Here is a 97,324-nt window from a genome sequence, read left to right as displayed (position 1 = left end):
CTCCACATCCCCAGCAACAACAGCCAGCGCGAACTCCGCTCGATCGTGGACTGGTTGGACGCGGTCGGTGTCGAGGCCGACGAACTCACCACACATACCCCCGACCTGGACGACGTCTTCTTCGCCCTCACCGGCGGCGGCACCGACGTCCCCAACCAGGCCAAGGAGAGCGCCCGATGAGTACCCTGTCCCTCGCCGCCCGCGACAGCGTCACCATGCTGCGCCGCAACCTCCTGCACGCCCGCCGCTACCCGTCGATGACGCTGAACCTGCTGCTCACGCCGGTCATGCTCCTGCTGCTCTTCGTCTACCTCTTCGGCGAGGCGATGAGCGCCGGCCTCGGCGCCGGCGCCGACCGCTCCGACTACATCGCCTACCTGGTGCCGGGCGTGCTGCTGATGACGGTCGGCTCGACCACCATCGGCACCGCGGTCTCCGTCTCCAACGACATGACCGAGGGCATCATCGCCCGCTTCCGCACCATGGCCATCCACCGCGGCTCGGTCATCATCGGGCATGTCGTCGGCAGCGTGCTGCAAGCGGTGATGAGCGTGGTCTTCGTCGGCTCGGTCGGCGTCGCCATCGGCTTCCGTTCCACCGACGCCACGGTCCTGGAATGGCTCGCGGCCTTCGGTCTCCTCGTCCTGTTCGCGACCGCGCTCACCTGGATCGCCGTAGGGATGGGCCTGGTCAGCCCGAACGCGGAGGCGGCCGGCAACAACGCCATGCCGCTGATCCTGCTGCCGCTGCTGTCCAGCGCCTTCGTACCGGTCGACGCGATGCCGGGCTGGTTCCAGCCGGTCGCCGAGTACCAGCCCTTCACCCCGGCCATCGAGACCCTGCGCGGCCTGCTGCTGGGCACCGGGATCGGCCACAACGGATGGCTCGCCGCCGCCTGGTGCCTGGGCCTCGCCGTCCTCGGCTACGTCTGGTCCACCGCCAGGTTCAACGGCGACCCGAAGTAGCCGCCGACGACGCGTCGGCCGAGCCGGGGAGCGGGGTCAGGACGAACACGCGGACGTTCCGCCCGCTGCGTACCGCGTAGTCGTCGAACACCGGCATCGCGGCGAGGATGCGGTCCCGGGCCGCTCGAAGCTCCTCAGGCGTGAGCAGACGGGCCCGCACCCGGAGGGTCTGTCCACGCCAGGTGAGAGCGGCGTACGGGTCGCGCAGCAGATGGTGCGACCAGGCAGGGTGCCGTGGCAGGCCGAAGTTGGTCGCCATCACCAGGAAGGAACCCGAGGGGTCCCGGGCGACGAGAAGCGGGGTGTGGCAGGGGGTGCCGTCGCGGCGGGTGGTGTGCAGGACGGCGATCGGGCGCAGCAGCCGGCTCGGCATCCAGCGGCCACGGCTCCACCGGAAGACCTTAAGGTCCACGCGGGGCAGGATGCGAGGCCCCCAGCGCCGCAGGAGCCGGCTGTTGCCCACGGCACGCAACAGACGCCGCTGAAGGCGGTCGGTGAGAGGCGCGTCGTCTGGGGGTGAAGTCATCAGAAGGCACCTTCCCACGGTGGCCGCACGGGATGTGACGGGAAGGGGTGTCCGGTCAGCTGTTGCGACTGCCGCCAGAGCCGCTCGACGGCGTGGACGTCCCGGGCGCGCCGCGCCGCCCGCACCCGCACCGGCGTGCCGGACCACTCCCAGCGCCCGCCGGGGCCGAGGAACTCGCCGTTGGCGACCTGGGGATCGGTGGCGGCCCGCACCAACGGCCACGCCGCCTCGGCGGGGGAGTGCCACCGTGCCTGCAGCCGGCGCAGCAGTCGTGCCTCCAGGTGACGCCCGTCCGCGTCCAGGGCGCTGGAGCCCAGGGTGGTGTCGACCAGGCCCGGGTGCGCGGCGATCGCCCGCAGGGGAAGGCCCCCGTCGCTCGCCCAGGCCGCGAGTCCGTAGGTGAACAGCAGGTTCGCCAGCTTCGAGTCGAAGTAGGCCGTCCAGCGGTGGTAGCGCCGTGCCGGCGGCCGAGCGCGGTGGGAGGGGCGGCGGCCGAGCCAGTGCAGTACGGAGGTGACGTTGACGACGCGGGGCTCGGAAGCGTTCAGCAGGGCGGGCAGCAGGTGACCGGTCAGAGCGAAATGACCCAGGTGGTTGACGGCGAAGTGCATCTCGTGGCCGTCCACGCTGAGGGTGAACGGCAGCGCGGCCACCCCCGCGTTGTTGACCAGCATGTCCACCCGCCCTCCGGCGAGGGCGGTGATGTGCTCGGCCGCCTCACGCACCTGGTCCAGCCGGGCGAGGTCACAACCGGCACCCACCACCCGGGCGGACGGCACCCGAGCACGGAGCGCGCCCTCCGCCGCGCGTCCCTCCGCGGGCGAGGAGCAGGCGAGGATCACGTACGCGCCCCCGCGCGCCAGGTGTTCCGCCGTCGCGGCGCCGATACCGCGCGACGCGCCGGTGATCACCGCGGTACGCCCCGACAGATCGGGCACGTCGGCGAGCGTCCACGCGTCCCGCACCCGGCCCCAGCGCCGCCAGGGCCCGGGCGGCCGAGAATCGGCGCGACCACCGCTGCCCGTCACCGGGCTTCAGTCCCCTGATCACCCATCACGTCGACTCAACGTCCGGACCCCCGCAGGAGTAGCGGTCCCTGCCCTGTGCGAAGCCCTATACGAACGGCAGGTGACGAGCCCGGCCACCGCGTCGGCTCTCGCCGGCCTTGACGGGGCGGGGCGCGCGGGGAGGGCGCACGGGCGCATTCACGGGACGCGGTGGCGAACACGCATGGTGCTCATGGCACCCCGGTGCCACGATGACGGGGCCCCGTCGCGCCGGTCCGCGAGGGGCTCTCGGGGGTGTCCGTGGAACTGCTGTTTTTCGGCTTCGTCGCCTTCTGCATCTGGGCGTTCATCACCGACGTACAGAACAAGAAGCGGGAGAAGGAGGCGGCCGAGGCGGAAGCCGCCCGCGTCGCACGGCTCGGCGATCCCGCCCAGGTCGGCACCGAACTCGCGCGGACGACGCGGCAGGGAGACCCGGGGAGGATGCACGAGGTCGTCGGGCATCTGCCCGCCTGGCCGGTGCGGGACCCGTTGCTCCACACGGCCCAGTGGCTGGCCGCTCTGACCGACGGCGCCGGTGTCGCGGAGGCGGCGGGCGTGCACCGGGACATCACCGACCGCGTGCGGGCCACCGTCGAGGCGGCCATCACGGAACTCAGCGCGATGGCGGTCAAACAGGTCTCGCTCCTACGGCTCTTCGGACCCGACTGGAAGACGCTGGACGCGTCGATCCGGAAGCGACTCGAAGCACAGACCGGACTACTCAACCTGATCTGCAACGCGGCGGCCTCCTTGCACCGCAGTCTCGGCGACGCGGTGCTGGAGCAGCGCACGGACGGCAGCGGCGTGAGAGCGGTGGAACAGGACCTGCACGCGCTGGCCGACGCGATCCGTCAGATCTCCCGGAGCGAAGACGAGCGGTACTGAAGGGGCGAGGCGAGATGACCGAGGAGAAACGCGACCTACCGGCACGGGTGGACGACGTGCTGGGAGTCGTCGAGCGTCTGGCGCGTTTCCTTCAGACGGCGAGCCGTGGCGATTCGCACATCGCGTCGCAGGCGGGTGAGGTGATCGCCGAACTGGACGACATCGAGCGCGAGTTGAGGGGACGCCTCCTCGAGGCCACCTTCGAGCGCAACCGCCTCGACAGGCGGATCACCCGAGCGTCGGCGTCCGAGCGCGAGCTGCGGCGTCTCGTGGCGCCGCACGCGAGAACGGGCGGCGACCTGGCCGACCTGCCACCCGGGGTCCGGGACGCCCTGCGCAAAGCCCACCGTCTGCGCACGGACATCGCGGTCTGGAAGGACGAGCTGGAGGAAGCGGAAGAAGCCATAAGAGTATGCCGGGCCTTCGAGGCCCTGCTGAGCGAATCGCGCGCGGACCTGCGACGCGTCCTGGACTCCCTCGAACGACGTTTCCGCGCCGCCGAGACCAAGCACGCCCTGGCCCGCCTCGCCGACCGGCTCCGCGTCATGGACGGGCAGGTCCGCGGTGCCCTGAGCGAGCAGGTGGACGACGCCGCGGCGGGGGCCGAGGCCGAGCACGAGGTGGCGGTGAACCACGAGGAGCTGAGAATCCGGGAGCTGTACCGGCTCGGTGAGGACGCGGCGATGGAGGAGGATCTTCGGCGGCTCCGCGAGGACCCGCCGTAATCCCGTCCCCCGACGCGGTGCGCGGAAGGAGACACCGCCGAAAGGGGACACCCCTGAAGAGGCGGCATTACTCAGCTGAAGGGGCGACGCCGCTCAGCCCGCAGCGGTCACCGGGGAACTGGTCTCCCACCGGAACCCGTCCGGGTCCCTGAACGGTGCGGTGGCGCCGGTGAGCACGATGCGGTGCGATCCGGTGCCCTCGGCGGGGACGCCCGCGACCTTGGCCAGGCCCCGCCGCTTGTACAGGGACAGCTTGACGGTGCCGGGCCCGGTGGCGAACTCGACGTACTTGCCGCCGAAGCTCTTGCCCACGGTGAGCCCCTGCTCGACGTAGAACCGTTTGCCGGCCTTCACGTCCTCGACGCCGAGCAGGAGCACGACCTCGTCGATGTCCCGGGTGACCGGGCCGGTGTCCTTCTTCGTGGACGTCGCGATCTGCCAGATCGTGCCGTCCGGGGCCTGGACGACACCGCCGTAGCCCCACAGCGACTTCGCGGCGGGCTTGAGGACGGTCGCACCGGCGTCCCGCGCGGCGGCGACCAGCGCGTCGACGCTGCCCGGCTGGGACACCACGAGCGACAGGGTGAAACCGCGGAACCCGCTCGTGGGGGCGTCGGAGGCGCGCAGGCGCACCAGCGAGGAGTCCAGTCCGAAGGCGGTGGAGTAGAAGCGCGCGGCGGCCTCGGTGTCGGCCACTTCCAGGATGACGGAGTCGATGGAGTTCATGTCTTCGACGGTAGGCGCGGCCGGGCCGCCGGTGCTTCTCGAAAACTGACCGCTTCCGCGGGACACCCGCCTCCCGCGCCGGACGGGGCGGGGCTCGGTCGAGGCTCAGCCGAGGTCCGGCCGGGACTCAGCCGAGGTCCGGTCGGGACTCAGCCGAGGTCCGGTCGGGACTCAGCCGAGGTCCGGTCGGGGCTCAGCCATGGGCCCAGCCCTCCGCCAGGGCTCAGCCAGGTCCAGCTCTCCGCCAGGGCTCAGCCGGTCGCTTCCGCGGCGTCGTCGACGGGGACGCCCAGCCGGTCGGCCACGGCGGTGAGGGCTCTCCCCAGCGGGAGCGCGACCCGGGTGAGAGCGTGCCGGTCACCGCGTGTCGGGTCCCGGTTGACGATCAGCACCGGCTTCCCGTCCTCGGCCGCCTGACGGACGAACCGCAGCCCGGACATCACCGTCAGCGATGACCCGAGGACCAGCAGCGAGGACGCCTCACGGACCAGCTCGCGGCAGTGCTCGACCCGCTGCGGCGGCACGGCTTCGCCGAAGAAGACCACGTCCGGCTTGAGGACGCCGCCGCAGACCGAGCAGCCCACCACGCGGAAGCCCACGACCTGCTCGTCGGTGAGATCGGCGTCACCGTCCGGATTGATCCCGGCGGCCACCGGCGAGAAGCCGGGATTCGCCTCCTCCAGCCGCCGCGCGAGTTCCCGGCGCGGACTGAACGCGCCGCAGGAAAGGCAGACGACCCGGGCCAGGCTTCCGTGCAGCTCCACGACCCCCTCGCTGCCGGCGGCCTGGTGCAGGCCGTCGACGTTCTGGGTGATCACACCCGAGAGCAGACCGTGCCGCCCGAACGCGGCCACGGCCCGGTGCCCGGCGTTGGGGCGGGCCCGGCCGAACGTACGCCAGCCGAGGTGGCTGCGCGCCCAGTACCGGCGCCTGGCCCGGGCGTCGGCGGTGAAGTCCTGGTACGTCATCGGCGTGTGCCGGCTGAGGCTCCCGCCCTCGCCCCGGTAGTCGGGGATGCCCGACTCCGTGGAGATCCCCGCCCCGGTGAGCACCAGCACCCCGCCGGCGCCGAGCGCGTCGGCGACCGGCTCCGGATCCGTGGTGCCCGGCGGAAGGTCCTCAGGAGGCGTCCAGTTCAGTGTGGGGCGCATGCGCATGCCGCCAGGGTACGGAACGAGCCCGGATCGCCAGGGTACGGAACGAGCCGGGATCGCCGGGGTACGGAACGAGCCCGGATCACGGGCTTCCCGCAGCCGGCCGAAAAGAGGTTGTTCCGGCCCTGGTGATCGGCTTGGGTGCGTACTCGTGACCGACCTGAGCGATCTCATACGCCCGGACCGCTATCCGCGCTCCTCCCGCTACGACCCCGCCTGGCTCCTCGACCTCGACATGGGGCCGAACCCGTTGTGGCTGCTGGAAGACCTCGCACGGGACCTCGACCTGACCCCGGGAATGCGAATTCTCGACCTCGGCTCCGGCAAGGGCGCCACGTCGGTGTTCCTGGCCCGTGAGTACGGCGCCGAGGTGGTGGCGGCCGACCTGTGGATCGCTCCCGAGGACGCGGCGGCCGTCTTCGCGGAGGCGGGCGTAGGCGACCGGGTGCGGGCGGTTCGAGCCGAGGCGCACGCCTTGCCGTTCGAGGAGGAGAGCTTCGACGCCATCGTCAGCGTGGACGCGTTCGAGTACTTCGGTACGGCGGACGGCTACCTGCCCTACCTCGTGCGGTTCCTCCGCCCCGGCGGGCAGCTGGGCATGGCGACCCCCGCCCTGACACGGGAGGTCCGGGAGCTGGGGGCCATTCCGCCGCACATCAAGAAGGCCGTCGGCTGGGAGGCGATCGCCTGGCACACGGCGCAGTGGTGGCGCTTCCAGTGGGCGATCACCGAACTGGTGGAGGTGACCTCCGCGCGGTTGCAGCAGGACGCGTGGCGGGACTGGCTGCTGTGGGCGCGGGCCGGGGCGGAGCACCACCCCGACGGCCGGAACAGGAACCAGCCCGTCATCGACATGCTCACCGCGGACGGCGGGGAATTCCTCTCCTTCGCTCTGGTCACCGCACGGAAGAACCGAGCGGCCGTCTGAGACGGTCGCGCTCCCCGCGCTCCCCGCGCGCCCCCGCACTCCTCCCGTCCGCACCCCGCACCCCCTCGACACACCCGTGGACGGTGTGCCGATCCGTGCCGGGCACGCGATAAGGCTGGGCTCTGTCCGGGGCGCTCCGGTGTTCACTCAGCAGGTGATGGCCGAGGTGACGCGGCTGTACTCCCTGGCCTTGGCCGTGCCCCGCGTCGCACGCGAGGACGACGTGGCGGGGCGGTGTACCCGTGCCGGCCGGCGGCACCCTGGTCATCTCGCCCTACCTCACCCACCGGCTTTCCGAGTTCTGGCCCGACCCGCTGCGCTTCGATCCCGGCAAGCGCCCCCGCTCAGCCGCCGGCCGGCGGAATCAGGCCGGCCTCGTGGGCGGCGATGGCCGCCTCCACCCGGTTGCGCGCGCCCAACTTCGTGAGCACCGCGCTGACATGGGCCTTCACGGTGCCCTCGACCAGGTGCAGACGGCTCGCGATCTCCGCGTTGGACAAACCGGCGCCGAGTCCGGCCAGTACGTCGCGTTCCCGTTCCGTCAACCGGTCCAGCGATCGATGAGGGTGCGCCGACCGGTGTGCGCGCATCCCGGCGATGACCCGGCCGGCGACCCGCGGTGACAGATAGGCCCCGCCGGCGCCGACGGCCCGTACGCCGTTGAGGAGTTCCCTGGGATCGTCGGCCTTCAGCAGAAAACCGTCGGCGCCTTCCTCGAGCGCTCGGGTGATGTACTCGTCCTGACCGAAGGTGGTCAGCATGATCACACCGACCGGTGCCGGCTCCTGGTTCAACCGCGCCACCGCCGCCAGCCCGTCGAGACCCGGCATCTGAATGTCCAGCAGGACCACGTCCGGCCGGTGCCGGCGGGTGAGCGCGATGGCCTCGTGCCCGTCGCCCGCCTCGGCGACCACCTCGACGCCGGGATCGCGGGCGAGGATGGCGCGTACCCCGGCCCGCACCATCGCCTCGTCGTCGGCCACCAGGACCCGGACGGGCCGACCGCTCGGTGTCTTCTCTTCCACGCGACGAGCCTACGGGTCGGCTCCCGCCGTACGGGCAGGTGAGCCCCGCAGATCCCTCCAGGGGCGGGGAAGTACCCCCGACGAAGGGCAGAACGCCTCTGCCTTTCGACCGATGGGCGCCGGACGCGCCGACTCCTAGCGTCGCTGTCGTACGAGAGACGCGGCGGGCCGCCGCATCCCGTACCCCTGTGCTCCGCGTCCCGCACGCCTACAGCGAAGGAACAGTGTGATCCGCCTCCGAGGACTGACGAAGCGTTACGGCGACACCCTCGCCGTGGACGACCTGACCCTGGACATCCAGGCCGGCCGCGTGACGGGCTTCCTCGGCCCGAACGGGGCCGGGAAGTCCACCACGATGCGCATGATCCTGGGCCTCGACCACCCCACGCGCGGGCGGGCCCTGATCGCCGGCCGACCCTACGCGGACCTGCGCCGGCCACTGCGGGCGGTCGGCGCGATGCTGGACGCCCGGGCCGTCCACCCGGCCCGCTCCGGCCGCGCGCACCTGGTCGCCCAGGCCCGCGCCAATGGCATCCCGGTACGCCGGGTGGACGAGGTGCTGGAGATGGTGGGCCTGACCAAGGCGGCCCGCCGGCCGGCCGGGACGTACTCGCTGGGCATGAGCGGGCGCCTCGGAGTGGCGGGCGCCCTGCTCGGCGACCCGCCCGTGCTGATCCTGGACGAGCCCGTGAACGGCCTCGACCCGGACGGCGTGCGGTGGATCCGCCGGCTGGTGCGCCAACAGGCGGCGGAGGGGCGCACCGTGTTCCTCTCCAGCCACCTGATGAGCGAGATGCAACTGACAGCCGACCACCTCGTCGTCATCGGCCGGGGCCGGCTGCTGAGCGACACCTCCATGACGGAGTTCCTGGCCGCCGCCTCGCCCGCGTCGGCGCGCGCCACGGTGCCCGACCCCGAGGAGCGCGCGGCGCTGGTCCGTGGCCTGATGGCCGTAGACGGCGTCAGCGTCGAGACGTCGGCGGACGGCGAACTCACCGTCCATGGCCGCACCGCCGCCCAGGTGGGCGACCTCGCCCACCACTGCGGCGTACGGCTGCACAGCCTGAGCGACGTCCGGGTGTCGCTGGAGCAGGCGTACATGGATCTGACCGCGCGGAGCGTCGAGTACGCCACGGGCGGCACCGCGGAAGGAGACCGGCAGTGACCACGACGACGGGCGGCGACACGCCGACCCCACGGCGGACCGCGCCCCGCACTCCGGGACGCCCCACCCCTGACGGCTTCGCCGGGGCGGTCGCCGCCGAGTGGACCAAACTGTGGTCGGTGCGGGCCGCCGGCCTCTGTCTCCTGGCGGGCCTCGCAATCACCGGCGTGTTCACCTTCTACTACGCCTCGATCGCCCGCATCAACGGCCATCCGGTCCAGCCGGTCGGGAACGCGGCGGCCTCCTCCGTCGTCGTCTCCCAGTTCGCCGTCGTCGTCCTGGCCACCGTCGCGGTGACCTCCGAGTACGCGACGGGGAGCGTACGGGCGTCGCTGCTGTGGGTGCCGCGGCGGCACCGGGTGCAGGCGGCGAAGGCGCTCGTGGCGGCCGGGGTCGCGTTCATCGGCGGTGCCCTGTACGCCGTGGTGGGCAGCGCCGTGGCGTGGAGGGCGTTCGGCGGACGGGCCTCGTTCGAGGCGGTCACGTTCCTCGGTCAGATCCTCGCCGCCGGGCTCTACCAGGCGCTCGTCGCCGTGCTGACCGTCGGCGTGGCCTTCGCCATGCGGCACGCGGCCGGCGCGCTGACGGTCCTCGCCCTGCTGCTGTGGGGGCTGCCGAGCGTGCTCGTGGGGCTCGGCGACGACACCCTCGCGGCCGTCGACGACCGTCTGCCGCACGGGGCGGGAGACCACCTCATGCGCGTCGGCGCCGACGCCCCGTACACGGTGGTGACGGCGGTCCTGATCGTGACCGCGTGGGCCGCGGCGGCCCACTTGGCCGGCCTGTACGTGCTGCGCCGCCGGGACGCCTGATCCCGCCACAGCACGACCGGGCGGGTCGCGGAGAATCGACCCGAGATCACGTGTCGACACCCACCCGAAGGACGCTGACCCACCATGCGGCACCCACGCATCCCCCCAGTCAGGCACGTGCTCGCCGACGTGGCCCTGTGGGCCGTGCTCGCCGCCGCCACCGCGTACGGGTTCCGGGACGCGGGCGCCACCTCGCCGGTCGTGGACCTGCTGTTCCCGCTGGCCGTCCTGGCGGTGGCCGTGCCGCTGTCCCGCCGCCGGCCGGGGGTCGCGGTGTTCCTCGTCAACGGCCTGTGTGCCCTCGGCCTGGCCGACTCCACGACCCCCGGCAACGCCCAGGTGGTGTCGCTGGCCGTGCTGAGCTGTCTGCTGGGCGCCCGCGTCGCCGTGGTCCGGAGGCCGCTGCTGGTGCTCGCCGCGTGCCTGGCGACGGATGTCGCCGTCTGCGCCGTGCTGCGGGTGCAGCCCGTGTGGTGGTTCTACGCCCTGACCGTGCTGCCCACCGCACTGCTGCTGCCGTGGCTGGCGGGGAGGTACTGGCGCGGCCGGCGTGAACTCGTCCGGGAGGGATGGCGGTTGGCCCGCATCCTGGAGGAGCGGCAGCACCTCGTCGCGGAGCGGGCCCGGCTGGCCGAACGCGCGGACATCGCGGCCGACATGCACGACTCTCTGGGCCATGCCCTGAGCCTGGTCGCCCTGCGCGCCGGCGCCCTGGAACTCTCCCCGGACCTCACCGACCGCGACCGCGCGGACCTCGCCGAGCTGCGCGGGACGATCGCGGACGCGGTCGAGCAGCTACGGCAGACCGTCGCCGTCCTGCACGAACCGCGGGACACGGCCACGGAGACCGGCCCGGGCCTGCCCGTGCAGGACACCGTCGAGGGCCTTCTGGCGCGGGCGGTCGCCTCCGGCGTACCCGTGAGCTGGGAGCGGCACGGAGCGGCGCCCGCGCTGTCACCGCTGGTCGAACGCGGGATATACCGCGTCGTGCAGGAGGCCCTGACCAACGCCGTGAAGCACGCCCCGGGCGGCGCGGTCCGCGTGAGGATCGCCCACGCGGCCGACCGCACCCGCGTGACCGTCGTCAACGCGGCCCCGCCGCCCGGCAGTTCCACCGACCGCCCTGGCCGGACGGACGACGACGGGGCCCCGACCGCCGGCCGCCGGGGACTGACAGGCCTCCGAGAGCGGGTGACCATACTCGGCGGCACCCTGCGAACCGGCCCGCACCAGGGCGGCTTCCGTGTCGTGGCCGTCCTCCCGCACCAGTCCGGGGGCCGCCGCCCCACGACACGAACAGCACCACTCTCCAGCGGTGACGCGGCCACGAATACGCCTCCGGACGCGGACACGACTACTGCCACGGCCACGGACACGACTACTGCCACGGACACGACTACTGCCACGGCCACGGCCGCAGATCTCAACACACCCCCGAGATCCGCCCAACGCCTCGCCGAAGTACGGCGCGCCGCGCGCCGCCGCGCGATCGTCGCCCTCGCCGCACCGGTCGCCGCGGCAGCGTTCTTCCTGCCGGCCGCCGTCTATCTGGCCTGGCATCTGACGACCGGCGTGCTGCCGCCGTCCCGGTTCGACCAGGTGGAGACGGGCCGGTCCCGCGCCCAGCTCGCCCCACTGCTCCCGGCCCGCCCCTTCCCGTACCCGCCGGACCACGCCCGCTCCGCACCCCGACCGCCCGGTGCGCACTGCGAGTTCTACCGCTCCGGCCGCGATCTGTTCGACCAGGTCGACCTCTACCGGCTCTGCTGGTCCGGCGACACGCTCGTGGCCAAGGACACCGTGCCGGCCGACCCACGCTGATCGGGCGTGTACGTCAGCCCCGACCTGCTGCGGAACGGTCCCGCCGTGAGACCCGCACCGCGAGCAGACCGATCACGATCAGCGACCAGCCGCCGGACACCGGCTCCATCAGCGACACCGGTGCCCCCAGCGCCAGCAGAATCCACCCGAGCTCGGCGGGCAAGGTCCCGGTGGTGACCACGGACCTCCGGGCGAGGAGAGCGAAACCGACGAGCGCGATGCCGCCGACCATGAACCAGAGGGCCATCATGCGGCCCTCGTCGTCGTTGCCGACGGTGTTCCACACCCCTTCGGAGACGATGCCGGTCCAGTGGGGACAGGCGGCGGTGACGCCGACGAGTATGTGCGCCACGGCGGCGGCGCCCAGGAGCCGGGGTATCCAGAGACGCAGCCCGTGAGCACGGGACTTCGGGGCCTGCTCCGGTGCGGCGGTGTTCATCGACTCATGGTCCTCTCGAACGCGGATCCGGTCGGCAAGGTGACCGGCGGAAACGGCCTAGCCGAGCAGATGACCCCCGCCGTCGACGAGCAGCACCTCACCCGTGACGTACGAGGCGTTGGCCAGGTCGGACAGGGCCTGGGCGATGTCCTCGGGGCGGCCGACGCGGCGCAGCGGTTCGGCTTCTGCGACATGGGCCTTGGCCTCGTCGGCGCCGTCGACACCGTCGAACCACGGAGTGTCGATCATGCCGGGCGCGACGGCGTTGACGCGGACGTCGGGGCCCAGGGCCCTGGCGAGGAGCCGGGTCATGTGGTTGACCGCGGCCTTGGAGACGGCGTAGGGGATCGAGCTGCCGCCCGGCCGGACACCCGCCTGGGACGAGACGTTCACCACGCAGCCGCCGCTCGCCTTGAGGTGGGGCGCCGCCGCGGTGATGGTCTGCCAGACGCCCAGGACGTTGACGTCGAAGATGGCACGCCAGACGTCGGGCGAGGCCGCGGCCAGGTCGTCGTGGGGGATGAACCGGGTGATGCCGGCGCTGTTCACCAGGATGTCCAGACGCCCGTACGCGTCGACGGCGCCCTCGACGAGCCGCGCCGCCTCGCCCTCCTCCGCTACGTTCGCCTGGAGGTAGACGGCGTCCGGCAGTTCGGCGGCGAGGGCCTTGCCCGCCGCCACGGAGTGCCCGCGGAGTTGACGACGACCCGGACTCCGTCGGCGGCCAGACGGCGTGCGACGGCCGCGCCGATGCCCGAGGACGACCCGGTGACCAGTGCCACCCGCTGTTCGGTCATGCTGAGATTCCTCCCTGGTCGGCCTGTCGCGCCCAGGAGGGATCATGGCATGGCCGTCGATCATGACGACGTATCACCCGGTAGCCGACGGCTGAACACCCTGCTGACTAGGACGACTCCCGCACCACCAGCTCCGTCGGCAGTGTCAGCCTCCGCGGCGACGCGACGTCCTCCTCGGTGATCTCGTCGAGCAGCATCCGGGCCATCGCACGCCCCAGTTCCTCCACGGGCTGGCGCACGGTGGTCAGCGGCGGATGGGTGTGGCGGGCGAGGACGGAGTCCTCGAAGCCGACGACGGCGACATCACCCGGCACCTGCCGTCCCTGCCGCCGCAGTTCGGCCAGGGCGCTCACCGCCATCAGGTCGGACGCGGCGAAGACGGCGTCCAGATCCGGCGCACGTTCAAGAAGCGAACGCATCGCCCGGCGTCCGCCCTCCTCCGTGAAGTCACCCACCTCCACCAGGGATTCGTCGGCCGCCACCCCGGCCTCGCGGTGGGCGTCGCGCCAGCCGGCCAGCCGGCTGCGGCTCACGTCCATGTCGAGCGGCCCGGTGATCGTGGCGATGCGGCTCCGGCCCCGCTCCAGCAGGTGCCGTACGGCGGCTGCCGCGCCTCCCGCGTTGTCGGAGGTGACATGGCTCAGCCGCTCCGTCTCGTCGCGGCGGCCGGCGAGCACGGTGGGCAGGCCCATCTCCTCCAGCATGCCCGGAAGTTGGTCGTCGGCGTGGACCGAGACCAGCAGCACCCCGTCGACCCGGCGGGTCGCCACCGACGCGGTGAGCTGGTCCCGCTCGGCCTGGTCGCGGACGAGCATCAGCTGGAGCTGCGTCCGGGTCTCGGACAGCGCCCCGCTCACACCGCGGATCAGGGCGGCGAAGAAGGGCTCCGAGCCGAGCCGGCTCTCGGACTCCGGGATGACCAGAGCCACCGCGTTGGTGCGGTTGGTGACCAGTCCGCGGGCGACGGAGTTGGGGACGTAGTTCAGTTCCTTGATCGCCGCCAGGACCCTGGCGCGCGCGTCCGCGCTGACGAGTTCCGAGCCGTTGATGACGCGGGAGACCGTCGTGCGCCCCACCCCGGCGCGGGCGGCGACTGTCTTGATCGTGGGACGGCGGTTCCCTGTCATGTGCTCCTCCCGGCGGCAACCGCGCCGGCCTCGGCCGCGGACGTGACCAGCGGCAATTGTGGCAGACCCCGCGGCGGGCCCCGCACCGTCCCGCGATCACCAGGCGGGCACCGGACGACCGCCGTACCCCGCTCCCGTGAGACGAATTGTTTTCAAGTTATTGACAGGGCGGATCCCTGCCACGAGTCTTCAGACGTCCAGTGGGCACGTTCCCACCCGTCGATGGGAACGTGCCCACCAAGAAATCGTCACTTCTCGTAGTCGACAGGCCACCCGTCGCTCCGGTGCGTCAGCGCCGTCGCTTGGAGGAACACACATGGCAACTGTTCACAGGTCAGCGCGTGCGAGAGCGGTCACCGTCCTCGCCGCCGCCGGCGCGCTCTCGCTCCTCGTCGGCTGCGGCGGCAGTGACGACTCGGTGACGGGCGGCGGCAAGAAGGACGGCAAGGTCGTCATCACCATGGGCATGTACGGGGTGATGGGCTTCGAGGAGACGGGCCTCCTGGAGCAGTACGAGAAGGAGAACCCGGACGTCGACATCAAGGCCGAGATAGCCGGTGACGAGCAGACGTACTACACCGCGCTGCAGACCAGGCTCGCCGCCGGCAAGGGCCTGAAGGACATCCAGGGCATCGAGATCGGCCGCGCCAAGGAGATCGTCGACACCCAGGCCGACAAGTTCGCCGACTTCTCCGACGTGGCGGGCACCGACCACTTCCTGCCGTGGAAGCAGTCCCAGATCACCACCGAGGACGGCAAGGTGCTGGGCCTGGGCACCGACATCGGCCCGATGGCCGTCTGCTACCGCAAGGACTACTTCGAGCAGGCCGGCCTGCCCACCGACCGCGACGAGGTCGCCAAGCTGTGGGAGGGCGACTGGAAGAAGTACGTCGAGGTCGGCCGCACCTTCAAGAAGGACTTCGAGGGCGGCGACGTGGCGTACATGGACGCGGCCAGCGGCCTGTTCAACGCCATGGTGTACGGCTATCCGGAGCAGTACTACAACGCCGAGGGCGAGCTGATCTACGACAAGAACCCGGCCGTCAAGGAGGCCTGGAACCTCGCCGCCGACGCCGCCGAGGCGGGTCTGACCGCCAAGCTCCGCCAGTTCCAGCCGGGTTGGGACCCCGGCCTGGCCAACGGCACCTTCGCCACGGCTGTCTGCCCCGCCTGGATGCTCGGCCACATCGGGGAGAAGGCCGGCGAGGCCAACAAGGGCAAGTGGGATGTCGCCAAGGCCCCCAAGGGCGCCAACTGGGGCGGCTCCTTCCTCGGTGTCGTGGAGCAGAGCCCGGTGAAGGAGGAGGCCAAGAAGCTCGTCGCCTGGCTGACCGCACCGGAACAGCAGGCCCACATCTTCCGTGAGCAGGGCAGCGTCCCCTCCTCGCAGAAGGCGCTGGAGAGCCCCGAGGTCAAGAACGTCACCTCGGAGTACTTCGACAACGCGCCGATCGGCGAGATCTTCGGAGCCGCCGCCCAGGAGATCCCCGACAAGCAGGTCCTCGGCCGCAAGGACGGCACGATCAAGGACATCTTCTCTCAGGGCCTGACCCTGATCGAGCAGCAGGGCACAGCGCGCGACGAGGCGTGGCAGACCACGGCGGAGCGCATCGAGAAGGCGGTCGGCTGACCCGTCGCCCCTCCGGCGGCACGAGGCCGGCGGCACTCCTCCGGCCCTCAACTCCCCGCCGGCGCAGGGCCACCGTCACCCCTCCGTCCAGCCGCCCCTCAGCTCTCCAGCCCTCATCCGGGCTTCCGGGCCCGCCCCTCCACCGGCGGGCCCGGCCCCCTCCGCCTCACCCACCCGTTCTCAGGAAGGAAACCCGGTGGCCACCTCCACCACCAAGGCCCGGCTCGGCGAGGGCCGCGGCGGGCCGCCCGCCAAGCGGGGCGGCGACGGCGCCGGCCGGCGCCGCGGCGCGCTGCTGCACCGGCTCGACGTGAAGGGCGCCCCGTACGCCTTCGTCGCGCCGTTCTTCGTCGTGTTCGCCGCGTTCAGCTTCTACCCCCTCGTCTACACCTCGTGGATCTCCCTGCACCGGGTGGAACTCGCCACCCTGGACGTCATGGAGTGGGTGGCGTTCGACAACTACGTCGAGCTGTGGAACGACTCCCGCTTCTGGAACGCGCTGGGCAACACCATCACCATCGGCGTCATCTCCACGGTGCCGCAGCTGCTGATGGCGCTCGGTCTGGCCCACCTGCTCAACTACCGGATGCGCGGCTCGCTGTTCTTCCGCGTCGCCTCGCTCGTGCCGTACGCCACCTCGGTCGGCGCCGCCGCCCTCGTGTTCACCATGCTCTTCGAGCGCGACTTCGGGATGATCAACTGGGCGCTCGGGACGGTCGGCCTGGACCCGGTGGACTGGGAGGCCGACAAGTGGCCCGCCCAGCTCGCCATCTCCACCATCGTCATCTGGCGCTGGACCGGCTACAACGCGCTGCTCTACCTCGCCGCCATGCAGGCCATCCCCGCCGACCGCTACGAGGCCGCGGCCATCGACGGAGCCTCCCGCTGGAAGCAGTTCACCCACGTCACCGTGCCGGGCATCCGCTCCACCATCGTCTTCACCATCGTGCTCTCCACCATCGGCGCGACCCAGCTCTTCGGCGAGCCGCTGATCTTCGGCCAGGGGCCCAACGGCGTGGCGGGCGGCGCGGACAACCAGTACCAGACGCTGGGTCTGCTGCTGTACGAGGAGGGCTGGAAGAACTACCAGATGGGCCGCTCGGCGACCGTCGCCTGGGCGATGTTCCTGCTGCTCGTCCTCGTCTTCGTGGTGCAGCGCGTGATCAAGCGCCTGCGCGTCGCCCGTACGTCCTGACCTGGAGCTCCCATGACCACAGAAAGCCTGCCGGTCGGGACGGACGCCCCGGTCCGGACCGCCGAGCGCGAGACCGCCGCCCGGGGCGGTCGCCGGCTGCTGCGCCAGGGCGCCGGCCGCCAGCACCACGCGGGCCCGCTCGCCTACGTCCTGCTCGCGATCACGGCCATCCTGTCGATCTTCCCGCTGTACTGGACCATGGTGGCGGCCTCGACGGACAACACCCGGGTCAGCCAGACCCCGCCCCCGTTCCTGCCCGGCCCCAACCTGTTCAGCAACCTCGCCCGCGCCTGGGACGAGGCGGCGATGGGCAAGGCCATGATCAACAGCACGATCGTGGCTGGGGTCATCGCCCTGTCCACGGTGTTCTTCGCGACCCTCGCCGGATTCGCCTTCGCCAAGCTGCGGTTCAAGGGCCGCAACATCCTGCTCATGCTGGTGATCGGCACGATGATGGTGCCGCCCCAGCTGGGCGTCGTACCGCTGTTCATGATGATGTCGGAGCTGGGCTGGTCCCAGCAGCTGCCCGCCGTCATCTTCCCGACCCTGGTCAGCGCGGTCGGAGTGTTCTTCATGCGGCAGTACCTGTCGGAGGCGCTGCCGGACGAGCTGGTCGAGGCAGGCCGCGTGGACGGCGCGCACTCGCTGCGGATCTTCTGGAGCATCGTGCTGCCCGTCGCCCGCCCCGCGATGGCCGTCCTGTTCATGATCACGTTCGTGCACGCCTGGAACGACTTCTTCTGGCCGTTCGTGGTGCTGGACATGACCAACCCGACCGTCCCCGTCGCCCTCACCCAGCTCAGCGCCGGCTACATCCGCGACCAGTCACTGATCATGGCGGGCGCGCTCCTCGGCACCCTGCCGCTGCTGGCGATGTTCATCGTGTTCGGCCGGCAGATCGTCAGCGGCATCATGGCCGGCGCCGTGAAGGGCTGACCGGCCCGCCCGCCCCGCTCCCACCGACCGACCTCCTCCGAAAGGACCTCCGTGGTCACCGCAGCACAGCAGCAGACCGCGTCCGCCCCGGACGCCTCCCGCACCTTCCCGAAGGGCTTCCTGTGGGGCACCGCGACCGCCTCCTACCAGATCGAGGGAGCCGCCCGCGAGGACGGCCGCACCCCGTCCATCTGGGACACCTACGCCCGCACCCCGGGCCGCGTCCGCAACGGCGACACCGGCGACATCGCCACCGACCACTACCACCGCTGGCGTGAGGACGTCGCCCTCATGGCCGACCTCGGTATCGGCGCGTACCGCTTCTCCCTCGCCTGGCCCCGGATCCAGCCCACCGGCCGGGGCCCCGCCGTGCAGAAGGGCCTCGACTTCTACCGGCGCCTCGTCGACGAGCTGCTGGAGAAGGGCATCCGGCCGGTCGCCACGCTCTACCACTGGGACCTGCCGCAGGACCTGGAGGACGCCGGGGGCTGGCCGGAGCGCGTCACCGCCGAGCGGTTCGCCGAGTACGCCGCCCTGGCCGCCGACGCCCTCGGCGACCGCGTGCGGACCTGGACCACCCTCAACGAGCCGTGGTGCAGCGCCTTCCTCGGCTACGGCTCCGGCGTCCACGCCCCCGGCCGCACCGACCCGGTCGCCGCGCTGCGCGCCGCCCACCACCTCAACCTCGCCCACGGTCTGGCCGTACAGGCACTGCGCGACCGCGTCCGCGCCGACGCCCAGTGCTCGGTCACCCTCAACATCCACCACGTGCGCCCCCGCACCGACACCGAGGCCGACAACGAGGCGGCCCGCCGGATCGACGCCCTGGCCAACCGCGTCTTCACCGGGCCGATGCTGCGCGGCGCCTACCCCGACGACCTGCTCAAGGACACCGCCGGCCTCACCGACTGGTCCTTCGTCCGCGACGGCGACCTGGAGGCCGCTCACCAGCCGCTGGACTTCCTCGGCGTCAACTACTACACGCCCACCCTCGTCTCCCAGGCCGACGGCCACGGCAGCCACACCTCCGACGGGCACGGCAGGAGCGCCCACAGCCCGTGGCCGGGCGCCGACGACGTCGCCTTCCACCAGCCGCCGGGGGAGACCACCGCCATGGGCTGGGCGATCGACCCGACCGGTCTGTACGACCTGCTGCGGCGTCTGACGTCCGACTTCCCGCGGCTGCCGCTGATCATCACCGAGAACGGCGCGGCGTTCCACGACTACGCCGACCCCGAGGGGAACGTCAACGACCCGGAGCGGATCGCCTACGTCCGCGACCACCTGGCCGCCGTGCACGAGGCCATCCGGGACGGCGCCGACGTGCGCGGCTACTTCCTCTGGTCCCTGCTGGACAACTTCGAGTGGGCCCACGGCTACGGCAAGCGCTTCGGCGCCGTCTACGTGGACTACCCGACCGGCACCCGCATCCCCAAGGCCAGCGCCCGCTGGTACGCCCAGGTGGCCCGCACCGGCGTCCTCCCCGGCGCCTGACCCCGCCCCGCCCCGGTGCGGCACCGGGCACCGCCCTGCCCTCCCGCTCGGTGCCGCACCAGCCCGATGGCTGCCACAGCAGTCGCCCGCAAAGCGGGCACAGTGCTAGAAATGGGGCATGATCGGTCCTTCTCGCCGGTCCCGGACGAGAGCGATGCCGTTCGGCGAAGGGCGCTCCGCCGGCTCGTCCCGCCGCCCGGGGGCGCCGCATTCCCCCGGACGCCGCCTGTCGCCGTCCCTGAGCGTCCGAACCCTCGCCGCGCAGGTCTTCCTGCTTCAGGTCCTCGTCATGCTGGTGCTCGTCGCCGCGGCGGTCGCGGCCCTGGTGGTACAGGGCCGGTACGAGGCCGAGCAGGGCGCAGAGAACCGCTCCCTGGCCGCCGCCGAGGCGTTCGCACACGCCCCCGGCACCGCCGCCGCCCTCCAGTCACCCGACCCGACGGCACGGCTCCAGCCCGGGGCGGAAGCGGCCAGGCGAGGCTCCGGCGTCGACTTCATCACCGTCCTCGACCGGCAGGGAGTGCGGCTCACCGACCCGCGCCCCGAGCTGATCGGCACCCGGGCGGAAGGCGTCGAGCGCGCCGCACGGGGCGAGACCTTCACCGAGACGTTCCGCGGCGACCCCACGGACGCCGTCCGCGCGGTCGTACCCGTGCGCGACGGCGACGGCCGGGTCGTCGGCATGGTCAGCGCCGGTATCCAGTTCGACACCCTCGGGCAGGTGCTGAACCAGCAGGTCCCGATGATGCTCGCCGCCGCGGTGGGCGCCCTCGCGCTCGCCACCGTCGGCACCGCCCTGGTCAGCCGGCGGCTGCGCCGGCAGACACACGGCCTCGGCCCGGCCGAGATGACCCGGATGTTCGAGCACCACGACGCCGTGCTGCACGCCGTGCGCGAGGGCGTCCTGATCGTCGGCGGCGACGGACGCCTGCTGCTCGCCAACGACGAGGCACGCCGGCTGCTGGACCTGCCGGAGGACGCCGACCCGCGGCCGGTCACGGACCTCGGACTCAGCCCCGCCCTGACCCGGCTGCTCCTGTCGCACGAGCCCGTCTCCGACGAGGTGCTCCCGGCCGGTGAGCGGCTGCTCGCCGTCAACACCCGGCTCATCGAGCCCTACGGCGGCGCGCCGGGCCTCGTGGCCACCTTCCGCGACACCACCGAGCTGCGGGCCCTGTCCGGCCAGGCCGAGGTGGCCCGCGGACGGCTGACCCTCCTCTACGAGGCGGGCGTACGCATCGGCACCACGCTGGACATCCGGCGCACCGCGGAGGAACTCGCCGACGTGGCCGTCCCCCGCATGGCCGACTTCGTCACCGTCGAACTCCTCGACTCCGTCCTGCGCGGCGAGGAGCCCACCGGCGCCGTACGGCGGATGCGGCGCACCGCGCTCGGGGAGTCCCAGGCCGGGCATCCGCTCCAGCCGGTCGGCGACCTGATCCAGTTCGTGGTGGCCGACACACCCATGGTGGCTGCGCTGGAGCGTGGCAAGGCCGTACGGGTGGCGGACCTGAACAGCGCCCACGACTGGCGGGCCCACGACCCGGAGGGCGCCCGCCAGGCACTGGAGTACGGCATCCACTCGCTGATCACCGTCCCCCTGCGGGCCCGGGGCGTCGTCCTCGGCATGGTCAACTTCTGGCGCGGCGCCGGCTCACCGCCGTTCGAGGAGGAGGACGTCGCGGTCGCCGAGGAACTGGTGGCCCGCGCCGCCGTCGCCATCGACAACGCCCGCCGCTACGCCCGCGAGCACGCCCTGGCCGTCACCCTCCAGCGCAGCCTCCTGCCCCGGGACGTCCCGGACCAGGACGCGCTGGAGATCGCCTGGCGCTATCTGCCCGCCCAGGCCGGTGTGGGCGGCGACTGGTTCGACGTCATCCCGCTGCCCGGATTCCGGGTGGCGCTGGTCGTCGGCGACATCGTGGGACACGGGCTGCACGCCGCGGTGACCATGGGCCGGCTGCGGACCGCGGTGCTGAACTTCTCCTCGCTGGACCTCGCCCCGGACGAACTGCTCAGCCACCTCGACGAGATGGTGACCCTCCTGGACGCGCGGACCTCGTCGAACAGCCACACCGACGGCGCCCCGGTCACCGGCGCCACCTGCCTGTACGCCATCTACGACCCGGTCGCCGGACGCTGCACCCTCTCCCGCGCCGGACACGTCGCACCGGCCGTCGTCGACCCCCACGGCCGAGTCACCTTCCCCGACCTCCCCCTGTCACCGCCCCTGGGAGTCGGGGGGCACCCCTTCGAGGCCGGCGAACTGGACCTGCCCGAGGGCAGCCGGCTCGTGCTGTTCACCGACGGACTGATCGAGGACCGCGGACGCGACATCGACGAGGGCCTGCGCATGCTCCGCTCGGCCGTCGCCGGCCCGGACCGGACACCGGAGGAGACCTGCCGCACCGTCATGGACACCATGCTCCCCGGACACCCCAGCGACGACGTGGCACTCCTGGTCGCCCGCACCCGGCTGCTCGACCCGTCCCGGGTGGCCGCCTGGGACGTGCCGTTCGACGTGACGGCCGTATCCCGGGTCCGCACGGAGGTGAGCCGCCGGCTCGACGACTGGGGCCTGGAGGAGTCCTCCTTCACCACCGAACTCGTCCTCAGCGAACTCCTCACCAACGCCATCCGCTACGGCGCTCCGCCCGTCCGCGTCAGGATGCTGCTGGGCCACACCCTCGTCGTGGAGGTCTCGGACGGCAGCAACACCTCCCCCCGCCTGCGCCGCGCCGCCACCACGGACGAGGGTGGCCGCGGCCTGTTCCTCGTCTCCCAGTTCGCGGACCGCTGGGGCACCCGGTACGCGGCGAAGGGCAAGGTCATCTGGGCCGAACAGACCCTGGGCCGCACCACCGAACCGGACCCGACCGCGTTGATGGACGAGCTGGCCTGGTGACCGGCAGACGGCCGGGGCCTCAGAACCCGGGAGTGCCGGGGCCTCAGAACCTGGGAGTGGGCGACTGCGCCTCGACGAGGCGCGCGGCCTCCGCCTCCGTCTCGACGCACGGCGGGGAACCGGCCAGCGGCTGGTTCGCGGTTTCCTTCATGCACAGGACCGCGATGACACCGACGACCGCGGCGGCCATGGCGTAGTAGGCCGGCATGAGGTTCGTACCGAAGGCGCTGATCAGCGCGGTGATCACCAGGGGAGTGGTGCCGCCGAACAGCGACGTGGAGAGGTTGTAGGCGACCGAGAGGGAGCCGTAGCGGACCTGGGTCGGGAAGATCGCCGGAAGCGCCGACGACATCGTGCCGAGCATCGTCACCAGGGACAGCCCCAGCAGGAGCAGGCCCAGGGCGATGAGGACGACGCTGCCCTGCCGGATGAGGAGGAAGGACGGCACGGAGAGGAAGAGGAAGCCGAGCATCCCCGTCATCAGCAGCGGCTTGCGCCCGAAGCGGTCCGAGAGCCGTCCCACGAGGTTCATGAGGCACATCTGAAGGACCATCACGACGAGCAGGATCAGCAGACCGTGGTTGGTGCCGTAACCGAGTTCCTCGGACAGGTACGTCGGCATGTACGACAGCAGCATGTAGTCCGTGACGTTGTACGCGGCGACCAGCGCGACACACAGCAGCAGTGGCCGCCAGTAGCGCGTGAAGATCTTGCGGAGGTCGCCGGTCGCCGAGGTCTCCACGGCGTCCGCCGCCTCGCTCGCCCTGACCTGGCCGCCCTCCAGCTTCTGGAACGCGGGCGTCTCGTCCAGCCGCAGCCGCAGGTAGAGGCCGATGAAGCCGAGCGGCGCCGCGACCAGGAAGGGGACGCGCCAGCCCCAGTCCAGCATCTGCTCCTCGGTGAGGAGACTGGTCAGCAGGACGACGAGGCCGGACGCGCCGACGTACCCGGCGAGCGTGCCGAACTCCAGGAAGCTGCCGAAGAAACCGCGCCGCTTGTCGGGCGCGTACTCCGCGATGAACGTCGAGGCACCCCCGTACTCACCACCGGTGGAGAACCCCTGCACCATCCGGAAGAAGATCAGCAGAGCCGGCGCCCACAGTCCGATGCTGGCGTGGGGCGGGATGAGGCCGATGGCGAACGTGCCCACCGCCATCATGATCATGGTGATCGAGAGGATCTGCTTGCGGCCGATCTTGTCACCGAGCGGCCCGAACACCATCCCGCCCAGCGGACGCACCAGGAAGGCGACCGCGAAGGTCGCGAAGGAGCTGAGCAGCTGCGCGGTGTCGCTGCCGGAGGGGAAGAAGACCTTGCCGATCGTCACCGCGAGATAGCTGTAGATCCCGAAGTCGTACCACTCCATGGCGTTGCCGAGAGCGGCGGCCTTCGTGGCCCGTTTCACAGCCGCCTCGTCGGTGACGGTGATGTCGCTGCGGCGCAGTTTGGGGTTGCGCCGTTTCTCGATCGCGCGGAACAGCACCCGATGGCGCCTGACCGCGGCGGGCTTCACCGACTCGTCGTTGTCGGTCGCCGCCATGACTGTGATCCTTTCGCCGGTGAACTACCGGCTGGTCTTCTGCGCACTTCTCGCGTCCTCAAACGGATCTTCTCGTGCCGCGTCCAGCCGGTCGCTGAGCGTGACGCTCCCGAGGGCCGCTTCCGCTCCGTCCCCCGGCGTGCGGGTGTTGAGTGATCATGTACGCATGGTCAACACCACACGGCGGCACATGCTCGCCGCCTTCGCGGCCTCCGCCGCCTCCCTCCCGCTCGCCGCTCTGACCGCGTCCGAGGCCCGGGCCGCCGCGTCCGTCGCCGCGGTCGATCCGCTCACCGGCCCGTCCGCACTCGGCCAGGCCGGATCGGCGGTGACCCTGGCACCGCTGGACGCCTCCTACTTCACCGCGGTCACCCTGGGCGGCCCGCTCACCGCGACCGTGCTGCCCGGAACTCCGGCGCGCACCGAGATAACCTCCGGCGGCCGGCGCGTCGCCCTGCTGACCCACGGCGCCCGGACCGTCCTCCTGCCCGGCCCGCGGCGCACGTTCGCCGAGAACAAGCGCCCCTTCGCCGACGACTTCCAGCGCACCCTGCCGGACCTGTCGCTGCCGGAGGAGCAGCGCCAGTACTGGGGTTCTTCCCCCGGTGGCGGCGGCTGGTCCACGCTCGGTCCGTCGCCCACCGACTACTCGGTCAGCCCCGGCGCCGGCGTCATCGCCCTGACCACCGACTACGCCAGCCGGCACGCCACCCTCCGGGACGACGCCATCACCGACGTGGACGTGCGCTGCGTGGGCCGGTTCGACAAGGTGCCGACCGGGCAGGCCTGTTCGTTCGCGCTGTCCTTCGGCTACCAGGACACGCGCAACAACTACCGGGCCCGGCTGTCCTTCCTGACCACCGGCGCCGTCGAACTGCGCGCGGAGAAGGAGGTCGCCGACACCGTCACCCAGCTCGCCACTCCGGTGACGGTGGCGACCGGTGTCGCGGCGGGCACCGACTTCACGATCCGGGTGCGCCGGGAGGGCGGCCGGATCCGCGCGAAGGCCTGGCGTACGGCGTCGGCCGAGCCGTCCGGGTGGGCCGTCGACACCAGCGACACCACCTTCGGCGAGGGACGGGTGGGCCTGCGCGCCCTCGCCAACGACGGCTGCACCAACCTCCCCGTGAAGCTGTCCGTCAGCCGCTTCGAGGTCTCCGCCGCCACGTGGGCCGTACCGCCGAGCGTCACGCACGACGACTGGGTGCGGGTGCTGCCCGAGCCCTTCGACGGCACATGGACGGACGCGCTGGAGCGCACCGTCCGCGCCTGGGCGGGCTCCCCGGCCCCGGACGTCCTGGCGTACGCCGCCATGTTCCTCGGCGGAGCACCCGCCGTCACCGCGGGCACGGGCCCGGCCCAGGGCCGGCAGGTCCTCGGCGAGGCCGGTTACGGCTACCCGGACCCCCAGGGCTACCGGTACGAGGGCGCCGACTTCCACGAGTACATGAACACCGGCTGGACCTTCCCCGACGGCACCTACACCGGGCCGTCGAGCAAGCAGACCGGCAACCTGGACTGCTCCGGCTACACCCGCATGGTGTACGGCTACCACATGGGCGTACCGCTCGCCGCGGGCGAGGACACCTCCGGCCGGCGGCTCCCGCGCAAGTCCCGGCACATCGCCGACCACGCGCCCGGAGTACTCGTCGACCGGACGGACGGCATCCGGCCGCCCGCCGCGGCCCAGCTCCAGCCCGGCGACCTCGTGCTGTTCAACGCCGACTCGGGCGACGACAACCCCACGGCCACCGTCGACCACGTCGGCATCTACCTGGGCCGGGACGCGGCGGGCAAGCGGCGCTTCCTGTCCAGCCGCAAGACGGTGAACGGCCCGACGATGGGCGACCTCGGCGGCCCCTCACTGCTCGACGGCACGGGCACCTACGCGAGGACGCTGCACACCGTACGCCGTATCTGAGGCGGCGTCAGTGCACCCAGGCGGCCCGCCACTCACCCGATCGGCCGTGTTGCCCGCCCCGGGCAGCGGGGAGCCTGAGTGTGGGCCCGCCCGTGGTGGCGGGCGGGACGAGCGACCACTCCTGTCCGACAGGCGGGTAGGACACATGGACCTGACAGCCGTACGCGACATCGTCGACGGGCGCAGCGCCGAGCCGTGGCGGCCGGGTGACGCGTGGCTCGCGGGCGGCACCGTGCTGTTCGGGGAGCCGCAGCCCGAGCTGAGGCGGTTGCGGGACCTCGCCACCTGGGGCTGGCGGCCCCTGACGGTGACGGAGGCCGGCGTCGAGGTGGCGGCCACCTGCACCGTCGCCGAGCTGCTGGCGTTCGCCGAGACACCGGACGCACCGTGGCCGAGCGGGCGCCGGCTCATCGACGGGTGCTGCCGGGCCTTCTCCTCGTCGTTCAAGGTGTGGAACACCGCGACGGTGGGCGGAAACCTGTGCGCCGCCCTGCCCGCCGGTCCCATGGTGTCGATGGCCGTGGCGCTGCGCGGGGACTGCCGGGTGCGGGGTCTGGACGGGCGGGAACGGTCCGTGCCCGCGGCGGAGTTCGTGACCGGGGCCGGGAGCACGGTGCTGCGTCCGGGAGAGCTGTTGCGCTCGGTTCGGCTGCCCGCCGCCGCACTGGCGGAGCGCGGCACGGTACGCAGGGTGAGTACGCGTCCGTGGGGGAGGTCGGCCGCCCTGGTGACCGGGACGTACGATCCGGCGGCCGAACGGCTGACCTTCGCGGTCACCGCCGCCACGACCCGGCCGGTCATCGTGTCCCTCGGCGCTTCCCCCGGCCGAGGGCCCTCCGCTGCCGGGCTGCGACGTGCCCTGGACGACGCTCTCACACCCGACCTCGTCTTCGAGGACGCGCACGGCCGGGCGGACTGGCGCCGGCATCTCGCCGGGCACCTGGCGGAAGAGGTGCGGCAAGAGCTGACAGGGGAGCGATAGCCATGTCCTTCACCGTCCGCATCGACGGTCAGGAGAGCGCGGAGCCGCCGCGCCCCGGGCAGTGCCTGCGCACCTACCTGCGCGAACGAGGCCGTACGGGCGTGAAGAAGGGCTGCGACACGGGCGACTGCGGGGCCTGCACCGTACAGGTGGACGGACTGGCCGTGCACAGCTGCCTGTATCCCGCGCACCGCGCCGACGGACGCGCCGTCACCACCGTCCAGGCGCTGGGGGAGGGCGACCGGCCGCACCCCGTGCAGGACGCCTTCGTCCGGTCGAGGGCGTTCCAGTGCGGCTACTGCACCCCGGGATTCGTCATGACCGCCGCGGCGCTCGGCGCGGAGCAGCTCACCGACCTGCCGCAGGCACTGAAGGGCAACCTGTGCAGGTGCACCGGCTACCGGCCCATCGGCGAGGCGGTGCGGGCAGCTTACGGCCACGCCCCGCACGGGGGATCGGCCGGCGCTCCGGAAGAGGATCCCGCGTCCGCGGTCCCGGACGCCCACGGCGTCGTCACCGGCACCGTACGGTTCACCCTGGACCACCCGGAGCCCGCCGGACTGCTGCACATCGCCCTGGTGCGCTCCCCGCACCGGCACGCCCGCGTCGTGGACGTCGACGCCGCCGCGGCGCTGGCCGTGCCCGGCGTGCACGCCGTGCTCACCCACCACGACGCGCCCCCCACCCGCTTCTCCACGGCCCTGCACGAGCACACCGAGGACGACCCGGCCGACACGCGCGTCCTCGACGACATCGTGCGCCACGTCGGACAGCGCGTCGCGGCCGTCGTCGCCGACAGCCCCACCACCGCCGCGGAAGCGGCCCGGCTGGTCCGCGTCACCTACGAGGTCCTGCCCGCCGTCGCCGACCCCGACCAGGCACTCGCCCCCGACGGGGTCCGGGTGTCCGAGGACGGCAACATCGCCGGGGAGTTCCACCGTGCCGTCGGGGACATCGAGGCGGGCCTCGCCGAAGCGGACGCCGTCTACGAGGGAACGTTCCGTACCCAGCGGGTGCAGCACACCGCCATGGAATGCCACGCCAGCCGCGCCTGGACCGACCCGGACGGCCGGCTCCGGCTCCACTGCGCCACCCAGACGCCCCATCTGGTCCGCCGGCGCCTGTGCGAGGTGTTCGGCCTCGCCCCGGACCGCCTGCGCGTCACCGCGGCCCGGCTGGGCGGCTCCTTCGGCCGGGGACAGGACCTGCAGACCGAGCACATCGCTCTGCTCGCCGCCCTGCGCACCGGGCGACCCGTCCAGCTGGAGAACACCCGCGCCGACGAACTCACCGCCACCACCACCCGCCACCCCTTCACGGTCCGCGTCACCCTCGGAGCGCGCCACGACGGCACCCTCACCGCACTGCGACTGCGCGTCGTCTCCGACACCGGCGCCTACGGCAACCACGGCCCGTCGGTCCTCGAGGTCGCCTGCACCGAGGCGATCGCCCACTACCGCTGCCCGAACGTCCTGATCGAGGGCACCTGCGTACGCACCCACAACGTGCCCGCCGGAGCCTTCCGCGGTTACGGAGTCGGCCAGCTCGCCTTCGCCGTCGAGTCCGCCCTCGACGAACTCGCCCGCCACCTCCGCCTCGACCCCCTGCCCCTCCGCGAACGCGCCTACCTGCGCGCAGGTGAGACGGCGCCGATGCCCGGCGCCGCCGGGCTGCACCCGGTCGTCGACACCGGTCTCGCCCGCTGCCTGCGGACCCTCGGCCAGGTCCGCGCCGACCGCCTGCGCGCCCGGCCCCTGCGGAGCGGCCCACGCCTGCTGATCGGCGAGGGGCTGGCCGTGGCCGCCCAGCACAGCGTGCCGGCGGACGGGCACATCGCCCGGGCGGCCGTCACCCTGCGCGACGACGGCCACTACGAAGTGGCCACCGCCGTCCCCGAGTTCGGCACCGGCACCGGCACCGTCCTGCGCCGTATCGCCGCCCACGCGCTGGGCACGGAACCCGACCGCATCCACCTGTGCGACGCCGACACCGACCTGCTCGACCACCACAGCGGCGGCTTCGCCTCCACGGGCGTCATCCTCACCGGCCAGGCCGTCGCCCGGGCATGCCAGGCACTCGCCGAGCGCGTGAACGGCCCGACCGGCGACGACCCGTCCGTCACCGAGGCGGCGCGGACGACGACACGGCCGCGGGCCACCGGCACGGCCTGCGCGGAGGACACCGTGCCGTCGCTGGCGTACTGCGCGCAGTGGTTCCGCGTCGAGGTCGACGCCGCGACCGGGCTGGTGCGCGTCCTCGACAGCGTGCACGTGGCCGACGCCGGCACGGTGATGGACGCCGAGCAGTGCCGCGGACAGGTCGAGGGAGCCGTCGTCCAGGGCATCGGCATCACCCTCCACGAACACCTCCTCGGCGACGGCGACGGCCGTATCACCACCAGCGACCTGCGCACCTACGACATCCCCCGCTTCGGCGACGCACCGCTCACCGAGGTACACCTCCTCCCACCGCACAGCGGGGACCGGCCCGCGTCGCCCAAGCCCATGAGCGAACTGCCGCTCGTCACGGCCGCCCCGGCCCTCGCCAACGCCCTGCGCGACGCCACCGGCATCCGCTTCACCACCCTGCCCGTGCGCCCCGACACCCTGTGGGCGGCCCTCACGGCGGCTACGGCCGCAACGGCGGCGGACGGGGACTGACGGCTTCCCTCGAGGTTCCGGCGGATACACGGAAGTGTTTCTGAGGGGTTGTCAGTGCAATGTCACATAACTATGTTACGGCTCACATCGCACTGGCATGAACGCCTCAAGCTGAGCCACCTCCCACACCCGAGGAGCCGCAGGTGTTCCACAAGACACGCCTGTCCCCGCCCCGGCGCAGATCACTGCGCGCCACCCTGCTCACGGCGGCCGTCACAGCCGCCCTGCTCGGCGCGTCCAACGTCCTCGATGCCCCCAACGCCCGAGCAGGGGAAGGCATCCAGGCCACGCAGACCCCGGCCGGCCCCGCGGACCGCGACGGCCGCCACCCCCACGACGAGGTCACCCGCCTGGCGAAGGCCCCGGCCCCGCGCACCCCCGCGGCCACGGCCCCGGGCAGCCACCGCGCCGACGGCCGCGTTCCCGGCAAGGCCGCCACCCCCACCCCCACCGCGCCGGAGCCCGCGCCGCCCCTGGCCGCCTCCTGCACCCTGGACCACGTCACCCGCCTCGCCCCGGACCGGTTCGCCGACTTCCTCGCCGACCCGGCCGTCACCGCCGACGGCTGCCTGCGCACCCTCCTGTGGACCTGGGACGCCCGCCTCGCACCCGTCATGGGCGACGCCCACGTCCAGGCCGTCGCCCGGCGCGCCACCGGCCTCGCCGCACACCACGACGGCCGCAACTCCAGCCACCTGCTGGAGATGTTCACCTACCTGCACGCCGTCGTGTACCACGACTTCTCCCGCGACGAGATAGACGTCACGGACGCCCCCACCACCGAGTCCATACGCCGCGCCGTCCACTACTTCGGCACCGCGCCCCGCACCTTCCACGCCACCCGCGCCAACGCCGAGACCCTGCGCGAGGCCCTCTACACCGGCAGCGCCCGCGGCCTGCGCCACTCCCAGCTCGGCCTCGTCCGCAAGGTGCTGGCCACCCTCGACCGGTACCACACGGACACCTACGCCGACCCGTCCTGGGGCGGCGCCGCGCTCGCCGCGCTCACCGTCAACCACCTGGGCCTGTACGAGGGCAACGGCGACACCGCCTTCAGGACCCTCGTCGCCCGCGACGACGCCTACCGGGACGCCTTCCGCCGGTTCGCCGGCCACACCCACCTCAAGGGCACGCCCAACGAGTGGGCCGTGCGGGACGCCCTCTCGGAGTACGCCCGCTTCGGCGTCATCGGCTCCCTGCGCGGCCGTATCGTCGCCGACCTCGGCGCCCTGCTCACCCCGGTCACCGGCGACTGGGGCCGCGGCAGCGCCCCCTGGGCCAAGATCGTGTCCTGGCTCGGCCACTACGACGCCTGCGCGCCGTACGCGGTCTGCAAGGACGACATCGAGCGGGAGCTGTTCCCGCACACCTATCGCTACGACAACGGCGCCATGAAGGTCCGCACCGCCCTCGACCGCGCCACCGTCGACCAGCTCTACTACGCGAGCAAGCAGGTCACCGCCCAGTTCCACCGCGTACTCGGCACCCGCGCCCCGCTCACCGGCGACACCAACGGCGTCCTGACCACCGTGCTGTACGCCTCCCGCGCCGACTACGAGAACTACCACCCCCTGCTCACCGGCATGGGCACCGACAACGGCGGCGTCTACATCGAGCGCGGCGCGACCTTCTACACGTACCAGCGGCGCGTGCCGCAGGACTCCCGGCTGACGCTGGAGGAGCTGTTCCGCCACGAGTACGTGCACTACCTCAACGGCCGCTGGGCCGTTCCCGGTTACTTCGGCGAAGGCCCCTGGTACGAGGGCGACCGCACGACCGCGATGGACGAGGGCACCGCGGAGTTCCTCGCCGGGTCCACCCGCGCCGACGGCGTCGCCGTCCGCAAGTCCCTGGTGCAGGGCATCATCCGGGACACCGCGAACGGCGGTCCCCGCATGAGCGTCGACCGGATCCTGCACGCCACCTACGACGGCGACGGCTTCCGCTTCTACGACTACGCCGGCACCTTCTTCTCGTACCTGTGGACCGAACGCCCGGCGCTGCTGCGGGAGATGTACCGCCACCTGCGCGCCGACGACCCGGCCGCCTTCGACGCCTGGCGTGACCGGCTGGGCCGGGACGCTGCGATCCAGCAGGGCTACGACGCCTTCCTGGACCGGCAGACCGCCCGCGTCGCCGACCTCTTCGTGCCCGACACCTCGTACACCCCGAACGACGGACTGCGCGAGACCACGGCCGCCGCCGTACGCACCACCCTCGCCGCCGCCACCTTCGCCGACCCGGCCTGCACGGCCGGCCGTGACCCCGGGATGCCCCGGTTCGTCTGCACGGGACGGATCACCGCCCGGCTCACGGACGCGGACAGCGCCGACCGGGTGTTCCTGGACATGTCCGAGACCGTCGACCACCTGCTGCTGGACCGGGCCGCTCCCGCCTCACCCAACCTCGCCGACATGAACTGTGACTTCGGCGAGGTGGCGATCTGGGCCGACCGCACGGGCGGCACCGCGGACTACACCTGCGAAGGACCGCTCCGCCGCTGAGCGCGTGAGCCCTCAGCGCACGGCTCCGGTGACTTTCGGGACTCGGACGACTCCTGCCCGCCGGGTTTCCTACGCTGAGGTCCCCGGCAAGTGAACCGATCACCGCGATCGCGGCGTCGATCGCCCTCCCGCAGCCCCGGAGGCAGACCATGGGTGGCCACCTGAAGCAAGCCAACCTCATCACCCTGCAGGAACGGCTGCGCGACCAGGTGGCCCACGCCCTGCGCGCCGCGCTGATCTCCGGGGAACTGCAACCGGGGCGGGTGTACTCGGCACCGGCGCTGGCCTCCGACTTCGGGATCTCCGCGACTCCGGTGCGCGAGGCGATGCTCGACCTGGTCCGCGAGGGCCTGGTCGAACCCGTACGGAACAAGGGGTTCCGAGTGACGGAGGTCAGTGGCCGCGACCTTGACCAGTACAGCGAGCTGCGGGCGCTGATCGAGGTGCCGACCGTCGGGGCGGTCACGCGGTCGGCGAGCCGGGAGCAGCTGGAGGCGCTGCGGCCGGTGGCCGAGGAGATAGTGGCGAGCGCCCGCGAGCACGACCTCATCGGCTACCTGGACGCCGACCGCCGGTTCCACCTGTCCCTGCTGGGGCTGCACGGCAACGACCGCCTGGTCGAGACGGTCGGCGACCTGCGCAAGCGGTCCCGGCTGTACGGGCTGAGGGCGCTGGACGCGCGGGACATGCTGATCCCCTCGGCGGAGGAGCACCTGGAACTGCTCGACCTGATGCTGGCCAAAGACGCCGCGGCGGCGGAGGCCGTGATGAGCCGGCACCTGGGGCACGTACGGTCCCTGTGGGCGGCGGAGCGGACCTGACGCCGGGTGGGAGACCGCCGGTGCTCAGTCGTCCGGGCGCGAGCCGCGCGCGGCACCCGCCGACGCGGCCACCACGCACAGCACCGCGAGCCACTGCGACCAGCGCAGCGACTCGTGGAGCACGACGAGACCGATGAGCGCCGCCATCGCCGGTTCGAGGCTCATCAGGATCCCGAACACACGCGGTGGCATCCTGCGCAGCGCCTCCAGATCCAGCGAGTAGGGGATCACCGACGACAGCAGCGCGACACCGAGCCCCGCGGCCAGAACCCACGGCTCAACCAGCGCCGTTCCGCTCTCGGCCACACCGAACGGCACCGCCACCAGCGCGGCGACGGCCATGCCCAGCGCCAGACCGTTGCCCTCGGTGGTGTGGCGGCCCAGCGCGGCGCCCACCAGGATGTACAGGCCCCAGCAGACTCCCGCCCCGAGGGCGAACAGAACGCCGACGAGGTCGAGTTCGCCGCCTCCCTCCATCAGCAGGACCACGCCGCCCGCGGCGAGGAGCGCCCAGAAGGCGTCCAGCCACCGCCTCGACCCGGCGAGAGCGACACCCAGCGGCCCGAGGAACTCGATGGTCACCGCGATCCCCAGCGGGATCCGGGCCAGCGACAAGTAGAAGCACAGGTTCATCAGGCCGAGCGTCACGCCGTAGCCGACCACCACGGTCCACGTACGACGGCTCAGGCGCAGCGACGGCCGCCACCACACCGCCAGCACCGCCGCGGCGAAGAACAGCCGCAGCGCGACCGTCCCGAAGCTGCCCACCGCGCCGAACAGGTGCTTGGCCAGGGCCGAGCCCACCTGAACGCTGACGATGCCGAGCATGACCAGCGCCGGTGGCGGGATCGCGCCGAAGGCACGTCCGGCCGCGGCGCGGAGGGACGACCGGGGGGACGGGCCGCGCTCGGTCCTGTCGACGCTCATGATGGCCATCGGAGGATTCTCGGCGATCGGCCGCCACGCGTCACACGGTTTTGCTCGTCGACGACGGCTTCCCGCCCCTCCCTCACCGCACCGCCGCACTCACGCATGCCGGTGATACGCCTTGTTGGCGATGCGCCAGCCGTCGTCGACCCGGACCAGCAGAAAGACGTCGGTGAACGTGTCCGCGCCGTGCCGGAGCGTCATGGTCGCGGTCGCGACGGTGCCGTGGACGTCGACGGCGTCGACGCCGCGGGAGCGGGCCGGTTCGTCGGGGGCCGGCCGGCCCTGGAAGAGAGCGCAGTACTCGTCCAGCGGCCACGAGACGAACACACCGTCCCGGAGCCCTTCGACGTGGGCGGTGGGCAGGAACGCCTCGCGGAAGTGGCGGGGATCACCGGTCGCGTGACCGCGCATGTAGGCCCGGAGCGGCTCCAGTACGACGTCCTCCACGGCCGGGGCGGTGGCGGCGACGGCGATGTCGGCCTCGGGGCCGGCCGGGGTGTCCGCCAGACCGGCTGCGCCGCCCAGGGGGGTGTCCGACGCGGCGGCCAGCAACGCCATGTCCTTGACCAGCGCCCCGATCGTGAACTCGGCCGCGGCAGCGGTCGCGGCCGACTCGCCGTCGAGGAACCGGCGCTTGCGGACCACCAGCCCGCCGAGCTGGCCGAGTTCGAGGACGTCGAGCACCTGACCGCGGGGCAGGCCGAGGGCGTCGGCTTGCCGCAGCGCGTCGCGCAGTGCGAGCACCGCGCCGGCGAGGCTGTTGTTGGCGATCAGCTTGAGCGCGGCGGCCGTGGCGGCGTCGTCCACGCGCCGGACCGTGCCCAGCGTCTCCAGCACCGGGCCGATCCGCTCGAGCGCGTCCCGGCCGGCGGCGGCGAGAATCCGCAGGGCTCCGGTCGCGGCGGCCGGCACGGAGCCGAGCACGGGCGCGTGGACGTAGACCGGGCCGAACTCCCGGGCCAGCGCCGACGCTTCGGCGGGCGCGACGGTGCTGGTGTTCAGCACGATCGCGTCCGCTCGCAGCGAGTCCCGCACCTCGTCGAGCACCTGCCGGCAGGCCGGCCCGTCGAACAGCGACAGCAGCACGAGGTCGGCCTTCGCCACGGCCTCGCTCGGATCGCCCGTCGTCGTGACGCCACCCGATGGCCGCCCCGAGCGTGTCCAGCCGACGACGTTCCAGCCCCGGTCGATGAGGCGTGACGCGATCACGCCGCCCATGCGTCCCAGCCCGAGGACGGCGATGGTGTGCGGCGCGCTCATGGAAACGGTGGTGGTCGTGATCATGGTCATGCGCGCCAGACTGCTGCACCCCGACCGATGCGACCAGCGCAGATTTCGCAGGCCTGCCCTGCGCAACTCGCATACCGCGTGGTCATACTGACGCCGTGGATCTGACCGTGTGGAGAACCTTCGTGACCGTGTGCCGCCTGGGATCGCTGTCGGCGGCGGCAGCCGAGCTCCATCACACCCAGTCGGCCGTCTCCCGGCAGATCGCGGGACTGGAGCGGCAGCTCGGCGTCTCCCTCATGGAGCGCCACGCGCGGGGCGTACGCCCGACCCCGGCCGGCGAGGTGTTCCGGCGCCACGCCCTGGCCACGCTCAACGAGGCCGACTGCGCCGTCCGCGCCGTACGGGACGTGCGCGACGGGGTGCACCACCGGCCGCTGGCCGTCGGCGCGACACCCTCCCTCGCCGCGGGGATCGTCCCCGAGGCCATCCGGGGCCTGCTGAAGCGGAACGGAACCATCCGATGGAGCCTGACCCCCGGCCTCAGCGTGCAGCTCCACCACCGCGTGATCGCGGGCGACCTCGACGCCGCCGTCGTCACCGACGCTCCACCGGGACTGCCCGCCGACCCGCGCGTCGAGCACCGCTTCCTCGGGCTGGACGAGATGGTCGTCGTCCTGCCCGCCGACCACCCGCAGGCGGGGCGCGACCGCGTGCCCGTCCAGGCGCTCGCCGACGAGACCTGGGTCGAGGACAACGACGGCTCGGCGGCGCTCCTGCGCCGGCACGCCGCCCGCGCCGGCGTCAGCCCCCGCATCGACCTCGCCGCAGCCGACCTGCCCGGCAAACTGGCCCTCGTCGCGACCGGCCACGCCATCGCGCTCATCCCCGGAGTGCTGACCCGCGCGCTCCGGACCGACGTCACCTCGGTCGGCCTCGTGGACCCACCGACCCGGGGCGTCTACCTGATCACACCCCACCGCGACCCCCACCCCTCCACGTCCCCCCTGCTCGAACAACTCACCACAGCCTTCACCTCCCTCCACCCGGCCGACCCGGCCTGACCTCACTCGCTCGGGCGGCGGGCCTCCACAGGGGCGGTTCGGGGCGGGCACCTGAATCCCGTCGGCGCCCGCCGCCCCACGGCCTTTCGCCTGGACGGGATCGCCGCTCGCCGAGCCGCTCCCCAATGCGCAATACCCGCCTGCCGTCCGCCAGTTCCCGGATAGCATCCACCGGACGACCAAGGGGCGGGCGTGGCTGCCGTCTATCCGCCTGATCGCGCAACCCAGGACCACGGCGGAAGGACGAGAACCGGTGAGCACTGTCTTTGGCGGGCGGGTACTTCCCCCCCTTCCGGGCGATCCGGCCCGCATCGGCCCATACCGGATCATCGGTCGCCTCGGCTCGGGCGGCATGGGAACCGTTCACGCCGGGATCGACCCGTCGGGCGTACGGGTCGCGGTCAAAGTCATCCACGCCGCGCAGGTCGAGGACGCCGAGTTCCGGGCGCGATTCCGCCGCGAGGTACAGCTCTCCACCCGTGTGCAGGGCCCGTGCCTGATCCCGCTGCTCGCCGCCGACCCCGACGCCGCGGTCCCGTGGCTGGCGACCGAGTACACGCCCGGGCCGACGCTGAACCGGCACGTGTCCGAGCGCGGCCCGCTGACCGGCGCGATGCTGTACGCCCTGGCGACCGGCACCGCCCAGGCGCTGGCAGCCATCCACGAAGCCGGCGTGGTGCACCGGGACGTGAAGCCCCAGAACGTGATCCTGGCGCCCGCGGGACCTCGGGTACTGGACTTCGGGATCGCCCACGCGGCCGACGGCACCAGCGTGACCCGTACCGGTGTCATGACTGGCACCCCCGGCTGGATCAGCCCCGAGCACTACCGGACGGGCGCCGCCGGCCCGGCCGGAGACATGTTCGCCTGGGGCGCGCTCGTCGCCTACGCCGCGACGGGACGCCTGCCGTTCGGTGCGGGAGCGCCCGACGCGGTCGCCTTCCGCGTCATGTCCGGCGAGCCCGACCTCGACGGCGTCCCCGCGGAACTGCGCGGCATCGTCGAGCAGGCCCTGGTGAAGGATCCGGCCGAGCGCGTGACCGCGGCCGACGCCGCGGAGGAGTGCCGGCTGCTCCTCGCCGGACAGACCACCCAGGTACTGGGCGGGGAGACCGGCCACGAGATGACGCCGACGAGCGAACTGATCGCCGCCGGCTGGGACATGCCCACCCTGGACGACCCCACCTGGCACGTCCCACCCGCTCGCTCACGCAAGCGCCTCTACGCGCTGACCGTTGCGGCGGCGATCGCCGTGGGCAGTGCCGCCGGTATCGCCCTCTCCGTCGCCACGCCCGACACGGGGAGCCCGTCGGCGAGGAGCAGCGCCACCGCAGCCGAAACCGAGTCGGATGCCACCAGCGGCGGCGCGGCTGCTCAGCGACAGCAGCGCTCCGACGACGAGGCGAGCACGCGGCGGCAGGAACCCGGGGAAAACTCGGAGGAAGCCACGCTCGGCACATGGAGAGAAGCCCGGCCCGCCCGGAACAAGGCCGAGAACGACGTTCACGGTGCCATGGGAACCGGTGCATGGCTGGACCCCGAGGCCTACCCGGACCTGGGCAGCAGGATCACGTTCCACCCCGACCGGGGAGAGGTGTACGTCGCGACCAGCGGACACGAACTGCCCCCTGTCGCCGTACAGGAACTCGCTCAGCTCGCCTGCCTCGGGCTGCGCGACCTGAGCACCTACTCTCCGGACTTCGCCTACCGCGAGTACGTGCTCGTGGACACGGCCCGCGAGGACGGGCCGGGCATCGTGTGGGAGGACGACGTCCGCGCCAACACGAACTGCGAGACGTCCATCACCGGCAGCACCCTTCCCGGTGAGGGACAGAGCGATGAGTGGCAACCCGGCGAATCGGGGCTGCGGGCGGCGCGGATCCCCAGCGACGACGAGGACGTGGTCCGCGTCGCCGACGCTCTGGCCAACCGGATCTTCTCCGAGTGGCAGGGCAACTCCCGCATCACCAACGATCCCGACTGGCTCGGGCACGACAACATGTCCGTCGGTGTCGACCCCGGCACCCAGGTCGTGTACGTCTGGGCCAAGAAGCCCGGATGGGACCGGACCACGCGTCACGCCTGGGCCGAGATCGCCGCCCAGGAGTCCTGCGACGCCCTACGGGCGGAGGCGACGGAGTGGGCCAACTGGCCGTACACCAGGTACGCGGTCCTGATCCTCGAGGAGCAAGACGGCGACGACGGCCAGGACTTCCTGCGGTGGGGTTCGATCGACGACTGCGCCGTCTGAGCGAGGCGTCCGAACCCCGCCGTTCTCGATCACTGGCGTGGACCGTCGGATCCTCACGTGCCGATCAGGGCGTCCAGCGCGTGGTCCAGGGCTGTGAGCAAGTCTTCTCGCCGCCGTGCGGGTCTCGGACCCGGACCGCGACCGAGCGCTCGGCGTGCCGGCGGCGGCATCCGGGGTGCGCGCTGCCTCCGGAAGGGCGAGCTGACCGACTACAGGCCGGTCGTGCCGCTCGGAGTGTGGGCCGCCGTGCTGACAGCCATCGCGATCTGGCCGCGCGACCCGGACGGCGGCGACGAAGCGGAGGGCGGTCGCACCAGGGCGGTCGCACCGGGGCGGCCGGCTGAGGTCCGTCGTGGAGGGTCCCTCGCGGTCCGCCCAGCGAGCCGCCGACACGCAACAGGTGTCGGCGACCCCGGTTCAACGGGCACCGCCCCGACCCAGTCCGGCGGTCAGCCCATGCTCCTGGCGCCGTCCAGGGACTCGCGGATGATGTCGGCGTGACCGGCGTGCTGGGCTGTCTCGGCGATGATGTGCAACAGGACCCGGCGCATGGACCACTGCGTACCGGGCTTGTACCAGGGGGCCGGGGGCAGCGGCCGGGACACGCTCAGGTCGGGCAGCATGCCGACCACTTCCTCCGTACGGCGGGCCACCTCGGCGTAGTTCTCCAGTACGCCGGTCAGGGTCTCGCCGGGCAGCATGCGGAACTCGTCGGCCCGCCGTGCCAAGTCCTCCTCGGTCATGTTGTTCCAGTCGCCCATGACCTCCGGTCCCTCCAGGATGAAGTCCACCCAGGACCGTTCGACGGACGCGACGTGCTTGATGAGGCCGCCGAGACACAGCTCGCTGACGGTGGTCCGCCGCCCGGCCTGCTCGTCGGTGAGGTCGCGCGTGGTCAGGCGAAGGAACTCGCGGTGGTGGGCCAGTGTCTGCAACAGGTCGGCACGCTCGCCGTGGGCGTCGGCGCCGGCGTCGGTGGAGGGCGTGGACGGGGTGGTGGCGGGATGCGTCATGGTCATCGTCTCCGGCTTTCTGCGGGGTTCGGTGGTCCGGGTTCCGTGTGCCGTTTTCCGTGTCCGTGTTCCGTGGACGAGCACCACGCTATGAGGCCTATAGGTCAGATCCCGGCCTAATGACGCGGGATTCGGTGACTGGCGCGGTCGGCAGCCTCCGTCCGAGACGTACGAGCGGGGAGAAGGCCATCACGGCCGGGGACGACAGCATGCCCGCGGCCGTCACCAGCAGGCTGGTGCGCAGGCCCCACTCCATCGCGAGAAACCCGCCGAGCAGGGAGCCGAGCGGCGCCATCCCCATGCCGACGAACGTGATCGTCGCCGCCGCGCGGCCCTGCATCCCGCCCGGAGTGACGGCCTGCCGCACCGCCATGAGCGTGACGTTCACCAACTGCCCGGCGGCCCCGAACACAAAGGTGATCGCCAGGAGCGCGGAAACCGTCACCACCGAGGAACCACGCAACGCGGGCACACACAGGAACACGCCGTCGCCGAGCGCCGCCGCGGACACGAGCACCGTGCCGTGACCGAACCGGCTCGGCAGGCGAGCGGCCAGGACCGAGCCCAGCAGCGCGCCCGGCCCCATCGCCGCCAGCGTCAGTCCGACGGCCGTTGCGGACAAGTGCAGTTCCCGCGGCAGGAAGAGAAGACAGGCGGTCATCATCGCCGCGAAGGAGAACTGGAAAGCCGCCGAGGCCAGGCACACGGTCCGCAGCAAGGCGTCGCCGACGACGAAGCGGAGACCCTCACGGATCCGTCGCCACACCCGAGGGGGACGCTCCGAGTGTTCCGGGATCGGTTCGGTACGACGGATCCGACGGATGGACAGGAACGACAGCGCGAAGAGCACCGCGCTGAAGGCGGCAGCGATCGGCGCCGACAGCAGGGACACCAACGCACCACCGAGGGCGGGCCCGCCGATCTGCGCCGCGGACCGGCTGCCCTCCAGCGCGCTGTTGCCCCGCAGCAACTGATCCCGCCTCACCAGCCGTACGACAGACGCCTGATACGCCACGTCGAAGAACACGGACAGCGCGCCGACGGCGAAGGCGACCACCAGCAGCCCGGGCAGACCGAGCCGGCCGAGCAGACCGGCCACGGCGGCGGCGCCCAGCAGCAGGGCCCGGCCGGCGTCCGTCGCCACCATCACCGAGCGGGTCCGCCACCGGTCCACCCACGCGCCGACGAGGAGCGAGAGCAACAGGATCGGCGCCTGCCCCACGGCACGGAGGACGCCCAACTCGCCCGCGCCGGCGTCCAGCGCGAGAACGGCGACGAGCGGGAGAACGACCGAGGTGGTGTGCTCGCCGAGTTGGGAGACTGTCTGACCCACCCAGAGCCTGCGAAAGTCGCGGTCCCGCCACGGACTCGGCGGATCAGACCGGCCGGAACCGGATACGGCGGAGGAAGCGGACGACACGAAGATCCCTCGATCTGCCGACGACGAGGCCCGTCACCCGGCGCACAACAGGTGCGGTGCGCCTGCGATTCAGGCAGAGGAAGACTCGCTGTGCCGCGACATCAAGGGCAGCACGCGATGACGGGCCGGCCACGGCCCACAACGTCAACGCGCGCTCGGACGACCGACCATGTCCGCAACTCCTCTGGGTCGACTCGCTGCACCGGGACACTAGTGCCCGATGCGCGCAAGGCGAAAGGCAATTAGGGCACCCGGCCGAGTCGATGGCCGCCGTGGATGTTCAGGCGCGGCTCGGCGTCGGCTGCGGCTCGCGGGGAGACGTTGCCGCGCGGCGGGGGAGCAGCAGCGGAGTCACCAGCAGGAGTACGCCGGCCAGGGCGATGGCCGTACGGGGGCCGAGCAGGGCGCCGAGCACGCCCCAGGTGGCCGTCAGCAGCGCGGTCGAGGCCCTGGTCGTCACAGCCCAGGCGGTCAGTGTGCGGGTGACCCGGTCGGTCGCGGTGCGTGCGAGGCGATGGGTGGCGTAGACGGGGTTGAAGACGCCGCAGCAGAAGATGAGCCCGAGTTCGACGCCGATCACCAGCAGCAGCCCCGCCGTGCCCGGCCCCGGAAAGGCCAGACCGACGGGCCAGACGGCGCGCAGTGCCCCGGCCACGACCAGGACCCGGTACGGTCCGAACCGGGTGACGAGCGGCCGGGCCAGCCGCGACCCGACGAGCCCGGCGACCGAGGGTGCGGCGAAGGCCAGGCCGTACTGCCACGGTGTGAACCCGAGCCGGTCGAGCATCAGGACGGCCAGCAGCGGCTGGGTGGCCATCACCAGGCCGTTGAAGAGAACGGTGTTGCAGAACAGCGGACGCAGCGTCGCGTCGGCGAGGATGTACCGCCAGCCGTCGAGCAGGTCTCCCGCCCGCATGCGCGCGGTCTTCCGGCGATCGGGCCGCGGTTCGTGCCCGCCCGCCGCACCGAGACCCAGGGCCGAGAGCAGGTGGCTGACCGCGTCGGCCACCACCGTCGCCACCGGACCGAGAAGCCCGATCGCCGCGCCGCCCAGCGGCGGCCCGACGATCGTGGTCGTCCAGGCCGTGGACTCCAGCCGCGCGTTCGCGACGAGCAGGTCCTCGGCCGGCAGCAGCGTCTTCAGGTACGCGCCCGAGGCGGCACGGAAGGTGATGTCGGACGCCGCGACGACCACCGAGACCAGCAGGAGCTGGACGAACGTGAGCACGCCGAGCGCGAACGCGGCGGGGATCGTCAGCAGCGCGGCGAACCGCACCAGATCCATCGCGATCAGCACCGTCCGCTTGCGCCGGAACTCCGTCCACGAACCGAGTGGCACCGCCGCGACCGCGCCCACCGCGGCCCCCACGGAGGAGAGCGCGGCGACCTCGGCCGGCCCGGCGTGCAGCACCTGGATGGCGAGCAGCGGGAACGCACCGAAGGCGAGCCACGTGCCCAGCGCGCTGGTCCCGTACGCCGCCCAGAGCCAGCCGAACCGCCGCCCCAGCCGGTGCCCGCTTCTCATCCCGCTGCCTCTCGTCACCCACCCGCACAACCGGTGTGCGACCGGAGGCATCAAAGCGAGCGCCGTCTCCACGGGTCAAACAACCGCACGGCCTCCCAGCCACAACCGACAGTTGTGGCCATAGAGTGCCGGCATGGATCTCGACGCCGTCCGGACCTTCGTCCTCGCCGCCGACGCGGGGCGGTTCCAGGAGGCCGCCGCCGAACTGGCCGTCACCCAGCAGGCCGTCTCCAAGCGCATCGCCGCGCTGGAACGCAACCTCGGGGTGCGGCTGTTCACCCGCACCCCGCGCGGTGCCGAGCTGACCATCGACGGCCAGGCGTTCCTGCCCCACGCCCGGGAACTGCTGCGCGTCGCCGAGCGCGCGGAGGCGTCCGTGCGCACCAGCCGCCGCCCCCTGCGCGTCGACGTGATCAACTCGCGCGGCGCGGCGACGGGCCTGATGCGCGGCTTCCACCGCGCGCACCCCGAGATCGAGCTCGACGTGGTGATGCTGCTCGACATCGACACGGCCGTCGCCGCCATCCGGTCCGGTGAGATCGACGCGTCCTTCCGCGCCGTCGCCGCACCCGGCCGTCCCCTACCCGAGGACATCGCGTGCGTCCGGGTACTCGACGAACCGCTCCAGCTCCTCACCGGCCCCGACCACGCGCTGGCGTCCGCCCGGTCGGTGACCGTCGGCCGGCTCGTCGGACACCGGATCTGGATGCCCGGCATCGTCCCGGGAACCGAATGGGCGGCCTACTACGACGACCTCGTCGCCGAGTTCGGCCTCACCATCGAGGCGACCGGCCCCAACTTCGGCTCGGACGCCCTCCTCGACACCATCGCCGACACACCCGCCCTGGCGACCTTCATGAGCGAGCAGACCCGCCTCGTCTGGCCCGCCGGCCACGGCCTGCGGCGCATCCCGGTCACCGACCCGACACTCGTCTACCCCCACTCACTCCTCTGGCACCGCGACAACCCCCACCCCGCACTGGCCACCCTCCGAGCCCACCTCGCCACCACGGCGGCGGGCCACGACGCCGCGGGGACCTGGCGGCCGGACTGGGTGATCCCGCGGGGCCGTCGATTCCTGAGCGAGCGCCGTCGAAATCTGAGGGAAGCAGAGCACCTTCGGTCGATCTGAGGACGACCACCGGCCCATCATCTCGATTCCCCGGACCCCGGCCCGATCGCGGATCTACCGTACGGACATGCCGCGCTGCACACCGTGGTCGTAAAAGGAGGAATCCCGATGTCTTCGCACTGCGACCCCCAGTACGCCCCCGTCGGGGACGTGGGTGCGGCGCTCATGGTGCTCGACTCCCGGCTGAAGGCCATCTACGACGGCAAGAGCACGACCGATCCCGAACAGCAGCAACTGATGGACCAGTTCACCGAGTCCCTGGGCCCCGACGGAGCCCAGGGGCTGCTGGACGGCGTGTGCACCGTCATCTACATGTTCATGCAGTGGCTGCGCATGGTGCACACGGACCATGACCGGGACGTCATCGAGTACGTGGTGCCCAACCTGGTGAAATCGCTGAGCATGATGCCCAAGAGCGTCCGCCCCGAAGCCATCCCCACCATGGCCGGCCTGGTGACCGCGGCGGGCATCGGCCTGAGCCCCAACCTGTGGCGCATGCAGTACGGCGACTGGATCGACGACGAGCTGAACGCGCTCGAGGCCACCGCCTACCTGCTCGCGGAGCACATCAACCGGATCGCGGAGGACCGCGACTTCGCCACCCGCCTGATCGCCGCCGCTCTGTCGGTCGAGGAGCAGTAGCTCCGAGAGCAGGAGACTCAAGGTCGGCGGGGCCGGGTCTCGCTACATGTCCGGCGGGAACCACGCCTGGAGGTTCTCGGGGTTGATCGGCATGGAGATGTGCTCGTGCGTGATCAGCCACTGGCCGTTCGTCCGGCGGAAGCACACGCTCGAGCGCACCCATATCCCGATGCTGAGCCCGTTCTTACGCGTTCCCGAGTCCAGGTGGAGCATGTGCGCGAAGGCGATGTCCGCGTCGCTGCTCGCGACGGTGAGCGCGTGCGTCTCCAGACCGATCGGGCCGTCGTACGCGTCGAACCACCGCAGGAAGTTACGGCGGACCTCTTCACGTCCCGTGAAGTGGAGCGGGGGAACGGCGTCGTAGTAGACGATGTCGTCGGAGTAGAGGGACATGAGCCGGTCGATGTCCTTCGCCCGGCTGGCGTCGACGCGGCGTTGCAGCAGTGCCCTGATGTCGGACTCGTACGAGGTCATCGCAGTCCCTCCCTGTCGGTGGCGGATCGGTCGGAGCGAAGCGACGTCGCTCCGACCCCTACGACAAAGCGGCCCCACGGAATGTGAGGCGGGCGGCGACGTCACAATTCGCGGGGCTGTCGTGTCGTAACAGTCGACAGTGACAGTGACAGTGACTGCGGCAGTGACAGTGACAGAGGCAGCGGCAGTGACAGCCGCTGCGAGATGACGAAACGGGGATGCTGTGACCACTCAGTCCGGGCCGGAGGACGGCCTGCTCGATCCGGGCCTGGCCGCGCTGGTGGGGGAGCGGCGTCGGCTGCTCAATTTGGCGTACCGGCTGCTGGGCTCGCTGTCGGAGGCGGAGGACGTCGTTCAGGAGACGTACGTCCGCTGGTACGCCATGTCCCGCCAGCGGCAGGAAGCGGTCGAGTCGGTCGGCGGCTGGCTGACGACGGTCGCCACCCGCATCTGCCTGAACCAGCTCGGCTCGGCACGGGCCCGGCGGGAGCAGTACGTGGGGCAGTGGATCCCCGAGCCACTGCCGGAGCCCGCCGAGCGGTTCGGCGGCGTTTCGACCGCCGTGGCGGACGATCCGGCGGACCGCGTCACCCTCGACGAGTCGGTGAACATGGCCTTCATGGTCGTGCTGGAGTCCATGACCCCGGCCGAGCGGGTCGTGTTCGTCCTGCACGACGTCTTCCGCTACGCCTTCACCGAGATCGCCGAGATCGTCGGCCGCAGCCCGGCCGCCTGCCGTCAGCTGGCCTCCTCGGCGCGCCGGCGCGTGCGTGAGGCGCGGCCGGTGTCCCGCCCGATGCCGGCCGACGAGGCCGCCGATGTCGTCAGGAGCTTCAAGCGGGCCTGGGAGGCGAAGGACATCGGCGCGCTCATCGGCCTCCTCGACCCGGCCGTGACGGCGATCGGTGACGGAGGCGGCCACGTCAGCGCCCTGCCGCACCCCGTCGAAGGCGGCGAGCGCGTGGCGCACTTCCTGGTCCAGCTCGCGGCCAGGGCGACCGACCTGACGTTCGTCGAGCGGATCGTCAACGGCCGCCCCGGCCTGCTCGCCGTGCACGCCGGCCGGACCGTGGCGGTCTACGCGTTCGACATCGTCGGCGACCGCATCACGCACATCTGGGCCGTACTGAACCCGGACAAGCTGCGGCTGTGGACCACATGACGGGGAGCGCCCGTCACGCCCCGTGCCGGGCGTCGATCTCGGCGATCAGGGCCTCGATGCGGGTCTCGATCTCGTCGCGGATGGGGCGGACGGCTTCGACGCCCTTGCCGGCCGGGTCCTCCAGGGCCCAGTCGAGGTACTTCTTGCCGGGGAAGACGGGGCAGGCGTCGCCGCAGCCCATGGTGATGACGTAGTCGGACGCCTGGACGGCCTCGGTGGTGAGGATCTTCGGCTCGGCGGCGGAGATGTCGATGCCGACCTCCCTCATCGCCTCGACAGCGGCCGGGTTGACCCGGTCGCCGGGGACGGAACCGGCGGAGCGGACCTCGATCCGGTCGCCCGCGAGGTGGGAGAGGAACCCGGCGGCCATCTGCGAGCGGCCGGCGTTGTGGACGCACACGAAGAGCACGGAGGCGAGCGGAGCCGAGGACATGCGTTCTTCCTTCAGGGATGAGGGGGACACGAATGCGGGCGGTGCGGGCGGGGGACGCGCCTTCCGGCGGCCACGGGTCAGTGCGAGCTGGTGTCAGCCGAAGGTGATGTGACAGTATCAGCCCATGCTGACGTCAGTCGACAATGACCTGATCCGGGTGCTGGCCGACCCGCTCAGGCTTCGGATCGTTACCCTGCTGGCCCGCGAGACGCTGTGCACCACGCACCTGGTGGAGGAGACGGGCGCCAGGCAGACGAACCTGTCCAATCACCTGAAGGTGCTGCGCGAGGCCGGGGTGGTGGAGACCGAGCCGTGCGGCCGGTTCACGTACTACCGGCTGAGGCCGGAGGTCATCGAGACGCTCGCCGGCCAGTTCACCGCCCTCGCCGAGACCGCCCGCGCCAACGCCGACACCAAGAGGGCCTGCCCGTGACCCGCACCGAGGCGCCCGCGACGCCCCAGGAAGCCTCCGTCGTCGCCAAGCTCTCCACGCTCGACCGCTACCTCGCCGTGTGGATCCTGATCGCCATGGCCGCCGGCCTCGGGCTCGGGCGCGTGATCCCCGGACTGAACGACGCGCTGGCGAAGGTCGAGATCGGCGGCATCTCACTGCCGATCGCCCTCGGCCTGCTGGTCATGATGTACCCGGTCCTCGCCAAGGTCCGCTACGACAAGCTCGACGCGGTCACCGGCGACCGCAAGCTGATGGTCTCCTCCCTGGTCGTCAACTGGCTTCTCGGCCCGGCGGTGATGTTCGCACTGGCCTGGATCTTCCTGCCCGACCTGCCCGAGTACCGCACCGGCCTGATCATCGTCGGCCTGGCCCGCTGCATCGCCATGGTGATCATCTGGAACGACCTCGCCTGCGGCGACCGCGAGGCAGCCGCCGTCCTCGTCGCGCTGAACTCGCTCTTCCAGGTCCTGGCGTTCGGCCTGCTCGGCTGGTTCTACCTCGACCTGCTGCCCGGCCGTCTGGGCCTCGGCGACGGCGAGCACCTGGACATCTCCATGTGGAAGATCGCGGCGAACGTCGTCATCTTCCTGGGCATCCCGCTGCTGGCCGGCTTCCTGACCCGCCGGATCGGCGAGCAGAAGATGGGGCGGGAGAGCTACGAACAGAACTTCCTGCCGAAGATCGGCCCGTGGGCGCTGTACGGGCTGCTCTTCACGATCGTCGTCCTCTTCGCCCTCCAGGGAAAGACGATCACCTCACAGCCGCTGGACGTGGCCCGCATCGCCCTCCCGCTGCTCGTGTACTTCGCGCTGATGTGGTTCGGCACCTTCGCCCTCGGCAAGGCGATCGGCCTCGCCTACGACCGCACCGCCACGCTCGCCTTCACCGCGGCCGGCAACAACTTCGAGCTGGCCATCGCGGTCGCCATCGCCACCTTCGGCGTCACCTCCGGCCAGGCCCTGTCCGGCGTGGTCGGCCCGCTCATCGAGGTCCCCGTCCTCGTGGCGCTGGTGTACGTCTCGCTCGCGTGGCGGCGGAGGTTCACGGCGGCACGACCGGCATCATGACGCAGCGCGTGGACGTGGTGGTGGTCGGCGGCGGCCAAGCGGGGCTCGCCGCCGGCTACCACCTGCGCCGCCAGGGCCTGGATTTCACGGTCCTCGACGCAGACCCGGCACCGGGCGGAGCCTGGCAGCACATGTGGGACTCGCTGCACCTGTTCTCCCCGGCCGCCTACTCGTCACTCCCCGGCCGGCTCATGCCGGCCCAGCCGGGCGAGACCTACCCGGACGCCGATCACGTGGTGGACTACCTCACCGACTACGAGAAGCGCTACGACCTGCCCCTCCAGCACGGCACCCGCGTGGAGGCCGTACGCCGCGACGGCGACCGGCTCCTGGTCGAGGCGGACTCCGGGACCTGGCGGGCCCGCGCGGTCATCAGCGCGACGGGCACCTGGTCGCGCCCCTTCCTCCCGGCCGTCCCCGGCAGCGGGATCTTCTCGGGGCGACAGCTGCACACGGTGCACTACCGCCGGCCGGCCGACTTCGCCGGACAGCGCGTCATCGTGGTCGGCGGCGGCAACTCGGGCGCGCAGATCGCCGCCGACCTCGCCCTGACCGGCGACGTGGAGGTCACTTGGGCGACACCACGCCCGCCCCGGTTCCTGCCCGACGACATCGACGGCCGGGTCCTGTTCGACGTCGCCACCGCCCGCCGCCGCGCCCTCGACGAAGGCCGCACCGACACGGGCGGAGTGGCCGCGCTCGGCGACATCGTCGCCGTGCCCCCGGTCCGCGCCGCCCGCGACGCCGGACTCCTCACCGCGCGGCCGATGTTCTCCCGGCTCACCGCCACCGGCGTCCGGTGGGCCGACGGTAGCCGCGCCGAGGCCGATGCCGTCATCTGGTGCACCGGCTTCCGGCCGGCGCTCGCCCACCTGGCCCCGCTGGGCCTGCGCGGGCCACGCGGCCACATCCCGGTCTCCGGCACCCGCGCCGTCGCCGAACGCCGCCTGCACCTGCTCGGCTACGGCGACTGGACCGGCCCGGCCTCCGCCACCCTGATCGGCGTGGGCCGCCCCGCCCGTGACGCGGCCCGGGACATCGCGCGCCTGCTGAGCGGCTGACGCGGCACACCAGCCACCGAAGCAAGAACCCGAGCCCGAGCCCGCACCGGGGGCCGAGCACCGGTGGGCTTGAACCTCAGTCGATCACGGAACTGCGCCGCTCGACGAGAACGACGTCACGCCACCGGCCATGGTGGCGGCCGACGCGCTGCCGGGTGCCGACGACCCGGAACCCGGCGCGTTCGTGCACGGCGAGGCTGGCGGTGTTCTCCGGGAAGATCCCGGACTGGACGGTCCAGATCCCCGCCGCCTCGGTCGACTCGATCAGGGCCTTGAGGAGAGCCGAGGCGACGCCCCGGCCGCGGGCCGCCGGGTGGACGTACACGGAGTGCTCGACCACGCCGGCGTACGCGCACCGGTCCGAGACGCGGCTCGCGGCCACCCAGCCGAGCACCGTGCCGTCCTCGTCCACGGCGGCGAAGCGGTGCTCGGCCACCTTCGCGGCGTCGAACGCCTCCCAGTCCGGAGCGACGGTCTCGAAGGTGGCGTTGCCCTCGTCGATGCCCGCCTGGTAGATCGCCAGCACCTGCTCGGCGTGCTCCGCCGTCAGCGGCACGATCACCGTGCTCGAGGCTCCGTTGCTCATGGATTCCCCCAGCCACCCACGCCGTTCCTCCGTCAGGCCGCGGCCGGCAGGGTCAGCAGCTTGCCCATCGCCGCGAGCACGGACGGCTCGACCCGGTAGTAGACCCAGGTGCCGCGGCGCTCGGAGGTGAGCAGCCCGGCCTCCTTGAGCTTCTTCAGGTGGTGGGAGACGGTCGGCTGGGACACGCCGACGTCGGAGATGTCGCAGACGCACGCCTCGCCGCCCTCGTGGGAGGCCACGGCGGAGAACAGCCGCAGTCGCACCGGGTCGCCGAGCGCCTTGAACATCCGTGCGGCCACCTCGGCCTCGTCGGCGGTCATCGGCCGCTCGGTCAGCGGCGGACAGCACGGCACGACGCCCTGACCTTCGGAGGGCTCGAGCAACGGCAGCACGTTGGCATTCGACATACGTCTATGTTGACACGCGTCGAAGCAAGAGGTGAACTCATATCGACGATCGTCTATGTTGACGCTCATCGAAACAGGTGTCATGCTGGCCGTGCAAAACATCGACAGATCTCGAAACAGCAAGCTCACCCGTGGACCCGTTGCCAGGGAAGGACCCACCCATGACCATCAGCAGCGACCTCCCCGTCGTCGTGATCGGCGCCGGACCCATCGGGCTGGCCGCCGCGGCCCACCTGACCGGCCGCGGCATCACCCCGCTGGTCCTGGAAGCGGGCCCGGCCGCCGGCGCCGCGGTGCGCGACTGGTCACACGTGCGCCTGTTCTCCACCTGGGGCGAGGTGATCGACCCGGCCGCCGAGAAGCTGCTGGCCCCGACCGGCTGGACCCGCCCCGATCCGGCGACCTACCCCTCCGGCGGCGACTGGGCGGAGCGGTACCTGCGGCCCCTCGCCGACGCCCTCGGCGACAAGGTCGTCCGCACCGGCGCCACCGTGACCGGCGTCTCCCGGGCCGGCCGCGACCGGATCGTCGACGCCGACCGCGAGGCCCAGCCCTTCGTCGTGCACGTCACCCACGCCGACGGCCGCGAGGAGCGCGTCCTGGCCCGCGCGGTGATCGACGCCTCCGGCACCTGGACCACCCCGTCCCCGGCGGGCGGCAGCGGCTTGCCGGCACTCGGCGAGAAGGTGGCGGCCGACCGCATCACGTACCGCGTCCCGGACCTGAAGAACCCCGCCGTCCGCGCCCGGTACGCCGGCAAGCGCACCGCGGTCATCGGCTCCGGCGCCTCCGCGTTCACCGCGCTCGCCTCCCTCGCCGACCTCGCCGGGTCCGGCGACGGCACGGACACGAAGGCGGTGTGGATCCTGCGCCGAGGCATCTCCGGCTCCACCTTCGGCGGCGGCGAAGCCGACCAGCTGCCCGCCCGCGGAGCCCTGGGCCTCGCGGCCAAGGCCGCCGTGGACGACGGCTACGCCGACGCGGTCACGGGCTTCCGCACCGAGGCGATCGAACGCGACGATGACGGACGGCTGGTCCTGGTGGGCGAGGACGGCCGACGGCTCCAGCCCGTGGACGAGGCGATCGTGCTGACCGGATTCCGCCCCGACCTCTCCTTCCTCTCCGAGGTCCGACTCCGCCTGGACGAACGCCTCCAGGCCCCGGTGGAACTCGCCCCGCTGATCGACCCCAACCAGCACTCCTGCGGCACCGTCTACCCGCACGGCCACCGCGAGCTCTCCCACCCCGAGCAGGGCATCTACCTGGTCGGCATGAAGTCCTACGGCCGCGCCCCCACCTTCCTCGCCATGACCGGCTACGAGCAGGTCCGCTCCGTCGTCTCCGCCATCGCCGGCGACCTCGAGTCCGCCGACCGCGTCGAACTCACCCTCCCCGAGACCGGAGTCTGCGGCGGCGCAGGCCTGTTCGACGCCCCCGACGCCCAGCAGACCGGCACCGGCGGCTGCTGCGCGGCCCCCGAGCCCCAGCTCGTGCAGCTCGGCGCACCCGGGACGGCAGCCGCGGCCGACGAGAGGGCTCCGGCGGGCGGCTGCTGCGGCTCGTGACCAGCCGGCTGCCTGCCGGGATTTCGGTTTCCGGTGGGCCGGCTGGTCGAGCGCCGCGTCAGCCGGTGCGGGGGATCTGGCAAGCGCCGCTGCCCTCCTGGCCCTTGGGCGGTGGGCTCTTCTCCGGCCAGGCGAGGCCCACGAACGTGGGGCGCTCGGCGCGTACTTCGGGGTCGAGCCGGACCACGGCGACGGCCTTGTTGTAGGCGTTGCCCTGGTTGTCGATGCAGATCCAGCCGCTCGCCCCGTCGACCTTGTGCACGCCCCGCAGGGCGTTCCAGTCGGTTCCGATCTCCCGCAGCGTCGGAACGTAGCCGCTCTTGCGGTTCTCCGCGTGCAGCCGGATGCCCGCGATGGCGGTCTTGGCGGAGTCGTGCACGGAGACGGTACGTGAGTCGTAGATGTCGGCGGGCCCGATCGGTCCGACGGGAGGCGGTGCCTCCAGCCGCCGCATCAGCTCGCGGACCACCGCCGGGGAACCGCCGGTCTCGGGTGGCTCGGGCCGGGTGCTGAGCCATCCGTCGGGGTGCGAGATGGAGGTGTACAGGACCGTCACCTTGCCCTCCCACCTGCCGCCGTCACCCTGCAGGCCGCGCAGCGCGTCCCAGTCCAGCTCCTTGTCGGCGTAGAGCGTGGACGCGCCGGATCCGCTGACCACCGTGAACGGCTCCTGCTTGCACGGGCGGTTCCTGGCCAGCTCGTTGAGGAACTGCCGCAGATGGGTGGGACGGCCCGCGAAGTAGACGGTGTTGACCTGCGGCCGCAGGACACAGATGTCCGTGGCCATGCGCTTGAACTCGCTGGACAGACCGCCCTCGACGTCCGTTCCCTCGGACTCGAACGGCATCGGCTCGTGCGGCGACCGGTGCAGCTTGCGTTCGTAGGCCTGCAGAAGCGATTCGTTGTACGGGTCCGCCCGGGTGTCCTTGACCAGGATGGCGTGCTCGAGGTCCAGCTTCCTGTCGAAGTGGATCAGTGCGTCCGCCTGGTCGCTGTTGGTGGGCGCGATCCGGGCGAACAGGGGGTAGCCGGTGAACTCGTTGCCGGTGATCGGGCCGCCCACGACCGGGATCTTCTTCTCCTTCGTCAGGTACGCGATGGCGTCGGCGGTCGGCTGCACGCTGAGGTCGAACCCGAAGACGGTACGGAGGTTGTGCTTCTTGTCGTCGGCGAGTTCGGCGAGCTGGTCGGCCACCGGCCGCCACTGGTCACGGTTCTTCCCCGGGTTGGCGAGGACCAGCCGGATCTTGGGGTGTTCACCACCGCTCTGCTTCTCGGCCTTGGTGGCGCCGTTGGCGAAGTACTGCGCGATGTAGGCGCCCTGCACCTCGTGCAGGATCTGCTCTCTGACCTCTTCGTGGTCGGAGGTCATCGGGATCATCAGGGCGATGGTGACATGCGTCTGGTCGTCGATGCGGTCGTTCTCCTCCTTGATACGTGCCATCACCTGCGCGAGCTTGTCCATGAAGGGCTTGCCGCCCCCGTCGCTGACGCCGATGCACTCGCCGTTGACGGTGCTCAGACCCGGCCCGCACGGGTCGGGCTCCTCGGGGCCGAACCTGTCCCACAGGTACCAGGCGGCCAGCAGCGCGAGGACCACGCCCACGGCCATGGCCGCCAGAGCCACCGGGCCGGGCCCGGGCTTGGCCGGAGTCTCTGTCACTGCCCCTCCTCCGATGACGTGGTCGGCCGTCGTCCCGCCACTGCCTCCCGCACCGTCACCCGCAGCAGCCTCCGCTCACGCGCGTCGCCTTCCAGGCGCAGAGTCCAGGTGTCGAGGAGGCTTTCGAGTTCATCCAAGGGCGCCGCCGTCAGCCGGGCGCCGGCGTCGTCGTCGCTCACCACCAGCACCACCGGGTGGGTGACCGTCCGTCGCCCCACCACGCGGCGCAGCGTCCGGTGGGCGTCGAGGTAGGTGTCGAGCACGGCCCGGCCCTCCGCGTCGTGCACCTGCAGCAGCATCAGCGGGGGCTGGTTCCGGTTGAGCCGGCGCAGCAGGCCGTAGTGCGCGTCGATGTCGGCGAGGAAGGCGGCGATGAGGTACTCGTTCCGGTTGGCCACCCGGGACGCCTCCTGGCGGGCCTCCTCCGCGCGGACCTCGTACGGGTCGCCGGGACGCGGCGGGCGCGGCCGGAAGAAGTGGAACAGCCTGATGGCGATCGCCTCGCGGTTGGAGAAGGCGCCGCCCTTCGGCACCCTCAGTGCCCTTCCCCACCACCGCAGGGCCACCCGGTCCGGCCGCGGGCGACCGGTCAGGAAACGCACCGCCGTGGACAGCACCGCCAGCAGGGCGCCCACCATGCCGCCCGCCGACAGCGACGGCTCCAGATCACGGAGCAGCTGATCGCGTTCGAGCGTGTCCTCTTCGTGTCTCCGGCCCAGATGGCGTACCAGAGCGCGGTGCGCGTGCTGCAGCCGGTCCAGACCGAGGTCGGCGTGGTCGGCGGCCCAGGTGTGGGCGAGCAGCCCGAGGTGGAAGCGGGGGAAGGCAGGACTGCGGCGGCCGTAGGGGCCGTTGAGACCGGACATCCTGGTCGACAGATACCAGAAGGACTCGGCGACACCCTTCTCCACCGGGACCTCGGGCACGTTCACCGGCAGCCGCCCGGCATACCTCTGCTGGAGTTTCCACAGCAGACCGTTCTGCCGCGTCCGGTCGAGGCCCACGACCTCGATGACCGGCGGCCCGCCCTTGCGCCGCAGCCTGCTGCCCACGCTCGGCCGGTGCCGCGGCTCCATCACCAGGCCCGAGACGATGCGGGTCAGGAGACTCTCGTACTCCACAGGCTTCCCCCGTTCTCTCGGACCTCATGGGCCCGGTACTCCTGTGTCGCTGGCGGCCATGAATATACGGAGCACCCAGCGCTGGCAAGGGGGGAGTGGTGAGGCTGCGGTGATTGGCTTGATCTCGTGCTTACTTCGTGAGAAATCACCGCGCGGCCATGGGGGCGCCCCCGCGCCCCCGCGCCCCCGGGGCGAGCCCCAAGGCGCGGGGGCGTGCGGTCGGTGACGTGCCGGCTCAGCCGAGCGCTACGCCGGTGTGGGCCTCCAAGGCCCGGATCAGCTCGGCCTGGAACTCCTCGTCCCGCGCCGCGGGATGCGGTGGCCGCGGCTGCTGGTGGTACCAGTAGCCGCCGGTGTGCGGAGTCACGTCCTCGTGGGTGGCGAGCCACACCTGGGTGCGGTGCCCGGCCACCAGGTCGTCCGGTGCGCCCCGGCCGCCCATGCGCGTGGGCACCCAGCCGGGATCGACCGCATGGCTCGACGTGCCCTCCCAGCGGGACGCGCAGGCGAGCGCGAGCGTGGTGACCCACAGCTTGGTGTCGTCGTAGGAGGCCCTGCCGGAGGAGAGCCGTCGCAGGTCGGTCGAGCCGGTCCGGTGCATGGAGCTGCTGAGGTAGATCAGCCTGCCCGGCTTGTCCATCAGGGCCGTCAGAAGGTACGGCGCGACGGTGTTGACGGTGGCCACCTCCGGCGAGCGCAGGACACCGGCGTTGTGGATGACGGCGTCGAAGCGGCCGAACGCGGCGGCCTGGCGGGCGACGTCGTGGATCTCCTCCGGACGCGCGAGGTCCCCGGTCACGAGGCCCGCCCACCGGCCGGTGTCCTCCGCTCCGGGGAAACGGCCCGCGTTCCGGGCATGGACGACCACGTCGTGCCCGTCGCCCGCCAACGCGTCGGCGGCGGCGCGCCCGAGCCCGGCGCTCGCTCCGGTCACCAGAATCAGTGCCATGCCGGCCATCATCCCTCGGCGCCCCGCCGTCCGGACGACGGCGCGACACGCAGCCTGCCCTGCGCAGGAAACTTTGCGAGTGCACGCACCACCTTTGCCGTCGGCGCCGTCACCACTGACTGACAGGACGTCAGAGCCCTTGGGCGGCTTGCGGCCCCGCTCATCGGGTACTGCGATGGAAGTGAGCGGCATGAGTAAGCCCCTGAGGTTACCGAAAGCGATGAGTGTGTGACGCGTCTCGGCCCTGGCGACGACCGGATGAGGGGCGAGGGTGCTGGTCCGGAGCCCCTCGCCCCGGAGATCGCTGACGCCGTGGAGAGCCTGACGAACCTGTGGTCACTGGCGGCCCAGGAGGCCGCTCTGCGCCTGTCGCTGCAACAGCTGCGCGCGCTGCGGGTCGTGGAGAGATCACCGGGCGTGAACCTCACCGGACTGGCCGAGCGGCTGGACATGGGCTCGCCCACCGCCAGCCGGCTGTGTGACCGACTGGAGGCCGCGGGCCTGCTGGAGCGCGCCCTGCACCCGCACAACCGACGCGAGGTACGCCTGAGCCTGACCCCGCACGGACATCACGTGCTGGCCGACATAGCGACACAGCGGGCTCGGGCGCTCGGGGAGGCGCTGGGCGCGATGGCACCGCCCGAGCGCGCCGCGCTGCTCCAGGGGTTACGGGCCTTCCTCACGACCCAGGACCCCTGGGAGCCGCCGTCCGCGGAGACCTGACGGGCGGCTAGGCGACGCGATGGCAGAGCAGCAGACAGACGTCGTCGTCGCGCTCCGAGTCGTGAAGCATCGGTTTCAGAATGGACTCCGTGGAGGCTTCGAGATCCTCCAGGTCCGCCGGGGTCACCGCGGCCAGCGTCTGCGCCAGCCGCTGAATGCCGGGGTCGATGCCCTGCGCCCGGCGCTCGACGAGTCCGTCGGTGTACAGGGCGAGGGTCGAGCCGGGTGGCAGTTCGGCGGAGTGATCCTCGTAGGTGTAGGGGAGGGGCACACCGAGCATGACGCCCGGCCGCGCGTCGAGGAGGCGGACCGTGCCCTCGGGGGAGCGCGCCACGGCGGGCGGGTGACCGGCGGCGGCCCAGACGACCTGCGGGTCGTCGGGCCGGATGCGGGCGATCAGAGCGGTCGCGTACAGCGCGGGCTGCTGGTGGCACAGCATGCGATGCAGCCGGGTCAGGATGCGGGCGGGGCTGTCGTCCTCGACGGCGTAGGCGCGCAGCGCGGTGCGCAACTGGCCCATCATCACGGCCGCGTGCAGACCGTGCCCCGTGACGTCCCCTATGACGGCGAGCAGGCTCCCGTCGGGCTGGACGAAGGCGTCGTACCAGTCACCGCCGATGTTCAGGCCGCGGGTGGCGGGCAGGTAGCGGGCGGCCAGTCGTACGCCGTCGGTGGCGGGGAGATCGGTGAGCTGCGCGCGTTGCAGCGCCTGGGCGGTGTCCCGGTGCTGTTCGTAGCGGCGGGCGTTGTCCAGGGCGATGGCCGCGCGCCGGGCCAGCTCGATCAGCATCACGCTGGTGTCGGCGTCGAAGCGGGAGCCGGAGGCGGGGCCGGGCCCGGAGCCGGGTGCGGAGGCGGGTGCCGGGGCGGGGTCGGGGTCGGGTGCGGTGAGGCTCAGCACGCCCTGCAGGCTCCGGGACAGCAGGGGGATGCACAGCAGGGGCCGGTCGGGGGCGAGCGCGGACGGCGGCAGGTCGTCGACGTCGGGCAGCCCGCCGGGGTGGGCCGCCGCGTGCTGCGGGCGCCCGGTGCGGGCGGCTGCCACGGCGGCGGCCGGCCGGGGCGTGCCGGCTGGTGTGGTCTCGTCGTCGAAGAGCCAGACGTCCACGTGGGCGGCGTAGTCGGGGACGAGAAGCCCGGACAGGCGCTCGACGATGTCCTCCTGGTCGAGTGACGCGGTCACCGCGGCGCTGGCGTCGGTGAGGAAGGTGAGCAGGCGGCGTGCTCGCTCCGCCTCCGCCCGAGCGGCCCGTTCCGCGTCGAGGATCGCCCGCTGGCCGCGTGCCGCGGCATCCAGTTCGGCGTGCAGGGCCAGCACGCCCTGATTGGTGTGGTGCAACTCCTCACGGTGGAACCGGACCAGCTCCTCCTGCTCGTCGAGCCACGTCAGCAGCTGCGCGACGCTGTCGTCCGCTGCGAGCAGTGCTTCGGCCAGCGCTGCCTCGTCCACGGTGGCGGGCTCGGGGAGGGGAGCTGCCCCGCGGTGGGCACCCGGCTCGCGGCAGGCGACGGTGAGCTCCCACGGCGGCGGCTCCTGGGGCGGATGGCCCGCCGGACGCACGGCGATACGCAGCGTGCCGTGTGCGTCGTCGCAGGCGGGTGGCAGCTTCTCCACCAGCAGATCCCCCACCTCGCCGCTGACCAGGCAACGACGCAACTGCGCGGTGAGGGCGCTGAGAAGCCGGGCCTGCTCGCGGACCGGCAGGTCGGCCTCCGCCGCGAGGCGGGCGGCGAGGATGCGGACGCGAGCGGCGTCGACCGCTGTGCTGATCTTCCAGACGTCAGGGCAGGCGGTCATGGGGGTCCGTCCGGCGGTCGGGGCAGAGTACGGCCACGCTCGTGTCGTCGCGCAGCGGGCTCGCGGCGCTGCTCGCGTCGCGCAGGGCGACCGCGGCCACCACGGCCGGATCGTGGGCGAGAAGTCCGGGATCGTCCGGCGGCGTCCAGCGGCCCGGCAGACCGTCGCTGTGCAGGACGAGCAGACTCTCCGCAGTCCAGGGCACCTGCTGAAGCGGCACGGTCGCGGGGAAATGCGCGCCGACGATACCGGGGTGGGAGACGAGCGGCTGCCAGCCGGCCCCGGTGCGCAGCCGACCGCCCACGTTGCCGACTCCGGCAAAGCACAACTGCCCGGCATCGTCGTCCAGTTGGGCCACCGCCACGGCAGCGCCCCTGGTCTTCCTCAGCCTCGCGTCCAGGCGTCGCAGGATGTCCGTGGGCGGCAGAGCCACCAGACGGCGCAGCTCGTCCACGGCGGCGGAGGAGGCGTGCGCGGCCCGGACACCGTGGCCGAGACCGTCGGCGAGCAGCAGCGTCAGCAGCGGACCGGAACGGGTCCAGCCGAAGGCGTCACCCGAGTGCTCGGCCCGGGCCAGGGAAAGATTGATGCCGCCCACCCGAGGCCCTGCCGCCCTCCCGCGCGGCGCCCCGTGCTGAGCGGCCGGCACAGCGCCGATGCGGGCCACGGCGACCGTCCCGCGGTCCCGGCGGCTGTGCAGGTCGAAGTCGTCGGACACGCGCAGGCAGGCGCCCAGACCGGCACCGAGCGAGGAGTCGGCGGTGGTGTAGCCGTCCCGCATCGCCGCGGCGACGTCATCGATCCCCGGGCCGTGGTCGACGGAGACGATCTGCACTCGTCGATCGGAGCACTCGGAGATCGCGGAAGCCTCGTGGATCGCGGAAGCCTCGGAGGCGGCGGAAGCCCCGGCGACCTCGGTGGCCCGGGCGACCTCGGTGGCCCCGCAGGTCCCGGCGGCCTGTGTGGCCGTACCCGACTCACCGACCAGGTTGATCACGACCCGCCCCCCACCCGCGTGTTTGAGGAGGTTGGTCGCCAGCTCGGTGGCCACCAGCGCGGCGGCGGCCGCCCGGTGCACGCCGAGACCGGCGACGGCGCAGGCCGCCTCGGCGGCGACCCGGACGTCCCGGACCCGTGTCGAGTCGTGCACGGGGATGTCCCACACCCTGCTCATGTCGCCTCCGAGCGGGGGAGGGGCGGTCCCAGGGCGGAGGCCCAGGCGGTGACGCTGACGGTGGTGCCCTCCCCGGGGCGGCTGTCGAGGGTGAACTCCTGCACCAGCCGCCTGGCTCCGCTCAGCCCGAGGCCCAGTCCGCCGCCGGTGGTGTACCCGTCGGTCAACGCCAGCTCGACATCGCGGATGCCGGGACCGCTGTCGACGAACGACAACCGCAGCCCGCGGCTCTGCGAGCTGCTCAGCCGTGTCATCTCCATGTGCCCGCCGCCGCCGTGCACGAGCGTGTTGCGGGCCAGTTCGCTGGCAGCGGTGACCAGTTTGGTCTGCTGCACCAGCCCGAAACCGAGTTCGATCGCGGCCTGCCGCACCAGCTGCCGTACCCGGGCGAGATCGGCGTCCGAGCCGATGGGCAGGGTCACCGATGCGGTGAGGCGGCCGGCCTGCGTCATGGGCTCTCCTGCGGGTGCGTCGGCGGGCCGAGCGAGGGAGGCCGGCCCAGCAGGGTCAGCGCCTTGTCGACATGGAGCGCGGTGGTCACATTGGGCAGGCTGAGCCCCAGCTCGACGAGCGTGATCGCCACGGCCGGCCGCATACCGGCCAGCACCGTGCGCGCCGCCATCAGCCCCGCGCCCGCGGCGATCTCGGCCAGCACACGGCCGAGGAACGAGTCGACGATGTCCACCCCGGAGATGTCGATGACCAGGCCCCTCACCGGAGTGGAACCGTGCGCGATCCGCCGCGTGATGTCGTGCTGCAACTGCTCGGCCGCCGTGTCGTACAACTCGCCCTGCAACGTGACCAGCAGGACGTCACCGAGCGCCAGCACGGGCACCGAGGCCGCGGAGTGGCCGCTCACCGCAGGCTCACGCCCGCCGAGGCCCGCGGGGAGACCACGATGCCCAGGTGACCCAGCGCGTAGGCCAGGGCGTCGGCCAGGTCGGCCCGGGTGACGATCGAGCCCAGGTCGATGCCGAGGTGGACGATGGTCTGGGCGATCGCGGGGCGGATGCCCGAGACGACGCACTCGGCGCCCATCAGCCGGGCGGCGGCCACCGTCTTCATCAGGTGCTGGGCGACCAGGGAGTCGACCGTCGCAACCCCGGTGATGTCCAGGATGGCGTACTCGGCGCGCTGGTCGACGATGGCCTCCAGCAGGCTCTCCATGACCACCTGGCTGCGGGCGCTGTCCAGCGTGCCGATCAGCGGTACGGCGACGACGCCCTCCCAGAGCTTGATGACCGGAGTGGCCACCTCCAGGAGCTGCTGTCGCTGCCGCTCGATCAGCTCCTCGCCCGCGCTGAGCGCCGTCTCCATCACCACCACGCGCAGGGAACCCATCAGCACGGCGAGCGCCAGCGCGCACTCCTGCGCCGGGGCCGCGTCCGGGTCCTCGAACTCCCCGCGCAGCAGCTCGCCGACCGGTTCGCGCAGGCCGGCGACCTCCTCGGCGATCTGGGCGGGCGCGGACCCGGAGCGGGTGCGCGAAGCCGCCATACGTTCCAACTGCTCGCGCACCGCCGCGAACCCGGGTGCGGTGATGCTGTCCAGCCGCCCGTCGGCCGCGACGTCCGCGAGGGCGTCCACCACCGCCTTGCCCGCCTCCACCGCCTCGTCGCGTGAGACGGTGAACACCGTCCGGAAGAGGGGTGCGTCCGCCCAGCGCTGGGCGATCTGCTCTCGCCGCCTTCTGAGGAAGGCGCTCAGCTCCAGCGCTGCCGCCCCGGTGGTCGCTGCTCGCTCCGACACTGCCTCTCCCTGTCACCTGGGCTCCGGCGGGTGCCGGTCGGCATGCCTTCAGCCGATAATTGCCGTATGACAAACATTAGCGGCGGGCTGTGGTGCAAACAACACGCGTCCGCAACTCGGGGGCGGTGCCGGCGATTCCCGCGCTGCGCCCGGTCAACGGCCGTGCCAGTCCAGGCAGACCACCAGGGCGTCGTCGTCCGGGACGGAACCGCCGCGATGTCCGGTCAGTTCCCGCAGGATCGCGCGCGGCACCTCGGCGGCGGGCAGCAGGCGGGTGGACTGGATCGCACGGGTCAGTGCCGCGTTCCCGTACGGCTCTCCCCTGGGCGAGGCGACGGCGTAGACCCCGTCGCTGACGAAGACGAGCCGGTCGCCGGGCTCCACCCGGAACTCCTGGGCGACGTAGTCGGTCTCCTCGAACATGCCCAGCGGCAACTGGGCGTCGAAGGTGATCCGCTCCACGGTCCGGCCGCGCAGCCTCAGCAGCTGCGGGGACCCGGCGTCCACGACCCGGGCGTGCCCCGTGGCGAGGTCGAAGTCGAACATCAGCACCGACAGATAGCAGCGGCCCCGGTAGTGGGCGTAGACCGCCTGGTCGGCCAGCGCCGCCTGGTCGGCGAGGGGGATGCCCGCCCGCCGGGCGTTGCGCAGCGCGTTGATGGCCAGGTTCGTCAGCAGGGACGCCTCGATGCCCTCGCCCATGCCGTTGGTGACGTACAGCATGAGGCGGTCGGCCGTCGCCGACCAGTCGAAATTGTCACCGAAGATGGCGTAGGCGGGCTCCAGTTGGGCGCCGAGTTCGTACTCGGGCCGGGAGCAGGACCGCCCGGGCAGCAGCTGCCACTGCATCTCCGCGGCCAGGGTGAGCCGGTCCTTGCGGCGCGCCTGGAGGTAGATGTCGGTGTCCCGCTCGGCGACGATCACCTCGTGGCCGAGTACGTCCGCCACCTCGGCCAACTCGTCCAGACAGCCCTGTACGTGCTCCCCGCCGGGCAGCGTCACCGACAGCACGCCGAGCCGGTCGCCCCGGACGGTGACCGGCAGATGCGCGCACACGACACCGTCCCCGACGGGCTCCACGAACGGCTCCTGGGCGCCGAAGGCACGGCCCGCGGCGCTGCTGTACGCGGACACCGGTTCCAGGGTGTGCGGCAGCACCGACACCGGCTGGAGCACGGTCAGACCGTAGTCGGCCATGAACAGCTCGACGGACTCCGCCTTGTACTCCGCGACCAGCACCCGCCGGACGGCGTCGAGCAGTTCGTGCGGTGCCGCCGTGCGCAGGGCGCGTTCAGCGGTCACAAATCTGTTCACGATAGGGAATACACCAATCCTTTGCTTGTCACCTTCCGGTCTCGCTCCGACCACGAGACCGCTCACCCGGGCTGCGCCGAAGGCCCACGCCCAGCCGCGCCGGCGCACTCGCCTAGTACGCTGGCCGCCATCCGAGTGCCTGCGAGAGTGTGACGTGACTGCCTTCCGCCCCCGCCCAGAACCCGACGAGGTCGCCCGTGTGACCTCGACGGCCGCGGAACTGCTGGAGGTCCTGTGGGGCAGGGCCTCGACCGCGCCCGCGTCCGCCTCCCAGCTGCGTGTCCTGCTGATGCTGGAACATCACGAGGGCATCAACCTCGGCACTCTCGCCGACTCCCTCGCCTCCACGCCGCCCTCCACCAGCCGCCTGTGCGACCGACTGCAGGCGGCCGGATTCGTCGACCGCGTGGTGGGCCCGACCGACCGGCGCGAGGTCCGGCTCCGGCTCAGCACCCGGGGTCGCGCCTTCCTCGCCGACCTGCGCGCCCGCAGACAGAAGGAGCTGCAAGCGGTCCTCGCCCACATGCCCGCGGCCAAGCGCGTGGCCCTCCTGGAGGGCCTGGAGGCCTTCTGCACGGCGGCGGCCACGCGGATACGCCACGACGCACCGGCCTCGGACACCAGAACGGCCTGACCCCCCGACCGGCGCGCCGGATCTTCCGCCCTCACGGGACGGCACCCGACTGTCTGTGCTCCTCATGAGGGTCGGTTACCCCCTGATCCCGGGGATGCGACCTGCGGAACCGGCAGGTGACCAGAGCCACGGCCGGCGCGAGCGCCGACGAGCGGGTGTTCGGCCTCGGCTCAGCTCGACAAGGAGTCCGGGAAGGCCGTACCGAGGATCCGGTGCGGATCATGACGGTCCAGGACGGCGACCGCCTCGTCCCACCCCTCACCGCCCCCGGCTCGAAGGCTGTCGGGAACGCGGCGGTCGATCACCTCCTGGTCGGCCCACGCGGCGTCGTCCGTGTACGCCCAGCCCTTGGACCACTCGACGCGCAGCGCGGCCCGCGTCCCGTCGAACGTCCGCCACAGGAACCGCTCGACGTCACGGAGGAAGCGGTGCAGATGCGGGGTGCCGGGCATGGTGAGAATGCCGAGCCAGAGCGCGGTGTCCCACTCCGGACGGTCCGCGCGGGGCCGGACGGGGGAGAGCAGCGGCGGCCGGGCCCCGGGCACACCGCTCCACGCGGGATCGTCCAGACCGGTGACCCGGATCTCCACGGCCCCGTTCACGGGATACTGCCCGCGCTCGCGGTACTCCTGGACCAGACGACGACAATGACCGGTGAACTCGGCCGGCGCCCACTGCACGTCGGCGCGGCGGACGAGTACGGCGTAACCGTTGGCGGTGACGCGCAGCGTGGTGGGACGCACGTACTGAAGCAGCGTCCGGGACGGCCCCCAGAGGTCCGAACGCAGACCGCCGGCCACCAGGTGGGTGAGCAGGTCCCCGGTCAGCACCTCGCGCACCAGACTGTCGGACAGCAGCACGTCCGCGAGATCACCCGTGAGACCGACCTTGGCGATCAGATACTGGATCTGACCGAACAGTGGCGTCAGATGCCCGGCCCCCGCGACGATCCGGCCGATGAGGCGCGCCAAGGGCTCCAGCGCCGCGCCCTCGTGTCGAGCATCTCCCGCCCCGGTTCCGGATGACCTCCCTCTCCCGCGCCGCTCACCCGAACGGAGGCAGAGCGAACCCCGCGCAGCTGCTGACGCGTCGGCGTGTGCTGCTCAGCCGGCGGCGATGACGGCGGGCCGGCCGTCGGTCAGTTTCAGCAGCTCCGTGAAGGTGGTGCGGAAGACGGTGTGCGGCATGCCGGCGCCGGCCCAGATGTGAGGGTGCTGGTCCAGGGTGAGGTCGATGAGGGTGGGCAGTGGCTGGGGGTGTCCGACAGGGGCGACGCCACCGACTTCCTGGCCGGTGACGGTGAGGACGTAAGCCGGGTCGGCACGGCGGATCCTGCCGCGGCCCACCCCCAGCAGGCGGGCGACGAGACGGGTGTCGACGCGGTGGGCCCCGCTGGCCAGGATGAGCAGGGGTTCGCCGCCGACGGAGAAGACGAGGCTGTTGGCGATGGCGCCGACGGGGCAGCCGAGCTGGTTGGCGGCGTCGGCGGCGGTCGGGGCGGCGGCGGGCAGCTCGACGATGTCCGCGGTGCTGCCCTTCTCCTGAAGGGCGGCGAGTACCCGTCGTACTCTCTCGTGCACGAGAACTCCCGGTTGACTGGTGGGGCGGAAGGGCGGGGCGGCGAAGCCATGACCCCTCACTGCGTCAGAGCCACGCCGCTCGCTTCATCACCTCGGGTCCGCCATTCGTCGGCGAGGACGGCCCACAGCTGCGTGTCGTAACGCACGCCCTCATAGGGCCATGCCTCGCGTCGCACGCCTTCGAGCGTCATGCCGAGGCGCTTGGCGACGGCGGTACTGCGGTGGTTGTCGGCGCGGCAGTGCCATTCGGCGCGGTGCAGTCCCCGGACGGTGAAGGCCCAGTCCAGCAGTGCCCCGCAGGCGCGCGTGATCAGGCCGTGGCCCTGGGCGGACGGCTCGAGCCAGCACCCGATCTCGCAGGAGCCGGCAGCGGCGCTGAAGTCGGTGAACATCACCCCGCCGACCAGCGCATCCTCCCGCCAGATGCCGTAGAGGCGCGCCCCGTCGCCGGCTTGGCGTTCGGCATAGCGCGCGAGGGTGGCCCGCGCTCCCTCCATGTCGTCGGTGACGAACGCGGGCCCGACCCAGGGGCGGATGTGGTCGCGGGCCCGGTCCAGATGACCGGCGAACTCCTCGGCGTGCCAGACCTCCAGCGCGGCGAGGCGGGCGCCGTCGCCCAGCGGCAGTGAGAACACCAAGCACCTCCCATTCACATAACAAGCGTTACGGCAATGTAGCGTGGGAACATGCCACGCACCAAGGGAGATCACGAGGCCCGCCGACGCGACGTCTCCGAAGCGGTCTGGCAGGTGATGGCCACCCGCGGCTTCGCGGGCCTGACCCTGCGCGCGGTAGCCGCAGAACTGGGGGCGACGACCGGCCTGCTCACGCACTACTTCCCCACGAAACGGGCCTTGGTGGAATACGCCCTCGACCTGCTCGAACAGCGCACTCTCTCCCGCCCCCGCCGCCAGACAGGCCAGGGCCTGACCGCCCTGCGGGACGCCCTGCTGGACATCCTGCCCCTGACCCCGAAGGCCACCGACACCAACCGGATCTGGGTCTCCTCCTGGGACACCGCCCTCTCCGATCCCCACCTGAGCGCGGACTACGCCCGCAAGTACGCCCGAAGCCGCGACAACCTGACCGAGCGCGTGGCCGCCGCCCAGAAACTGGGCGAACTGCCCCCCGGCGACCCGGCCCACATCGCGACCGGCGCCCAGTCCTTCGTCCTCGGCCTGGTCGTCCAAGCCCTGTTCGACCCGGCATCCTTCCCACCAGAGCGACAGATCGAGCTGCTGGACGACTACCTGGCCTCGCTCACCGACGGCGCCGGTTGAGAACCGGCTGCCCGACCGGCTGTCGGCCTTGCCGAAAACCGCTGGCACAACACCACACAGAACGTGAGGATCAACAGTCGGTGTCCGGCACTCAGCGGAGGGGAACCGGCATGGTCGGTCGGGTGGCAGTGCGGCAGGTGGACGAGGGAAACCTCGAAGAGCTCCTCATGGTGGGCATCGAGGATGCAGCGCCCGAAGAAGCTGACGCCCACGAAGATGCTGCCGTCCTCATCCACCACCGCGAGCCCGTGAAGCTCCGGGAGCCCTTGGCGAAGGTTCGCGGGCACACGTGCGCCGGCACCGCCTGTTCCAGCGGGATTGCGACTGTCCTGGTGGCCCGATGAGTGGCTGGTGGGACTTCCTGGAGGAGCAGACTCGGCGGGAAGTCGACGCGGCGGTGTTGCGCGATCACCGGTTGCCGGCGGTCAGGTCCGTCCGGGAAGCCTTGCGTCCGCTGGGATTGGGCTTGGTCGAGGCGGAACGGGTAGTGCACGCACGCTACGAAGCGCTTGGTGAGCGTGTCCGACGAAAGCCGCCCGATCCTCTCGATCTTCCTTCGCCGGCGGCTCGTGCCGAGGCGCTGCCGGGTCGCGTTGTTGCGATCGAGGCCCTTTGGGACGGCGATACCGTCCACGGCTGGTTTGTGCTGCTGGTCGCCGTCCTGGACGATCCGGCGGGTGAGGGCCACCTGGCGACTGTCCACGACCGTGCTGACGGCTCTGCCGCGGACCGTGCCGCCGAGGCCGGCCGGGCCTTGGCCGGTCACCTCGGGGTGCCGTTCCATTTCGCTTCCCCGGATGTCCCGGATGACGAAGCACCTCGCTGGCGGACGGCCCAGCGTCGGACCGATGAGCCGTGATCGGAGCGGCTCCTCAGGGGAGATCAGCAGCCACCAGACCCTGCTGAGCCGCGCGCCGGGCGGCCACCAGCCGTACATCCAGCGCGCAGCCCTACGCCCCCGCCCGAGTGCCGGACCCCGGCCGTGAGGCCTCCTCCGTGCCGGTCTCCCGGCCGGGGCCCGTGCGGAGGGATCAGAAGGAGCCCGAGTTCAGCGCCTTCTGGAGCAGGCGGGTCGTGTCGGCGTCCCAGTCGCCCTCGGGCTTCGCCCCGAGGTGGGTCCGCAGGGCGGCGAGGGTCTTCGGACCGACGATCCCGTCAGCCGCGACCTTCAGATAGGCCTGCAGCGCCTTGATGGTCAGCGGCCCGAAGGCACCGTCCACCTCCAGACCGGCCTTGGTGCGGCTGTTGAGCGACCGCTGGAGCGCGGCGCACGTGGCCGGACCGAACTCCCCGTCGACCTTCAGGGTTTCCACCTGCTGCACGAGGGCCTTCGGCCGGATCGGCTTGTCGCGGCCGGCGAGGACGGCCTTCATCATGGCCGCCGAGTTCGGGCCGTACTGGCCGTCCACGGTCAGGCGGTACCTGGCCTGGAAGTCCTTGACCGCCTTCTCGGTGGCCGGGCCGAAGTCGCCGTCCACGACGAGCTTCGTCTTCAGCACCGTGTTCAGGTTCTTCTGGAGCGTCTTCACGGCGTTGCCCTTCGAGCCGCGCCGCAGGATGCCGTCCCCGCTGGGCATCGGGGCGCTGCCGCCCTTGTACGCGGGCCGGCCGTAGCCGACGATGCAGGCGGAGTTGCGGCGCCGGCGCCGGAAGGCGTCGGAGGTGTTGCCCTCCAGGGTGGTGATGGTGCGGTTGGAGTGCACCGCCTCCACGATGCCGACGTGGTCGATGGCACCGATGGAGCGGGAGCCGGACCAGTCGAAGAAGACGATGTCGCCGGGGCGGATGCCGCCGATGCCGTAGTGCCAGCGGCCCTTCTTCTGGAAGTAGCGGGCGTGGGCGACGGTGTAGGCGAACTTGCCGCCGATCGCCGCCAGGTTGTCGGAGTGGGCGGCGGCGTAGCTGACGGCCATGTTGCACCACGGGCCGCGCAGTCCGTACCACCGGGTGACGATGTTGTTGTTGGAGCCGGGCGGGTTCTCCCTGACCCCCAGCAGCTTGCGGGCCGCGGTGAGCATTCCCTGGACGTTGCCCATGTCAGATCTCCATGTCTTCCGGAAGGGCCTGGATGTCGCCGTCGACGGCGACCGCGGGGTCCTGGCTGACGTCGTCCTGGCTGGGGTCGACGTCGAAGATCCCCGCGCCGCCGACGGGGTACGGCGACTGCTGGTCCGGTGTGGGCTCGGTCATGAGCCGTTCCTCTCTCGTGTCGGATCTCGCCGGCCGCGGGCCCCTGGGGGGAGCCGGACCGGCGGTGGGCGGCGCCGTCGCGGTGCCGCTCGACATCGAGTTCAGCGGGCCGGACGTTGATAAGCAGCCCGCATTTGTGCAGGTGAACAATCCGTCGGACGCGGGGAGCCGCTTTGCCCGTCGCTGAGGGCGGGTTCTACGGTGGCTGTGCCGGGCCGCGTTGTCGGAGCACCGTCAGCCGATCGAGGCAAACGGGGCAAACGAGATAGACGGGACAGGCGGGGCAGAGGGGCGGGCGAGGCCGGCGGGGGAGCGGAGGACACGGGATGGGGCGCAAGGAGAAGCCGCTGGACCCGGACGCGGGTCCGGTGCAGCGGTTCGCGGCGGACTTACGGGCGCTGCGCACCGAGGCGGGCACGCCGACGTACCGGGCGATGGCACAGCGGACCGGGTACTCGGCCCCCGCCCTGTCGCAGGCGGCGGCGGGGGAGAAGCTGCCGACGCTGGCGGTCACCCTCGCGTACGCGGCGGCGTGCGGCGGCGACGCGGACGTATGGGAGCAACGCTGGCGGGCCGCCGCCGAGGAACTGGCGGCCGTGCCGAGGGAGGACGCCGACGCCGAGGAGTCGCCGTACCGGGGCCTGACGCGGTTCGAACCCGGGGACGCGGAGGTGTTCTTCGGACGCGACCAGCTCGTGGAGAGCCTCGTCGACCTGGTGCGGAAACACCGCTGCGCGGTGGTGCTCGGCCCCTCCGGCAGCGGCAAGTCGTCCCTGCTGCGGGCCGGGCTGGTCCCCCGGCTCCGCGAAGGCGCCGGACCGGAGACCCCGCTCGCCGCCATCCGCATCCTGACGCCCGGCGCGCATCCGCTCCGCACCCACGCCGAGCGGTTGCGGCCCGCCGGCAAACCCGGCGACACCCTCGTACTGGTCGACCAGTTCGAGGAGGTGTTCACCCTCTGCGCGGACCCGGCCGAACGCGCCGAGTTCATCGACCGGTTGCTCACCTCCCTCGAACCGGCCGGCAGGCTGCGCGTCGTCCTCGGCGTCCGCGCGGACTTCTACGGCCACTGCCTGGAACACCCCGCACTGGTCCGCGTCATACGGGAAGCCGGCCTACCGGTGGGGCCGCCCAGCCGCGAGGAACTGCGCGAGGTGATCGTCCGGCCCGCGACCGTACGGGGCCTCACCGTCGAACGGACGTTGACCGCCCGGCTCCTGGACGAGGTGGCGGACGAACCTGGCGGACTGCCCCTGCTGTCGCACGCACTGCTGGAGACCTGGCGCCGGCGCTCGGGCCGCATGCTGACGCTGCGGGCGTACGAGGCCGCGGGCGGCGTACGGGGCGCCGTCGCGCAGACCGCCGAGGAGCTGTACGGCGAACTCGCCCCCGCACAAGCCGCCACGGTACGGCGCATCCTGCTGCGGCTGATCGCGCCGGGTGAGGGAACCGCGGACACCCGCCGTCCCGTGGACCGCGCGGAGCTGCGCACGGCAGGACCGGACGCCCCGGAGCAGACCGACGCCGTCCTCGACCGGCTGGCACGGGCACGCCTCGTCACCCTGGACGGCGACACCGTCCACCTCGCCCACGAGGCGCTCATCACCTCCTGGCCCCGGCTCCACGGCTGGATCGAGGAGGACCGGCACCGACTGCACGCCCTGCGACGGCTCACCGAAGCGGCCCTCGCGTGGCACGGGCTGAATCGGGACCCCGGGGCCCTCTACCGGGGCGCGCGCCTGGCGGAGGCCGAGGAGGCCTTCACCGGCACGGAGGCCGCCGCCGATCTCACCCCGGTGGAAAGGGAGTTCCTCACCGCCAGCCGCTCCGCCCTCACCCGCGAACGACGGCGCCTGAGGGGATGGGTGGCCTCCGTAGCGCTGCTGCTCGTGCTCGCCCTGGTCGCGGGAGTCGTCGCCTGGCAGCAGAACCGCACCTCCGACCGCCGCCAGCTGGAGGCCGCCGCCGGCCGCGCCGCGACCACCGCCGACTCCCTGCGCTTCTCCGATCCGGTACTCGCCCTCCGGCTCGCGGTGGCGGCCTGGCGGCTGAACCCCGTGCCGGAGACCCGCTCGGCGCTCCTCGGCGCCCTGGGCCAGAACGAACATCCCCCGTTCGCTCCGGACCGCGCCGGCCTGGTCGACGGCTTCGCGCTGAGCCCCGACGGCCGTACTCTCCTCAGCCTCGACGGCCCCGACGGGATCACCCGGTGGGACCTGGACACCCGCCGCCGGACCAGCAGCCATCGGTCGCCGCCCGGCGGCGTGTTCCCGCCCACCGCCAGTCCCGACGGCCGGCATCTCATCGTCGAGGACGACGACGGGGAACGCCTGCGCCTGTGGGACGTCCACGAGGAGCGCTTCCTCGGACCATGGGTCCCCGGCTCCGCGAGAGGGGAGGCCGAGGAAGCGGTCACCCTGCCGGACCAGCCCGCCCCGGACTCCGGCGAACCGGGAGCCGGATTCGCCATCACCGCCACCGTGGCCGCCCACGGCTTCAGCTCCAGCGGACGCGCATGGACCTCGCAGACCGGGGATCGGCTCCGGGTATGGGACGTCGAGGGACGGCGCCTGCACGACGGGACCCTGCCCGGCGGGGACACGACGGCCTACGACATCGCCCCGGACAACCGGACTCTCGCCATGTGCACACCCAAGGGCCTGCGTCTGTGGGACCTCCGTACGCAGCGCGGCCGGAGCGTCGACTGGTCCGCTCGGCCCGCGTGCGGGCCGGACGACAGCCTGGCGTTCGCACCGGACGGACGCGTCCTCGTCGTGTCCGGCTCCAACGGCCTGCGCCGCTGGAACACCGTGACGGGCAAGCAGCTGGCCGCAATCGACGGTGTGACCATGGAGCATCATGCAATCAGCGAGGACGGACGGTTCGTCGCGAGCGTGAGCGACGGCGCGCTCCTGCTGTGGAGCCCTGACCGGTCGAGTGACCCCCTCTTCCGCCAAGTGCTGAAGGACCACGTACCGGAGCAACTCGCCATCGACCTCCGGGCGGGCGTGCTCCGCTACGTCGCGCGGGGGACGCGCGACACCGGCGTCGTCCGCACCGTCGACATCAGCCGGGTGGTGCGGCCCTCATGGCACCGGCACGCGGCCGACGAAGCGGTGCTCAGCGCCGACGGCAGCACCCTGGCCGTCCTGAGGGACCGAGGCGATGAGACCGGGCACGTCGCCCTGTACGACACCCGGACCGGACGGCCCCGGTCCGAGATACCCGCCGTTCCGGCGGCCCGGCCGGACGACCCGTGGAGCACGCCGGGACTGGCGCTGAGCGCGGACGGACGCCGCCTGGCCGTCAGCCGGGGGCCGAGCGAGGACGGAACGGGCCCTGCCCACGTCACGGTCTGGGACACGGCCCGCGAGCGCCGGCTGAGCACGGTCCGGCTACCAGCCGACAGCTTCTCGGACTTCACCCTGAGCCCGGACGGCCGGGAACTGACGACGACCGACGGTATGAGCCCGACTCTCACCGTGTGGAACGCCGCCGACGGCCGCAGACTGCGCCGCGTCACCGGCCCGAGAAAACCGCACGATTCCGGAGGGATGAGCTCCGTCAGCGCGATCTCCGGGGACGGCCGCATGCTCCTGCACGACGACGGGACGTTGGTCCCCACAGCCGGACCTCCCGCCCCGAAGGCGAGGCTCGACGCCCACGCCGTGGCCGCGTTCAGCCCGGACGGCGACACGGTGGCCCTGCTCGACCTGAACGGCCGCATCACCCTGTGGGACGTACGGCGGGGCACATCGCTCGGCATCCTGTCCGGCGGGACCTCCCTGAACGGCCCGTCCGACGACCCGGAGTCGACGACCGCACTGGCCTTCTCCCCGGACGGCTCCGTCCTGGTCGCCGTAGGGGCCACCGGCACACTGAGAATGTGGGACGTCCCCACCCGCCGCCCCCTCGGCACAGACCTGGCCACCGCCGGCGACGACATCACCTCCCTCGCGTTCTCCCCGGACGGCGGCACCGTGTTCGCGGCCGGCCTCCACGTGCCCCTCCAGCGGTACACCGTCGACCCCGACCGCGTCGCCGAAGCGGCGTGCCGCCGAGCCGAGGGAGGGCTGACGCGGTCCCAGTGGCGTGCGTACCTGCCGGACGTGCCGTACCGAAGCGTGTGCGGGCAGGAGTGAGACAGGGCGAGGCCGCCGACAGGACGACGGCCACAGCGTCCGTGCCGCCGACGGCGCCGCATACGATGAGCAGGCAGGACGCCGCAGGAGGGGGACGACGTGAGCGGAGCGGTACACGAGGCCGGCGCACCACGGCCGATGCAGATCTCGTCGTGGCAGCAGGCCGAGCACAACGCGGCCCGCTGGATGCGGCACTGGGGGTACACCGACGCCACCGCGCGTCCCGGCGGGCCCGACGCGGGCATCGACATCCGGGCACGCGCCGCGCTGGGCCAGGTGAAGTACCAGGCCTCCCAGGTCGGACGGCCGGAGCTCCAGCGCTTCGTCGGCGCGCGGCCGAAGGGCTCGACGGCCCAGCTGATCTTCTTCACCGGCAGCGACTACACCCCGACCGCCGTCGCCTACGCGCAGGAGTGGGACATCGCCCTGTTCCGCTACCGCCTCGACGGCACCATGACCCCGGTCAACGACACCGCCCGCCGCATCCACCGCCGACCCGCATCCCCAACGGCCCCACAGGCCCCGGGCCGTACGCCGGCCCCGAACCGGAGCTTCTGGCAGCGCAACTGGCGCGTACTGGTCGCAGTGCCTCTCCTGATGGCCCCCTTGGGCTCGATCGGCGACGAGACGACCTACACGGGCCCGCTGCCCCTGGACGTACTCAAATTCATCGGCATCCTGACCGCTTGCTGGCTGGTAGGCGCATACCTGCTGGCCACCCGGGACGGCCGACGCGTGCACGTCCGGTCCCACGGATTGCGGGTGCGGATCTCCCGCGACAGCGCGCCCTCCGACCGCACCAGCACCTTCTCCACGCTCACCGCACCTCCACCGCAGGCCCTGGTCACCGAAGCGGCCCGCCTGCTCTCCACCGGCCAAAGGCAGCACCAGGTCGACCGCATGCTCCGGGAGCGCGGGGTGGGCTTCCTGGAGCGCGGCAGGATCCTCACCGAGGCCAAGAAGCTGAAGGGACGCCACTGAGACGGCCGACACCGCGACGTGATGCCGGTGCCGACGCGATCACGACGCTCCCCTGCCAGGGATGTTGGTCGGGCGGGGCTCACTGAGTAACGAGGCGGAACGGGTCGGACAGCGGCGTGTTGCAGGATGGCGTTCCCACATACGTCTGTCCCCGTTACTCCCCTAACCCTTTGTTCGATCTGTGTGCGAAGTGACGTGTGAGTCGGTGAGCGATTTAGGTAGGGTGTTGGGTGGAGGTGGGTTCTGTGCCTACTGAGGATCAGTTGTTCAGTGCGGTGGATGCGCTGCTCGAGCAGGTCGCCCAGGATGCTCTCCCTGACCCGGCTGAGCGCAAGCGGCTTCGCGAAGCCGCTGGGCTCAGTCAGGCTCAAGTTGCGGCCGCGCTGAAGACGCGCCGCGAGACGGTCGCGAGCTGGGAGTCGGGCAGGAACGAGCCGCGACCGCCGCAGCGTGCTGCCTATGCCCGGTTGCTGGAGAAGCTGGCCGAGCGCTTCCCCGCTCCCGCCTCGGCTCCCGAGACAGCGTCCGCTTCGGCGCCCGCACCGGAGACGTTGACCGGCCCGGCAACCCCGATGCCGGAGACGCCGACTCCGGCCACAGCGCAAGCATCCGACGCCGCGGCCACGAACCCTGAGAACCCCCGATCGGACCGACCCACCTCTCCCGCCCGGTCGACCGCGTCACGGTCGGCCCCCACCACCAGGCCCTCGGCGTCGTCGCGGCGCCCGGCCGCGAAGAAGACGGCAGCGGCCACCGACGGGCGTTTCGCCAACGGCCCGCTGGCCGTGGTCGACGTCGACGACGACGGCCACGTGGTGGCGTACTGCGTCGGCGGCCTGGTCCTGGACGTGCCCGCCAAGACCCTGCCCGCGCTGGTCGACTGGACCCTGACCGAGGCCCAGCTCGGCCAGGCCCGGCTGCACCGTCACGGCCGTGACGCCGACCCGGTCCTCGTCCTCACCCCGGCCGCGCTGGAGCGTTACGGCCTGCCCACCGAGCTGTCCCCGGAGGAGCGGCGCGCCGGACGGCTCGCGGCCGGCCACAAGGTGCTCAAGCAGATCGCCAAGGCCGGGCAGCAGCTCACCCAGCGCGGATTCGGCGCGTGGGCCCGCGTCTTCCGCGAGCCGGAGGGCTCCCGCCGACGCTGTGTGCAGCTGTGTATCCCGGCCTGGGGCGCGCTGCCGGTCGAAGAGTGGGACGACAAGAACAACCCGCGGCTGCCGACCATGCACGCGGCGGACCTGGCCCGGTTCCTGGGCACGTACGCGGACCGGGTGATGACGCCGCGCGGCACCACGGCGGTCACCGGCCTGGAACTGATGACGGCGCTGCGCCCGCCGACCCGGGCGGAGAAGGACGAGGCCACCGGCGAGTTCAGGCAGGCGTTCAACGACGACGCGCTCACCGCGGTGTACGAGGTGGTGGAGTGCGAGGTCCCGGACGAGCACCCCATCCTCAAGGGGAAGTTCGCCCGGCACCACCAGCGCACCCCGGCCGAGATGCTGCTGGAGGAGCCGTACAGCTGGTGCCGGCCGCTGACCGACGACGAGTGCATGCAGCCGTATCTGGTCGCCATCGACGTCAACATGGCGTTCGCGGCGGCCGCCAACGGCCTCACCGTCGGCCTCAACGGCCCCACCCACCTGACCGGCAACCCCGCCTTCGACCCGGCGCTGCCCGGCTCGTGGCTGGTCGACCTCTCCCACGTCGACCTCTCCCGCGTACGCATCAACGGCCGCACCGTCGACGCCGACCGGCTCCCCTCGCCGTTCACGCCGACGGGCGAGCGCCCGACCGGCCCGGCCTGGTACGCCACCCCGACCGTCGCCTACGCGGTGGAGCTCGGCTTCGACGTCGCGCCGATCGAGGCGTACGTGCGTACCCGGACCGGCCGCTACCTGGACCCGTGGTACAAGCGGCTGCGCGACGCGTACGTGGCGACGATGGCCGACCTCGGCGTCACCACGGACCTGGGCGGCAAGGAATTCTTGGACGCGATGGCCCGCTCCAGGGACGCGGACCCGGCGCTGGCCCTGCTGCTGAAGGCGATCAAGGCGACGGCGAAGGGCGGTATCGGCAAGCTGCGGCAGCGCAGCCGCGGCCAGGTGCCGTACTACGAGTCGTGGCCGGCCCTGGAGCGCCCGACGTGGCGCCCCGACATCCGGGCGGCTGTGCTGTCGACTGTCCGCGTCAGCATGCACCGGAAGATGATGAAGACCGCCGCCGCGGCCGACGTCTACCCGGTGGCGATCGGCACCGACGCCCTCGTGTACCCCTCGCCCGGCCCGTCACCGCTTGATTTCCTGCCGCACACGCCGGAGGGCAAGCCCGTCCCGGGGTCGTTCCGCCTCGGCGTCTCGCCCGGCATGGTCAAGCACCAGGGCACCCGGACCGTGCTATGGGCCGAGCAGCAGTTCGAGGAGCAGGGCGGCGTCTTCAACATCGCCAACCTGATCAAGACCGACCCGGCCGCGGGGGAGGGGGAGTAGCCCGCCATGGCGGATTCGATCGGTGACGGCCTGGACCGCGCGCTGGAAGGCGCCTTCACCCGCCCCATCCCCAAAAGCGCCCAGGCGCAGATGAAATACCTGGTCAGGCAGCTCAAGGGCACCAGGGCCGCCGCGCAAGTGCTGGGGATTTCGCAGCGGACCGTGGAGCGGTACGTCAAGGGACAGCTGAAACGGCCGCGGCGCGACCTGCGCGACCGCATGGAGCGGGAGGTCAGGAAGCGCTGGCAGCCGCAGGTGCGGGCCAGGGCGAAGAAGAGGGCGGCGTCCACCGACGGCCTGGTCGTCTTCACCCGCGCCCGTTTCGGCTTCACCGCCGCGCCAGGCACCACCGACGACGCCCGTATCCGCGACATCACCCAGGCCCTGCCTCCCGAGTTCGCCGACCGCCTCTTCACCGCCCGGGACCAGGGCGCCACCGAGCAACAGCTCCAGAGAATCGCGGCCGAGGGCCTCGCGCAGATGTACTTCCGCGCCAACAACACCCGCGCACACGGCCTGGACGTTGAGTTCACCGACGTGGAGCAGATCGAGATCGAGCTGTAGCCGCAGGGTGAGGGCGCCGGCTCGCTCGGAGAGGGAAGAGGCGGGACGCAGATCGACCGCTAGCGGATCTGTTCGGCCAGGGCAAGGACGATGCCTGAGGGGCCGCGGAGGTAGCAGAGGCGGTAGATGTCCTTGTATTGCGCCACGGTGCCGATGAGTTCGGCGCCGTGGGGACGCAGGCGGGCGATGGTGTCGTCGATGTCGTCGACGGCGAACATGACACGGTGCAGGCCCAGAGTGTTCGGCGGAGGGTTGTGCGACCCGTGACCGATCGCCGCGGGGGTGTGGTACTGCGCGAGCTCCAGCTTGCCGTGGCCGTCCGGAGTCCGCATCATCGCGATGTCGCTGCGGACTCCGTCGAGTCCGACGGCCTGGTCCGCGAAGAGGCCCTCGATCTGGGCTGTGCCTTCGACTTCCATGCCCAGTTCGGTGAAGAAGGCGACGGCGGCGTCCAGGTCCTCGACGACGATCCCGACGTTGTCCATCCGCTGAAGCGTCATGACGGTCTCTCCCTCTGCGTTGCGCGACCCTTCGAGGCCACCGGTATACCGAGAACGGAGCCGACGGCCCGTTCTCGAGACCCGCGACACGGGGCCTTTTGGCCGGCATGCAGTCGCGGCTCGGTAGCCGTGCGCCTGCTGGGCGCCGTAGCCACGGCGCGGGCCGGCCGGTCGAGGCGGGGCTGTTCCGCCGCGTCCGGCCGGGACGCTGGGGTGGGGCGGGGGGTGGGGCGGAGTAGGGGGCTTCAGCAGCTCATGGCCCACCGGTGGGAGTCACCGCGGTCGTTGGCGACGCCGTTCCAGTTGACTTCCTGGCCGGGGGCGAGGCAGATGGTCATGTCGCCGCCCTGCCACGCGGCATCGAACACCTGGACGTAGCTCGGGATGCCCGGACCTTCGATGCCGTGGTTGGCCCACGAGGAGTCGGCGTCGGCGATGTGGCCCTCCCACCAGCCGTCGTCGCCGTGCCAGTTGGCGCGCTGGCCCTGGAAGTCGGCGTGCTCCCAGGCGCAGAAGTGGCCGCTGGGGCAGTCGGCGGCCGAGGCGGTGGTGGCGGTGGTGAGGGAGGTGCCGGCGGCGAGGATCAGCGCGGCGGCCAGGAGGGCGGGCTTCTTCATCGTGAGGTGTCTTTCTCGGGTGCGGATTCGAGGATGGCCCGGGCGGTGCGGACTGCGTGTGCCCGCAGTTCCCGGTAGGCGGTCCGTTCGCCTTCCGGGGCCCGGCTTTTGAGGTTGTTGACGAGGGTCGAGGCGCGGAACCAGCGTTGCTGGTCGCCGTAGAGGCGCTGCTGGGCCTGGGCCAGGCAGCCGTCGGTGTGCTGGCGGACCTCGTGGCCGCCGGGCAGGGTGAGGGAGAGTTCGGCTGGTCCGGATCCGAACAGCGCTTCGCTGACCCGGCGCTGCTCCTCGGCATGGGACGGGCGCTGCCGAGGGCGGGGCGGGGTGAGGCCCTGGCGGGTCAGGCAGCGGTCGGTGAGCAGGAGCTGGGCGGCGGCGACGGTGTCGTTGTCGGTGAGCGCTGGGGGCTCGGGGGCTGTGCAGGCGGTGATGATGCACAACGGAGCGAGGAGTGCGAGGGCCGCCGCGCGGCGTGGGTGCGTGGGCATGAGGACGGTTCAGTCCGTCCGGCGGCCCGTCGGATGGCCGGAGGCCGCGGGGAAGATCTTTCGCATGATCAGCTCAACGGTGGTGGCAGGCCCGCAGGACACGGCGGGGGCCGGTCGTTCACTCCACCGAGCGGCGCTCGGGAGCCGGCACCCGGCGCGCAGACACTGTCGGCCGACGCTGCCCGCCCCGGGGCGGGACCGGGGTGGTGGGCCGGGCTCGGGAAGCCACTGCCCGCGGCATGGGTCGGTGGGCGGCTGGAGCCGCACATCGCGATCGGCTCGCGCCACCTCGGCTGCCGCCTCCCGGCGTCCTCGGCTGCCGGGGCCGCGGCGGAACCCTCGGCGAGGACCGGGAGGTGGTGACGCCGCAGCCCGGACCCGCGTGAGGCGGGTCCGGGCTGTGTGGTCCGGCGGGTCCTGACCGTCGGTGAGCGGTTCGGCGGTGTCCCGACCGTCGCTGAGCGGTTCGGCGGCGTCCCGGCGGGCGGGGGTCAGGCGGAAAGAGCCTGGTGGAGGGCGTCGAGGCCGTCCGCGTATATCCCGGCGAACAGTTCCTCGGCTTCGGTGTCGCTGACGCCGTTGGGGGTGAAGCGTCCGGACCACTGCACCTCGGCGGCGTCGTCCCGGCCGTCGATCGGGTGGACCCGCAGGGTGGAGAGGTAGCCGGTGACGGGGAAGGGGGATTCGAGGATGGCGTAGGTGTAGTGGCGTTCGGCTTCGTTGAAGCTGATCAGGCGCTCGATGATGACGTCGCCGTCCGGATTGGCGAGCTTGCGGACGCGGCCGCCGTCGAGGGCGGTGCTGTGGGGGATGTAGGGGAGCCAGTCGGGCAGGGCGTCGAAGCCGCCGATGAGGTCCCACACCTTCTCGGGGGAAGCGGGCATGGTGCGGGAGACGGACGTGGAGGCCATGGGCGTTTCTCCTGGGGTGGTGCTGGTGTTGCTGGTGTTTCTGGCGTGGGGATGACGGTCAGGCGTCGTGGGGGAGCGGGGCCGCGGGGCTGACCAGGGCGGCGGCGCGCAGGTCGTTCCAGAAGGCGGCCGGGATGTCCTCGGCCAGCGCGGCCGTGTCCTCGGCGATGCGGCTGGGGCGGGTGGCGCCGGGGATGACGGCGGCGGCCACCGGGTGGGCCAGGGAGAACTGCAGGGCGGCGGCCTTCATGCTCACGCCGTGCCGGCCGGTGAGGGCCTTGAGCTTTTCGACGCGCTCGATGATCTGCGGCGGCGCCTGCTGGTACTCGAAGTGGGTCCCGCCGACGAGGATGCCGGAGCTGTAGGGGCCGCCGACGACCATGTCGACGCCCTGTTCCTGGGCCATGGGCAGCAGCCGTCCGAGGGCGTGGTCGTGGTCCAGGAGCGTGTAGCGGCCGGCGAGGAGGAAGCCGTCGGGCCGGGGTTCGTCCAGGGCGAGGGTGAGCTCGATGGGCTCGGTGCGGTTGACGCCCAGGCCCCAGGCCTGGATGACACCCTCGTCGCGCAGCCGGGACAGCACGCGGAAGGCGCCGGTGCGGGCCTCTTCGAACTTGCTCAGCCACAGATCGCCGTGGAAGTCCTGAGCGATGTCGTGCACCCAGACGATGTCGAGGCGGTCGGTGCCCAGGCGCTTGAGGCTGTCCTCGATGGAACGCTCGGTGGCCTCGGCGGTCCACTCGTGGACGATCTTGTTGGGGTTGCCGTGCTCGAACAGTCCGCCCTTCTCACCGAAGTCGGGGGTGACGGTCTCGTGCTCGTCGAGGATGACCCGCCCGACCTTGGTGGCCAGGACGTAGGAGTCGCGGGGCTTGGTGGAGAGCACCTCGCCGAGCCGCGACTCGGCGAGTCCGGCGCCGTAGAAGGGGGCCGTGTCGAAGAAGCGGATGCCCTGGTCCCAGGCGGCCTCGACGGTGGCGTGGGCCTCGTCGTCGGGGATCGCGCGGAACATGTTGCCGAGCGGGGCGGTACCGAAGCCGAGCCGCCCGGGGAGAAGGGACTTGATGCTCACGGGGAAAGATCCTCGTCTCGATGGTGATACGCGGCATTGGGGAGGTTTCTCCCGGTCCGCGCTCCTTGCTCCACCGAGGCTAGGATCGACGGGTCAGACTGTCCAAGACTTGCTTCGACATACTTGAGTCCCCAGAGGTCTTACATGCTTGACCTGCGACAACTTCGCTATTTCGTGACCGTGGCCGAAGAGGAGCACGTAGGGCGGGCCGCCGAACGCCTGCACATCTCGCAGTCCCCGCTCAGCCGGCAGATCGCCCAGCTCGAGAAGAACCTGGGCCTGACGCTCTTCGAACGCAGCCAGCAGCGCATCCGGCTCACCTCCGACGGCCGCGTCTTCCTCGCGGAGGCCACGGCCCTGCTGCGGCATGCCGACCGCCTCGAGAACCTGGGCCGACGCCTAGGCCGCGGCGACGAGGGCGGCCTGTGCATCGGCTACGTGGACGACGCCATGCACACCGGCCTGCTGCCGCGGGCCCTGCGCACCCTGCACGAGGAGCGGCCCGCCGTCCACGTCGCCCTCTACGACCTCACCGCCGCCCAGCAGTTCGAGGGCCTGCGCCAGCGCAGCCTGGACATCGCCCTGGTCACCGAAGCCCCGCCCGAGTCGGATCCCGACCTGCGCAGCACGCTGCTGCTCGAGGACCCGCTGCTGCTGGCCATGCCCAGCGACCACCCGCTCGCCGACGCGGCCGAGATCCAGCCCCAGGACCTCGACGGCCGGCCGTGGATCGCCGTCGAGGACAACCACGACCACGTCTGGCGGGACGACTTCGTCGCGGCGTGCGCCGCCGCGGGATTCACCCCCGACATCCGCTTCGAGGCCCCGGAACCCCTCACCGCCCTGGGCCTCGTGGCCTGCGGACTCGGCAGCGCCTTCGTACAGGAGAGCATGCTGCACGGCCACCTCTCGGGCGTCACTGTCCGTGAACTGCCCTGGTTCCAGCGGTCCGTGCCCCTCCGGGCCGTGTGGCACCGGACCGATCTGCGTCCGCTCGTCGCCTCGTTCCGCGCGACGGTCCTGGCGGCCGGAGCCGAGGACGCCGGGACCGAGGACCCAGCCGTGAGGAAACCCGGGTCCTGAGGCCACCGGACCGGCGTGTGAGGCACCGGAGCCGAGCAGATCGGCCAACCCGCACACACCTCGCGCCGCTGCGGGGCGGGCGCGGTCACTGGCCTGCCCCACGGCGGGATCGCGCCCCGAATCCGCGCGGAAGCGACACCCCAAGGCCACCGGCGGATCGCCCCGGACGCCACCCGGGTACGGCACCGGAATCGACGGCGAGCGCCCCCGCACACCGGTGAGAACTCCCCATCGCTTGGCGCCGGTTGGCCTGGCACCGGCTTCCGCTGACGAGCCGTCCATGTGTGACTGGTCTACACCCTTGACTGGTACAGACCAACACGGTTGAGTGTGCTCCCGTAGCCCCCCACCACGGCCGCCCCCACCCCCTGCCCGGCCCTGCCGGTGCGCGCAGTGCGGGCCCTGCTGCGCCCTGCCCTGCCCTGGGGTGCGGCCGTGTCGCGCAAAGGAGTTGATCCTGTGTCGAGACGCCGTCTCTCCGCCGTCCTGGCCGCCGTCGCCCTCGCCGGCACCGCCCCGGTGCTGCTCCCGGCCACGAACGCCGCCGCAGCGGCGTGTTCCAGCTACCCCAACTGGGTGGCCGGCAAGTCCTACAACGCCGGTGACATCGTCCGCTACACCGACGGCAAGGCGTACATCGCCGAGCACGCCAACCCGGGTTACGACCCCACCATCAGCACCTGGTACTGGGAGCCGTACGCCTGCGACAGCGGCCCCGGCACACCCGACACGCGCTTCGTCGTGACGGAAGCGCAGTTCAACCAGATGTTCCCCAACCGGAACCCCTTCTACACCTACAGCGGTCTCACCGCGGCCCTGAGCGCCTACCCCGCCTTCGCCAACACCGGCAGCGACACGGTGAAGAAGCAGGAGGCCGCGGCGTTCCTGGCCAACGTCAGCCACGAGACCGGCGGTCTGGTGCACGTGGTGGAGCAGAACACCGCCAACTACCCGCACTACTGCGACTGGAGCCGGCCCTACGGCTGCCCGGCCGGCCAGGCCGCCTACTACGGCCGCGGCCCGATCCAGCTGAGCTGGAACTTCAACTACAAGGCGGCGGGCGACGCGCTCGGCATCGACCTGCTGAACAACCCCTGGCTGGTGCAGAACGACTCGGCCGTCGCCTGGAAGACGGCCCTGTGGTACTGGAACACCCAGACCGGCCCCGGCAGCATGACCCCGCACAACGCCATGGTGAACGGTGCCGGCTTCGGCCAGACGATCCGCAGCATCAACGGCTCCCTGGAGTGCGACGGCAAGAACCCGGCCCAGGTGCAAAGCCGCGTGAACAACTACCAGCGGTTCACCCAGATCCTCGGCACGACCCCCGGCGCCAACCTCTACTGCTGACGCCGCCCACCGGGCCGGCGCCGGCCGGCACACCGTGCTCCCGACCACCGGACCAAGGGCCTTTCCGCATACGCGCAAACACCCCGGGCCCCTGTCCGCCACGACCGCGGCGCGCCGCCGCCGCGGTCGTGGCCGGGCAGCCTGGCGCCCGCAGTGAGTACAGCAGCTGCGCAGACGGGGAACGCCAGTGGGGGAGTGGACGGGCAGCCCGGACCGGTGCCGGCACACCACCAGCGGCCGGGAGCGCTGGAGCCGAGGCCGGCGACAGCTGCAACAAGACCCGCTTGCATCACCCACAGCGACCACGACCTGGCCGTGTTCCTCGATGGCGCGGTAGTGGCGGGGCGGTCCCGCCCACCGCACGTCATCCGATGGCACCCACACGAACAACGACCGGCGGGGCCAAGCGGAACGGCACTGCGCGTCAGGCGGCCGGGCTGCTGGTGCGAAGCCGCCGCACATCCCGCACGAGCGTGTACAAAGCGCTGAGGAAGACCACAATCCCGGCCACGAGCCAGAGGACCGATGCCCCGGAGCAGTACTCACGAAGAGCGGCAACGAGCAGCATCAGGCTGACAAGGACGCCGAAAGCCGAGATGAGAGCGCTGATGCGGTCAGTCACACAGACATCATCGACGACAACCGAGGCCGACGGAAGTGATCGGGAACGAAAGGTCCTCAGCAAACGACCCACGGGTGGCCTCAACAGGCCCGCCGCGTTCCCCGTAGACCACCGACGCATCGAGCAACCGGATCGGGCACGGCGTGGGCAGGAGCCCCGGGAGCCCCAGGAGGCCCCGGGAGCCCCCCAGGAGCCCCACGAGCCCCCCAGAAGCCCCCAGGAGGCCCAGCGAGCCTCGGGAGCCACACCGCCCGGAGGCGGAGATGGGCTCCACCGCCTGCGGCTGGCGCCTCGCTAGAAGGGAGGGTCGTTGGGGCCACTGTTGGCCTGTATGGCCGCCTCACGCCACCGGCTCGCCGCATGCTGTTCGGCGAGGGAGGGCATTCCGGCGATGGCTTCGGCGGCGCGGCCATGCCGGATGAGCAGCTCGGCCACTTCCGACGGCCGCAGATCGGTGTCCGCCCGCAGCAGGGCGAGAGCTTCCTCAAGGCGCCCCATCTCTTCCAGGATCCACGCCTTGCCGACCGTCAGGCCGTACATGTCCGGCGGCAGTGTCTCAGCGTAGACGAGGGCCTCCTCGTGCCGGTCGGCCTCGCCCAGCAACCAGATCCGGTTCGAGCCGAACCAGGACGCGTGCTCCTCGACGAACTCGGCGCTGCGCTGGTCGAGGAGCGCCAGGGCGTCGTCCGGCCGTCCGGCTTCATGAAGCAGGTGGATGACGCCTTCGAAGAGACAGGCGTCGTGGTAGTCGAACGTGGGCCGCCCCACCTCGACGGCTTCCTCGATCCGGCCCTGGCGGCCCAGCAGTTCGATCAGCGGCCAGCGGAACCGGTCCGGATACTCGCCGGCCGCGATGAAACGCCGAAGCACGGCCTCGGCCTCACCTGCCTGCCCGTCGTCTTCCAGAGCCCGCGCGTAGTACGCGAGCGTCTCACCCGCATGCTCGCCGGCGCCCAGCACACGTAGTTCCTCCAGGCGCCCATGGCGCCGCAGAAGCTCGGCGTAGGCGATGAGGGTGTTCCCGACCACGAAATGCCCGGCTGCGACATCGGCCCCGAGTATCCGTACGGCCTCGTCCACCCGGCCCGCCCGCTCCAGGACCTGGGCTTGAAGGTCTTGCGAGTTGCTGGGGTGGACACGCCACCGCTCCTCGCCGCGCGCGCTGCGGGCCCGCTGAGCTCGCGGCGCGATCAGCTCCAGGACTTGCTCGTCACGGCCCTGGCCCTCTGTCAGCTCGACGAGAGCGGACAGCATCCATTCCCTGTCCAGATGCGGTGTGAGTACGGAGATCGCCTCCTCCAGCCTCCCCGCCTTGGTCAGCAGACCCGCGAAGTCATGGCACACCCGCTCCGAGGCAAGACCTCCCTCGTCCGGACGGACGGCGTCCAGCGCCGGCTCCACCCTCCCCGCCTCGAGCAGAACCTCGGCCCTCACCCAGCGCGCCCGATCCCACCCAACCCCGATGAACGGCTCCAGCACGTCCAGGGCCCGCTCGACCTCGCCCACCCGGGACAGCTCGCGAGCCGCCGCCTGGGCGCAGAACCACTCCCCTCGCTCCGACGCGGCCCGAACCAGCAGCTCCACCTCCCCCCGCTCCACCAGCATGGTGACCAGGCGAGGAGATATCCCGCCGAGCGTCCGCGACTGCCACTCGAGATCCTCGATATCCACGGACCTGAGCGTACGAGCGACCACCGACAACGACCCACCGAGCTCGTCCTGCCTCCCAACCATGGGGTTGAACTGGTCCCCGGGGACGTCGTCACCGAGGACCCAGCTGCGCGACCTCTTCAATGACGGCCAACACCTGCACGCCGACCGCACCGAGGCCGACCAACTCCCCACCGGGGAGACCCCGCCACCGCACCGGGCCGGGGCGCTCGGGCGCCGAGTCGAGGTCGCCGACTCCGAGCACGACCAGGAGCCGGGAACCGGCCGACAGGATGCGGTCAACCTGCCGACGCGGCGCGCGCCTTGAAAGAGCCCCGCACGAGCCTGAAAGCCCTCGACCTCCCAGCCGAGCGACTGCGCCTCCTCCAGAAAACCTCACGCCCCCGGTCGGGAAGTCTCGGCAAACGCGACCACAGTCGGCACTTGGCTGAGCACATGTCTGATCGCGACGGCCGAGGGCCGGCGAAGCTTCTAGGATCTGCGGCATGGCAACACGACTCGTCCAGATCAACATGAAAGCCCAGGACGACTCCGCGCTCGGCCGGTTCTGGGCGCAGGCACTCGGCTGGGGTATCGACAGCGAGGCACCCGGCGTGACCAACCTCGAACCCGTGGGCTTCACCTACCCCGACCCCGCGGCCGTCTGCATCGACATCATCGCCCGCCCGGAACCCAAAACAGTCAAGAACCGCGTGCACCTCGACCTGGCCACCACCTCGACAGCCCATCAAGCAGAGCTGGTCGCACGCCTGAAGGACCTCGGCGCGACACACGCCGACGTGGGCCAGGGCGATGTCCCCTGGACGGTCATGGCCGACCCGGAAGGCAACGAGTTCTGCGTCCTGGAACCCCGCCCCATCTACCAGGACACCGGACCCATCGCCGCGGTCGTGGTCGACTGCACCGACCCACGAAGGATGGCCCGGTTCTGGGACGAGGCGATGGACTGGACGCTGCACGAGGTCACCGACGACCACGCGACCATGCGCTCCGCCAAAGGCGTCGGCCCCTACCTGGAGTTCCTCCGCACCCCCGACACCAAAAGCGTATGGAACCGCGTCCACCTCGACGTCTGCCCCTACCCGGGTGACGACATGGCCGCAGAGGCAGCCCGACTGCGCGCCCTGGGCGCCACCGACCCTGACATCGACCAGTCCGCACTCCACTGGACGGTTCTGGCCGACCCGGAAGGCAACGAGTTCTGCCTCCTCACCCCTCGCTGACCTGGAGCGTAGTGGTAGTAGCCGACTTGTTGACGGTGTAGACGACCAGTTCCTGTCCGCGCGCGGAGTCCGTGCGGGCGGGATGCTCCTGAACGTCCTCGCTGTGGCCGTGGTGCCGCGAATGTGCGACATCCCGTGAGTTCTCCTGAACCCCGCAGAGTCACCCACCTCGTGGCCAGGGGGTTCGCCCTCTCAATGGTGACTCTTCGCGCTCTGACGTAACTTCGGGATTCCGCAGGGGTTGATCTTCCGCAACCCCACCAGCCGGATCAAGGTCGGGCAGAACGAGTACGCCGTGCTGCAACCTCTCCTCCCTGAGCAGGTCGAGCGCTCCGTCGCGGCTGCGTTGACGCCGGCGGCGCGGCTCATCCTCGCCCTCGCGGCGGTCCACGCCGCCCGGGTCGCCCAGATCGCCACCCTCGTGCTCGACGACGTCGATCTCGGCAACCGCCGGCTGACCATCGCCGGACGCACCCGGCCTCTCGACGACCTCACCCTGAAGCTCCTGACGGACTAGCTGATCAACAACCAGACCGCCCATACGACCGGCCGGGCCAGCAACCACTGGATCAGTGCTCCGATGCGAGGACAGGACGCCACCTTGGAGCGGCTTCGCGTTGACCGGCAGCTCGAAGAAGCCCTGACCCACGGGCGTGACCCACTCCATCACGCGGAGGTCTTCGGGCTCGACGAGAAGACCGCGATGCGCTACGCGGACTCCGCACGAGCCCTGCTGGAACAGACCGCCGAGTCGGGGTTCTCGCCCTGGAAGCCGGAACGGTCCGCCGCAGGTCGCGACGATCACGGCCAGGGCTCCGTCGCAGTAAATCCGGTATTTACTGCGGCAGTCGTGGATACGTCTCCGCGACCGCACAACTGCCCGAATGCGGTTCTGCTGTGAGGGCTTGAGGGGAGGAGACTGTCAGTGGGGCGACGCTGACCAGCCCTGGCGCCAGAATGTTTGCCTGGGTCATGCCCCCAGGTCCTCGGCCACGGGCAGGCACTCGGCGAGCAGGTCGACGACGTCGCGCCAGGCTCGCTGCGCGTGCTGTGGGTGGTAGCCGACACCGGGGACCACGGGGTGGTCGACCGGAGGGTGGTGGAAGGCGTGCAAGGCTCCGCCGTAGACCGCGAGGCGCCAGTCGACGCCCGCGGCCTGCATCTCAGCGGTGAACGCGTTTCGTTGCGCGGGCAGCATGATCGGGTCTTCCGATCCGACCCCGGCCCACACCGGGCAGCGGATGCGCGCTGCCTCGCCCGGTCGGCCCGTGGTAGTTGCGTTGACTGTCCCGATCGCGCGCAGGTTGACGCCGCCTCGCCCGAGTTCCAGCGCGATGGCGCCCCCGGTGCCGTAGCCGATGGCGGCGATCCGGTCGGGGTCGGTCCTGGGCTCGGTGCGCAACACGTCGAGCGCCGCATGGCCGATCCCCCGCATCCGGTCGGGATCAGCGAGCAGTGGCATGCAGCGGGCCAGCATCTCCTCGGGGTCACCCAAATAGCGCCCGCCGTGAAGGTCGAAGGCCAGCGCTACATATCCCAGCTCGGCGAGAGCATCGGCCCGGCGGCGCTCGACGTCGCTGAGCCCCATGCCCTCTGGCCCGAGCAGCACCGCGGGCCGACGGTCTACACCGGCCGGGAGCGCGAGGTGCCCGATCATCGTCAAACCGTCGGCCGGGTACTCGACCGTACGCGTTGTAATCGCCGTCATGCGAGTGGACTGTAGTGATCGTCGAGCCCGGTCCGGCCGGTGTTCTGCCGCTGGCAGAACAGCGTAGGTGTCCCTCTGAAATACGGGACCGCAGCGGTCTCATCCTCTTCGGGTTCGGGCCAGGGGGCCGAAGGGACCCCGTTCCCTGGGGCCGGTGGCGCCGAGGAGGCCGGGGTCCTTCCAGCGGTGCAGCGGCACGGGGATCACTGTGCGTTTCCGTTCCGGGCCTGTGAGAGCAGCCGGGCCGCGGTCCTCGGGGACGGTCACCTCCGGTTCCTCGCGGAGCGCGGGGACGAGGATGAAGCAGGCGGTGTGGTACTTCGTTACGGACTTCCCGCACCGAGTGCGTCAGGCGCTGCCCGCCGGGGCTTCGCACTGCGGACAGGCGTCTTGTTCCACCGCGTTTGCTGCTTGATCGGGCGTCAGGTCCACCTGCGCCGTCGGTCAGAACCGTCTCGCGTGACGTACTGGTTTTGCGAGGGGGTCTGCGCGACGACCTGCGGATTCGTGAGCGGCGCCAGGGTGTTCGCAGAGCTCTCGCAACCGGTCATTTGCGAGAATCACGCAGCACCCAGCCGCAGCCGCTGCGCTTGGGTACGCGGGCCGAACCGTTCCGTGTACAGAAGCCCTGGCCGCGCCCGGCGGTTCAGCCCGTGAGGGTGTTGAGCCAGCCGGTCAGCAGACGGTTGATCTCCTCGGGGCGTTCCTGCTGGATCCAGTGGCCGCAGCCCTCTACGAGGTGGGAGGCGGTCAGGCCGGGGAGGGTGGTGGGGAAGGCGTCGACAGCGTCGGACATCCAGGTGGTGGAGGCGTCCAGGGCGCCGCCGATGAACAGGGACGGCTGCTTGATCGGGGCGCCGCGGTGGGGGGCGAGATCTTCCCAGTCGCGGTCCACGTTGCGGTAGCGGTTGAGGGCGCCGGTCAGACCCGTGCGCTCGAACTCTCCGGCGTAAACGTCGAGATCGTCCTCGGTCAGCCAGACCGGGAGGATGTCTGCGGGAAAACGGTCACGCAGCCGGCCGCCGTGGGCGACGAAGTGCGGGTCGGGCTCGCCCTGGGCGGGCATGGTGTCGGCGGACAGAGCGGCGTAAAAGCCCGCGAGCCAGCCCCGCACGTCAGGCTCGATCTCCGTCTCGGCGCGGCCGGGCTCCTGGAAGTAGGAGACGTAGAACTCCTGCTCGGGGCCGCCGATCTGGCCGAAAACGTCGGTGGGGCGGGGGCCGCCGGGTGGCGCGTACGGGACGCTCAGCAGGGCGACGGCCCGGAAGACCTCGGGGTGGAGCAGGGCGGAGGAGGCGGCGATGTTGGAGCCCCAGTCGTGGCCGACGACCACCGCGTGCTCCTCGCCGAGGGCGTGCACGAGGGCGACGTTGTCCTCCACCAGGTCCAGCATCCGGTAGGCGTCGATCGCCGCGGGCTTGGAGGAGCGGCCGTAGCCGCGCACGTCGATCGCCACGGCCCGGTAGCCGGCCGCGGCGAGGGCCGGGAGCTGGCGGCGCCAGGAGTACCAGGACTCGGGGAAGCCGTGCACGAGCAGGACCAGCGGGCCGGTGCCCTGCTCGACCAGGTGCAGGCGCCCGGCCGGGGCCTCGACGGTGCGGTGGCGGAGTGCGGCGGACGGCTCCGGCTGCATGGGGGCTCTCCTCGGTTCGCGGGGGACGCAGATACGCATCGATCATGCGGCGCAGCGACCGTCCACCGCGATTACCCTTGCCAGTCTGGCAAACTTGCAGGACAGGATGGTGCAGCGGGCACATCCGGGAGGGGGCGGAGCGGGTGACAGGCGACGACGTGGCCGACACGCTGGCGGCGATGGGCCCCCGGCTGCGGGCCGCCCGCGAACACCGCGGCTCCACGCTCACCGGCGTCAGCCGCGCGACCGGCATCTCCCCGAGCACGCTGTCGCGGATCGAGACCGGCCGACGCAAGCCCACCCTGGAAGTGGTGTTGCAGTTGGCGAAGGAGTACGGCGTCTCCCTGGACGAGTTGGCCGGCACCGCCCCCGCCGCCGAGCCCCGCACCTCCGCGCTCCAGCGCTTCGGCGACGACAAGGCGGTGCTGCCGCTGACCCGGTACGTCGGGGGCCTGCACGCCCACAAACACGTCCTGCCCGCCCTCCAGGAGCCGCCCGCGCGGCCCCGGCAGGTCTCCCACGACGGCTGGGAATGGCTGTGCGTCCTGTACGGGCGGCTGTGGCTCGCACTCGGCGGCCAGGACCTCGTCCTGAGTGCCGGGGACGTCGCCGAGTTCGACACCCGCAATCCCCACGGGGTCGCGAACGCCGGCCCCGGCGGCCCGGTCGAGTACCTGATCATGTTCGGGCCGCAGGGAGAGCGCCTGCGACCGCGCACCCCGCCCACGCCCGGCAACAGGGCCCGGTAGCAAGCAGCGAACGAACGGCCTGACGTCCCGGATACGCCCAGGATGTCAGGCCTCTTCCTCGTCGTCCTCAGCGGCGTCGGGCTCGCGGAAGGGACGCGGGCCCTGGCCGGGGCCGCCGGCCTTCATGGTGAACAGGCAGCGGCCCAGGAAGTTCCTTCGACCGCGCGCTCAGAAACGCATCGCGTACGAGATGCGCCGGCGCAGGGATTTGGTGCGCTGCGCCTCGTGGAACCGGTCGTCCTGCTCCAGGACTTCGATCGCCTGCCGCACCCGGACGCCGGCCCGGTCGATGGCTTCGTCCAGCGGCACCACCAAGGGCAGGTCGAAGATCTCGACGATCCGCTCCACGCGTTCACGGACGCTGCCGCCCACGACGTGGTACGGGATCTCCAACTCCTCGAGCGTCTCGATCAGCAGATCGTCGGACAGCTTGCGGAACTTCTCGGAGACCGGCCGGTGGCCGTCGGCCTTCATCGTGAACTCGACCGGGAGGTGCACGTAGGCATCGTAGATCCGTTTGGCACGGGCCTTGGTGACGGCCCCGTAGGCGTCCATGTACTGGCGGTAGAACCGCTTCACCGGCAGCCCGGCGATGTTCTTCACCGTCTTCAGGAGGAAGTTGGCGCCCGGGTTGATGCCGACCCGCATCCGTGCCTCGCCGTAGACCCACTCGTGGATCACCGAGCCGTCCGAGATGAACGGCCCCTGGCCCGCCTCGTGGTGGATGCGCTCCTCGAGCCGGCGCAGTCCGAGCATCGTCAGCTCCGACGCGCTCAGTTCCTGGACCTGTTTGCCCGGGACGAGTTCCATGAGGATCTCGCGGGAGGTCATGGCGTGCGTCCGGGGGATGCCGGTCGCTATCGACAGTGCCTCGGTCGTGGTGCTCTTGCCGCTGGAGTACGTGCCGGAGATGGCGAGGTGAAGACCGCGCTCCCCGGTGGAGGCGGCGGACGGTTCGCCCGCCCGGCTTGTCGGGGTGCCTGAGTTGCCCATGGTGTGTTCTCTTCTCGTCGTGGGTGTTCCGGCGGGAGCCGGGATGTCGGGTGGTGCGGCTGTCACCTGCCGTGGGCCCGGCGGCACCGCTCTGCGGGCCGCCGGGCCGTGCCGGGTCATCCGCCCAGGCCCAGGCCGCCGCTGACCGGCAGGACCGCACCGGTCACGAAGCGACCCGAGTCGCCGGTCAGATAGCGCACTGCCGCGGCGACGTCCTCCACCTCTCCCGCGCGGCCCAGTGGGGTGATGCTCAGCAGGTGCTCGCGCCGACGGTCGGTGATCTCACGGCTCATGTCGGTGTCGATGAGTCCCGGCGCGACGACGTTGACCGTGATGTTGCGGGGACCGAGCTCCCAGGCGAGGGAGCGGGCCATACCGAGCATTCCGGCCTTCGCGGCGCCGTAGTTGACCTGCCCCGGTGCTCCGTACGCGTAGGTCATCGAGGACATCAGGACGATGCGGCCCCAGCGGGCACGGACCATGCCGCGCACGGCGCGCCGCACGGTGCGGAAGGCGCCGTGCAGGTTGACGTCGACGACGTCCGTGAAGTCCCGCTCGTCCATGCGCAGGAACAACGTGTCGCGGGTGATGCCCGCGTTGACGACGAGTACCTCCACCGGCCCGTGCGCCGCCTCCACCTCGTCGAAGGCGGTGTCGATGCTCTTGGTGTCCGTCATTTCGGCGCGTACGGCGAACAGCCCGCCGGGCGGTGCGGTGTCGCGGTGGGTGACGGCGACGCGGTCGCCGTCGGCGGCCAGGGCGCGCGCCACGGCGAGTCCGATGCCGCGATTGCCGCCGGTGACCATGACCGATCGCCCCATCAGTGGCTCCTAGAGTCGGCGGGACCGGCGTCCTGACCCGCGCGCCGGCGGTCGACGACCCTACGGGTGGCGAGCACCAGATTCGCGGCGGCGGTCACGGCGATTAGCGAGCTGATCTCCCCGTGGCTGGGCACCTGGCAGGAGCCGCTCGGGAAACCGGCGAACGGGTCGTCGGCCGTGTCCTCGTGCCGGTCGTCCTGGCCGTGGTCCCGGTGGGCGGCGGACGCGGTGCGCGGGCGGGGCTCCGTCCCAGACCGGGTGCCAGGGCCGGGAGGCCCTGCGAGTCGTGTGTTCCTCACCGGATCACCTCGCCCGGGTGGCTTCCGGCCGTGCACTGCTGCGGACCGGCGGCGAACAGGTGCTCGATGGCTGCGGTGAGCCGGCCGGGTGTCAGTGCGTTCGGCACGAGCCGCCGGGCGAAGCGCGGGCTCGGCGGCACCCCGTCGTGCTTCTTCTCGACCATCAGCGGTGGCAGGAGCGCCAGGGGCGTGCGGGACAGTGCCGTGTCACTGTCGGCGAGGAAGCGGGCGGCGCGGTCCCGGTGGGCGGCCGGCAGCCAGTCGAGGAACGGCAGCCGCAACTCGACGACTTCGTCGTCCACGAGGTTTCCGGGGCAGGGGCCCGTCAGGTCCTCGAGCAGCCGGCAGGGCGCGGCCTGCCATTCCTCCCGCAGCATCGGGACGGGGTCGCGGGCCTCGTCCAGCAGGACGAGCAGCGGCCCTTCGTTTTCCAGGTGTTCGCGCACCATCGCCAGTTGCCCCTCGTCCGGCCAGATACCGGTGGGTGTCCAGTGATTCGCGCGTTCCGCAGTGGGCTGCTTCCAGCGCACGCGGGCCGGTCCCTCCAGGACGACGAGCACTTCTCCGAAGCGCAGCGTCGGTGAAAAGCGCATGATTGATTTCCCCCGGTTGTTTACTGCAATTGCCATGGCGCACCCTCGGGTGTGCCGGACCACCGCGCCCTTTTTCTTCCGTGGGAGGGCGCGACGCGTGAATGGATGGTGAATGGATGGAATTCAGCATTCACCTGTCATGGCGTGCCCATGAAGATGTACCGGCGCAAGAATGTGCGCGGTGCGGCGTGCGGCGTGCGGCATCAGAAAGGGTCCGCTCGTCCGGTGAATGCGTCGGCCCTAGGCGGCAGCGGGCAGCCGGTGTGCGAGAGAGCACCGGCCGCCGATCCCCGCGTAGTCGTCGACGGCCAGCTCCGCGGTACGCCAGGTGTCCCCGGCCATGTCGACGAGCCGGGTGCCGACGGTGCGTACGGTCGATCCGAAGCTACGGCCGAGGGGCCGTACCGGCGTCTGCGTGCCGATGACGAAGCGCCTCATCCAGAGCGTGTTGCTGCTGCCCCGGGACAGCCCGTCCTGTGCGTAGAGCAGGACCTGCGCCAGCTGGGCCACTCCCACCAGCGCGTCGACCAGCGAGACGGAAGGCCCGTAGGCCGCTTCCGCCCCGTGTGTCTCCGTGTGCCTCTCCGTGGCGACGACGCGCTGCCGTCCCCTGACGCGCTGCCGGTCGAGGTCGACGTGGACCCGGTCCGCGTGCTGGTCGCGGTGCTTGTAGCCCTCGCCGTAGTGCCGGGCCCGTGCCGGGCCGAGTGCCTCCGCGGTGTCCGTGTACGTGACGGGGCCCTGCGGCCCGGTACCGCGCTCGTGCGCGAGTGTGCAGCGCACCCGCAGCCCGCCGATGCGACAGTCGTATGTGCTGGTGAGCGCGGGCTGCTGCGAATCCGGGCCGTCGACTGCGAGGAGCCGGCCCTGTACCGGGAAGTCCGCGAGGTCCTCGTGCGGACGGCTCCCGGCGCGTACGTCGGCGTGCCGCAGCCAGGTGCGGCGCTGTTGCGCGGCTGTCAGTCCGAAGGCCCGGCTGACGTGGACTTCGGCCAGGGTGGCGGCCAGTACCAGCGCGTCGATGCTGCTGAGGTGGGGCCGCAGCTCGCCGGCGTCCGACTTGCGGGACCAGTCCTGCGGATACGTCAGCGTGCCCCGTGCGGTGGCGAGTGCGCCCGGCTCGGCCGAGCCGTCGGTGGTGATGTTCCTCAGGTCCTGGACGACTCGCTTGTAGCCGCTCCCGAAAAAGCGTGTGCTGCCGGGACCGAGGCAGCTGTCCAGAGATCCGTAGAATAAATCCTTGCTGTTCATTCCCCGTTACCTTCCCCCGTGTCGCGGACTGGGTCCGCTTGCCGGAACCGCTCTGGTTCGAGGGGCCCCGGGCGTGAAACATTAACACGGCGGAGTTGCTTCGAGTAAGAGATCAAGGAAATTTGTGACGTCCTGCACAAGGTCACCGAAAAGGCGCCCATGAAGTGGATTCTTCAACTCCACGGGAAAGATCCAGAAGGCCCAAGGCGGATAGTCGCGGAGCGCGGAATTCCATTAAAAATGGAAAAACGGAATCCGCGCATCGGGACCGCAAGAGGATCATTCGCAGGCGATCACACGCGGCCAGCGCTCGGCGAGCAGCTCGCCGAGCAGCGTCCGGAGCCGTTCGCGGTCGGCCTCGGGCACGGTGGAGAGGAAGTCCTCCTCCACCTGGTCGACGGCGCGCCCGGCACGCTGGAGGGCCGCGCGGCCGTCGTCGGTGAGGCGCAGGATGTACCGCCTGCGGTCCGACGGATTGCGGCGGCGCTCGACGTGGCCCGCGCCCTCCATCTCGTCGATCAACGCCACCATGGTGGTGGGGTCCAGGTTGAGCAGCCGGCTCAGGTCCTGTTGGGACAGGCTGACGTCACTGTCCAGGGCCGCCAGGACGTAGAAGTAGCGCAAGCGCATGCCCTGCGCCGTGAGTGCTCGCTCGGCCTCCTCCATCAGGATGAGGCCGGCCTTGTTGAGCAGATAGCCGGTCCGGCGGATCAGGGGGAAGTCGAGCCCGGCGGGCTCGGCCGGGCTGGGCGTCGCCTGTGTCATCCGGGCCGCTCCCCTTGTCGCTGAGTGACCGGTCCCGGGCCGCCGGGTCCTCGGTGACGCCGAGCGTCCTTGGTGCCGATCGTCGGTTGTTCCGAGGGTACCCGGCCGTGGCGCCGGCCTCCAAGGCCGGGGCCACGGCCGCCGCTGTCCGGCTGCGCGTGAGGTGTCCGCCTCAGCGCGCCCCGCCGGCCGGCACCTGACCGTGGCTCGTGGTGTGTTCGGCGGGCACTTCGGTGCCCTCGATGTCCTTGGCGTCCCCGGTGCCGGTGAGCCGGCCACTGTCGTCCGGTGCCTCCAGGCGGGCGCTCTCGTGGAGGTCGCGGCTGCGGATGAAGGCGAATCCCACCACCGCACCGACCGCGGCGACGGCGGCACAGACGAGCATGACGTCGGTCAGGCCGTCCACGAAGGCGGTGCGCGCCGCCGCGTCGAGCGCGTGGGCCAGTTCCCGAGGTGCACGGCTCACCGCTTCGGCGCCGCCCCCGGCCGCGACCGCCTCACCGAACTCGTGCGCGGCCGGGCCCAGTTGCCGCCCCGCCTCGGACTCGGTGAACAGGTCCGTCACACGGCCATGGAACACGGCGCCGAAGCCGGCGATGCCGATGGCGACACCCACCTGCTGGAACGTCTCGCTGATGCCCGAGGCCATGCCCGCCTTGGACGGTTCCACCACGGCGATGGACAGGGAGGCGCGGGGCGGGTTGAACAGCCCCATGCCCAGGCCGATCCCGAGCATGCTCGGCAGCAGCGCGGTCCATGAGGTGTCCGGGCCGGTGAGCGAGACGAGGACCAGCCCGATCGCGACGAGTGTGAGGGAGGCGCCCATCAGCAGCCGCTGCGGCACCCGCGTCGTCAGCGAGCCGGCGACCGCGGCGGCGGCGAACAGGGTCAGGGTCAGCGGGAGGAACCGCAGTCCGGTCTCCCAGGGGGAGAACGCCAGCACGTTCTGCACGTAGGAGACCAGCAGGAAGATCGCCGACATGGTGGCAGCGGCGCACAGCAGCGTGACCGCCGACACCCCGTTGAACGTGACGTTCCTGAACAACGACAGCTGGAGCATGGCCCGTTCGCCGAGTCGCCTCTCGACGACGCCGAACACCGCCAGGAGGAGGACGGAGCCGGCGAACATGGCGACGATCGGAGCGCTGGACCATCCGTCGGCCTCGCCGCGCAGCAGCCCCAGCACGAGCAGGGTCAGGGCGCCCGAGAAGAGGACCAGCCCCCACCAGTCGACCGCGGGTGCCGACTCCTCGCGGGACTCGCGCATACGGAGCAGGCTGACGGCCAGTGCGAGGAGACCGACCGGGACGTTGACCAGGAAGATCCAGCGCCAGCTGAGCCCGTCCGTGAGAGCGCCCCCGATCAGTGGCCCGAAGGCGATGGACAGGCCGACGACACCACCGAAGACACCGAAGGCGGCACCGCGGTCCTTGCCCCGGTACTCCTGTCCGATCAGAGCGGGACCGATGGCGAACAGGACGGCGCCGCCCAGTCCCTGGACGCCACGGGCGACGGACAGGACGACCACGTCGTTCGTGAGGCCGCACGCGAGCGAGGCCACCAGGAAGACGACGAAGCCGAAGTTGAAGACGCGCTTGCGGCCCAGCCGGTCCGCCAGTGATCCGGCGGTCAGCAGCACCGCGGCCAGGCCGAGCGCGTACGCGTCGAGCACCCACTGGAGTGAGGTGAAACTCGCGTCGAAGGCCTGCCGGATGTCCGGCAGCGCGACGTTCACCACGGTCAGGTCGAGCAGCAGCATGAACGTGGCCACACACACGACGGCCAGGGTCCACCCCCGCCCGCTGCTCTCGGCCCCGGCGCCGTGACCGGCGGCCTGTTGTGGCGTCCGCGTCGTTCGTTCGGACATGATTCCCCCGAGTTCTGATGATCTAGGTTCTAAATCATCTGTGAATCCGATGATTGGCGAAGCTATGGAACGGGAGGCGTACGTGTCAATGCACTCGGGCCATGCGGTCGGCATCAGTCCGGAAAGCGCCGGTGCGGTGGCCAACTGAGCGCCGTCCCATGCCGGAACCGGGAAGCATCCAGCGGCCGACCGCGGTCCGGACCGCTGTGGGACGGTCCGGGGCCGGCGTGAAGAGGCGGGGCCGGTGGCTATGTCGTCACAGCCGAGTTGCAGCCTGAAGGTCTTTTCGTAGGGATCTGCCCTGCGATGCTGCGGGGAGTGAGAATGCGGTCAGACGGAGTCTGATCGATCGATCGGCGCTGTGACCTGCAAGGCTGCGGGGATTGAGACAGGCCTGCAATCCCATTGAGGGGAACTGTGATGGGGGAGTGGATCGGGTCGCGCTGTGATCATGAGGGAGGGTGGGCGGCCTTGGGGCGCCGGCGGCGCCAGTGCATGCCGGGTGGGACGGAGGCAAAGGAGCAAGCGCCCTCCAGTCGAATCTGGTCCAGGGGCACGGTCCCGGTGAACAGGCACCGCTACAGATCGACGTCGGCGAGAACCAGATGGGCCGTGTTCACCCCACGCAGTGAGGTCATCCGCACGGTGGCGTCGGACGCGTCGGCAAAGATGTGTTCGCTGCCGGGGCAGCTCGCTCGTATCCGGGGCGTGGCAGTTCTACCCGTGAGCACCCGGCCTTGTCGGACTCGCTGCCGCGTCGTGCTGCTCCGCGACGCCGGCGACCAGACGGGAGACGCGGGTCGCGCCCGCGCGCACGGCGTCCCGGAGCTTCCTGTGCCGCTGCTCGAACAGTTCCACGGGCACGGACGTGGCCAGAGCACCGGCCACTTTGCCCCCTGCGTCGAACACGGGAGCGGCCAAGCAGGACAGGCCTCCCTGGAACTCTCCCACCTCCACCGCCACACCGGAGGCGCGCACCCGTGCCAGATGGTCCTCCAGGGCGTCGGGAGCGGTGATGGTGCGCTCGGTGAGCCGGGGCAGTCCCTGCTCCCGCAGATGGTCCCGGCGCCGCTCGGCCGGCAGCCACGACAGCATGACCTTGCCGAAGGCCGTGGCGTGCGGAGCCTGGTGGAAGCCGACGTCCAGCGGCTCCGCCCGCCGCGCCGAGGGCGAGTCCACGACTTCCGCGACCACGATCTCCTCGTCGCGGAACACGGTGAAGTACGCGGCGGCGGCGCACTCGTCGTGGATGCGGTGGAGGACGCTCAGCACGCCGGGGGTCACCTCCAGTTGCTGGCTCAGGCGCCGGTGCAGGCCGGTGAGTTTGTAGCCCAGGCCGTAGCCGCGGGACTGGTGCAGCCGGACCAGGTAACCCTCGTACACCAGGGTGTTCAGCAGCCGGTACGTCGTCGGAAGGGGGAGGCCCGCGCGCCGGGCGACGGCCTTTGCGGTGACGCCGTCACCGCCGGCCGCGACCGCCTCGAGCACCCTGAACGCGCGGCGGACCGATCCGAGCAGGTCGGCGGTTGCGGCGGCGGACGCCTCGGTGCCGTGCATCATGCGCCTCCTGGGCGGTGTGGGGAGGCCGATCGCGCCGCTCCACGAGGGGCCGCCG

At 71.7% G+C, this 97,324-nt stretch carries 91 protein-coding genes and 2 pseudogenes; 44 read left to right on the top strand and 49 right to left on the bottom strand.

The features are described from left to right. Both ACIG0D_RS31935 and ACIG0D_RS31930 read left to right on the top strand, forming a co-directional pair. Positions 1-180 (top strand): annotated as a pseudogene (locus ACIG0D_RS31935) (ABC transporter); the annotation flags it as partial. Then, complete coding sequence (locus tag ACIG0D_RS31930; RefSeq protein ID WP_399807934.1) at positions 177-965, top strand: ABC transporter permease; 789 nt, start codon at positions 177-179, stop codon at positions 963-965. The pseudogene ACIG0D_RS31935 and the gene ACIG0D_RS31930, both read left to right, overlap by 4 nt. Here ACIG0D_RS31930 and ACIG0D_RS31925 read toward each other — a convergent pair. Both ACIG0D_RS31925 and ACIG0D_RS31920 read right to left on the bottom strand, forming a co-directional pair. Then, a complete protein-coding gene (locus ACIG0D_RS31925; RefSeq protein ID WP_399807931.1) occupies positions 946-1,377 on the bottom strand; it encodes a nitroreductase/quinone reductase family protein in 432 nt (143 codons plus the stop codon). The two genes, ACIG0D_RS31930 and ACIG0D_RS31925, sit on opposite strands and share 20 nt — an antisense overlap. A 113-nt stretch (positions 1,378-1,490) precedes the next feature. Beyond that, on the bottom strand, positions 1,491-2,429 hold the full coding sequence (locus ACIG0D_RS31920; RefSeq protein WP_399807928.1) for an SDR family NAD(P)-dependent oxidoreductase: 939 nt from the start codon (positions 2,427-2,429) through the stop codon (positions 1,491-1,493). Positions 2,430-2,798: 369 nt separating this feature from the next. On the opposite strand from ACIG0D_RS31920, the gene ACIG0D_RS31915 reads away from it, so the two are divergent. Both ACIG0D_RS31915 and ACIG0D_RS31910 read left to right on the top strand, forming a co-directional pair. Continuing rightward, positions 2,799-3,425 carry a hypothetical protein gene (locus tag ACIG0D_RS31915; protein WP_399807926.1) on the top strand — a complete coding sequence of 209 codons (627 nt, stop codon included), beginning with the start codon at positions 2,799-2,801 and terminating at the stop codon, positions 3,423-3,425. A 14-nt stretch (positions 3,426-3,439) separates the two neighbouring features. Continuing rightward, entirely contained in the window at positions 3,440-4,150 is a 711-nt protein-coding gene (locus tag ACIG0D_RS31910; RefSeq protein WP_399807923.1) for a hypothetical protein, read from the top strand. A 93-nt stretch (positions 4,151-4,243) separates the two neighbouring features. On the opposite strand, the gene ACIG0D_RS31905 is transcribed toward ACIG0D_RS31910, so the two are convergent. Together ACIG0D_RS31905 and ACIG0D_RS31900 are read right to left on the bottom strand one after the other, a co-directional pair. Further along, entirely contained in the window at positions 4,244-4,876 is a 633-nt protein-coding gene (locus tag ACIG0D_RS31905) for a glyoxalase (protein ID WP_399807919.1), read from the bottom strand. Positions 4,877-5,127: 251 nt separating this feature from the next. Further along, positions 5,128-6,033: an NAD-dependent protein deacetylase gene (locus tag ACIG0D_RS31900; RefSeq protein ID WP_399807916.1), complete on the bottom strand. Its 906-nt coding sequence runs from the start codon at positions 6,031-6,033 to the stop codon at positions 5,128-5,130. A gap of 148 nt (positions 6,034-6,181) precedes the next feature. Between ACIG0D_RS31900 and ACIG0D_RS31895 the strand changes: the two genes are divergently transcribed. Further along, positions 6,182-6,958 carry an SAM-dependent methyltransferase gene (locus ACIG0D_RS31895; protein ID WP_399807913.1) on the top strand — a complete coding sequence of 259 codons (777 nt, stop codon included), beginning with the start codon at positions 6,182-6,184 and terminating at the stop codon, positions 6,956-6,958. Positions 6,959-7,302: 344 nt separating this feature from the next. Here ACIG0D_RS31895 and ACIG0D_RS31890 read toward each other — a convergent pair whose 3' ends face one another. Next, positions 7,303-7,923 (bottom strand): response regulator, encoded by a 621-nt coding sequence (locus ACIG0D_RS31890; RefSeq protein ID WP_399807946.1) that lies wholly within the window; start codon positions 7,921-7,923, stop codon positions 7,303-7,305. Between the two features lie 286 nt (positions 7,924-8,209). Between ACIG0D_RS31890 and ACIG0D_RS31885 the strand changes: the two genes are divergently transcribed. From ACIG0D_RS31885 to ACIG0D_RS31875, 3 genes are all read left to right on the top strand, one after another. Next, complete coding sequence (locus ACIG0D_RS31885) at positions 8,210-9,148, top strand: ABC transporter ATP-binding protein (protein WP_399807910.1); 939 nt, start codon at positions 8,210-8,212, stop codon at positions 9,146-9,148. After that, positions 9,145-9,960 (top strand): ABC transporter permease, encoded by an 816-nt coding sequence (locus ACIG0D_RS31880; protein ID WP_399807907.1) that lies wholly within the window; start codon positions 9,145-9,147, stop codon positions 9,958-9,960. Before ACIG0D_RS31885 ends, ACIG0D_RS31880 begins: the two co-directional genes overlap by 4 nt. A gap of 84 nt (positions 9,961-10,044) precedes the next feature. Then, a complete protein-coding gene (locus ACIG0D_RS31875) occupies positions 10,045-11,781 on the top strand; it encodes a sensor histidine kinase (protein ID WP_399807904.1) in 1,737 nt (578 codons plus the stop codon). A gap of 13 nt (positions 11,782-11,794) precedes the next feature. Here the strand turns inward: ACIG0D_RS31875 and ACIG0D_RS31870 are convergent, their stop codons facing one another. From ACIG0D_RS31870 to ACIG0D_RS31860, 3 genes and pseudogenes are all read right to left on the bottom strand, one after another. Next, complete coding sequence (locus ACIG0D_RS31870; protein ID WP_399807901.1) at positions 11,795-12,220, bottom strand: DUF6463 family protein; 426 nt, start codon at positions 12,218-12,220, stop codon at positions 11,795-11,797. Positions 12,221-12,277: 57 nt separating this feature from the next. Continuing rightward, positions 12,278-13,017, bottom strand: a pseudogene (locus ACIG0D_RS31865) (SDR family NAD(P)-dependent oxidoreductase). A 107-nt stretch (positions 13,018-13,124) separates the two neighbouring features. Further along, complete coding sequence (locus tag ACIG0D_RS31860; protein WP_399807898.1) at positions 13,125-14,144, bottom strand: LacI family DNA-binding transcriptional regulator; 1,020 nt, start codon at positions 14,142-14,144, stop codon at positions 13,125-13,127. Between the two features lie 316 nt (positions 14,145-14,460). Between ACIG0D_RS31860 and ACIG0D_RS31855 the strand changes: the two genes are divergently transcribed. The 5 genes from ACIG0D_RS31855 to ACIG0D_RS31835 all read left to right on the top strand — a co-directional run bounded on the left by ACIG0D_RS31855 (position 14,461) and on the right by ACIG0D_RS31835 (position 22,304). Continuing rightward, positions 14,461-15,774, top strand: coding sequence for an ABC transporter substrate-binding protein (locus ACIG0D_RS31855; protein WP_399807895.1), 1,314 nt, complete (start codon positions 14,461-14,463; stop codon positions 15,772-15,774). Between the two features lie 196 nt (positions 15,775-15,970). Next, positions 15,971-16,969 (top strand): carbohydrate ABC transporter permease, encoded by a 999-nt coding sequence (locus tag ACIG0D_RS31850; protein ID WP_399807892.1) that lies wholly within the window; start codon positions 15,971-15,973, stop codon positions 16,967-16,969. 12 nt (positions 16,970-16,981) lie between these two features. After that, positions 16,982-17,905: a carbohydrate ABC transporter permease gene (locus ACIG0D_RS31845; RefSeq protein WP_399807890.1), complete on the top strand. Its 924-nt coding sequence runs from the start codon at positions 16,982-16,984 to the stop codon at positions 17,903-17,905. Between the two features lie 51 nt (positions 17,906-17,956). Beyond that, positions 17,957-19,399: a GH1 family beta-glucosidase gene (locus ACIG0D_RS31840; protein WP_399807887.1), complete on the top strand. Its 1,443-nt coding sequence runs from the start codon at positions 17,957-17,959 to the stop codon at positions 19,397-19,399. 154 nt (positions 19,400-19,553) lie between these two features. Beyond that, positions 19,554-22,304, top strand: coding sequence for a SpoIIE family protein phosphatase (locus ACIG0D_RS31835; protein WP_399807884.1), 2,751 nt, complete (start codon positions 19,554-19,556; stop codon positions 22,302-22,304). Positions 22,305-22,347: 43 nt separating this feature from the next. Here ACIG0D_RS31835 and proP read toward each other — a convergent pair whose 3' ends face one another. Next, positions 22,348-23,844: a glycine betaine/L-proline transporter ProP gene (gene proP, locus ACIG0D_RS31830; protein WP_399807881.1), complete on the bottom strand. Its 1,497-nt coding sequence runs from the start codon at positions 23,842-23,844 to the stop codon at positions 22,348-22,350. 166 nt (positions 23,845-24,010) lie between these two features. Here proP and ACIG0D_RS31825 point away from each other — a divergent pair, with 166 nt between their 5' ends. The 5 genes from ACIG0D_RS31825 to ACIG0D_RS31805 all read left to right on the top strand — a co-directional run bounded on the left by ACIG0D_RS31825 (position 24,011) and on the right by ACIG0D_RS31805 (position 32,732). Next, positions 24,011-25,765, top strand: coding sequence for an NlpC/P60 family protein (locus ACIG0D_RS31825; RefSeq protein WP_399807878.1), 1,755 nt, complete (start codon positions 24,011-24,013; stop codon positions 25,763-25,765). Between the two features lie 145 nt (positions 25,766-25,910). Beyond that, the gene (locus ACIG0D_RS31820) at positions 25,911-26,747 is read left to right on the top strand and encodes an FAD binding domain-containing protein (RefSeq protein WP_399807875.1); all 837 of its coding nucleotides are present in this window, start codon (positions 25,911-25,913) and stop codon (positions 26,745-26,747) included. A gap of 2 nt (positions 26,748-26,749) precedes the next feature. After that, positions 26,750-29,407, top strand: coding sequence for a molybdopterin-dependent oxidoreductase (locus ACIG0D_RS31815; protein WP_399807872.1), 2,658 nt, complete (start codon positions 26,750-26,752; stop codon positions 29,405-29,407). 143 nt (positions 29,408-29,550) lie between these two features. After that, positions 29,551-31,911: a collagenase gene (locus ACIG0D_RS31810; protein ID WP_399807869.1), complete on the top strand. Its 2,361-nt coding sequence runs from the start codon at positions 29,551-29,553 to the stop codon at positions 31,909-31,911. Positions 31,912-32,060: 149 nt separating this feature from the next. Then, positions 32,061-32,732 carry a GntR family transcriptional regulator gene (locus tag ACIG0D_RS31805; RefSeq protein ID WP_399807866.1) on the top strand — a complete coding sequence of 224 codons (672 nt, stop codon included), beginning with the start codon at positions 32,061-32,063 and terminating at the stop codon, positions 32,730-32,732. A 24-nt stretch (positions 32,733-32,756) separates the two neighbouring features. Here the strand turns inward: ACIG0D_RS31805 and ACIG0D_RS31800 are convergent, their stop codons facing one another. Both ACIG0D_RS31800 and ACIG0D_RS31795 read right to left on the bottom strand, forming a co-directional pair. Then, complete coding sequence (locus ACIG0D_RS31800; RefSeq protein WP_399807863.1) at positions 32,757-33,659, bottom strand: EamA family transporter; 903 nt, start codon at positions 33,657-33,659, stop codon at positions 32,757-32,759. A 99-nt stretch (positions 33,660-33,758) separates the two neighbouring features. After that, positions 33,759-34,922 (bottom strand): nuclear transport factor 2 family protein, encoded by a 1,164-nt coding sequence (locus ACIG0D_RS31795; protein WP_399807943.1) that lies wholly within the window; start codon positions 34,920-34,922, stop codon positions 33,759-33,761. A gap of 125 nt (positions 34,923-35,047) precedes the next feature. Here ACIG0D_RS31795 and ACIG0D_RS31790 point away from each other — a divergent pair, with 125 nt between their 5' ends. Together ACIG0D_RS31790 and ACIG0D_RS31785 are read left to right on the top strand one after the other, a co-directional pair. Next, the gene (locus ACIG0D_RS31790; protein WP_399807860.1) at positions 35,048-35,953 is read left to right on the top strand and encodes a LysR family transcriptional regulator; all 906 of its coding nucleotides are present in this window, start codon (positions 35,048-35,050) and stop codon (positions 35,951-35,953) included. A gap of 253 nt (positions 35,954-36,206) precedes the next feature. Then, complete coding sequence (locus tag ACIG0D_RS31785; protein ID WP_399807857.1) at positions 36,207-38,204, top strand: serine/threonine-protein kinase; 1,998 nt, start codon at positions 36,207-36,209, stop codon at positions 38,202-38,204. A 449-nt stretch (positions 38,205-38,653) separates the two neighbouring features. Here the strand turns inward: ACIG0D_RS31785 and ACIG0D_RS31780 are convergent, their stop codons facing one another. The 3 genes from ACIG0D_RS31780 to ACIG0D_RS31770 form a co-directional block, all read right to left on the bottom strand. Further along, entirely contained in the window at positions 38,654-39,223 is a 570-nt protein-coding gene (locus tag ACIG0D_RS31780) for a DinB family protein (protein ID WP_399807854.1), read from the bottom strand. 91 nt (positions 39,224-39,314) lie between these two features. Next, positions 39,315-40,637 carry an MFS transporter gene (locus ACIG0D_RS31775; RefSeq protein ID WP_399807851.1) on the bottom strand — a complete coding sequence of 441 codons (1,323 nt, stop codon included), beginning with the start codon at positions 40,635-40,637 and terminating at the stop codon, positions 39,315-39,317. Positions 40,638-40,917: 280 nt separating this feature from the next. Then, entirely contained in the window at positions 40,918-42,162 is a 1,245-nt protein-coding gene (locus ACIG0D_RS31770; RefSeq protein ID WP_399807848.1) for an MFS transporter, read from the bottom strand. 133 nt (positions 42,163-42,295) lie between these two features. Here ACIG0D_RS31770 and ACIG0D_RS31765 point away from each other — a divergent pair, with 133 nt between their 5' ends. Together ACIG0D_RS31765 and ACIG0D_RS31760 are read left to right on the top strand one after the other, a co-directional pair. After that, complete coding sequence (locus tag ACIG0D_RS31765) at positions 42,296-43,294, top strand: LysR family transcriptional regulator (protein ID WP_399807845.1); 999 nt, start codon at positions 42,296-42,298, stop codon at positions 43,292-43,294. 108 nt (positions 43,295-43,402) lie between these two features. Then, positions 43,403-43,936, top strand: a complete 534-nt coding sequence (locus ACIG0D_RS31760; protein WP_399807843.1) for a hypothetical protein — start codon at positions 43,403-43,405, stop codon at positions 43,934-43,936. Positions 43,937-43,978: 42 nt separating this feature from the next. On the opposite strand, the gene ACIG0D_RS31755 is transcribed toward ACIG0D_RS31760, so the two are convergent. Continuing rightward, positions 43,979-44,410 (bottom strand): YybH family protein, encoded by a 432-nt coding sequence (locus ACIG0D_RS31755; protein ID WP_399807840.1) that lies wholly within the window; start codon positions 44,408-44,410, stop codon positions 43,979-43,981. A gap of 223 nt (positions 44,411-44,633) precedes the next feature. On the opposite strand from ACIG0D_RS31755, the gene sigJ reads away from it, so the two are divergent. Beyond that, positions 44,634-45,572, top strand: coding sequence for an RNA polymerase sigma factor SigJ (sigJ, locus tag ACIG0D_RS31750; RefSeq protein ID WP_399807837.1), 939 nt, complete (start codon positions 44,634-44,636; stop codon positions 45,570-45,572). Positions 45,573-45,585: 13 nt separating this feature from the next. On the opposite strand, the gene ACIG0D_RS31745 is transcribed toward sigJ, so the two are convergent. Then, positions 45,586-46,005, bottom strand: a complete 420-nt coding sequence (locus tag ACIG0D_RS31745) for an arsenate reductase ArsC (protein ID WP_399807834.1) — start codon at positions 46,003-46,005, stop codon at positions 45,586-45,588. A gap of 124 nt (positions 46,006-46,129) precedes the next feature. On the opposite strand from ACIG0D_RS31745, the gene ACIG0D_RS31740 reads away from it, so the two are divergent. From ACIG0D_RS31740 to ACIG0D_RS31730, 3 genes are read left to right on the top strand one after another with little or no spacing between them, the layout of a single operon-like run. After that, positions 46,130-46,438: a metalloregulator ArsR/SmtB family transcription factor gene (locus tag ACIG0D_RS31740; RefSeq protein WP_365766940.1), complete on the top strand. Its 309-nt coding sequence runs from the start codon at positions 46,130-46,132 to the stop codon at positions 46,436-46,438. Then, the gene (gene arsB / locus ACIG0D_RS31735; RefSeq protein WP_399807830.1) at positions 46,435-47,526 is read left to right on the top strand and encodes an ACR3 family arsenite efflux transporter; all 1,092 of its coding nucleotides are present in this window, start codon (positions 46,435-46,437) and stop codon (positions 47,524-47,526) included. The genes ACIG0D_RS31740 and arsB overlap by 4 nt, the downstream gene beginning before the upstream one ends. Beyond that, positions 47,523-48,587 (top strand): ArsO family NAD(P)H-dependent flavin-containing monooxygenase, encoded by a 1,065-nt coding sequence (locus ACIG0D_RS31730; RefSeq protein ID WP_399807827.1) that lies wholly within the window; start codon positions 47,523-47,525, stop codon positions 48,585-48,587. Before arsB ends, ACIG0D_RS31730 begins: the two co-directional genes overlap by 4 nt. Positions 48,588-48,663: 76 nt before the next feature. Here ACIG0D_RS31730 and ACIG0D_RS31725 read toward each other — a convergent pair whose 3' ends face one another. Further along, entirely contained in the window at positions 48,664-49,173 is a 510-nt protein-coding gene (locus tag ACIG0D_RS31725; protein WP_399807824.1) for a GNAT family N-acetyltransferase, read from the bottom strand. 32 nt (positions 49,174-49,205) lie between these two features. After that, positions 49,206-49,580: an ArsR/SmtB family transcription factor gene (locus tag ACIG0D_RS31720; protein WP_399807822.1), complete on the bottom strand. Its 375-nt coding sequence runs from the start codon at positions 49,578-49,580 to the stop codon at positions 49,206-49,208. Between the two features lie 161 nt (positions 49,581-49,741). On the opposite strand from ACIG0D_RS31720, the gene ACIG0D_RS31715 reads away from it, so the two are divergent. Next, on the top strand, positions 49,742-51,145 hold the full coding sequence (locus ACIG0D_RS31715; protein ID WP_399807819.1) for an NAD(P)-binding domain-containing protein: 1,404 nt from the start codon (positions 49,742-49,744) through the stop codon (positions 51,143-51,145). A gap of 58 nt (positions 51,146-51,203) precedes the next feature. Here the strand turns inward: ACIG0D_RS31715 and ACIG0D_RS31710 are convergent, their stop codons facing one another. The 3 genes from ACIG0D_RS31710 to ACIG0D_RS31700 form a co-directional block, all read right to left on the bottom strand. Continuing rightward, positions 51,204-52,808, bottom strand: coding sequence for a hypothetical protein (locus tag ACIG0D_RS31710; RefSeq protein ID WP_399807817.1), 1,605 nt, complete (start codon positions 52,806-52,808; stop codon positions 51,204-51,206). Continuing rightward, complete coding sequence (locus ACIG0D_RS31705) at positions 52,805-53,929, bottom strand: hypothetical protein (protein ID WP_399807814.1); 1,125 nt, start codon at positions 53,927-53,929, stop codon at positions 52,805-52,807. The genes ACIG0D_RS31710 and ACIG0D_RS31705 overlap by 4 nt, the downstream gene beginning before the upstream one ends. Before the next feature lie 235 nt (positions 53,930-54,164). Beyond that, positions 54,165-54,878, bottom strand: coding sequence for an SDR family NAD(P)-dependent oxidoreductase (locus ACIG0D_RS31700; protein ID WP_399807811.1), 714 nt, complete (start codon positions 54,876-54,878; stop codon positions 54,165-54,167). Positions 54,879-55,106: 228 nt separating this feature from the next. Here ACIG0D_RS31700 and ACIG0D_RS31695 point away from each other — a divergent pair, with 228 nt between their 5' ends. Further along, positions 55,107-55,601, top strand: coding sequence for a MarR family winged helix-turn-helix transcriptional regulator (locus tag ACIG0D_RS31695; RefSeq protein ID WP_399807808.1), 495 nt, complete (start codon positions 55,107-55,109; stop codon positions 55,599-55,601). 7 nt (positions 55,602-55,608) lie between these two features. Here ACIG0D_RS31695 and ACIG0D_RS31690 read toward each other — a convergent pair whose 3' ends face one another. From ACIG0D_RS31690 to ACIG0D_RS31665, 6 genes are all read right to left on the bottom strand, one after another. Continuing rightward, positions 55,609-57,399 (bottom strand): PP2C family protein-serine/threonine phosphatase, encoded by a 1,791-nt coding sequence (locus tag ACIG0D_RS31690; protein ID WP_399807806.1) that lies wholly within the window; start codon positions 57,397-57,399, stop codon positions 55,609-55,611. After that, a complete protein-coding gene (locus ACIG0D_RS31685) occupies positions 57,383-58,573 on the bottom strand; it encodes a SpoIIE family protein phosphatase (RefSeq protein WP_399807803.1) in 1,191 nt (396 codons plus the stop codon). Before ACIG0D_RS31685 ends, ACIG0D_RS31690 begins: the two co-directional genes overlap by 17 nt. Continuing rightward, positions 58,570-59,025, bottom strand: a complete 456-nt coding sequence (locus ACIG0D_RS31680) for an ATP-binding protein (protein ID WP_399807799.1) — start codon at positions 59,023-59,025, stop codon at positions 58,570-58,572. The genes ACIG0D_RS31685 and ACIG0D_RS31680 overlap by 4 nt, the downstream gene beginning before the upstream one ends. Next, complete coding sequence (locus ACIG0D_RS31675) at positions 59,022-59,432, bottom strand: STAS domain-containing protein (RefSeq protein ID WP_399807797.1); 411 nt, start codon at positions 59,430-59,432, stop codon at positions 59,022-59,024. The genes ACIG0D_RS31680 and ACIG0D_RS31675 overlap by 4 nt, the downstream gene beginning before the upstream one ends. Further along, positions 59,429-60,322, bottom strand: coding sequence for an STAS domain-containing protein (locus ACIG0D_RS31670; protein ID WP_399807795.1), 894 nt, complete (start codon positions 60,320-60,322; stop codon positions 59,429-59,431). The genes ACIG0D_RS31675 and ACIG0D_RS31670 overlap by 4 nt, the downstream gene beginning before the upstream one ends. Positions 60,323-60,475: 153 nt before the next feature. Next, positions 60,476-61,624 (bottom strand): PP2C family protein-serine/threonine phosphatase, encoded by a 1,149-nt coding sequence (locus ACIG0D_RS31665; protein WP_399807792.1) that lies wholly within the window; start codon positions 61,622-61,624, stop codon positions 60,476-60,478. Positions 61,625-61,835: 211 nt separating this feature from the next. Here ACIG0D_RS31665 and ACIG0D_RS31660 point away from each other — a divergent pair, with 211 nt between their 5' ends. After that, the gene (locus ACIG0D_RS31660; RefSeq protein ID WP_399807789.1) at positions 61,836-62,270 is read left to right on the top strand and encodes a MarR family transcriptional regulator; all 435 of its coding nucleotides are present in this window, start codon (positions 61,836-61,838) and stop codon (positions 62,268-62,270) included. A gap of 170 nt (positions 62,271-62,440) precedes the next feature. Here ACIG0D_RS31660 and ACIG0D_RS31655 read toward each other — a convergent pair whose 3' ends face one another. From ACIG0D_RS31655 to ACIG0D_RS31645, 3 genes are all read right to left on the bottom strand, one after another. Then, positions 62,441-63,241, bottom strand: coding sequence for a cholesterol oxidase substrate-binding domain-containing protein (locus ACIG0D_RS31655; protein WP_399807787.1), 801 nt, complete (start codon positions 63,239-63,241; stop codon positions 62,441-62,443). A 132-nt stretch (positions 63,242-63,373) separates the two neighbouring features. Next, positions 63,374-63,850: a YbaK/EbsC family protein gene (locus ACIG0D_RS31650; RefSeq protein WP_399807784.1), complete on the bottom strand. Its 477-nt coding sequence runs from the start codon at positions 63,848-63,850 to the stop codon at positions 63,374-63,376. A 56-nt stretch (positions 63,851-63,906) separates the two neighbouring features. Beyond that, a complete protein-coding gene (locus ACIG0D_RS31645; RefSeq protein ID WP_399807782.1) occupies positions 63,907-64,485 on the bottom strand; it encodes a GNAT family N-acetyltransferase in 579 nt (192 codons plus the stop codon). 51 nt (positions 64,486-64,536) lie between these two features. Here ACIG0D_RS31645 and ACIG0D_RS31640 point away from each other — a divergent pair, with 51 nt between their 5' ends. The 3 genes from ACIG0D_RS31640 to ACIG0D_RS31630 all read left to right on the top strand — a co-directional run bounded on the left by ACIG0D_RS31640 (position 64,537) and on the right by ACIG0D_RS31630 (position 65,989). Then, positions 64,537-65,130 carry a TetR/AcrR family transcriptional regulator gene (locus ACIG0D_RS31640; protein ID WP_399807780.1) on the top strand — a complete coding sequence of 198 codons (594 nt, stop codon included), beginning with the start codon at positions 64,537-64,539 and terminating at the stop codon, positions 65,128-65,130. Positions 65,131-65,210: 80 nt separating this feature from the next. Next, entirely contained in the window at positions 65,211-65,474 is a 264-nt protein-coding gene (locus ACIG0D_RS31635) for a hypothetical protein (protein WP_399807778.1), read from the top strand. Next, positions 65,471-65,989 (top strand): hypothetical protein, encoded by a 519-nt coding sequence (locus ACIG0D_RS31630; protein ID WP_399807775.1) that lies wholly within the window; start codon positions 65,471-65,473, stop codon positions 65,987-65,989. Before ACIG0D_RS31635 ends, ACIG0D_RS31630 begins: the two co-directional genes overlap by 4 nt. Before the next feature lie 172 nt (positions 65,990-66,161). On the opposite strand, the gene ACIG0D_RS31625 is transcribed toward ACIG0D_RS31630, so the two are convergent. Both ACIG0D_RS31625 and ACIG0D_RS31620 read right to left on the bottom strand, forming a co-directional pair. Then, positions 66,162-67,166 (bottom strand): peptidoglycan-binding protein, encoded by a 1,005-nt coding sequence (locus ACIG0D_RS31625; protein WP_399807773.1) that lies wholly within the window; start codon positions 67,164-67,166, stop codon positions 66,162-66,164. Between the two features lies 1 nt (position 67,167). Next, positions 67,168-67,320 (bottom strand): hypothetical protein, encoded by a 153-nt coding sequence (locus ACIG0D_RS31620; RefSeq protein ID WP_399807770.1) that lies wholly within the window; start codon positions 67,318-67,320, stop codon positions 67,168-67,170. Between the two features lie 64 nt (positions 67,321-67,384). On the opposite strand from ACIG0D_RS31620, the gene ACIG0D_RS31615 reads away from it, so the two are divergent. The 5 genes from ACIG0D_RS31615 to tpg all read left to right on the top strand — a co-directional run bounded on the left by ACIG0D_RS31615 (position 67,385) and on the right by tpg (position 75,496). Then, positions 67,385-67,507, top strand: a complete 123-nt coding sequence (locus ACIG0D_RS31615; RefSeq protein WP_399807767.1) for a hypothetical protein — start codon at positions 67,385-67,387, stop codon at positions 67,505-67,507. 139 nt (positions 67,508-67,646) lie between these two features. Then, positions 67,647-71,462 carry a hypothetical protein gene (locus ACIG0D_RS31610; protein ID WP_399807764.1) on the top strand — a complete coding sequence of 1,272 codons (3,816 nt, stop codon included), beginning with the start codon at positions 67,647-67,649 and terminating at the stop codon, positions 71,460-71,462. Positions 71,463-71,561: 99 nt separating this feature from the next. Continuing rightward, positions 71,562-72,443, top strand: a complete 882-nt coding sequence (locus ACIG0D_RS31605; protein ID WP_399807761.1) for a restriction endonuclease — start codon at positions 71,562-71,564, stop codon at positions 72,441-72,443. A gap of 245 nt (positions 72,444-72,688) precedes the next feature. After that, the gene (gene tap, locus ACIG0D_RS31600) at positions 72,689-74,932 is read left to right on the top strand and encodes a telomere-associated protein Tap (protein ID WP_399807758.1); all 2,244 of its coding nucleotides are present in this window, start codon (positions 72,689-72,691) and stop codon (positions 74,930-74,932) included. A 6-nt stretch (positions 74,933-74,938) separates the two neighbouring features. Continuing rightward, a complete protein-coding gene (tpg, locus tag ACIG0D_RS31595; RefSeq protein WP_365767620.1) occupies positions 74,939-75,496 on the top strand; it encodes a telomere-protecting terminal protein Tpg in 558 nt (185 codons plus the stop codon). A gap of 59 nt (positions 75,497-75,555) precedes the next feature. Here tpg and ACIG0D_RS31590 read toward each other — a convergent pair whose 3' ends face one another. The 5 genes from ACIG0D_RS31590 to ACIG0D_RS31570 form a co-directional block, all read right to left on the bottom strand. After that, positions 75,556-75,996 (bottom strand): VOC family protein, encoded by a 441-nt coding sequence (locus ACIG0D_RS31590; RefSeq protein WP_399807755.1) that lies wholly within the window; start codon positions 75,994-75,996, stop codon positions 75,556-75,558. A 245-nt stretch (positions 75,997-76,241) separates the two neighbouring features. Continuing rightward, positions 76,242-76,613, bottom strand: coding sequence for a peptidase inhibitor family I36 protein (locus ACIG0D_RS31585; RefSeq protein WP_399807752.1), 372 nt, complete (start codon positions 76,611-76,613; stop codon positions 76,242-76,244). Next, positions 76,610-77,101 carry a hypothetical protein gene (locus ACIG0D_RS31580; protein WP_399807750.1) on the bottom strand — a complete coding sequence of 164 codons (492 nt, stop codon included), beginning with the start codon at positions 77,099-77,101 and terminating at the stop codon, positions 76,610-76,612. Before ACIG0D_RS31580 ends, ACIG0D_RS31585 begins: the two co-directional genes overlap by 4 nt. 491 nt (positions 77,102-77,592) lie before the next feature. After that, positions 77,593-78,012, bottom strand: coding sequence for an SRPBCC family protein (locus tag ACIG0D_RS31575; RefSeq protein WP_399807747.1), 420 nt, complete (start codon positions 78,010-78,012; stop codon positions 77,593-77,595). Between the two features lie 58 nt (positions 78,013-78,070). After that, complete coding sequence (locus tag ACIG0D_RS31570) at positions 78,071-79,081, bottom strand: aldo/keto reductase (RefSeq protein WP_399807744.1); 1,011 nt, start codon at positions 79,079-79,081, stop codon at positions 78,071-78,073. A 144-nt stretch (positions 79,082-79,225) separates the two neighbouring features. Between ACIG0D_RS31570 and ACIG0D_RS31565 the strand changes: the two genes are divergently transcribed. Then, entirely contained in the window at positions 79,226-80,164 is a 939-nt protein-coding gene (locus ACIG0D_RS31565; RefSeq protein ID WP_399807741.1) for a LysR substrate-binding domain-containing protein, read from the top strand. Positions 80,165-80,623: 459 nt separating this feature from the next. Then, entirely contained in the window at positions 80,624-81,514 is an 891-nt protein-coding gene (locus ACIG0D_RS31560; RefSeq protein WP_399807738.1) for a glycoside hydrolase family 19 protein, read from the top strand. A gap of 424 nt (positions 81,515-81,938) precedes the next feature. Here ACIG0D_RS31560 and ACIG0D_RS31555 read toward each other — a convergent pair whose 3' ends face one another. Both ACIG0D_RS31555 and ACIG0D_RS31550 read right to left on the bottom strand, forming a co-directional pair. Next, entirely contained in the window at positions 81,939-82,136 is a 198-nt protein-coding gene (locus ACIG0D_RS31555) for a hypothetical protein (RefSeq protein ID WP_399807736.1), read from the bottom strand. 294 nt (positions 82,137-82,430) lie between these two features. After that, positions 82,431-83,807 carry a hypothetical protein gene (locus tag ACIG0D_RS31550; RefSeq protein ID WP_399807733.1) on the bottom strand — a complete coding sequence of 459 codons (1,377 nt, stop codon included), beginning with the start codon at positions 83,805-83,807 and terminating at the stop codon, positions 82,431-82,433. Positions 83,808-83,868: 61 nt separating this feature from the next. Here ACIG0D_RS31550 and ACIG0D_RS31545 point away from each other — a divergent pair, with 61 nt between their 5' ends. From ACIG0D_RS31545 to ACIG0D_RS31530, 4 genes are all read left to right on the top strand, one after another. Continuing rightward, entirely contained in the window at positions 83,869-84,114 is a 246-nt protein-coding gene (locus ACIG0D_RS31545) for a hypothetical protein (protein WP_399807731.1), read from the top strand. A gap of 178 nt (positions 84,115-84,292) precedes the next feature. Further along, the gene (locus ACIG0D_RS31540; protein ID WP_399807728.1) at positions 84,293-85,030 is read left to right on the top strand and encodes a VOC family protein; all 738 of its coding nucleotides are present in this window, start codon (positions 84,293-84,295) and stop codon (positions 85,028-85,030) included. Positions 85,031-85,271: 241 nt separating this feature from the next. Beyond that, positions 85,272-85,547, top strand: a complete 276-nt coding sequence (locus ACIG0D_RS31535) for a hypothetical protein (RefSeq protein ID WP_399807725.1) — start codon at positions 85,272-85,274, stop codon at positions 85,545-85,547. Positions 85,548-85,631: 84 nt separating this feature from the next. Continuing rightward, entirely contained in the window at positions 85,632-85,931 is a 300-nt protein-coding gene (locus ACIG0D_RS31530) for a hypothetical protein (protein WP_399807723.1), read from the top strand. A 69-nt stretch (positions 85,932-86,000) separates the two neighbouring features. On the opposite strand, the gene ACIG0D_RS31525 is transcribed toward ACIG0D_RS31530, so the two are convergent. Beyond that, a complete protein-coding gene (locus ACIG0D_RS31525; protein WP_399807720.1) occupies positions 86,001-86,738 on the bottom strand; it encodes a dienelactone hydrolase family protein in 738 nt (245 codons plus the stop codon). 646 nt (positions 86,739-87,384) lie between these two features. Beyond that, complete coding sequence (locus ACIG0D_RS31520; protein WP_399807716.1) at positions 87,385-88,371, bottom strand: alpha/beta fold hydrolase; 987 nt, start codon at positions 88,369-88,371, stop codon at positions 87,385-87,387. Positions 88,372-88,514: 143 nt separating this feature from the next. On the opposite strand from ACIG0D_RS31520, the gene ACIG0D_RS31515 reads away from it, so the two are divergent. After that, complete coding sequence (locus ACIG0D_RS31515; RefSeq protein ID WP_399807713.1) at positions 88,515-89,120, top strand: helix-turn-helix domain-containing protein; 606 nt, start codon at positions 88,515-88,517, stop codon at positions 89,118-89,120. 168 nt (positions 89,121-89,288) lie between these two features. On the opposite strand, the gene ACIG0D_RS31510 is transcribed toward ACIG0D_RS31515, so the two are convergent. The 8 genes from ACIG0D_RS31510 to ACIG0D_RS31475 form a co-directional block, all read right to left on the bottom strand. Continuing rightward, entirely contained in the window at positions 89,289-90,113 is an 825-nt protein-coding gene (locus ACIG0D_RS31510) for an AAA family ATPase (protein WP_399807710.1), read from the bottom strand. A 116-nt stretch (positions 90,114-90,229) separates the two neighbouring features. Further along, positions 90,230-90,934 (bottom strand): 3-oxoacyl-ACP reductase FabG, encoded by a 705-nt coding sequence (gene fabG, locus ACIG0D_RS31505; protein ID WP_399807706.1) that lies wholly within the window; start codon positions 90,932-90,934, stop codon positions 90,230-90,232. After that, positions 90,934-91,233 carry a hypothetical protein gene (locus ACIG0D_RS31500; RefSeq protein WP_399807703.1) on the bottom strand — a complete coding sequence of 100 codons (300 nt, stop codon included), beginning with the start codon at positions 91,231-91,233 and terminating at the stop codon, positions 90,934-90,936. Before ACIG0D_RS31500 ends, fabG begins: the two co-directional genes overlap by 1 nt. Next, positions 91,230-91,826, bottom strand: a complete 597-nt coding sequence (locus ACIG0D_RS31495; protein ID WP_399807701.1) for a hypothetical protein — start codon at positions 91,824-91,826, stop codon at positions 91,230-91,232. Before ACIG0D_RS31495 ends, ACIG0D_RS31500 begins: the two co-directional genes overlap by 4 nt. 240 nt (positions 91,827-92,066) lie before the next feature. Next, positions 92,067-93,077 carry an AvrD family protein gene (locus ACIG0D_RS31490; RefSeq protein WP_399807698.1) on the bottom strand — a complete coding sequence of 337 codons (1,011 nt, stop codon included), beginning with the start codon at positions 93,075-93,077 and terminating at the stop codon, positions 92,067-92,069. 279 nt (positions 93,078-93,356) lie between these two features. Then, the gene (locus tag ACIG0D_RS31485) at positions 93,357-93,842 is read right to left on the bottom strand and encodes a MarR family winged helix-turn-helix transcriptional regulator (RefSeq protein ID WP_399807695.1); all 486 of its coding nucleotides are present in this window, start codon (positions 93,840-93,842) and stop codon (positions 93,357-93,359) included. 172 nt (positions 93,843-94,014) lie between these two features. After that, the gene (locus ACIG0D_RS31480; RefSeq protein WP_399807692.1) at positions 94,015-95,709 is read right to left on the bottom strand and encodes an MFS transporter; all 1,695 of its coding nucleotides are present in this window, start codon (positions 95,707-95,709) and stop codon (positions 94,015-94,017) included. A 717-nt stretch (positions 95,710-96,426) separates the two neighbouring features. Beyond that, entirely contained in the window at positions 96,427-97,269 is an 843-nt protein-coding gene (locus tag ACIG0D_RS31475; protein WP_399807689.1) for an IclR family transcriptional regulator, read from the bottom strand. Between the last annotated feature and the right edge of the window lie 55 nt (positions 97,270-97,324).

Source organism: Streptomyces sp. NPDC052773, from assembly GCF_044547145.1.
Taxonomy (GTDB): domain Bacteria; phylum Actinomycetota; class Actinomycetes; order Streptomycetales; family Streptomycetaceae; genus Streptomyces.
Note: the sequence above shows the minus strand (reverse complement) of the source record. Positions and strands in the feature narration are given on the sequence as shown.

Excerpts from the sequence above, each read along its gene's own strand:
- ACIG0D_RS31930 (WP_399807934.1), top strand. The coding sequence starts at position 177 with ATGAGTACCCTGTCCCTCGCCGCCCGCGACAGCGTCACCATGCTGCGC.
- ACIG0D_RS31910 (WP_399807923.1), top strand. The coding sequence starts at position 3,440 with ATGACCGAGGAGAAACGCGACCTACCGGCACGGGTGGACGACGTGCTG.
- ACIG0D_RS31905 (WP_399807919.1), bottom strand. The coding sequence starts at position 4,876 with ATGAACTCCATCGACTCCGTCATCCTGGAAGTGGCCGACACCGAGGCC.
- ACIG0D_RS31900 (WP_399807916.1), bottom strand. The coding sequence starts at position 6,033 with ATGCGCATGCGCCCCACACTGAACTGGACGCCTCCTGAGGACCTTCCG.
- ACIG0D_RS31890 (WP_399807946.1), bottom strand. The coding sequence starts at position 7,923 with ATGGTGCGGGCCGGGGTACGCGCCATCCTCGCCCGCGATCCCGGCGTC.
- ACIG0D_RS31875 (WP_399807904.1), top strand. The coding sequence starts at position 10,045 with ATGCGGCACCCACGCATCCCCCCAGTCAGGCACGTGCTCGCCGACGTG.
- ACIG0D_RS31870 (WP_399807901.1), bottom strand. The coding sequence starts at position 12,220 with ATGAACACCGCCGCACCGGAGCAGGCCCCGAAGTCCCGTGCTCACGGG.
- ACIG0D_RS31860 (WP_399807898.1), bottom strand. The coding sequence starts at position 14,144 with ATGACAGGGAACCGCCGTCCCACGATCAAGACAGTCGCCGCCCGCGCC.
- ACIG0D_RS31855 (WP_399807895.1), top strand. The coding sequence starts at position 14,461 with ATGGCAACTGTTCACAGGTCAGCGCGTGCGAGAGCGGTCACCGTCCTC.
- ACIG0D_RS31845 (WP_399807890.1), top strand. The coding sequence starts at position 16,982 with ATGACCACAGAAAGCCTGCCGGTCGGGACGGACGCCCCGGTCCGGACC.
- ACIG0D_RS31835 (WP_399807884.1), top strand. The coding sequence starts at position 19,554 with ATGCCGTTCGGCGAAGGGCGCTCCGCCGGCTCGTCCCGCCGCCCGGGG.
- proP (WP_399807881.1), bottom strand. The coding sequence starts at position 23,844 with ATGGCGGCGACCGACAACGACGAGTCGGTGAAGCCCGCCGCGGTCAGG.
- ACIG0D_RS31825 (WP_399807878.1), top strand. The coding sequence starts at position 24,011 with ATGGTCAACACCACACGGCGGCACATGCTCGCCGCCTTCGCGGCCTCC.
- ACIG0D_RS31820 (WP_399807875.1), top strand. The coding sequence starts at position 25,911 with ATGGACCTGACAGCCGTACGCGACATCGTCGACGGGCGCAGCGCCGAG.
- ACIG0D_RS31815 (WP_399807872.1), top strand. The coding sequence starts at position 26,750 with ATGTCCTTCACCGTCCGCATCGACGGTCAGGAGAGCGCGGAGCCGCCG.
- ACIG0D_RS31805 (WP_399807866.1), top strand. The coding sequence starts at position 32,061 with ATGGGTGGCCACCTGAAGCAAGCCAACCTCATCACCCTGCAGGAACGG.
- ACIG0D_RS31800 (WP_399807863.1), bottom strand. The coding sequence starts at position 33,659 with ATGAGCGTCGACAGGACCGAGCGCGGCCCGTCCCCCCGGTCGTCCCTC.
- ACIG0D_RS31795 (WP_399807943.1), bottom strand. The coding sequence starts at position 34,922 with ATGAGCGCGCCGCACACCATCGCCGTCCTCGGGCTGGGACGCATGGGC.
- ACIG0D_RS31780 (WP_399807854.1), bottom strand. The coding sequence starts at position 39,223 with ATGACCATGACGCATCCCGCCACCACCCCGTCCACGCCCTCCACCGAC.
- ACIG0D_RS31770 (WP_399807848.1), bottom strand. The coding sequence starts at position 42,162 with ATGAGAAGCGGGCACCGGCTGGGGCGGCGGTTCGGCTGGCTCTGGGCG.
- ACIG0D_RS31765 (WP_399807845.1), top strand. The coding sequence starts at position 42,296 with ATGGATCTCGACGCCGTCCGGACCTTCGTCCTCGCCGCCGACGCGGGG.
- ACIG0D_RS31760 (WP_399807843.1), top strand. The coding sequence starts at position 43,403 with ATGTCTTCGCACTGCGACCCCCAGTACGCCCCCGTCGGGGACGTGGGT.
- ACIG0D_RS31755 (WP_399807840.1), bottom strand. The coding sequence starts at position 44,410 with ATGACCTCGTACGAGTCCGACATCAGGGCACTGCTGCAACGCCGCGTC.
- ACIG0D_RS31745 (WP_399807834.1), bottom strand. The coding sequence starts at position 46,005 with ATGTCCTCGGCTCCGCTCGCCTCCGTGCTCTTCGTGTGCGTCCACAAC.
- ACIG0D_RS31740 (WP_365766940.1), top strand. The coding sequence starts at position 46,130 with ATGCTGACGTCAGTCGACAATGACCTGATCCGGGTGCTGGCCGACCCG.
- ACIG0D_RS31730 (WP_399807827.1), top strand. The coding sequence starts at position 47,523 with ATGACGCAGCGCGTGGACGTGGTGGTGGTCGGCGGCGGCCAAGCGGGG.
- ACIG0D_RS31725 (WP_399807824.1), bottom strand. The coding sequence starts at position 49,173 with ATGAGCAACGGAGCCTCGAGCACGGTGATCGTGCCGCTGACGGCGGAG.
- ACIG0D_RS31720 (WP_399807822.1), bottom strand. The coding sequence starts at position 49,580 with ATGTCGAATGCCAACGTGCTGCCGTTGCTCGAGCCCTCCGAAGGTCAG.
- ACIG0D_RS31715 (WP_399807819.1), top strand. The coding sequence starts at position 49,742 with ATGACCATCAGCAGCGACCTCCCCGTCGTCGTGATCGGCGCCGGACCC.
- ACIG0D_RS31700 (WP_399807811.1), bottom strand. The coding sequence starts at position 54,878 with ATGGCACTGATTCTGGTGACCGGAGCGAGCGCCGGGCTCGGGCGCGCC.
- ACIG0D_RS31690 (WP_399807806.1), bottom strand. The coding sequence starts at position 57,399 with ATGACCGCCTGCCCTGACGTCTGGAAGATCAGCACAGCGGTCGACGCC.
- ACIG0D_RS31685 (WP_399807803.1), bottom strand. The coding sequence starts at position 58,573 with ATGAGCAGGGTGTGGGACATCCCCGTGCACGACTCGACACGGGTCCGG.
- ACIG0D_RS31680 (WP_399807799.1), bottom strand. The coding sequence starts at position 59,025 with ATGACGCAGGCCGGCCGCCTCACCGCATCGGTGACCCTGCCCATCGGC.
- ACIG0D_RS31640 (WP_399807780.1), top strand. The coding sequence starts at position 64,537 with ATGCCACGCACCAAGGGAGATCACGAGGCCCGCCGACGCGACGTCTCC.
- ACIG0D_RS31630 (WP_399807775.1), top strand. The coding sequence starts at position 65,471 with ATGAGTGGCTGGTGGGACTTCCTGGAGGAGCAGACTCGGCGGGAAGTC.
- ACIG0D_RS31625 (WP_399807773.1), bottom strand. The coding sequence starts at position 67,166 with ATGGGCAACGTCCAGGGAATGCTCACCGCGGCCCGCAAGCTGCTGGGG.
- ACIG0D_RS31620 (WP_399807770.1), bottom strand. The coding sequence starts at position 67,320 with ATGACCGAGCCCACACCGGACCAGCAGTCGCCGTACCCCGTCGGCGGC.
- ACIG0D_RS31610 (WP_399807764.1), top strand. The coding sequence starts at position 67,647 with ATGGGGCGCAAGGAGAAGCCGCTGGACCCGGACGCGGGTCCGGTGCAG.
- tpg (WP_365767620.1), top strand. The coding sequence starts at position 74,939 with ATGGCGGATTCGATCGGTGACGGCCTGGACCGCGCGCTGGAAGGCGCC.
- ACIG0D_RS31590 (WP_399807755.1), bottom strand. The coding sequence starts at position 75,996 with ATGACGCTTCAGCGGATGGACAACGTCGGGATCGTCGTCGAGGACCTG.
- ACIG0D_RS31585 (WP_399807752.1), bottom strand. The coding sequence starts at position 76,613 with ATGAAGAAGCCCGCCCTCCTGGCCGCCGCGCTGATCCTCGCCGCCGGC.
- ACIG0D_RS31580 (WP_399807750.1), bottom strand. The coding sequence starts at position 77,101 with ATGCCCACGCACCCACGCCGCGCGGCGGCCCTCGCACTCCTCGCTCCG.
- ACIG0D_RS31575 (WP_399807747.1), bottom strand. The coding sequence starts at position 78,012 with ATGGCCTCCACGTCCGTCTCCCGCACCATGCCCGCTTCCCCCGAGAAG.
- ACIG0D_RS31565 (WP_399807741.1), top strand. The coding sequence starts at position 79,226 with ATGCTTGACCTGCGACAACTTCGCTATTTCGTGACCGTGGCCGAAGAG.
- ACIG0D_RS31545 (WP_399807731.1), top strand. The coding sequence starts at position 83,869 with ATGGGGTTGAACTGGTCCCCGGGGACGTCGTCACCGAGGACCCAGCTG.
- ACIG0D_RS31540 (WP_399807728.1), top strand. The coding sequence starts at position 84,293 with ATGGCAACACGACTCGTCCAGATCAACATGAAAGCCCAGGACGACTCC.
- ACIG0D_RS31525 (WP_399807720.1), bottom strand. The coding sequence starts at position 86,738 with ATGACGGCGATTACAACGCGTACGGTCGAGTACCCGGCCGACGGTTTG.
- ACIG0D_RS31520 (WP_399807716.1), bottom strand. The coding sequence starts at position 88,371 with ATGCAGCCGGAGCCGTCCGCCGCACTCCGCCACCGCACCGTCGAGGCC.
- ACIG0D_RS31510 (WP_399807710.1), bottom strand. The coding sequence starts at position 90,113 with ATGGGCAACTCAGGCACCCCGACAAGCCGGGCGGGCGAACCGTCCGCC.
- fabG (WP_399807706.1), bottom strand. The coding sequence starts at position 90,934 with ATGGGGCGATCGGTCATGGTCACCGGCGGCAATCGCGGCATCGGACTC.
- ACIG0D_RS31495 (WP_399807701.1), bottom strand. The coding sequence starts at position 91,826 with ATGCGCTTTTCACCGACGCTGCGCTTCGGAGAAGTGCTCGTCGTCCTG.
- ACIG0D_RS31490 (WP_399807698.1), bottom strand. The coding sequence starts at position 93,077 with ATGAACAGCAAGGATTTATTCTACGGATCTCTGGACAGCTGCCTCGGT.
- ACIG0D_RS31485 (WP_399807695.1), bottom strand. The coding sequence starts at position 93,842 with ATGACACAGGCGACGCCCAGCCCGGCCGAGCCCGCCGGGCTCGACTTC.
- ACIG0D_RS31480 (WP_399807692.1), bottom strand. The coding sequence starts at position 95,709 with ATGTCCGAACGAACGACGCGGACGCCACAACAGGCCGCCGGTCACGGC.
- ACIG0D_RS31475 (WP_399807689.1), bottom strand. The coding sequence starts at position 97,269 with ATGATGCACGGCACCGAGGCGTCCGCCGCCGCAACCGCCGACCTGCTC.